Below are 114636 nucleotides of genomic sequence, written 5' to 3'. Positions count from 1 at the left end.
GCCGTGTCTGATCCCCGGGTGCTGGAAGTGTCTGCTGGCATGGGAAGTGCCTCGGCCGCAAAGTGGCTTGGTGATCACTACAACCGATATGAAAACAAAAAGGTTTATGATCCGGAGGAGGCGCTTAACTGGTTCAAGCGCGCTGCGGATCTTGGCAATGTTGATGCACTTTACGAGATTGGCGATTTGCATTTCCGCGCCTTGGTCAAAGGTCACACGTACAAAACCGCATTTGAGTACTACCGACGGGCCGCTGACGCCGGACATTTGGGCGGGATGCATCAAACAGCGATCCTTGGGGAAGTTGGCCTCGGAACGGATAAGAATTTGCGAGCTGCCGAGCGCTGGTACAAAAAAGCGATTGAACTCGGCAACACCTCGACGGAATTTAACCTCGCTTTGCTGTATTTTCAGAACCCGGAGGAATTCAGCGCCGACAAGGTTTCGGATGCCGTTACCAAACTGCAAGATCATGCGAAACGAGGTGATTTGTCATCAATTTTTGCTCTGGCCAATGCGTATGTGAATGGAGCAGTTTTGGCAAAAGATGTCGAAAGAGGTCTGGCCATGTATAAGGAATATGCGGAAAAAGAGCCTTACTTTGGTCATGCAGTGCTCGGAGAGCTTTATCTTTCGGGTGCAGTTGTTAAGCCTGACTATCAGAAAGCCTTGAACCATTTTCGAAAGTCAATCGATTCTGGAAACCAAGGTTCTTACTACAGCCTTGCCGAAATGCATGAATTTGGCCTCGGTGTCGAACAGGACTATTCGAAAGCCGCTCAATACTACGGGAAATCTATCGACGCGAAGTCTTTCGGCGGGTTGACGAATCTCGGCATCCTGTATCGCGACGGCAAAGGTGTCGAACGTGACTATGAGGAAGCAATCCGTTTGTTCAAACGGGCCGAAGAGTTGGAAATCCGGGGTGGATCCGCGAATCTCGGCTGGATGCAGCTACAAGGTCTCGGCACGCCGAAGGATGCCTCAAAGGGTCTTGCGATGATTGAGGCAGCTGCGGAAGAAGAGGACGCTTATGGTGCCTATTATTTTGCCCAATTTCTGGAAGAAGGGGTGATTGTGGCTCAGGATCTTGATCGCGCACGAGAGCTTTACAGAATTGCGGGAGACCGTGGAAATTACCCTGCGAAGCAGGCGCTGAAGCGGCTTGAGAAAGCCCAAAAAACCTGTGGGTCTCCAACCAAAGAAAAAGCCGGGCGTCGCTGCCCGGCCTTTCCATATCAGTGAACCAGGTACGGCCTAGTTCTTGGTCTTGTCGACCAGGGCGTTGGACTTGATCCACGGCATCATGCCGCGCAACTTTTCGCCGACTTCCTCGATCTGGTGACCGTCGTTCAGGCGGCGGGTTGCCTTGAACTTGGCAGCACCCGCGCGGTATTCCTGCATCCACTCGGACGTGAACTTGCCGGACTGGATGTCTTTCAGGACCCGCCTCATTTCCGCTTTTGTCTCATCTGTGACAATGCGCGGACCGGTGACATATTCACCCCATTCGGCCGTGTTGGAGATGGAGTAGTTCATGTTGGCGATGCCGCCTTCGTAGATCAGATCCACGATCAGCTTTACTTCGTGCAGGCACTCGAAATACGCCATTTCCGGAGCATAGCCAGCTTCCACCAGCGTTTCGAAACCGGCGCGGATCAGCTCGACGAGACCGCCGCAGAGAACGGCCTGTTCACCGAAAAGGTCGGTTTCGCACTCTTCCTGGAACGTGGTTTCGATGATGCCGGAACGGCCGCCACCGACACCGCTGGCGTAGGAAAGGCCAAGGTCAAGGGCGTTGCCGGACGCGTCCTGGTGGACAGCAACCAGGCAGGGTACGCCGCCACCTTTTTCATACTCGCCGCGTACGGTGTGGCCCGGGCCCTTCGGCGCAACCATGAGGACGTCGACGGAATCCTTCGGCTCAATCAGGCCGAAATGGACATTGAGCCCGTGTGCAAACGCGATTGCCGCGCCATCACGGATATTTCCGGCAATGTGATCCCTGTAGATGTCGGCCTGAAGTTCATCGGGCGTTGCCATCATCATCAGGTCGGCCCAGGCGGCAGCTTCGGCAACTGTCATCACCTTGAAGCCGTCGGCTTCAGCCTTCAGGGCGGTGGTAGAACCTTCGCGCAGCGCGACGGCAACACCCGGCACACCGCTGTCCTTCAGGTTCATGGCATGAGCACGGCCCTGTGAGCCGTAACCTATGATGGCGACTTTTTTGGACTTGATCAGATTGATATCTGCGTCACGATCGTAATAAACGCGCATGGGTTCCTTTCTCCCGTCTGCATTCCGTTCTTGAGCTAAAGCCGGTCTTTGTCGCCGGTCTTCGTTGTGTTCAGTGTTTCTGGTAAAAGTGCCGTTGAAGCCTCAGGCTCCGAACAGCCGGTAAAAGCGGTCCACCGCCGTTTCGGCCTGTGATTTGAGATCCTGTTCCGCAGCACTGGCGCTTTCCCCCAGCAGCAGGCGAACATGAACGTCGCGTATGGCAAGACCGTAAAGCACCTGGTAGGCGTCTTCGGCATCGTCGAACTTGAGCAATCCGTGGCGGCGGCCGGTTTCCAGCATCGTGCGGGCGCGGGACGAAATCATGTGCTTGCCGCGCACCAGCAGCAAATGCCCGAGCCGGTTGGAGTTTGTGTTGGACTGGCCGATGGAAAGACGATTCAGCGCCAGCGAGGTTTCTGAGAAGAGAACGCCCAGAAGCGCCTCGATAAATGCAGTCACATGGGCGCGGAATGTTGCCGGATCCGCGGTCGCTCCGGCTTCCGAGGGAAACTGAACCTGACTTGCCTGATAGGCGACAACTGCCGCGAGCAGGCCGTCGCGGTCGCCGAACCACTTGTAGAGGCTCTCTTTGGAACAACTCGCGGTGCGGGCGAGACCGGCGGTTGTCAAAGCCTTCTCACCGCCTTCGACCAGTAGTGTCAGTGCATGCTGCAGCACCACCTGCTGGCGCGGCGAAAACTCAGGCGCGGCGTCTGGGCGGGAAGTGGCGATGTCATAGGCGGCAGCGGGCATGTTCTGGTGCCTGACGGGCTGGAGGATAACTTGATCAAAGGTCGGAACCGTACGGTACGGTTCGGATGTGGTTATCGCACTGGGGTGAGGGGAGGTCAAGAGCGAATTTTCATCCCTGGAAAACAGCTGAAGCGTCTTGATGTTGAAGTTTCCGGAAGCAGACATGATATGCGTTTCAGGATGCGGAAAGGGCGCTGCTTGTACGATCACAAGAGAAAAATTGCCTGGTGGATGAACGCGCGCCTTGTTCTTGAGTCGGTCGTTGCTCTATCAGGATCCATGCGGACGAAAGCCTAACCTTTGGAAATGCAAGGGGTACCGCGAGCGTCAATCGAGCCGCCTTGCCACCTCATCTCCGATTGCCAGTGCTGAGGTCAGACCGGGCGACTCCATGCCGTAGAGCGCGACAAGACCTTCCAGCCCATGTGTCTCGGGGCCGTCGATCCGGAAGTCGGCGGCTGGTTCGCCAGGGCCAACGATCTTGGGACGGATGCCGGAATAGTCCGGTATCAGCGCGTTGTCGGGCAGGCCCGGCCAGTAGCTGCGGATCGCATTGTAGAAATTTTCGCCGCGGGACGGTTCGACGTCGTAGTTGAAATGCTCCACCCATTCCACGTCCGGTCCGAAGCGGGCTCGGTGCTGGAGATCCAGTGTCAGGTGGACACCTAAACCACCCGGTTCCGGCGCCGGATAGACGAGATGCGAAAACGGCGCCTTGCCCAGGAGTTTGAAGTAGTTGCCCTTCGCCAGAAAGGGTTTTGGTGCATTGGCGGTGGTAAAACTCTCCATCAAACCGGGGGAGCCGTGACCTGCTGACACGATTAGTTCCCGGCAGGTGAGGGAGGCTGTTTGTCCATCTCCGGCATCGACTTGCAGTTGGTACCCGTCTGTAACCTGGTCGATCCCGACGACCCTGCTGTTGAGCACCACCTGGCCACCATGCGCTTCAAGTCCGCCCTGCAATGCGAGCATGAAGCCGTGGCTGTCGATGATCCCGGTCGAGGGTGACCAGAGAGCGCTGCAGCAGGCGAGTTCCGGTTCTGTCTGATTCAGTTTCTTCTGGTCGAAAAACACAAGATCATGCAGGCCGTTCTCGATTGCCTTCTTCTGCAGCCGTTCCAGTTCCAGCAGCTGTTCAGGAGAGGAGGCAACGATCAGTTTACCGATCTGTTGATGATCAACGCCGTTTTCGGCGCAGAATTCGTAGAGCCGATGCTTGCCTTCAAGGCATAACTTCGCCTTCAGGCTGCCCGTCGGATAATAGATGCCGGCGTGGATGACTTCAGAATTGCGGGCGCTGGTCTCGGAACCGATCAGGCTGTGCTGTTCCAGAACCATGACATCGCGACCCTTCATTGCCAGCGCCCGGGCGATCGCGAGACCGATCACGCCGGCACCAACTACGAGGGTTTCGATGTCATGCATTCACGTCACCTGTGTTCCGATTCCGGATCAGATTCGGGACCGTACATTCCTTTCGCAGCCGCGCGGGTTCAACTTGCTCCGGTCAGCCCCACCATTTGTCCGGTTCGAAGGAACCGGCCGCATCCTCGATGACCTGACCGACCTGGAAGAGGGTGCTTTCGTCGAACGGTTTGCCGATAAGCTGAAGGCCAAGCGGCAGACCGTCCTTGTCCAGTCCGGCAGGGACTGAGATGCCCGGCAGTCCGGCCATGTTCACGGTCACGGTGAAAATGTCGTTCAGGTACATCTTCACCGGATCTGCATGGAGATCCTGGTCGGCGACGCCGAAGGCGGCAGACGGGGTTGCCGGCGTCAGGATCGCGTCGACACCGTTGGCCCAGGCAAGATCGAAGTCGCGCTTTATCAGTGTGCGGACTTTTTGAGCCTTCAGATAATAGGCGTCATAATAGCCGGCAGACAGAACATAGGTGCCGATCAGTATCCTGCGTTTGGCCTCGTCTCCGAAGCCCTCGGCGCGGGTGTTTTCGTACATTTCGACAATGTCCTTGCCAGGAACGCGCAGGCCGTAGCGGACGCCGTCGTAGCGGGCAAGGTTCGAAGAGGCTTCCGCTGGGGCAACGATATAGTAGGCCGGCAAGGCATATTTCGTGTGCGGCATGGAAATATCGACAATCTCGGCACCGGCATCCTTCAGCCAATCGATGCCTTTCTGCCAGAGCTCCTCGATCTCGCCGGGCATGCCATCCAAGCGGTACTCCGCCGGAATCCCGATCTTCAGGCCCTTGACCGACTTGCCGATGGCGGCTTCGTAGTCCGGTACTTCGATATCGACGGAAGTCGTATCCTTGGGATCGACGGAGGCCATGGACTTCATCAGGATTGCGCTGTCGCGCACCGTGTGTGCAATGGGACCTGCCTGGTCGAGAGAAGAGGCGAACGCAACGATGCCCCAGCGAGAGCAGCGGCCGTATGTCGGCTTGATCCCGACGGTGCCGGTGAAGGCGGCAGGCTGGCGGATGGATCCGCCGGTGTCGGTTGCCGTCGCGCCCATGCAAAGTCGTGCGGCAACAGCGGTTGCCGAGCCGCCGGAAGACCCACCCGGCACGAGATCCTGGTTGGACCCCTGTTTGCGCCAGGGGTTGATCACGTCGCCGTAATAAGAAGTTTCATTGGAGGACCCCATGGCGAACTCGTCCATGTTGAGCTTGCCCAGCATGACGGCGCCGTCGGCCCACAGATTGGTGGTGACCGTCGACTCATAGGCTGGTTTGAAGCCGTCCAGAATGTGGCTGCAGGCCTGGGTATGGACGCCGTTGGTTGCGAACAGGTCCTTGATCCCGAGCGGGATGCCTTCAAGAGCTCCGCCGACTCCCTTGGCGAGGGTTTCGTCGGAAGCCTTTGCCATGTTGCGGGCCTTGTCAGCTGTTACGGCAACATAGGCATTGAGCTGCGCGTTGGCGGCCTCGATGTTCGACAGAAATGCATCGGTCAGTTCGAGTGACGTGTAATCCCTGTTTTTCAAGCCCTTGCGGGCTTCGGCGATGGTCAGTTTGGTCAGGTCTGTCATGACTTTGATCTCTCAGCTGGTCGCAAGCGACCGGGAAAAATAAACGGAATAGGGACTGTCTGGATAATCCAGCACGGGACCGCATCGCCTGAAGCCGGCGCGTTCATAGATGCGCCAGGCAGCTGGATGTCTGTCTCCGGTTTCAAGAACCAGCGAAGAAAAGCCTTCCTCGCGTGCGAGGGAAACGATCCGTTCAAGGATACTGCCGCCGAGACCCCGGCCCTGAAAGACAGGGCGGGTATACATTCGCTTGACTTCGGCAACGCCCCGATCGTGCCGGCGAAGGGCTCCACAGGCGGCTGCCTCGCCATTGACCCGGGCGACGAAGACGGTTGTCGCGTCGCCTGCCATGTCCTGAGGCGTCATGTGAAAGCAGGCCTCAGGAGGTGACAAGGTGAGCAGCAACTCGTTCAGTTCGTCAATCATCCCGATCATGTCGTCCGTCAGGGGCGATTCAACAGAAATTGTCGGTGCGGCGTGCTTCATCCCGTTGACAGTCGAACTATTCAACGACTTTCGGCACCATGAAGAACTGGTCTTCAGAAGCCGGGGCGTTGCGTGTGATGTCGTCGGCCTTGTTGCCGTCGGTGACACCGTCGACGCGTTTTTTCATGGTCTGCTCGACCACTGAGGTCATGGGTTCGGCACCTTCGATATCGACTTCGTCGAGTTGCTCGACAAATCCGAGAATAGCGTTCAACTCACCGGTCATGCGGGTTGCGTCGTCGTCGCTGACCTTGATGCGTGCCAGCCGGGCAACGCGCTTCACCGTTTGTGTATCAACAGACATTGGATCCTCGTTTTGATATTTCTTCGCGCCCGACTGATCCCGACGGGTTGCGTCGGGTGCAGGTTCGGCACCTGGATGTGCGGTTGTCTTGACTTATAGCCAGAGCAGACGGAACTGGCTGTGAATTCGGTTTGGTTATCACCAAAATCAGAGTTATACGGTACTCAGTGGAACCGTATTGGAAAGTGCTGGACCAAGAAATCGTGTCTCCAACCATGGACAAGAAAAGCAAGCTGACGGGCCGGCCAAGGGATGGCCGGGTGAGTGACGCCTTGCTTCGCGTCACTTTGCTGGAACTGGCCGCTGCCGGATATCTCGGAACGACGGTGGCCGGTGTCGCCCAGCGGGCTGCAACGAGCAAACAGGCAATCTACAGGCGTTATCGGGACAAGAATGCCCTTGTTGCCGCTGCGCTTGCCCACGGGTTTGAAGCAGTCAGGACTGAGCCGCCACTACGCGGCAGTGTTGCGGAAGATTTGAGGCGATACCTGTCGGGGCTTGCAACGGCGCTCGCAGAGACACCGCTCGGCGCTGCCGTGCGCGCACTTGCCTCGTATCGGCAGAAGCCGGAGTTTGCCGTTGTTTTTGATGAAGCGGAAACAGGCCAGCGGCTGGCGTTACGACAGATTCTGATCGCGACACCGTTTGAAGCCGACATGGAAACGCGGATTGATCTGCTTCTCGGGCAACTCTATTTCAGTTTGGTGTTTCACGGAGATATTCTCAACGCGGACGATATCGAGACCTCTATTCATCTGGTCCTTGGTCTTGTCGCTCCTCGTGATCCTGCACCTTTTTCCGGGCTTCCGGGGACCTGAGGAGATGTCACCAGAAGGTCAATTCACAATTTTCTAGCGACGTGCTTTCATCTCTGTGATCAAAGGTTATTGGCCAAACGGGGCGTCAAGAGACATGTTTGCACCAGCACGGTGCACAGACGCGCCGCGCGGAAAACGCCTTCTAATAGCTCCTGTGGAGACGTCCATGCCGCTTTATACTTCCAAATCCGTCCTGTTGGGCCTGACTGCCTTGTTCTCGGCGGTTGCCTTCACTGCCTCCGCCGACGAAATCACAACCTTCACCAAGGGTGGTACAGCCATCGGGGGCACTGATCCGGTTGCCTATTTCACCGAGGGCAAGCCGGTTGCCGGCACCGATGAATTTACTGCCGTCTATGATGACGTGACCTGGAAATTCTCCTCTGCCGAAAACCGTGATCTGTTCGAGGCAGATCCTGCGAAATATGCGCCGCAATATGGTGGCTTTTGTGCCTTTGGTGCCGCAATGGGATTCAAGGTTCCGGTTGTTCCCGAAGCCTGGTCCATAGTTGACGGCAAACTCTACCTGAACAATTCCCTGAAGGTTCAGGAACGCTTCGAAGAAGACGTTCCAGGTCACATCAACAACGCGACTTTGAACTGGGAAATCATCAAGGAAAAGAAGCCTGAAGATCTGAAAGAGCCGATCATCAGGAACTGATCCTGAAGCTTCCTTCAATTTGCCATTACCTCTCAACTTGTTTCAGCCCGCCACCCGGCGGGCTTTTTTTTGGCATTCGCGTGCCCTCAATTTCCAGATGGCCGATCGTGTAACCAACCGCGCGTGACGGACTGTTTCGGTTTTTCGAACGATGAACCCCTTTTCTTTTCGTCCGGCCATTGCTAAATCTTGAGAAAATTATTCATCTTTTTTCGAGGTGCGAATTGACCAACCGTGCAAAACGCCGTCCGCGTATCCTGACCGTGAAGAAGGTCCGGCAACTTAGCCCGCACATGTTACGGGTGACCTTTGCAGGACCGGAACTGGAAGGCTTTCCGATCGGTCACGAAGGTGCCAATTGCAAGCTCGTGCTGCCGCGTGACGGTGAAGGCAGGGACGAATTCGAGGCATATTTCGCTCCCGATGGACCGTCGGAGAAGGTCCACCCGGTTAGAACCTACACGGTGCGCGCCTTCCGGCAGGACGATCTGGAACTTGATATCGACTTCGTCGCGCATGGGGATGAAGGGCCGGCGACGCGCTGGGCGCAGGAAGCGCAGCAAGGCTCTTATCTTGGCTTTTTCGGTCCCAGCCAACCCAAGATCACCGATTTCTATGCGGATTGGTACCTGATTGCCGCTGACCTGTCGGCCATGCCGGTTGCCGAAGCGACATTGGAGGCCATGCCGCCGGATGCCAGGGGTGTGGCAGTCTTTGAGGTGCCGTCCGAAAGCGATGTCCGGAAGATTGCGGTTCCGAAAGGGATCGAGATCACCTGGCTGGTCCAGGAGGATGTGCATGCCCCTTCAACGGCACAAGTAGATTTCGTGAGTTCGCTTCAGTGGCGGGCGGGGGTCGTGCAGACCTGTATCGCGGGCGAAAGTTCCGTGATCCGTGCGCTGCGTTCCCACCTGCACAAGGAACGCGGAATTCCCAGGAAGGACACCTATATCTCCGGCTACTGGAAAATCGGCCTAGTCGAGGACGAGCATCAGAAGGCGAAGCGGGCAGAGGCTGCCTGACGATCTCTCCCAACGGTCAATCCAAGGTCACCTTTGCCGTGTAGGGTATTGCAAACAGAAGGTTTGCATTGGCCCGCCTGGACCCATATGGGTGTATGTACGACCTGGAGCGAAATTTGTCCGACGTGGATCAACAGCAGCTGATGCCCAAAGCGCGCGCTGCGAGTTGCTGGAAGATCATGATTGACCAAATGTTCACTCAGTCCGCCACGTAGCCGAACCGATAGACAGGAACGCTGTTGCAATTTTTGAGGTTGAGAATGCGGTTTGTGATTTTGCCGGGAACACTTCTTGTCAGCTGGTTTTTTGCAATAGGATTTTCTTTTGCCGCGGATCCGGCCTTCGATTGCAGCAAAGCGGAAAGCTCGGCCGAAGAGCTGATCTGTTCCAACGATGACCTTGCAGGGCTCGATCAGGACCTGGCACGCGTCTACAAGGATGCCGTCGCCGCCGTTGAGACATATGCCGACAAGGATGAAGCGCTGGCGGACCTGAAGGCATTTCAGAGAGGGTGGGTCAAAGGCCGCGATGACTGCTGGAAAGCGGACAGCGAATTGGCCTGCATCAAGGCAACCTACGAACGCCGTATAGCCGAACTGACGACGCGCTATGGCCTGATTGAGGGCCAGAAACCGGTATTTTACACGTGCAACGGTAACCCGGCCGACGAGATCGTCGCGACATTTTTCCCGACGACACCTCCCTCCGCGCGTCTTGAAAGAGGTGACACGACAGAGATTGTCGTGGAAGGACCGACCGGATCAGGCGCGCGCTATGTCGGTGATTTCGGAATACTTTTCTGGATCAAGGGTGATGAAGCGATGGTCGAATGGCCGCAAGGTACATCCTTCGACTGTAAAGTTCGTAGCTGACCGATACCCCAGATGCCCTGACCTTTCCCGTTGGTTCAGATACGATCGGGTGTTCTTGAAAATCGCTTTGATCGGTGCAATTCGCAAAAAGGCTTATCTCGAAGCCGTTGCCAACGCCGAGCCGAAGCCGACAAACAGACCACCCGTTACCCGTCTGACCCAACGCATGCGACGGGCTGATGTCAGGAACCGCCTCAAGTGTCCTCCGGCGAACGCGATCGCTGCATGATTGGCAAAGCACAAGGCCGCATAGGTGAAGGACAAGACGCTGATTTCCAGAAGGTCAACCCGGCCTGAGCGCATGAACTGGGGGAAAAGTGCGGTTATGACAAGTATGGCCTTCGGGTTGGTGACAGATACGAGCAGGGCTTCAAGAAACAGTTTCCAGGCACTTTTTCTGCTGACCTGATTTTCCGCGGAGATCTGGAAACCGGATTTGTCGCGCCAGACCTTCAGCCCGAGGTAAATGAGATAAGCCGCACCGATGAACTTGAGTACGGTGAACGCGAGCGCAGACGTCGACATCAGCGCTCCGAAGCCGAATGCGACGGCGTAGCCGATCAGCACAAGACCGGCGGCATTGCCCGTCGCGGACGCGAGTGTCGCATTTCGTCCAAACCGCAACGTGTTGCTGATGGCGAGCATGATGCCCGGGCCGGGACTAATGGCGGGCAAAAGGGAAACGGCCACGAAGATGAGCCAGAGATCGAAAGACATTTTGGAAAATCCGGAAAGAGGAAATTAAGGAAGGGGTTCCGACGCGGCTCAGAGTTCCCCCATTGCCTTGCGGAACCGGCTTATACTTTCGGCAAACCCGTGAACCAGTGCGTCGGCGGTAAAGCCGTGGCCGATGGACATTTCGCGGATGAAGGGGGCCTTTGCAATGAGCGGCGGAATGTTCTCCACGGTCAGGTCATGGCCTGCATTGACACCAAGGCCACAAGCATTGGCGCTTTCTGCCGTGGCGGCAATCTTGTCGAGTTCCTTTTCGGCCCGGGCCGGCTCGTCGTAACAAGCACCGTATGGTCCTGTGTAGATCTCGATCCGCTCTGCACCAAGACGGGCAGCATGCTCCGGTGCAGCAGGGTCGGGGTCGCAGAATAGTGCGACGCTGACCGCCCATTCCCTTGCCGCGGCAATTGCCGTTTGAAGCGAACCTGTGTCCCTGGAAAAGTCCCAGCCGTGATCGGAGGTTGTCTGGTCCGGGTCGTCGGGCACGAACAGGACCTGCTCCGGTCGTGCCTGCTCGACCAGGCTCATGAAGTCTGGGGAAGGGTACCCTTCAAGGCACAGTTCCTTGTTGGGAAATCTGTCCTCGATCAGCTCGGAAAGGTCGAACACATCCGTCTTGCGGATGTGGCGCTCATCCGGGCGCGGATGAACCGTGACCCCCTTTGCACCGGCTTCCATTGCAATTGCGGCCAGGCCGGTCACACTCGGCCAGGGCAGGTCACGGCGATTGCGCAGCATGGCGACTGCATTGACATTGACGGAAAGGCGCGAGGCGGCAGGCATGGCTGGTCGTCCGGATGAGGCGGTTCACAAACTGATTCAAGGTATTGGGTCAGTTTTGCAAGATTGTTGTAAAAGCTATTGAAGTCAAACGCGAAATTGTCACTAGAGACAATGTTTTTGCAGTTTGATCTTCCCGAAAGAGGAATGGAATGCAGTTACGTGTCGGCTCGATACTTGAGCGATTGTTCTTTCAGGGGGGTGTCGATTTCCAGCCAGCCCTGATACCGGACGAGCATTCCGATGCCAGGCAGCGAGATCCTGACGTCAAAATTAAACCGCCCGTTTTCCTCGAACTCGAACGCTTCGCTCTCCGGCAGGATCCACTTTGGCAAAGGGCAGCCGAGGAACCTCCCGCGCGCGACGGGAAAACACAGCCTCGTTCCATCGTGGGTCAGGTCGATATCAAATTTCAAGGGACCGAAGCGCTCGCAAACGTGGCCCTTTCCCTGATCATCGCGAAGCGACAAAACCGACCGGAATGTCTTGCCTCCGAAATTTCTACTCCATAATTCCTTGTCCGCGTGTCTTTCAATCGTCACCGCAACGGGAACGCTGCCAGCTTCAGGCGGAAAACCAATCAGGCGGCAGAGCAGGTTTCCAAGCATCGATTGACCACGCGAAACCCGCGCCGTTCCCGACCAGACATGCCTGTCAAAGACAGTGTGAAGGTTCCTGACCGGGCCGGGCAAAGCGGCAAAACCTTCTCCCATCGTCTGTTGAAACAAGCAGGGGGCAATATCCGTTTCCCCGAACGTTTTCACGCTCAGATGCGATGTTGCTTCGTCAATCTCTTCAAGGCTGAATTCGGCGAGGCAGGACCGGGCGCCCGTCGCAATGGAGCCTGCGGCAAGACGTTTGCACACGATAGTAGCCGCAACGGCCGGAATGCTTGGTCCATCACCGGCCTCCGCGATCAGCGTCCAGTTTGCAGCCTTGGGGAGGCCGTCCTTGTCGAGGCCCGCAACACGAACCTCCATGCCACCCCGGTCGGAGCCGAACGGCGCCAGCCAATCGGCCACCTTTCGAAGCGACCTGGCAAGTGGCTCCAGCGACGTGATCAGCCTTAGGCGGGTAAGCCAGGACAGTGCCCAAAGGCCAAGGTGCATGACGGAGAGTTCCAGTCCGGCTCGAAAGAGCACCGTTCGAGCACCATAGCGCCCGGGAAAAAGCTGAAGATCGGGGGCTCCAATGAAACTCGTCCAGCGAGGGGGCAATCCGCCGTTTCGCGGTCCAATCCGACGTCGTTCGAGACCCGACCAGCCGGGAACTGATGTCAGGGCGCCATCGCGGCATATGGCAATGGGGCGACCCGTCTGTCCAAGGATGGCCCGCATGACCGCCAGGCCGCGCGGTGCGCGATTGCCTGGCAGGATGGCGCTTTCAATGAAATCGAGGCGCAAGAAATCGCTGCGCATGGCTTCCACTGCGACCGAAGAGAGCGCCGGGACGCTGGAAACGCCGGACAGGGCCGTTTTTCCAACCGATCTGGCTTCCTGTTCAAGTTCTGAGATGCCCGACGTGAAGTTGGCATCGTCGGAAAGGTCCATGTAGTGGCTTCCTGCGGCAAGCGCGGCCATGACGATTGAATAGGTGTCTTCGGCATAGTTCTGAAACGGACCTGAAGCATCGACAACCACGAAGGGCTTGAGCTTTGCGAGGGACGTGCCGAAAGCTGGATCGTGTCGGTCCAGATACACGGGCAAACCGCCATGAACCTCGCAAAAGGCCTGCGCTTTTGTCCGGTTTCTTCCTGCGACAACGACGTCGAACTGCTGATTACGCAGCAGTGCCAGGGCGAGCTTGCCGCCGAAAACGCCATATCCACCAAGAATGACAACCCGCTTTGGAGAGCTTTGGTCAGTCAATGAGCCTGTCCTTCAATTCCCGGGAGGGAAGGGGGCAGGACCGTTTCCCGAAAGCATACCTGTTCCGGGCGATCCGGTCGTACAGCCAGTTGGAAATGGTCTTCGGCAGGAAATCCACCACGGACAAGAGGGCCCAGGGGCCTCCGGCGCTTTTCATTGCAGCGGCAAACGAGGCCATCTTGGTATAGGACCGCCCGTCGAGAATAACGATGTTTGTTTCCAGAAGGTCAGGGTCGAGGCCATGCTGTTCATAGAGTAATCGCCCGGTATCGGACCGGGCGCTGACAAAACGAAATCCGGTCTTCCTGTCATGCGTTGACATGAAGCGTGCAAAGCGGGAACAGATGATGCAATCCGCGTCGAAAACGATCAGGTTTTCGCCGAGTGTCGGTGGCGGTTTCGCCTCGCTTACACATCCCTCGCGGTGGGGCATCTGTTCCGATTGTCATTGCAAAAGCATTATGCTGAGACAGCCTACGTATTTTTCCGGTGTGAACGAGTCTTCATTTCGTCGCAGTCCGGCTTGTGGCTGCGTTTGCAGTTGAGCGCCGCCTTCATCGGGGCCAGGACAATCGGCACTTGTGAATAGTCGGCAAAGCCGGACCTGACATCTTGTCACCATGCAGCGGATCAGATACGTTATGTAATAACATTACGTGTTACACTTCAGGAGCCAGCATGCCCGATACCCGTTTGCCAGTGACTGTTCTCTCCGGATTTCTCGGAGCAGGAAAGACAACCTTGCTCAATCGCGTCCTCAACAATCGTGAGGGCCTCAAGGTCGCCGTCATCGTCAATGACATGTCGGAAGTCAACATCGATGCAGATCTTGTACGAGCCGGGGGCGCGGAGCTCAGCAAGACTGATGAAACTCTCGTTGAAATGTCAAACGGCTGCATCTGCTGCACTTTGCGGGACGACCTTCTGACTGAAGTCAGACGCTTGTCCGAAGAAGGGAGGTTCGACTACCTGCTGATTGAATCGACCGGTATTTCCGAACCCCTGCCCGTGGCAGCAACCTTCGAGTTTCGCGACGAGAACGGACTGAGTCTTTCGGATGTGTCACGGCTGGACACGATGGTAACCGTCGTCGACGCGGTCAACCTGCTGAATGATTTCTCAAGTCATGACTTTCTGAAAGACCGCGGCGAAACATTGGGAGAAGAAGATGCGCGTACGCTCGTGCACCTTCTGACCGACCAGATTGAATTTGCAGATGTGGTCGTTCTGAACAAGGTCGGCGCAGCCTCGCCCGGCCAGGTTGATGCCGCGCGCAAGATCATCCGGAGCCTCAATGCGGATGCGAAGATCCTGCAGACCGACTACAGCGCCATAGAGCCGTCGGAGATCCTCAACACAGGGCTTTTCAACTTTGAAAGGGCTCACGAGCATCCCATGTGGGCAAAGGAACTCTACGGGTTTGCCGATCACGTCCCGGAAACGGAGGAATACGGTGTCACATCCTATGTCTACCGAGCACGCCGTCCCTTCACGCCACGGAAAATCCATGATGTTCTCAACGGTAACCTGCCCGGAGTGATCCGCGCCAAGGGTCATTTCTGGATCGGCAGCCGTCCCGAGTGGGTCATCGAGTTTTCCCTGGCTGGAGCGCTTTCCGGAATCGCGCCGATCGGCACCTGGTGGGCATCGGTCCCCATGAACCGCTGGCCGGATGACGAACAGGCCCGTGCCTATGCCAAATCCCACTGGGTCGACCCCTTCGGAGACCGGCGCCAGGAGATCGTCTTCATCGGGGCCGATATTGACTGGCCCACCCTGAAGCGCAGATTGGACGGCTGCCTGATCCCGGAAGCAGAAGGAAATGATCTGTCGGGTTTTGCGGATCTGCCGGATCCTTTTCCCGGGTTTCGTCGCGCGGAGCAGGCAGCATGAGTATTGCAGAAGCGCACATCGCGACTGCTTCCGATGCCCGCGACGTTTTGATGGGGCGGGAGCCGGACATCTTCGCCGATATCGAGTTGCCGGGGGTTGCAGCGGTGATCTGGAACCGGTCCTGCGACGTTGGTTTTCAACGCTGGATCGACGGTATGCCACCACAAAACCTGCCTGAATTGCGCACAGTCGTCCCGTTTCATCTGGCAGAGGCAGCTGCCATCGCCGCCTGCGAGCAGGTGGGCATTCCTTCAGGCCGCGAAAGAGACATGTTGACCGGTGACATCGGCGCGCTGGCTCTGTTAGTCGCAAAGACACTGAAAACGCGGCAGGTCGGGATCAGGCTCGATGTTTCCGACGAGATCATGTGTCCGAAGTTCCATGTCGACAACGTTCCGGCTCGTCTGCTGTGCACGTATCGCGGCACCGGAACGCAGTATGTTCCTGAAGGATGGGATGCTGATCCAGAGCGGATAGGGCAGGTGGCGCGCGGCGCAGTCGCGTTGTTCCGCGGCGGTGCCTGGCCAGGGGCCGAGCGCACCGGCCTGCTTCACCGATCGCCTGCCCCTGACATCGGAGCAGGACCGCGGCTGCTTCTGGTGATCGACCCAATCGGGTGAGAGAAATCGGGCAGTTGGCCCGGGACTGGAAACTGGATTTGGCGTCGGCTGGATGCTTTCCGGTTGCCTCAAGAACGGACAAGTGGTCCCATTTCAGTTAGCGATTGGCTGAAGACTTCATCAGGCGGCAAGCTTGTGCTTGTTGCGAACTGGTCAGACGCCGGTCTCCGGATTTTCTGCCATTCGCCACCGGGGCATCGATGAGCCGGTGTTTGGCCGATACTTCCTAACAAAATATGTTAAAATTTGATTAAATTGTTTATTTCCGTTAGTATTTATCTCTATTCAATTTGTTTGAAGAATGTCGATCGATCGAAATTGACAAAATCAATTAGTATTCGCTCAGAAAAGGACAGCAAGATGATTAAATCATTCTCGGCAGCACTTTTTCTTGCCGTATTCGCGCCTGTCGCTGCCTTTGGCGCGACGGTGATCAGCGATACCGAATTTGTCGACATCAATTGGTCTGCCACCGAAATTGGAGACACAACACCTAATAACAGCTTCGTCTTCTCGGGTGCACAGGTTTTGAACGGAGGCAATCCTGGCGCCTTTCGCACGATTGTGAGTCAAGTCAACACGTTGGCAGCTTCGAGTGTCCAGGCCGCACATATCTACGAAGCCGCAACGTACGATCCGTCTGGAATGGGGGCGATAGGATCGCTGACTTTCAGCCTGGATCTGAAAGCATTCAGCGGTCCTGCAGGTGCGATGGGAGCCGGGGCTGTCGTTCGCCAGGGTGGGAATTTTTTCGCTTTTGGGCTGGGTCAGGTTCTCAACGGATCGGGTTGGGTTGGATTGACAACCGGGCCCCTGAGTTCCGCGCAATTCACCGCGATCAGCGGTGGCACGCTTGATTTCTCGGGGACTGGTGGCGTCATGTCATTCGGCTTTTTGACCAGTAACGGCACCTTCGGCACGCCTTCGACCAATACTGCGGGATTTGATAATTTCCGCGTTGAGATCGCGCAGGTTGGGGCTGTGCCACTGCCTGCCGGAATGTTCCTTCTATTGACTACGCTGGTCGGCTTCGGCGTCGCGTCGCGGTGGAGCCGTCGCTTCTGATTTTAATCTGGCCCTGCTTGTTTCGGTGCAATTAGTTTGCGACGACGAGTGTCTGGCGAAGGCCGTGAGATTTACGCAATAACTGGTGGTGCGGCTTTTCACCCGACACTGGGTTCCTGTCGTGCGGGAACAAACACCCCAAGTGGCCTTCTGCGCTGTCTTTCACAGCAGACCTACAGTTGCCTTGCGAGCACGAAGTTTGAAGACTGATGGATCTTCGCCAGAAAAAGGTCAATAACGTCTCTGAAACCCAAATTTCATGAATTCGCAGAAAGCCGGATTGTTGGGCTCAAACCGTCGTTTGATGAACTCGCCATCGACACTGGCTCCTTCTCGGAAGTACACTATCGGTCCAAGGTAACTATGCCGCCAATTGCCATCGCAGCGCGGCAGATCAAAATCCAGAGCGCAAAGTTTTGGAATCTGATAGACTGGTCCACATGTTGCGCGCCCTTGCCATACTACTGTTGAGCACGGCGCCTGCGCTGGCCTGGGAGGTCAGACAGGGCCGGATTTGCGAGTTGGTCCACGATGGTGAGGACGCTTCGGTGCGTGTTACCTACGACCCCGCGCTCCCCGAATACGCCATCGCGATCACGCCGAAGCGGCCCTGGCAGCAGGGCTCGATCTTTGCGATGCGTTTTGACGGGCCGCGCGGCAACACAATCTCGACCGACCGGCACGCACTCTCGGGCGGCGGAGCAACCCTGACCGTCACGGATCGCGGCTTCGGCAATGTTCTGAACGGGCTCGAATTCAACCACACCGCCACGGCACTTCTTGGCGAGCGGACAGTTGTCGTTCCACTCGACGGTGCTGCTCCGGCCGTCCGCGAATTTCGCGCCTGTGCCTCTGGCCTGAACGTCTGAACAAGAAACGGTTTTTCAGCCTTTGATACCGAGCCCGCCGGGACCATGCCTGGTTTCTCAGGCGAGTTTCATCGTGAAAATTCCGGCCACAATGAGAAGGGCGGCAATGATGCGCTGAACACTCACCGCTTCACCCAGGAACCAGACCCCGACCACGAAGGCGCCGACGGCGCCTATTCCGGTCCAGATCATGTAGCTGGTTCCCAGCGGAAGCGTTCGCATGGAAAGCGACAGGAGGCCAAAAGAAGCCACCATCGCACCCAGCATGATGAGCGTCGGCACCAGTCGCGTGAAACCTTGCGATTCCTTCATCGCGAAAGCCCAGGCTATTTCAAGAATTCCGGCCAAGAAAAGGAAGATCCACGCCATGTCGGTTCTCCATCACGGGTCGTCCCGTTCAAGTGAATGACAATGGAGGTCGTCCCCCGGTCACCTAGGTGGGGAGGCGTTCGGTCGAAACAAATGAATTATTTGAAACCTTTGCCAAGAAGGCCCGGTTCCACCGGGCCACCTGGAACGGAAATATCTTTCTTCAGACCCGGTTGAGCAGTCTCGCCCGGATGGTGTTCGGCAGGGCCCGGATTTCTTCGAGGATACCGACCGGTTCCTCGACGGGGCTGTCCACATCCAGAACCACATAGCCGATGTCCTGATGCGACTGCATGAACTGGGCATGGATGTTGAGATCATGACGGGTGAAGAGGTCGTTGAGCGTCCGCATGGCGCCCGGAGCGTTGTGATGAACCTGGATGAAGCGGGTTGCATCCGTTCCCTTCGGTAGCTGTACCTGAGGAAATTCAATGGCGCCGATCGTTGAGCCTACGTCGGAATATTCCACCAGCCGTTTGGAGACTTCCTCACCGATCCGGGCCTGTGCCTCCTCGGTCGATCCGCCGACATGCGGCGTCAGAATGACGTTGTCGAGGCCGCGCAGGGGAGAAGTGAATTCATCCTTGTTGGACTTCGGCTCGACCGGAAATACGTCAATGGCAGCCCCTGCGAGGTGGCCTGACCTGAGCGCATCGGCGAGGGCCTCTATATCAATCACCTTGCCGCGGGCATTGTTGATGAGGAACGCGCCTTTTTTCATCCTGGCTATCTGCTCGGCCCGGAACATGTTTCTGGTCGCGGTTGTGTCGGGCACATGCAAGGAGACGACGTCAGACTCCGACAGCAGCATGTCCAGGCTGTCCGTCGGCAGTACATTGCCGTGCTGCAGCTTGTCGACCATGTCGAAATAGATCACGCGCATGCCCATGGCTTCGGCCAGATTCGAAAGCTGCGTGCCGATATTGCCGTAGCCGACGATCCCGAGCGTCTTGCCGCGGATCTCGTGGGACCCGGCAGCGCTTTTCAGCCAGCGGCCTTCATGGGCCGCGGAGGATTTGGTGAATACCCCGCGCATCAGCATGACGATTTCGGCAATCGTCAGTTCAGCAACCGAACGGGTGTTGGAAAATGGTGCGTTGAAGACCGGGATGCCGCGGTTCAAGGTGCCGTTCAGATCCACCTGGTTGGTTCCGACCGAAAAACAGCCGACAGCGACAAGGCTCTTGGCCGCATCCAGCACTTCTTCCGTAACCTGTGTGCGCGACCGGATACCGAGGATCTGAACGTCCTGCAGTTTTTCAATCAGGGCGTCCTTTTCAAGAGCGCCGGGCAGGACCTCCACGTTCGAGTAGCCCGCCCTTTCAAGGATATTTTGCGCGGTCGGGGAGATACCCTCAAGCAGGAGCCATCGGATTTGATTTTTCGGCCGGGACAGACCGTGGATCATGGGCTTGGAGCCTTTTCCTTGAATGAAATGAGTCTTCCGCGCCGGAAACAGCGCGGAACGCCGGTGTCGTATACGCGCTGATCCGTGTCGCGTCTAGGCCGCCAATCCAGGGGTGAGGTCATCGTCCAAATTTGCGTTTCAAATACAGGTTGAATGATTTTCGGTGCCAAAGTACACAAGTTGCGCTTTGTCCGCCGCAACACAGGTGTCCCGTGACCATGCTGAACTACGGAAGCGCCGCTTTCGACTACGAACCCTATCCGATCTGCTACATCATGGATGTGCTCGACGAGGACACCTACGGGCGGCTTGTCGAAACGTACCCGGATCGCGAGCTGTTCGAGTACAAACCGGAACTTGGGCACAAGTTTTCGCTTTCCGAAGTCAACAACCGACAAAATTACGAGAATTTCCTCGCTGGCAGCCCGGTGTGGAAAGCCTTTTACGATCATGTGAAATCTGCCGATTTCGTCGAAAAGGTTCTTGAGATGCTTGCCGCAAACAGGATTGATCTCGGTTTGCGGAGAATTCGGGTTCTTTCTGAAAAAACCGGCCACAAGGCCAGTCTTCTGAGCCGTATTCGCCGTCAGACGGAACTGAGTGCCAGGTTCGAATTCTCCATGATGCCCGCGGACGGCGGCCGGATATTGCCGCACACGGACGCGCCCAACAAGCTCATCACGCTGGTTGTCTCCATGATGAGGCCCGATGAATGGGACATGGCCTGGGGTGGCGGTACATCCGTCTGCCTGCCGACGGACAGAACCCTGGTCTTCAATCACCTCAACAAGTCAATGGCTTTTGAAGACGTGGACACGGTGAAAACATTTCCGTTCGAGCCGAACCAGTGTGTGCTTTTCGTCAAGACCTATAACTCGTGGCATCACGTTGCCCCGATGACCGGGCCAGGCGATGCACCGTTGCGAAAGACATTGACGATCAACATCGAGAGTTGCGTCTAAGCGGCAGGTCTGGACCGGAACCTTACCGGTCTTCCCGTGCCTCGAGGTCGGATTTGAGACTGGCCAGCATGGTGACCGCGTTTTCGGCGAATTCACCGATCCAGCGGTCATGAATATCCTTGATAGGAAGCGCATTGAGGTGGTTCCAGCGTTCGCGGCCCTTCCGCTGGACGATGATCAGGTCGGCCGCTTCAAGGACACGCATATGCTGCATGACCGTACAGCGGTCCAGTTCCGGAAACGCCTCGCACAGCGTTCCCGTCGTTTTCGGTGTGTTTTTCAGCAAATCCAGAATTTTCCGGCGGCGCCTGTCTGCCAACGCCTTGAAAATTTTGTCCGAATCATCATCGCTTGACATGTTATAATTTTATAACATTAAATGATTGCGAGCAAGTGGTCAAAGGTGAAACCAAGCCATGAGAGACGACGCGATGACGCTGGAACGAAGCTGCGCCGTGCCGGCTGACCGGGTTTGGGAAACCCTGATCAGGCCTGTGTTCTGGTGGGGGGACGATGTCGTGCTGGAGCCATTTGAGGGCGGCCGTTTTCATGAACCCTGGCGTGACAGGGGGGGGCAGCATCACACGCGTGGAAGGGTGGTAAAAATCGACCCTCCACGGCTGTTGCAATTGAGCTGGAAGGACGACGGCTGGTCATTCGAGACAGACGTTGCCGTCCGGTTGCTGGAAAACGGAAACGGCTGCCGGATCGTTCTCACACATCGGGGCTGGAACGGCGCACCGGAAAGTGACCGGGCGCGATTGGTAACGGCACATCTGGGCGGCTGGAAACATCACCTCGGCAGTCTGGCAAGCTGCGCTGAAACACGCCATCTGAATGAAACGGGTTCCGGTTAGTTGGAGGAAGAAATGACATTGTCATTCAAGATCGCCGGCAGAATTGACAGGCCGGTCTCGGAGGTGTTCGAGGCTGTCGTCAACCCGGACACCCTGTCAAACTATTTCACGACTGGCGGATCGGATGGGCGGCTTGAGCCTGGTGTGACGGTGAACTGGGCCTTTGCAGAATTTCCCGGAAGCTTTCCGGTCAAGATCGACCGGGTCGAAAAAGACAGTCTCATCGTCCTGAGATGGGCTGCGCAGGAGAGCGGTGAGGTCAGTTCCACGGGCGAGGCCCCGGAGCCGGTCGGCTACGACACCACGGTTACCATGACGTTCGAGCCACTGGACGGGGACCGGACGCTTGTGACCATCAGCGAGGAAGGCTGGCGCGATAATGCCGGAGGACTGGAGGCGTCATATGGCAATTGCGAAGGCTGGACGCAGATGTTGTGCTGCCTGAAAGCATTTGTCGAACACGGGATCAATCTACGCCAGGGGTTTTACAAATAGACAGGTTTGGCGATTGACGTGTTCAGTGGGTTTTCCGTCAAAATTGCGAATTCGCCCATACGAGCGCTCAGCTTTAAGAGTTTGAAAGTTGCATGGAAGCGAGGCGACTGGCGATTGCCTCGATGTCCGCATCGTCATAGCCGAGCCCAAGGTCTTCCTTCATGAAGGCCGCCAGATCCTCATAAGTACTGATCTGCCATTCGCGTTTTTTGCCGCTTCCGATGTGACGCGCCCGGCCGTCCAGAAAACTCAGGAAGCCGTCCTCTCTCAGCCGATAGAATTTCATGCTCGAAGAAAACGACTGTTTTGGCGATGCCGCGCAAAGGAAGTTGGAAGCCTCGATATCATCACGACGGACCTCGACCCGGTCGAAACCGTAGAGTGGAAACCAGCCGTCTTCGGTGCTCCGCTCCAGAACATGCTCGCCGGATACATCTTCAAAACGAACTCGGTAGATCTGATCACGAACAGGCTGCCCGGTTTCGGCAATCTTCACCGGTTCGGCGGGTGCCTGTCCGCCAAATCCGGTGTCGACCAGCCATTCGTCTCCGTCCAGCGTCACGACGAAGGCCAGGTGGGTTCTCGCACCGCCCTTTGCTTCGCCCATGCGCACACGGGCAAGGACCTGCCTAGCGTCGAAACGCAGCGCAACAAGGGCCTCACCCAGGAGCGAGTTCAGCTCGAAACAATATCCACCGCACCGGTTGAGAACCAGCTTCCGCCAGAGGCTTTCAGGATCAAGATCCGGCACGCGTCCCAGAAAGGGCAGAACATTTTCAAACGGAATTGCACCGATCTGCGCGGTCTGCAGTTGCCTCAAGCCGGCCAGATCCGGAGTGCATGTTTCAAGGCCGATCCGGCGAAGATAAACGTCAAGATCAAAAGGCATGGGACACTCCGGACAAAACAAAGAACCCGCCGCATGTAGGCGGCGGGTCCTGATTGTTAAAGGTCTGCAGGGTCTAAAGCCCCTCAGGACCGCGCTGGACCGCAGCAACGCCGGTTCTGGAAACTTCCACCAGCCCGAGCGGTTTCATGATGGCGATGAACTGTTCGATCTTGGAGGTGCGGCCGGTGATCTCAAAGACGAAATGATCTGTGGTCGCATCGATGACGGTCGCGCGGAAGGCGTCGCCGAGGCGGAGAGCTTCCAGGCGCTTGTCGCCATCACCGGCCACCTTGATGAGCGCGAGTTCCCGTTCCAGCGGCTTGTCCTGGTTGGCGCGGCGTGCGCGGACAGTGAGGTCCGTTACCCTGTGGACGGGGACGAGGCGGTCGAGCTGATGGCGGATCTGCTCGATGATCATCGGTGTTCCCGTGGTTACGATCGTGATGCGGGACAGATGTTTTTCGTGTTCGGTTTCAGACACGGTCAGGCTGTCGATATTGTAGCCGCGTCCGGAAAACAGACCGATCACACGGGCAAGGACGCCCGGTTCGTTGTCGACAAGAAGCGACAGGGTATGGGTTTCGATTTCGTTGCTGACTTCGGCCAGGAAATAGGCTGAAGGCGCATCCACATTCTGAGCGTTCATATTCCAATAGTCCTTTTTGCCCGGCCCTCAGACGAGGGATTTGCCTTCTGCGCTGATTGCCTTGGCAACCGCTTCGTCGTTGGCCTCATCCGGCAACAGCATTTCATTGTGAGCCTTGCCCGACGGGATCATCGGGAAACAGTTGGCAAGGTTGGCCACCCGGCAATCGAACAGCACCGGCTTGTCGACGGCGATCATTTCCTCGATCGCGCCATCGAGGTCGCCGGGCTTGTCGACACGCAGGCCGACACCGCCGTATGCATCTGCCAGTTTGACGAAATCGGGCAGGCTGTCGGTGTAGGAATGGGAGAGACGGTTGCCGTGGAGCAGCTGCTGCCACTGGCGGACCATGCCCATATACTGGTTGTTGAGGATGAACACCTTGACCGGCAGGCCGAACTGAACGGCTGTCGACATTTCCTGGATGTTCATCAGGATGGATGCGTCTCCGGCAATGTCGATGCACAGCGCATCGCGGTGAGCAGCCTGGGCACCGATGGCTGCCGGCAGGCCGTAGCCCATTGTGCCAAGGCCACCGGATGTCAGCCAGCGGTTCGGCTCCTCAAAGCCATAGAACTGCGCTGCCCACATCTGGTGCTGACCGACTTCGGTGGAAATGTAGGTCTTGCGATGCTTGGTCAGTTCATAAAGCCGCTGGATTGCGTATTGCGGCATGATGATGTCCTGGTTCGGCTTGTAAGCCAGCGAATTGCGCGCGCGCCAGGCGTCGATCTGCGCTTGCCAGCTTTTCGTCGCTGCATCCCCGGATTTCAGCGAGGAGGAGCGCCAGATGCGCACCAGGTCTTCCAGGACGTGACCGACATCGCCGATGATCGGCAGGTCGACATTGATCGTCTTGTTGATCGACGACGGGTCGATATCGATGTGGATCTTGCGGGAGTTCGGTGAGAACGCGTCCGTGCGACCGGTGATGCGGTCATCGAAACGCGCGCCGATACAGACCATCAGATCACAGTCATGCATGGCCATGTTGGCTTCATAGGTGCCGTGCATGCCCAGCATGCCGAGCCAGTTTTCGCCCGAAGCCGGATAGGCGCCGAGGCCCATCAGCGTCGAAGTGATCGGAAAACCGGTCAGCTGGACCAGTTCGCGCAACAGCTGGCAGGCCTGCGGGCCGGAATTGATGACGCCGCCACCGGTATAGAGTACCGGTCTCTTCGCAGCTGCCATCATTTCGGCGGCCTTGCGGATGGACGCCGCATCGCCCTTGACCTGCGGACGATAGCTCTTGTGCGCCGCAGCAGGGTTCGGTGTCGGGCCCTGATAGGTGCCGGTGGCGAACTGGACGTCTTTCGGAATGTCGACAACGACAGGGCCCGGGCGCCCGGAGGTCGCGACATAGAAGGCCTCATGCAGGACACGCGGCAGGTCGTCAACGTCCCGCACCAGCCAGTTGTGCTTGGTGCAGGGCCGGGTGATGCCGACAGTGTCGCATTCCTGGAAGGCATCGTTGCCGATGAGATGGGTGGGCACCTGGCCGGAGATGCAGACAAGGGGAATGGAGTCGAGCATTGCATCCGTCAGCGCCGTCACCATGTTGGTCGCGCCCGGGCCGGACGTAACGAGGGCAATGCCCGGCTTGCCGGTGGAGCGGGCATAGCCTTCGGCCGCATGGCCGGCGCCCTGTTCGTGGCGCACCAGGATATGCTCAAGTCCTTCCTGCTGAATGATCTCATCATAGATGGGAAGCACTGCACCGCCCGGGTAGCCGAAGATCGTATCAACTCCCTGGTCTTTCAGCGCCTGTATGACCATTTCGGCGCCGGTCATTTCCCGTGTCATTCTTCTTGTCCTTGCTTTACGCGGCCCGATTTGCGGGCCGTGGCTCGTCTGTGTCTGTTTTCGTCTTGCTGCCCTGCGGCAACGAAGACCCGGGGGAGGGAGGTGCTGTCAGGAGGCGGGTACAAAAAAAGGCCCCTTGGGGAGCCTTGGTCGCGCGCCATCCTGTCCGAACGGGGTTATCCCGCCGCGGAGGCGCGCTTTCCTACCACTACTAGAATGAGCGACATCGGCATGTCGTCCCGGTCCTTCGATACTGCAGGTCGTCAAAGACCTTCGCCGGATATGACTGAAAAGGCAATTCTTTTTCGAGACCGCCCCGTCAATCCGGTCATATCCGCCCGGTCTTGACGCGCTGCACACTAGTGAGGCGGTCCTGACCGGTCAACCCCAAATTTCGATTGTTGCGCGAAAGATGCGCAATGTTTTTGAAAATTTCCTTCAGCGACTGAAAGAACCCTGTTTCTTCCGAGGCGCCGTGTTTCTGCCGGAACATGCAAATTCCGCATGGCCGGAATGACGGAAAAATGTCACAATGGCTGTTGCAAGCCGCCGGAGTGCATTATATACGACGCTCATTCCGGCACGCCGACTTGTTGCGGCGCGGTCTTGATGGGTGTGTAGCTCAGTTGGCAGAGCAGCTGACTCTTAATCAGCGGGTCTGGGGTTCGAGCCCCCACTCACCCACCAAACTATCCTCTTGAAATCATTAGATGAATTGAAGCTTTGCGCAATTTGTGCGTCGTGAGCAAGGTGGGAACATTCGGGTGCTTCCGTCGGTTGCCCGACGTCGAACGCTTTGTTCTGTTGTTGTTTTGTGCCGATGTCACGCTTGGCTCAGGCGTTCGTGGCGTCGTCGATCAGGGAAAGCGTGTGACCGGTTTGCCGGAATGGTGATCCGCAGATGAAACCAACGACTGTTCCGGACAGGTGACAATTGACAGTTTATGACAGGTGGAATGCCGTCAGGTCATGGCTGCAAGCGTGTGGGCGACACCGCTGCTGATGTGGCGCTCCAGCATTGTCGTGGCTGCCTTCGTGTCGCGGGCGAGCGCTGCCTCGAACATGACGCGGTGTTCCTCGACAGCCTCTTCGCCGCGATATGTGAGCACAAGCATCTGGTAGCGCAAATACTTGTCATACATGATCGCATGCAGGGACAGCAGGTTCCGGTTGTTGCACGCCTCGATCATGGCGAGATGGAATTCCCAGTCATACCGCTTCCAGGCTTCCTTTTCGCTCTCATCCCCGCTGAGCATCTTCTGCTCCATCAGGTGCAGCTTGTGATGCGCGGCGACCAGATTGCCTTCCCAGTCCGTGTCGCCGTTTTCGATCGAGAGGGTCAGGGCGTGACATTCCAGGAGAACACGAAGATTGCCGATTTCGATGAGGTCTTCGCTGGAAACGGGTGTTACACGAAATCCGCGCTGTTCAGGTGCCTCGACAAAGCCTTCGCTTGCCAGCCGGCTGAGCGTTTCCCGCAAGGTCGAGGGGCTGGTTGCGTATCGCTGTTTCAGAGAATCGAGCTTGAGTTTCGCCCCCGGCCTGAGTTCACCGAAAATGATGTCCCGCTTGATTTTCTGGTAGGTGCTGGACCCAATGGTGGTTGGTGTTTTCTGCATCGTTTTAACCGGTAAAATCGGAATTATCCTGTATTTATCACAAGGAAAACAACTGCACAAATCGCAATAATATAAGTCAAAAATAAAAATATCAGATATTATTGCAATTGAGTGATGCTTTCCCTAACATCGCGGCCAGCTCGAACTGCCATCTGAAACAGGGCAGTGCGGACATCTTCGATTTTTCAAGGGAGCATATCGGTGAATTCTTCTCTCCGGCTTGCCATTTCCGGCCTGGGGCTGGTTGGCAAGCGTCACGCGGACGCAATAGTCCAGGTTCAGGGTGTCGAGCTTGCCGCCGCGGTCGATCCGCAGGAAAGCGGCCGGATGGCAGCCCGCGAGCGGGGTGTCGACTGCTTTGAAACCATTGATGCGCTTCTGGATTCGATCGAGGTTGACGGTGTTGTACTCGCAACCCCGACCCCGCTGCATGTTGACCAGGCGAGTGCCTGTGTTGAACGCGGTTGTCCGGTGCTCGTCGAAAAACCGATCGGGACCTCGTCGAGGGAAGCCCATGCGCTGGTTGCACTGGCCTTGCAGGAGGGGACACCGCTGCTCGTCGGACATCACAGACGTTACAATCCCCTGATCCAACGCGCCAAAGATGCGATCGAAGACGGGCTGATCGGTGACATAAGGGCGGTGCACGGTACCTGCTGGTTCTACAAACCCGATCAATATTTTGACGAAGCGCCGTGGCGGAAAAGATCCGGTGCCGGTCCGATTTCGGTCAATCTGGTTCATGACATCGACCTCCTTCGATACCTGTGCGGCGAGATCGTCGCCGTGCAGGCCATTTCCGCGGCCTCCGCCAGGGGTTTCGAAAATGAAGACGTTGCCAGCGCATTGCTGGAATTCGGCAATGGTGCCGTCGGGTCGTTCACGGTTTCCGACAGTATCGTCGCCCCCTGGAGCTGGGAATTCACGGCGCGGGAAAATCCGAAATACGCGCCCACGGCCGAGCACTGTTACAAGATTGGCGGGTCTGAAGGGTCCTTGTCGCTGCCTGACCTGCGAATTTGGTCGCACAACGACCGGCAGCGCGACTGGTGGACACCGATTTCCGCGACCTCCCTTGTGCGCGACGCATCCGATCCCCTGGTCAATCAGATCCGGCATTTCTGCGACGTCATAGCGGGCAGCGCCGAGCCGATTGTTTCCGGAGCCGAGGGGGTCAAGACGCTGCAGGTTATCGAGGCCATTCAGGTTTCGGCACAAACGTGCCGGCGTATCGAGATCCCGCCCTTTGAAGCCACCATTGCGCGAACGTTTGGCAACGATATTTCACAAAATATCAGATATTTTTAAAAAAATCTTGCATAAATCAAATAATCAGGCATCCTCCGCAGTCGAGGAATGCAGACATAATCTCAGGGAGGAAGAGATGATCGTGAATTTCACTCGCCGTACGGCACTCAAGGCTTTCGTTGCGGCCGGTGTTCTTGCCGGTGCAACTGCGGGCGCCTGGGCGGCCGACAAGGTCCAGCTGCGGCTTGCAACATCCGGATCAGAAACAGACCAGCGTTCTGTCGCCATGCGCGACGTCTTCGGACCCATGGTCGCAGAATTCGCCGACTATTCTCCGAGTTACAACGGGACGATCTTCGCACAGGGAACCGAGCTTGACGCGATCAGCCGGGGGAACCTGGAAATGTCGATCGCCTCGGCCCAGGAACTCGCGCAGTTCTTTCCCGAGTTTTCGATTTTCACCGCCGGATATGTGCATCAGGATGCCGATCATCAGGTCGCCGTCTTCAATGCTCCGCTCATGGATGCCTTCAAGAAAAAGGCTGAAGAGGAACTCGGTGTGAAGCTCCTGTCCGTCATGTATCTCGGCCGCAGGCAAGTCAACCTGCGCCAGAGCAAGGACGAACTGGAAGTCAAGACGCCTGCGGACCTTGCCGGTGTGAACCTGCGGATGCCGGGAACGGATGCCTGGCAGTTCCTGGGCAAGGCCCTTGGAGCCTCGCCGACACCCATGGCTTTTGCCGAGGTCTACACAGCCCTGTCGTCCGGCGCGGTCGACGGACAGGACAATCCGCTGCCAACGGTCGTGGATGCGAAATTCTACGAGGTAACCAACCAGATCATCCTGACGTCGCACCTGGTCGATCTCAATTACATCGCAATGAATGCGGAAGTGTTCAACGCATTGACCCCCGAACAGCAGGCGACGGTGCAAGCAGCCGCTGATGCAGCTGCAGAAGCAGGTCGCATGACCCAGCTTCAAAAGGAGCAGGAACTCGTCGCCTTCCTGGAAGAGCAGGGCATGGAAATCTACGAGCCGGATCAGGAGGCGTTCCGCAACCAGGTCCAGTCCATGTACCTGGAAAGCGAGTTTGCCGCCACGTGGCCGGAAGGCGTGCTGGAGCAGATCAACGCACTGGGCAAATAAACGAAAGACCGGCGCCGCGGGGGAACTATCATGAACAGCATTTCAAAATGGTTCATCCGCGGCGCAGAGGGCGCCGCCGCCTCCATGCTGGCGGCGATGTTCTTCACTTTTCTTCTGCAGATCTTTTCCCGATACGTCCTGGTCACACCGTTTGGCTGGACGCTGGAATTCTGCCTAATCCTCTGGGTCTGGATCGTCTTTTTCGGCAATGCGTTTCTTGTTCGTGAAAAAGACCATGTGACCTTCGACATCTTCTATCTCGCGGCCCCCCGGGGCGTGCAGAAGGTGCTTGCCCTGATTTCCGCAGCGGCGATCGTTGCGGGCATGGTCTGGTCGTTTCTGCCAACCTGGGACTACATCGACTGGATGAAAATCCGGAAGACGGCGACGGTCGAAAACCCGTTCACCGACAAGAAGATACCCTTGCGCACTGTGTTCTCGATCTACGCGGTTTTCATGATTGCCGTCATTGTCCGATACGCATGGCGCTTCATTGACATCCAGCGACACGGCCCCCCTGACGGTGAACATGAAATCCCCGGTCACGAGCATGAAGCGCCGTCCATCCAGCAGGGAGATGAAGCGGTATGAGCATGGAACTCGCTCTCTGTCTGCTGACCCTGTTCGGTCTTGCGGCCATCGGAACCCCAATCGGCTATTCCATCATTCTGGGTTCGCTGGTCTATCTCGGCGCTGCCGGACTGGACGTTGCGCTTGCGGGAGAAAAGATACTCCAGGGGCTCTACAACAGTTTCGTGCTGCTGGCCGTGCCGTTGTTCATCGCGGCAGCGAACATCATGAATGCGGGAACAATCTCCGAACGGCTTCTGAACTTTTGCGTTGCCGCAGTTGGCCGGTTCAAGGGCGGTCTCGGACATGTCAATGTTGTCGCATCCCTGATTTTTTCCGGAATGTCCGGTTCTGCCGTTGCCGACGCGGCAGGTATCGGCAAGATCATCATCGGCATGATGACGAAAGATGGCCGCTATTCGCGGGGTTACGCAGCCGCCATCACCGCCGCGTCCGCCACGATTGGCCCGATCATTCCGCCGTCGATCCCCATGGTGCTCTACGCGCTGGTGTCCAATGCCTCCATCGGCGCGCTGTTCCTGGCAGGTATTCTGCCCGGACTGGTCATGGGTGGCGTACTGATGGCGATGAACTACTACCTTGCGAAAAAGCGCGGCTTCGCCATCGAGGAGCCGGTCCCGTTGCGCGAGTTGCCGAGATACACCGCCAATGCGTTCCCCGCGCTGCTGATGCCCGTGATCCTGCTCGTCGGAATATACGGCGGTGTCACGACGCCGACAGAGGCGGCTGCCGTTGCCGCATTTTACGCGCTGCTACTGGCCGGCCTGTTCTACAGGGCTCTTTCCTGGCACGGTCTTTACAGGATCTTTGTTGAAAGCGCGCGCTCGTCAGCGGCCGTCGGTATTGTCATCGGTGGCGCCCTGATCCTGAACTTCGTGGTCATCTCCGAAAACATCCCCGCAATGATGTCTCAGTTCCTGCGGGGAGTTGATGTGCATCCACTGGTGTTCCTGATCGGTGTCAACATACTCGTTCTGCTGCTGGGATGTATTTTGGACGCGACAACGATCATCCTGGTGATCGTGCCGCTGTTCATCCCGACATGCAGGGATCTCGGCATTGATCTTGTGCATTTCGGTGTTCTTGTCGTGGTCAATTCCATGATCGGCCTGATCACGCCGCCCTATGGAATATTGCTTTTCGTGATCAACGCGGTGACGGGAATTCCGCTGCGCGAGATCATTTCAGAAGTCTGGGCGTTCCTGGGAGTTCTGATCGGCGCTCTGGTCCTGATGATCCTGTTTCCCGAAATCGTTCTGTTTCTTCCGAGGCTTCTTGGATACGGCGGCTGATGACACTTTGCATGGCGACAACATCGGTCCCGGGAGACTTGCCGGACAAACTTCGGGCGATTGCTTCTGCCGGTTTCAAGAGCGCGGAATTGCACGAACCCGATTTCACCGGGTTTTACGGCTCTGCGTCCGACATTCGCGCGATGGCACAGGAACTGGGACTTGAGATCGGGCTGCTACAACCGTTCCGGAATCTGGAAGGGCAGGAAAACCAGGCTGCTGAATTCGATCGTCTGGAGGCGAAATTCGATCTTATGGGAGCTCTGGGCACGGACCTTCTGCTGGTTGGATCCGCCAGGGTCATGAAGGATGGTGTCGAATTTTCAAGGATTGCGGATGACCTGGCCCGGGCAGCGGAGTTGGCTGCAAATCGTGACATTCGGCTTGCCTATCTGGCCTTGCCCTGGGCACAGCGGATCACGCACGACAGCGATGCGCGCAAAATCGTCGATGCTGTCGGGCAGTCGAATTTCGGTCTCGCGCTCAACAGTTACTTCTCCCTGGCGGGGGGGCGGCGACCTGCGGATTTGCGTGACCTCGACGGCGGAAAGATATTTCACGTCCAGCTGAGCGACGCGCCACGACTGGATACCGACATCAGGATGTTGAAGCGGCAATTCGGCATGTTGCCGGGTCTTGGACGGCTGAATTTGAACGGCTTTGTCAAGGTGCTCGCACGCGCTGGATATCAGGAAGCCTGGTCTATCGCACGTGTCGGAGAACAGGGGCAGGCAACGAGCGCCGAACAGCTCACCCGTGACGGATACAGAGCGCTTGTGTCCTTGCTGGATGAAGCCTTCGGGTCGGAGCCCGGTATTTCCTTGCCGGCTCCCGGTCTGCCGGCAAGAAGCCGGGTTCGCGGCATCGAGTTTATCGAATTCGCAGTCGATGAAACCACTCACAAGCAACTGGTGGCTGTTCTGGTATCGATGTGTTTCAGAATGGAGCGGCGGCATATCGCCAAGTCGGTCGAGCTGCTTCGTCAGGGGGCAATCAATATTGTCGTCAATTCCGACGAAAGCGGTTATGCGCGTTCTGCGTTTGCCAATCACGGCCCCTGTGTTTGCGACATGGGGATTCGGGTGGACGATTCAAAACTGGCGGTTGAACGTGCGACGGCGCTCGGAACGGAGCTCTATTCTCAACCGGTGGGGACGGGCGAACTGGACATTCCTGCCATTCGTGGCGTTGGCGGGTCGGTCGTTCACTTCATCGATGAAAGGTCCAACCTGCATCGCGTGTGGGACATCGAGTTCGAACCGGTCCAAAAAACAGCAGCCATCCCCCCGGCCGGACTCAGACGCATCGACCACGTTGCCCAGACGATGGCGGATGATGAAATGAGGAGTTGGCTTCTCTATTATGCGACGACGTTCGACATGCGGAAATCGGAGATCGTCAGCGTGGCGGATCCGTCGGGCATCATACATTCTCAGCCCGTTGAATCTCCGGAGGGAGAGTTGAGGCTGAATCTCAATGGTGCTGTCGGGCAGAAAACATTTGCAGCAACCTTCCTCGCGGATCGTATTGGAGCCGGCGTCCAGCACATCGCATTTCTGACGGACGACATATTCGAGACTTCCGCGACGCTTGACGGTCAGGATTTCGCAAGGCTCGAAGTGTCCGAGAATTACTATGAGGACCTGCGTGTCCGATATGCACTGGATCCGGAGCTGGTTGATAGAATGCGAGCCGGGAATATCCTCTATGAACGACTGGGAGACGCCGAGTATTTCCAGATTTACAGTCGGCCAATCTTCAACGGTTTCTTTTTCGAGATTGTCGAGAGACGGGCGGGTTACCAGGGATACGGAGCAACCAATGCGTCGATGCGGTTGGCGGCGCAACTGAAGTGTCAGCGCAAGGCATAAGTGCGCTTTGATGAAGACAGCATTGCAGCGGTGTATTTGTTGATTGAAGATGATTGTCATGTTGATCTGCAGGGCAGACGAAAACCGGAAATGAGAAGGAAGCGAAGCATGAGCACGGATGCGGATGCAATCCGGCACTGGTGGCGCACGTCCATCATAGAGATGGAGCCGGGCAAGATTGCCTTTCGCGGGACACCGATCGAGGAACTCATCGGGAACGTCAGCTTTCCGCAAATGATCTGGTTGATGGTGCGTGGCGGAACGCCAAGCGAGGCGGAGGCGCGCCTGTTCGAGGCGGCTCTCGTTGCTGGAGTCGATCATGGGCCCCAGGCGCCTTCGATCGCGGCCGCCCGGATGGCGTCGACATGTGGACTGGGCCTGAACAACGCAATTGCAACCGGCGTCAACATGTTGGGCGACGTTCATGGCGGTGCCGGCGAGCAATGCGCCGAACTTTATTATGACATTTCCAGGCGCCTTGATGAGGGAACAGTGCTTATCAATGCCGTCCAGGAAGGCCTCGACAACTGGCGGTCCGAATACGGAAAGATCGTCTCAGGCTTCGGGCATCGTTTTCACAAGCCGACAGATCCACGCGCACCTCGGTTGATGGCCTTGGTCCGGGCGGCGGCCAGCGAGGGAACCGTGTCAGGACGTTACGCTGATATCGGAGAAGCCGTTCAGGCAGAACTCGGACGTGCGCGTGGCACTCCGATCGCCATGAACATTGACGGTGCCACTGCCGTCATCTTCTGCGAACTCGGGTTTCCCTCTCCGCTGTCACGGGGGCTGTTCTGTCTGTCGCGATCCGTCGGCATTCTTGCCCATTCCTGGGAACAGATGAACCAGGGCGGCCGCAACAAGGGGCCGATGCCACCCCGTTTCCTTCCTGAATATGATCCTGGGGATCATTCTGAGTGAGCCTGTTCAGGGCTTTCGACTCGATCTGGCCACACGTAGTCAAATTGATGATACTTCACTGAAAAATATAATGAAATTTACCTGATCGCGTCACCGGTTTTGCCGGTCGGAATCTCCATGAGAGTGCGGCCGGTGCCACTTGATGCAGGTGAGGGAATGCTTGCCTGCCCGACGTCGCCGCTGGAAACTCGTTTGGCTCCACATCCGAGTTAATCAGACATTGTGGTCACTGGATCCGGTCAAAATCGGGAAAACCTGGCGGGTGAATAAAAATATTTGATAAATATAAAAATATCAGATATTTTTAAAAACGCAGGATAAATCTGCAAGCCGTACTACGGAGCCATTTCATGACCGCGAAAGTCCTGGCGATACAGGAAACGCCGCTTTATTCGCTCGCCCACCTGACGCTGATCAGCGCCACGGTTCCTGAGCTGATCTATATCGCGGCGCGGGCAGGATATGACGCCGTTTCACCGCGTTTGATCCCGATGCATGTTGACGGTGAATTCACACAGTCACCGGTCAACCGGGCACAGGTACAAGCCGCCAAGACGGCACTTTCAACTACGGGTCTGAAAGTCCTTGATATTGAGTTGGCGCGGATAACAGAAGATTGTGATCCGCGCAGCTTCGAGCGTGCCCTTGAACTTGGAGGGGAACTCGGTGCGAAACGCATGATCATGAGTGCCTGGACGCCGACCCGTGACGACAGGAATTTCCTGGTCGACGTTTATGGCGAAACCTGCGATCTGGCCGAACCGTACGGATTGACGGTGGATCTGGAATTTCCGTCCTTCTCCCGTTTGAGGACGCTCGATGAGGTGCTTGATATCGTCAGGGCCGCCGACAGGCCGAATGGCGGTATTCTTGTGGACACGCTTTATCTCCACCTGAGCCGCGTCGACATAGGTGAACTGCTCCACGTTCCGTCCGACCTTCTGCACTTCCTTCACATTTCCGATTGCCTGCCGGGTATTGCCGATACCAGGGAAGGAATGATCCAGCTTGCGCGCGATGCGCGGCTCTATCCGGGCGAAGGCTGGATCGATTTTGCCGGCATCATCGAACGAATGCCACCCGTCGACTTTTCCATAGAACTTCCAAACACGGCGCGCATCGCGGAACTCGGCTACGAGGAACACGCCCGCCGCTGTCTTCAACACGCCAAACAGAAATTCGGGGCCGTGCGGTCGCAACGCCGGGCCGCCGACCTCGTTCACCTGCAATTCAAAGAGGAAAGTTATGGGCAAAGAGCTCACTGAAGAAGACCGGGGCCTGGCCGCAGGCATGCTGGCACGCGCACGCGCGGCAATGGCCGAGATCGAACACTGGAGCCAGGAAGACCTGGACAGGCTGGCACAGGCGATCGGCTGGTATGCCGGCAATGAAAAAACCTTCACACAACTCGCGCAGCAGGGTGTTGACGAAAGCGGCATTGGCGATCGTGCTGGACGGCCTGGAAAACGTTTCAAGATCTATGGGGTTCTGAGGGATGCCCTGCGTCAGAAATCGACTGGCATCGTGGAGGTGGACGAAGCTCGTGGCCTGGTCAAGTACGCAAAGCCCGCTGGCGTAATCGCGTCGCTGATCCCGATGACCAATCCGGCGTTGACTCCTCCGGTCACGGGTATTTATGCCGCCAAGGCACGCAACGCCGTGATCTTCTCACCGCACCCGCGAAGCAGGCAGACAACCGCCCGGATGACGGACGTTCTGCGTTCCGCCTGCAAAGCTGTCGGCGCGCCGCAGGACCTGTTCCAGTGCATCACGCATCCGTCCATTCCGCTGACCCAACATTTGATGGAGATCTGTGACCTGACGCTCGCAACCGGTGGCAAGCCAATGGTCAAGGCGGCCTATTCCAGTGGCAAACCTGCATTCGGTGTGGGGGCGGGGAACTCTTCCATCGTGATTGACGAGACCGCCGATCTCGATATCGCGGCCCGCAACACAAGAATGTCCAAGACAAGCGATTTCGGGTCTGGATGCTCGGCGGACGGCAACATCATCATTCAGGCTTCCGTCTACGAAAAGATGGTCAAGGCGCTCGAAGCCGAAGGCGGCTACCTGTGCAGCGATGAAGAAAAGGCGCTGCTTGAAAAGGCAATGTGGGATGAAAAGGGAAACAGAACATTTCCCACCATTGCCTGCGGCCCGCAGCAGACCGCGGAAGTCGCCGGTTTCTCCATACCCGACGACCGGACGTTTCTGATGGTCGAGAACCAGGGCCAGATCGGTCCGCAACACAGGTTCTGCAAGGAAAAGCTCACGACGCTGATGGCGCTTTATCATTTCAGGACCTTCGACGATGCACTCGAAACGGTCAGCCGGATCTACGAGGTCGGGGGCAAGGGGCATTCCTGTGGCATTTACAGCCATGACGATGACCACATCGACCGGCTTGCGCGGCTTGCGCCGGTCAGCCGGATGATGGTGCGTCAGCCGCAGTCCAAAGCCAATGCCGGCAGTTTCACCAACGGCATGCCGATGACAAGTTCGTTGGGGTGCGGCATCTGGGGAGGCAATATCACCAACGAAAACGTCTCCTTGAAGCACATGATGAACTACACGTGGGTCAGTCGGCCGATCCCGGAAGACCGGCCTTCGGACGAAGAGCTCTTCGGTGAATTTTACGGTCGGGAGGTTGCGTGATGGATGCCCTCAGCATGCAACACAAAACCGTTGCGGAACACATCGTCGATTTTCTGGAACGCCGCAACGTCCGCCACGTATTCGGTTTGTGCGGGCACACCAATATTGCGGTTCTAGCAGCCTTGTCGGAAAGCCCGATCGATTTCGTGACGGTGCGCCATGAACAGATCGCCAGTCACGCTGCCGACGCGTATGCGCGGGTCACGGGAAAAGCGTCCGTTGTTCTGTCCCACCTGTCTCCAGGTCTGACGAACTGTGCCACGGGCGTTGCCAATGCGGCACTGGACTGCATTCCGATGGTTGTGATTGCCGGGGATATCCCGACCCACTACTACGGCAAGCACCCGCATCAGGAAGTCAACCTGCACGCCGATGCGGCGCAGTGGGAGATCTATCGGCCCTTTGTCAAACGTGCCTGGCGTGTGGACAGGGCAGATCTGATGGCTGAAATCCTGGAGAAAGCCTTTCATCTTGCGGAAAGCGGACAACCCGGACCGGTTCTGGTGAACGTCCCGATGGACATTTTCAGCGAGCGGATTTCCACTGAAAGCTTCGACAGGATCGCCTCCAACACGCGGGCTCTGGTGAAGCCCTCGATCGACGATGAAACCGCGCGAACAATCGTGAAGCGTCTGGCAGAGGCTGCAAACCCGGTGGCCTATGTCGGTGGCGGTGTCCTGCTCGCAGAAGCGAGCGAGGAACTGAGAGACTTCGTCGATCATATGGGGTTGCCGGTCGCCCATTCCCTGATGGGGAAGGGTGCCTTGCGCGACGATCATCCGCTCGTACTTGGCATGACGGGATTTTGGGGAACCAGCCTGGTCAATCAGTCCTGCCTGGAAGCGGACTACATCTTTGCGGTGGGAACACGCTTCAAGGAAGCCGACTGTTCCAGCTGGTATCCCGGTTACACGTTCAACATTCCCGGCACGAAGGTCATTCACATCGACATTGAACCCTCCGAGATCGGTCGCAATTACCCGACGGAGATCGGTGTTGTCGCCGACGCGAAGTCTGCTCTGCGCGTGTTGAGCCGCGTTGCGAAGGAAATGTATCCCGACGGGTTTGAACGACCCGAACTCGTTCGGAAAATCAACGAATCCAGAAAGGACTTCAAGGCATCCAATCGGGAGATGGCAACCTCTGCTGACTTTCCGATGATGCCGGAGCGCATTCTGGCCGACACACGCAACGCCCTGCCGGACGATGCGATCATCACGACGGATGTGGGCTGGAACAAGAATGGTGTCGGCCAGCAGTTCGACATTCTGACACCCGGGTCCGTCCTGACACCCGGTGGCTTTGCGACGATGGGTTTCGGGCCTCCGGGCGCAATCGGCGCCAAGTTGGCCGCCCCCGATCGTGTCGTTATCAGCCTTGTAGGAGATGGCGGCTTTGGCCAGAATCCATCCATGCTGGCGACGGCGGTTGAACTGGATCTCGGGATCATCTGGCTGGTGATGAACAACAATGCCTTCGGCACCATCGCCGGACTGCAAAAGGCACATTACGGGTTGACCTATGGCACGACTTTCCCGGGATCCGCGGCCGTTCCCGAACATGGACCGGACTACGCCCGGATTGCGCGCGCCTACGGGGCGACAGGCATCAGGATCGACAGCGCCGACGCGCTGTTACCGGCAATCCGGGAAGCGATTGCAAACGGCAAACCGACAGTTCTGGACGTTCCTATGATCAACAACCCGACCCCGACCACAGGTCATTGGAACATCCTGGACATTTATTCTCCGGACAAGAACGTTTCACACGTCTCGACCTAGAGAACAAAATTCCGCTTCATATGCTTTCGGATAGATGTCGAATATTGGGCGGACAGGGCCCGTCGGCATCAGGGCATTTACACCGAGCCTGAATTGGTCACATAAACCGAACTCTGATCTGCTTACATCCGGCAACCCAATACAAGATCAAGCCGAAAACGGGATCTTGCAGGATGAGCAAATCTTGGGAAAGCGGAACAGGCGGCAAATACGGGCCGGGGTGCCAGCTAATCCGGAATTGGTTCGAGTTCGATGGCGCGCGCTATACGTGCCTGTGTTTCGGACCTGAAAGCATCTGAGATTTCAGCACAGTCTTCGACGTGCCGGCCATAGGAGAGGACAAGTTCCGCATTGCCGTCTTCCGACGCAATGAGGTGTTGCATCAGCAAGAAAGGCAGCTGAAGTTCGAACCCCTGATCCCTCGTGAACAATGCTTCGCGATTGCCGGCAAGGGAAGCTTCTGCCTCCTTGGGGAGACATTGTTCGCGCAGACCGACCGTGACGCCGTTGATCTCGCCGGCTGGAAGGTGATCGTAATTCAACATGCCGCTGGCATCTTCCAGCGTCTCGGCATGAATCAGGATGATGTCGGGTCCGTTCGAAAAGGCTGAAAAAGACACCCGGAACATGTGCCCGTTGCTTTCCTGGCGATGGTGCAGTTCTCCCAATGACCGAAAGGGTTCACTGATCTTGATCTTGTAAGCAGCTTCATGCGTCGTCGTAACCGTGTTCGACAGCCGGTCAATGTAGTCAAACTCCTCTGCAGCCGATTGATTGGCAAACAGAAGCACAGCGACAACCGTCAGTGTCCTCAGCAACATGATCCGGTCTCCGTGAAGCAACCCTGAATGTCTCATTGGCGGGTCACAGCGTAACCCGCTTCGGAGCAGGCAACCGACCGGCGGTGCCCGCAAACGAAACCATCGGCGTGAATATCTGCGTCTGTCGTGTCGGCAGCAGGTTCCGTCCTGGAGCGGCTTTGGACATCATTGCGTGAACAAGGGCTTAAAGTCCATATTGCATGACCCATGTTACGCCGTGAATTGTCAGGATCCGCAGTTCAGCCTGGAGTTTTGCCGCCATCTTGGAGATCAAACTTCTCGCCACCCAGATAGACCTCTTCTATCTCAAGATCGTCTGACAAGAGCAACACGTCAGCGGTCTTGCCGACCTCAAGACTTCCGTGATCTGCAGAAATACCCGCAAGTTCCGCCGGAGTCAGGCTCGCCATCCTTATTGTCGTATGGAGGGGGGCGCTGGTGGCACTGGCCATTGTTCTTACCATGTGATCCATCCCATGCATGGAACTTGCGAGCCCGCCGTTTGGGTCGCTGACCGTATTCCCGTCACTGATAACGATACTTCCTGACCCTTGCGGGCCAAACCGGTATTCACCCGGCGGGCAATCAAGCGCTCGATTGGCGTCGGTCACCAGACAAAGTCGATATTGACCGATCATGTCATAGGCAAATTTCAGAAGTTCGTCGGAGAGATGATATCCGTCCGCGATGACTTCCGTGCTCATGTCCTCGTTGTGCAGGACGTATTGCTCCATGCCTGCGCGCATCGGCGTACCAAATCGGGCTCTCAAAGAGGATACTGAACTCATGGCGCACCAAAAGTGATCGACGTGGCGGACACCTTCGGCAAAACCGCGTTCGAGTTCTCCCCAGTGCGCATTGGAATGCCCGCACGTAATGAAACAGCCGAACCTTTGGGCAAACCTGTAAAAGTCCAAAGCACCTGGCAATTCTGCCGCACAGGTTGCGATCCGCACGATGCTCTTTCTGAGAAAGTACTCATACTCCTCGCGGACAGGGTCACGTCGACCTTCGACCGGATGCACGCCGACCTTGTCTTCAGCAAAATATGGACCGTAGAAATGAACACCGGCGATCCGCGCACCATCGCTGGATCGCCAGGAATTTTGTACCGCCTGACATGCGGAAGTCATTGCATCCAGCTCTTGTCTGGTCCCTGTCGTTGTGGTTGGAAACAGGGTCGTTGTTCCATGGCGTGCATGACACCTGTTGCTGGTCAACACGGCATCGCTGTCACCGTCCATGTAGTCTGCGTTTGCACCGCCGTGAACGTGGATATCGACATACCCCGGAGATATGTATTTCCCCTCTATCGATTCAACGTTCCTGAACGGGTTTTCGACGCCGACATGGGTGATCCGACCATTTCTGCATGCAACGTGACCGCCTTCCAGAATTCGATCAGGAAGGACGAGGTCCCCCTTGAAAACCAAAACATCACTCAAGTGTATGCCTCCATTTTGCGTTTGAATATGCATTGCGTATTTATGCCGATTCGTGCATAAAAACGCAATAAACGTGAGGATTTGTCGATGCAATCACCTGCTAGTCCGGATGAACGGCGGCGTTACATCCTGAAATCACTACAGGAATCAGGCCGGTTGACGACCACCCAGCTGGCCGTTCGCTTCGACATTTCGGAAGACTCGGCCCGGCGCGATTTCAGGGAGTTGGCAGCTGAGGGGCTCATTCAACGTGTTCATGGAGCAGCTCTGCCGGTCTCTTCAGCGTCGCAGCCATTCAATTCCCGCTACAAGATATCCGCAGGCACCAAGGCGCGGCTTGCCAGGTTGGCCGCGGCTCACGTTCTTGAAGGACAGGTCGTTCTATTTGACGGGGGAACCACCAACCTTGCGATTGCCACGCAAATTCCAAAGACATTGGCATTTTCAGCGATCACCAACAGTCCTCGGATTGCGGCGTCGCTGAGTGAAAATCCGAATGTCGAGATCATTCTGCTCGGTGGAGTGTTTGACCCACGCAGCCAGATGACGACGGGTGCCGCCGTTCTGGATGCCGTCCAGCGTCTTCATGCCGATATCTGTTTTACCGGTGTGCACGGGATTGATGCAGAACTGGGGCTGACGACGCCCTACTACGATGAGGCTCTTTTCAAAGCAGCAATGATTGCGGCGGGACAAAAGGTCATAGCAGTTGCAACAAAGGACAAAATTGGGTTCCGGGCCGCCCATCACATCAGCGACTTGGCTTCTCTGAACCTGCTGGTCGCGGAAGGGCACGACGAGATCATGCAGCAAATTTCATTGATAAAAAAAACCGGGCCAGACCTGGAGCTCGGATGACCACTGAAAGCAGGCACCTGCATGATGTTTGTTGCAGCGAACACTGATCGAGAGACCGCCCTCCTGCTCTCAAGCGCTGACCTTGTACTTTCCCGTCTCTTCAGATCCATGTTGGGGTGATGACGGAAAGCAGTTCCTGATTATCGAATTCACGCAGGCAATCCGCCCGCTTCAACCGATACAACGATTGGCAAAAGGCGACGGGACCCCCGTAAGTGACCCTTGCACACCCTGCAGACGCCAGAATGTCTGGTGATGTCCCCGGTCACCCGGGAAGCGCTACATTTGTGTTTGTGAGCGCGGGAGCGCTTGCAATGCCCAGCAATGTCGCTTTCTGGTGCATTTTCCGGACTTGGCCTCGGATCAGGGTGAAGTCTGTCTTGATAACGTTGTTGTGCGCATCGACTTCACTGATTGTCGGCATCATCAGGTTCTTGCTACCCACGATCTGCCCAAAATGTGGGTCGATCGGTACGACCATGAAACCGGGCCCTAATGTCGGCAGGTTGATCGCTTCGGGATGGTCCAGACCAAGGGCGTGACCGACTTCGTGAGCCAGGACTTCGCCTGCTGCGAAAGCGCGACGGTACTTGGTTGGATCTCTGATCAGGATGGTTGGCGACGTGCCGCTCGTAACACCGTATGCTACCAGTTTTTTGTTCTGTGCCTCCTCCTTGTAGGTCAGAATGTTATTGACGAAAAATACGTTTATGTCCGCGGTGGGATCCCGGTAGGTGTCGAGGTAGTCCCACTCGTCGGCATCGTCTTCTTTCTTTTCCCTGGCTTCGATGTAGTTGACTGCTTTGCCGAAGATATGATCGACATGGCTGATGTCATGTGCGTGGAGATGAATGTTCGCGTGACCAAAGAGTATGCGGTTCGCAGTTTCCAGACTCGCTGCAACGTCAGCCGCTGACCGTACCGAGCCCCCATGCTCGTCCTGTACGAGGTGGAATGTAACCTTGACGGAAAAGTCGCGAACGATGTCGACGAGGAGTTGCGCCTTGACCTGACCGCTGCCGTCTCGTGCAACGATCCGTCGGTCCTTGAGGCCGACGAGTCCTGGCTGACCGGACAGGAGAAACAGCCGGCTTTTGGTGATCGCCCTTGGCCGGATCTCCGTTACGGTGACGGCAGGGTCCAAGGATGTAACCGTGAGGTCCTGCCCGCCGAGGAGTTGAACGATGCGATTTCCGTTCGCGGGCACCATCTGCCAGGGCGGCTCGCTCCTTCCATCAAAACCGTTGAGCGCTCTGCCGGCAACAAAGCGCGGCCGGTGACCGTCCGTCGTAGGTGTCTTAGGGCGGGTCGGTGTGGGAAACGGGTGGACCGGTACCACACGTTTGGGAGCGGGTCTTTGGGGATCCGGGTTCACCGGTGTGGGAACCTTCGGGTGCGGGCCATTCGGCCTGGGTGCCGGGTCGTCGAGGAGTGCCCCACCGAGCTCTGAATTGAGGCGCCCGATGGTTTCCTTTCCTGCGTCACCGTCGACTGCCAGGCCGTGTCTTGATTGAAAATGCCGGGTAACCGCGTCGGTCTCTTTGCCGAAAATCCCGTCCTGTGCACCGTCTGCCCCGGTTGAACCAGGCATCGCGTGGCCGAGTGCTACATATGCGCCTTGGAGCAACGCGACACCGGCACCCCGTTCACCCCTGGTGATCGGAGAGGAATTGCACGCCGCGTTCCTTAGTCGAATAATCCCTTGCGAATACATGGCTTAATAAGCCTTTCTCATTCATCAAGTTAAGAACAAACGCGTCAGTAAACCTATTTTTTTGCTGTTTTCCCGGCGCTCTTCCACATTTTATGGATTTGGGTCTTGCGCAGATATGACGTCTTGGTCTGACCGATATCCGCCATGATCGTTCCATCTTTGTGTTTGAGGCCGAGGGCATGGCCGGCTTCGTGCATAAGCGTCCATTTGCCGACCTTCTTGTTGACGCTGTCGGTAATGTAGTCGTCCTCGATGAGGATGCGGCCCTGGCCGAAGTGAAGGCCCGTATGAACATCGCCCCTCGCGGCATTTTCCGCATTCATCTCGTATTCCCAAACGCAGAAAACATTGAGATCGGCAGTGTTTCGGCAACCTTGAAAGATCAGATAGACGTCTTGCGTCTCGTATCTTTTCTGCATGTCTCGCACGAGAATGACTTCGCCAAGATCGGCATCAACCTTGTATTCCGGATATGTGTACTGCTTTTTGAGGTGGATGTTGCACTGTTGGGCGAGCAGTTGACTGGTGTCGTTCACGAGCTTGGCCAGCTCACTGACAGGGCGTGACGTTTTGCGGACCTTGTCGCTCACCATGTAAAAGTCGACCGTCAACACATATGGCTTTGTGGTTTCAGCTTCCATTCGAGCAACCGTCAGAGAACCGGTGCGTGCCTCGATCATGGCGCGAGCGCCGTCGACTTCACCGGTGAGGAGGAACCGGCGACATTCATCTTTGAAACTGATCGGAAGTTCGTGGACTTTTATGAGGTCGTTGTTGCTTGTCACGGTGAGACCTTCGCCGTTGAAAAGCTTCACGATCGCACCGCCACCTCCAGAGCTCAGCGGTTTGCTGGATGTCGGTACCATTTGCCAGGGTGGCGTCGCCGTTTTGTCGAAGCCGGTTGCGATGTTCCCTTCTGCGAAATGTGTCCGCTTGCTGGGCCGGACGGAGGGTCTCGGAGACCTGGGAACCGTTGGTCCACCTGGTAAGATACCCCCGGGATTCACCGGAACAACGGGTGCGTTCGGGTTTGGGGAGACCGGTCTATTGCCCGGGTCGGTACCGCCCAGCAATTTGGACATGGCGCCCAATGTGTTCTGGCCGACGATGCCGTCGACAGAAATCCCTTGCCCAATCTGAAAGTGACGCGTGACCGAGTAGGTTTCCTTGCCGAATATTCCGTCTGCGGAACCGTCAGAGCGGATGGAACCCGGCATCGGATAACCGGCCTCCACATACGCTTTTTGAAGTATGGCCACTGCCTGCCCGCGCTCGCCTTTGAACATGGGGGGAGCGTTCCGCGCAGCGCTTTGGAGCCTCGGATTTTCGTTGATGCTTAGGGGTTCGCTGGTCATTGCAATGCCTGTTCAAATACAAAGTCGTGAAAATACAGGTCGCGCAAAATCTACAGTTCAAAGCATACGCTAATCGCATAGCGGGAAAGTGATGCAGGTCACGCATCAGCGGTTTATGGTCCGTTGACGTCTACTACTGCTGGCAGTTCTTGGTCCCGAACAGGGATGTTTTCATGCAAGGTCCGCATCATCCGCGACGCCGCCATCCAGTTGCCAGGCGGCGAACGCAACCGTCCCGGTCTCCAGAACCTTACGCGATTGCCGCATCAAGCAGGTCTGTTGCCAAGGGCGGTCGATGGGGCGAGGGGCCGTCCTTGCTTTCCTGACACGGGGTCCCGATGCCAACGCGCCAGAGACCGGACGGTCCGCAATATCCGTCCGGATTCCAGGTCACTGCCTGTCTCAAGCGACACAATGATTGGCAACACCTATTTTCCTGAACAGATGAGGTTTGGCGACAGCGCTGGGGGGATAGTCGGCAATTCGGCGTTGAAACTCCGGATTGGTGAATGCATTTCGGAAACTTTCGACATCCTGCCAGATCGCGTAGTTGATAAAGGTCGTGCTGCCGGCGATGCCCTGATGCATCTGGGTTGAGATGTATCCCGGTTGAGCCTTCATGAAATCAGCATCATGAGACCATGCCGCGACGAGGGCTTCCTCATCTCCCGCGTCCACCGTAAAGACATTGATCAAAACGATCGGACCGTCCTCCGCTTTCATCTGATCTGCCAGTGATACGACCCGGTCGAGTTCTTCAAAATTTGCCATCGGCGTTTCCTTTCATCAATTTGAATAGCTAGCTATATACTATTGCATAGTGAGCTATTCAAGTGTCTGGCGAGAGATTTCTGCTTTCGGCAAAAATGCGCGGAAAGGCAATGCAACTCTGGAGAAATCCGCTATCCCAACGCAGCGGTTGTCAAGATAGGCAAATCAAGGTTGTTCAGTCCTTGTGAAAGGTGCGAATGACCCGCTGCATGGTGTCGATGAACTGTTTCCGTTCATCAGGAGACAGGTCGGAGAGCGCCATCTCGTTGACCGTTGAGGCAGCTCTATATGCGTCATCCCGAATGGAGTTTGCCTTTGGCGTCAGCCAGATGATCTTTGCGCGTCCATCGGTTGGATGGTCCTTTCGCAGGATAAGGCCGTCCCTTTCCATCCGGTTGAGTGTGTTGGCCATGGTTGCCTGTTCAATATCAAGCTTTTCGACCAACTCTTTTTGAGTCTGACCGTCCTTTTGCCATAGGGCCAGGAGTGCGGGAAACTGCCCGGGAACAATGCCGAAGGGTTCGATACGCTTTCGCAGGCCTTCGAAGAACAGACGGGCCACGTGGTTGATGAGATACCCGGCTGAAGTGTTGTGATCAAATTCCATAGGACGTTTTAGATTTGCATTGCCTGGAGCGCAACAATATATAGTAAGCTATATAAATCTGAATACCCCTCGATATTCCAAACCCTGCATTGAAAGGCAGTCTGATGAAAACCCGCATTCATGCCGCCGCTGGCGGCCTCGGCTTCCTCATGGTCCTGATATTTTGGACTTCGACCGTGATCTCGGAAACTTTCGCGACAGGCGCAGATGTAGCCGGGGTCAAGTCCGCCATCCTGATGGGCATGTTCATTTTGATACCGGCACTGATCGTTGCAGGTGGCTCGGGCATGGCGATGGGCGCTACCAGAACGGATCCACTCACCATGGCCAAGAAAAGGCGCATGCCTGTCATCGCAGGGAACGGGCTTTTGATCCTGGTTCCATGCGCCTTCTTTCTGGAAGGCAGAGCGTCAGCCGGCCAGTTCGACACCGTGTTCTATGCGGTTCAGGCCGTTGAACTCTTTGCAGGCGCATTGAACCTGACCCTTATGGGTCTGAACATACGTGATGGCTTGCGCATGACCGGCAGATTGAGCAAGCGCTGAGTCCTGCCTCCCGTCTCGCTCTTTAGGACACTGGCGCTCGGGCAATCTCTGGATAATAATGGTACCGATCGCGAGCGAACCTTGATGCCTGCAAGTTTGAAATGTTTGCCGGCCGATAAACTGACACCGGGAGGAACACTATGTGTCAGATTTTTGCGGGACAGGATCCCGAACGGTATGCCAGCCAGACCCGCAGCATGCGCCTGAACGGACAAAGTACCAGCATACGGCTGGAAAACACGTTTTGGGAGATCATTGACGAGATCGCCCGACGCGACAACGTCTCGACGCCGACGTTCATTTCCACGCTGCATTCGGAGGTTCTTCAGCTGCGTGGAGAACCAACCAATTTTACTTCCCTTTTGCGCTGTGCCTGCCTGAAATTCATCGAGCTCAATCCCGGAATTCCCATGCACGACATGTCGTCCAGAACCTTTGAAGAGACTGAGCCGGAGAATAAATTCTCGGTGGTATAGGTATACCACCTTACCCGGGCTTGTGCCTTCTAGCCTTTCTCGCAGTCACAGCAGCGGGAGGATGGTCTTTTGGCCAAGGCAATACATTCGATGATCCGCGTCCTGAACGAAGCGCGTTCACTGACCTTCTACGAGAAGGCTTTTGGTCTGGGCGTCAAGGATCGGCTGGATTTTCCGGAGTTCACTCTCGTCTACCTGAGCAACCCGGAAAGTGATTTCGAACTCGAGCTGACCGTGAACAAGGGGCAATCTGCTCCTTACGAGCTCGGTAATGGATATGGTCATTTGGCCGTGTCTGTAACAGATCTTGCCGCTGAACATGCGCGTTTCGAGGCGGAAGGTCTCAATCCCAGAAAACTCGTCGAATTTGCGCCGGCCGGAGAGCTGGTCGCACGATTTTTCTTTGTTGCGGACCCGGACGGATACCAGATCGAGGTTCTCGAGCGGGGTGGCCGTTTCAAATAATCACTTGAGGGAGGAGAGGAAATGAACAAGGCAGACGGCCCGAAGGGCCTTAGCCGCAGGCAATTGCTGTTGCGGGCCAGCGTGGCGGGTGCATCGTTCGTGATCGGATCCGGTTTCATTGCTGCCCGGGATGCGGCCTGGGCCACAGAGGTTAGCAACCTGAAGCCGGAAACATTTGCGACTCTTGTGCAAATGGCACGCGATATCTATCCGCACGACCGCATCGCGGACGAGTTTTATGTGATCGCGGTTCAAGGCTATGACAATTCGGATCATTCCGATGAAATCGAGGCTGGCATCGCTGTCCTGGACGCCGCCGCACGCGGCAGGGGCCATGCCGGATATCTTGACACGGGCTGGGAACGCGACCGGGTGGATATCCTGCGCAACATGGAGGAAAGCGACTTTTTCCAGAAAATCCGCGGTGGCCTGGTAACAGGCCTCTACAACCAGAAAGCGGTTTGGCCGATCTTTGGATATGAAGGCGAGAGCTACTCCAAGGGCGGTTATGTTGACCGTGGATTCAACGACATCAACTGGCTTTGAGCCATAGGGGAGGAAAGAACTATGGCTGCACCTTTTGATCTCAACGACGACACTGTCGTTGTCGTAATCGGTACCGGCGCCGGTGGCGGCGTTCTTGCCAACGAACTTGCGCAGAAAGGCGTCAGTGTTGTCGCCCTGGAAGCCGGCGGACGTTATCTTCCCGAGGACTACGTCAATGACGAGTGGGAGAGTTTCGGACAGCTTGCGTGGGTCGATCCGAGGACCACGAGCGGTGACTGGCGTGTTTCGAAGGACTTTTCCGGCTTGCCCGCCTGGATCGTCAAGGCGGTGGGGGGCACGACCACGCACTGGGCGGGCGCTTCGCTGCGGTTCCAGCCGCATGAATGGAAAGGCGCGACAACATACGGCAACGTGCAGGGAGCAAACCTGCTCGACTGGCCGATCGGCGCGGAAGAAATGGAGCCGTGGTACGCCAAGGCCGAAGACAAGCTGGGGGTCACCCGCACAAACGGCCGTCCGGGTCTGCCTGGCAACAACAACTATCTGGTCTTCGAAAAAGGCGCCCGGGAACTCGGGTACAAGGACGTCCATACAGGACGCATGGCAATCAATGCCGAAGACTACGATGACCGCCTGCCATGTCAGCAGACCGGCTTTTGTTTCCAGGGCTGCAAATGGGGCGCGAAATGGTCGGCTGCCTATACTGACATTCCGCGTGGCGAAGCGACCGGCAACCTGGAAGTCCGAGAGCGCGCCCATGTCGCCCGAATTCTGCACAACAACGACGGCAAGGTGACCGGTGTCGAATATTTCGACAAGGACGGTAACCTCCACATGCAGAAAGCTCGCATCGTGTGTGTTGCCGGAAATTCGTTCGAGTCGCCGCGTATGCTTTTGAACTCGGCGTCTTCAATGTTTCCAGACGGTCTGGCGAATTCGTCGGGACAGGTTGGCCGGAACTACATGCGTCACATGACAGGGTCCGTATACGCCGTCTTCGACAAGCCGGTCAGGATGTGGCGCGGCACGACGATGGCCGGGATCATACAGGATGAGTCGCGTCACGATCCGTCCCGTGGTTTCGTCGGCGGCTACGAGATGGAAACCCTTGCACTCGGTGTTCCGTTCATGGCTGCATTCCTTGACCCGGGCGCCTGGGGACGTGAATTCACTTCCGCACTCGACCAGTACGAAAACATGGCCGGCATGTGGCTCGTCGGCGAGGACATGCCCCAGGAAACCAACCGCGTGACGCTCAATCACGACGTCAAGGACCAATGGGGTCTGCCGGTCGCAAACGTCCACTTCAGCGACCATCCCAACGATATCGCCATGCGTAACCACGCCTACAAACAAGGGCAGGCAGTTTATGAGGCTGTCGGTGCTACACGTACGTTCCCGACACCGCCATACCCGTCGACCCACAATCTCGGCACCAACCGGATGTCGGAAAACCCGCGTGACGGTGTGGTCAACAGGTGGGGGCAGACGCACGATATCACGAACCTGTTCATATCCGACGGGTCCCAGTTCACGACAGGTGCGGCTGAGAACCCGACGCTCACCATCGTCGCTCTCGCGATCCGTCAGGCGGATCACATTGCCAGCGAGATGAGCGCCGGTACTCTCTGACAGGTGAACGCACGAGTTGAAAGCGGAGGCCCAATGGCCTCCGCCTTCTTTTTCAAGATGACCGATTGCGAGCAATGACATCGTCGTTGTTTGTGCCGGCCATTCTTTCTGCTCTTGATGCCTGAACGAACCAGCACACCCAAGACGAGATCCGCGCATGTTGCCAGTCAAGCGTTCAGGAGTTCGGCGATGTTGGTGTCGAGTTGCGCGGTGAAGCCCGCGTCGTTGCCTGGATTGGCGGCGCAGTGGCCGAATTCGGACAGGACCGGCCTGAATTTCGCACCCGGAATGTGCTGCGCCTCATATGCGTTGTCTTCGGGTGGAAAATAGAGGTCCTGCGCGCAGGGCATCAGGATGGTCCGGGCCCGGATCGAGGCGAGGGCTTTTTCAAGGTTGCCTTCAAATTCCGGTCCGGCGCTGACATCACCTGCCTGCCAGGTTGCGATCTTGGCCAGCAGGTCATTGGCGTCCCAGTTGCACGCATGATCTTCAGCCCAGTCGTCCAGAAGGTCTGCAATGCTCTCGTAACCGAGGTCCCTGTACCGGCCATTGCGGTAAAATGACTGGGAAAATGCCCAGCCGGCATATGCGCGCCCGAATGCCTTGAGGCCTTCGACCGGTTGCGTGCCGTAGTCTCCATTGTTCCACTGGGTATCGGCACAGAGCGCGGCTTTCACGCCCTCCAGAAAGACAAAATTGTGTGGCGAGGTTCTTGCCGAGGCGCAGAACGGCAGGATTGCCAGAACCAGGTCGGGATGCTGAACCGCCCAGTGATAGGCCTGGCATCCGGCCATGGACCAGCCGAGAACCAGGGCGACCTTTTTGACACCAAGATGCCCGGTCAGCAGCCTGTGTTGCGCGGCAATGTTGTCTTGAAACGCAATCGCCGGGAAGTTGCCGGCCTCTTGCCTGCCTGACGCAGTGCTGGGGGAGGATGACAGCCCGCCACCGAACAGGTTGATCGAAACAATGAAATGGCGCGCCGGATCCAGGGCTCTGCCCGGGCCGAAAAAACCTTCGTTCCTGCTGTGGCTCCCGGTAAAGAATGTCGGCATGACAACGACGTTGCCGCCGTCCCTTGCCAGGGTTCCATAGGTCTTGTAGGCGAGTTTCGCATCTCGCAGCGTGTCACCGCACTGAAGCTGAATGTCGCCGCATTCGAAAATGTCGAAGTCCATGACGTTGCGGATCTCCAGTTGTAGAGACGGACGGTCCACCGGCTTTGTTCGCAGTCCGCCTCCGTCAGATGCGATGCGTCGATCAAAAGAGCCGCAGGTATTCCTTCACTTCCCAATCCGTTACCGACTGGTGATAACGCTCCCATTCGTCGGTCTTGTAATCGATGAAGGATTTGCGCATGACCGGCCCCATGACATGCTCGGCGACTTCGTCACTGCGCAAGGCTTCGATTGCATTCCACAACGTTCGCGGTAGCCGGCGAATGCCAAGCTCGCTCAATTCGGCTTCCGTTTTGGAGTAGAGATCGAAATCAGTGGGTTTACCGGGATCGACCTGGTTCTTGATACCGTCAACGGCACAGGTCAGATGCATTGCCATGGCGAGATAGACATTCATGGTCATGTCGCAGGCGCGGTTTTCGATACAGTGACGGCTTTGAGGCAACCGGAACTGTGCGGACCGGTTGTTGAAACCGAAGGTAATGTTCGTCGGCGCCCAGGTGACGGTGCCACCCTCAAAACCACCGACCCGTGGAACCAGACCATTATAGGAATTCACGGTCGGGCAGGTGATTGCGGTAATGGCATCGGCATGGGCAATCAGGCCGCCGACCGCATAGCGGCTTTCCTGTGACCAGTCGCCCTCCGGCGTCTTGAAGATGTTCTCGTCCGGCCTGCTTTCATGTTGCAGAGACAGGTTGATATGGGCGCCGGAGCGCCAGTCCCCGACTGTCGGTTTCGGCATGAAGGTTACGAACATGCCGTGTTTCTTGGCGACTTCCTTCAGGACGATGCGCAGAAACGTCAGCCGATCGGACATTTCCAGCACGTTGGTATAGTGGAAATCCAGTTCAAACTGGGAGTAGGCGCCTTCGGCGACCACGTCGTGCAGGTTCCAGCCCAGGCCTTCGATGATGTCGATCATCTCTTTCAGGAACGGCATGGAATCCAGTGAATATTCAACATCATACCCGAAGGCCTGCCTGCGCGGCCGCGTTCCGTTTGCCGGGTCATCATCGAAGGCCTTCACCGGGTGCCCGTCCTCATCGTATTTCATCACGATGAATTCCGGTTCAACACCGGCATATCCGGCGTAGCCATCCGCTGCCGCCTCCTGCATGGCGCGTTTCAGTGCCTGGCGCGGGCAAACGTTGTAAGGCGCATCTTCCCAATAGAGATCGGAGAAGATGATCGCGGTGGACGTATCCCAAGGGCAGATGTAGACGGCATCCAGGTCCGGCACGACGACCTGGTCACTGTCGGCAGGGGAAAGCTCCGGGACATAGGAGATCGAGTGAACTGCAAATTGCGGACCTTTGCCCAGACACAGTTCGTCGAAATCACTCATGGGTACAGGTTTGGTCTTGGGAATGCCGTGAAGATCAACCCAGGCGGCCATGACGTATTTGACACCTGCTTTTTCAAGGCGGGTTCTGGTTTCAGGTATCTTTGGACGATTGCGTTCGACGGCGTCCTGGAAGCTTTCGATATAGATCCTGTTTTCCGGATTGGTTTTCAGCATTTCGCAATTTCCCTCTGCAACTCCGTCGACCGCACGCGGCAATCTTCTGTTTCACGACCACTGCTGGAAATGTTTGACTGTTTCCTGAATGCGACTGGTGACGGATGGCCTGGTCGATCCGACCATCCATTGCCGGAAGCCGGTCAACCCGCGACGAAGTCATCCGGATCGATGCCCGGCACCTGTGTGATGCCGGCGAGCTGTTTCCAGTTGTGGGGATAGGCGGCGTAAAAAATCACGCATTTCTCATCCGCTTCATAGGAGATGTGGTTGTCCTTCGGGATGTAGAGAACGTCGCCCGGATTGCAGATGTAGCTCTCACCGTCGCAGACCAGCCTGAAAGTGCCTTCCATGCAATAGATGATCTCGTCGCACGTCAGGTCCCAGGGAACCTTGACGTCGTTGAGAAAGTTCAACCCACCGCACATGGTGTCGCTGACGGCGCTCGTGACAAACGGCTTGATATAGGTCTGTCCCGGCTGGAGTGTCTGGAGACGATTTTCGATGTCGGCGAATTTGAAGAGGTTTGGTTTGCCGCCCATGTCTGTCAGCCTTCCTGTGCGAGATGTTTGAGAATGGATTCGTTGAGTTCGATCTTGTAGCCGTCGGGGTCTTCGCAGAACGCAATCACCCGTGTGCCGTTCTTCATCGGCCCCGCCGGGCGGGTGATGTGCACGCCCGCAACCGCCAGGTCCTCGCACGCCTTGTAGACATCAGGTGTCTCGATGCAGATATGGCCCCAGCCGTCGCCCTTTTCGTAGGATGCGTCCCGATCCCAGTTCGCCGTCAGTTCAAGGGTCGGAAATTCCGCTTCCGGTCCATATCCGATGAAGGTATTCGTGAACCTGCCTTCCGGATAATCGGTCCGTCGCAGCACCTGCATTCCGAGGATGCTGCAATAGAATTCCAGTGATTTTTCCATATCCGTGACACGCATCATTGTGTGCGCCAGACGGAATCCACCTTCCAGGTTATTGGTTGTCATTGTAGATTCCTTCCTTTGGCAATTTCCTGCTGGTCACGTCTCGAGCCACCATGTCCTGGAAAGCCCGCACACTGTCTTCCCAGGCCGGGGACAGCACGCCGCCTGCGGCCGACACCTGCGAGGCGCGGCCCAGCTGCAGCCGCTCTGTCATTTCATGATCTTCCTTGTGGACGTCCCACCAGAGTTTTCGCAGCCCCCGGATGGCTTCCTCCGACAGGGACTGACCTTCGGTGGTGTAGAGCGCCCGTTTCTGCATCATGGTGCCCGGACCCGTCGGGATATTCAGATAAACACCCATCTGGTCAGGGAAATACCGGCCCAAGATGAAGTTCGGATAGAGTGTCAGATAGCGGGAACTGACCCCAAGGCTGCCGGATGTGCCGATTTCCTCTTGAAGATCCACTGCGCTGCCCAGACAGTTTCCATCTATGATCGTGAAATGGTCCTCAAGTGGCTGGTCGGTTGTCGACGCGTGCACGAATTGGACGTGGTAGGGTTCGATGAAGTTCTCCATGATGAACTTCCAGTTGCAGGCAATTTCACCGAAATCCAAGGTGCCGATGCAGTTCAAGTTCTCCCACTCGATCCCGTTCAGCCGTTCCTTGATCGTGGAGGCGTAATCTTCGAACGGTTCGGCATCGCCGTCGATGTTGACGAAGATCCAGTCGTTCCAGATATGTGTGCGGACCGGAACCAGACCATTCTGCTTACGGTCAAAGCCTTTGGAAAAGTGCTCGTTCACACCACCGAAATGCGGTGAAGCCCGCAGGTTGCCGTCGAGATCATAAGCCCAGGCGTGATATGGGCAACGGATGAGCTTGCCCACGTTGCGCGGTTCTTCCACCAGCGTCAGACAGCGGTGCCTGCAAACATTGTGGAACGCGCGAATTGCACCTTCCTTGTTTCGCACCAGAAGCAATGGATGACCGGCAATTTTTATCGGCACCGCATCGCCGGACACTTTCAATTCATGAACAAATCCGACGCAGATCCAGTTCCGGGTGAACACCGACATGCATTCGGCGTCCCAAAACTCCTTGTCGGTATAGGCAGCGGCAGGCAGACCACGCCGTGGGGAGGTCTCTTCGAAGAAAGGCTCAAGCAGGGTTTCAATCGCGCCCATTTGCTTCCTCGTCCGGAGTTTGAGTGTGTCACTGGCTGAGGCCGGCAATTGACCTGAACCATGCATATCGTAGTGAAATGCGAAATTCGTAGTTTGTCCATACAAATTTTGATGAAAAAGTAGAAAAGTGCGAATTTGTTACCTTAAATATAAAAATTTCTGCCTATTCTGTAAAATTGAGACGTAATTCAGCTGGATGCGTAAACATTCTTCAGCCAGAACTGCGTTTGACCGCAATCCTACCGGCCGGAAACTGCGCCGATGCGAAAGCGGCGGCGGGAAAGAAAGAGGTCGAGCGATGCCGGTGAGGATTCATTTTCGCCAGGCAACATGGTACGAAAATCTCCTGGATGGATGAACAGCAGTTCCACTCTGCCCGGTCAGTTGATGACCTTTCACGGAACGTACGTCAAAAATCGCTGGCCTTGACCGCGACAGTTTCGATGACAACACGGACCGGTGCGGCATCGTGAATGAGGCCAGCACCTTCGCTCATGGCGATGCCTTGCAAAACCCGGCCTGTCATGGTTCCGGCACCGGATATCGCGGAGTATCTGTTGAATTGGCTGCGACCTGTACGACTGAATTCGCTTGCATCGCAATCGAGACACCCTGCTGCCAGGACGCGGGCTCGATAGAAATCCGGCTGGTCCGGATGATCTTGGCAACCGTCAGCCCTGATGCGCCAGTGTCATGGCCGCTCGCCTTCAGCGCGGCCTCGACCCCGGCAAATATCACGGCCAGTTGGCTGGAGATCATCAGTGTCGTTCCCTGTCCGGTCACAATTCAAGCGCTGAAAATCCGTCACACATGGCCGTGGTGCCGTCTAGATGTCGAGTGTGTTTTCCTTTTCCCATCGTGAGAAATGGGAGACGAATGAATTCCATTCCTGCATCTTCATCTTTATGAAAGCGCTTGAAAATTCCTCGCCCATCGTCGCCCGAAGGGCTTCGTCTCCGTCATATTCGCGCAGAGCATCCAGCATGTTCAGCGGAAGTTTCGGCGCATCCTGCACCTTGTAGCCTTCGGCATACATATCAATGTCCCAGCGCTTGCCGGGATCGGCCTTCGAGCGGATGCCAGACAGTCCGGCTGCGATCACGGCAGCCTGGAGCAGATACGGATTTGCGGCTCCATCGGCGAGGCGGAGTTCAAATCGGCCTGGACCGGGAACGCGGACCATGTGCGTGCGGTTGTTGCCCGTCCACGTCACCGTGTTCGGCGCCCAGGTCGCACCTGACATCGTGCGCGGTGCGTTGATGCGCTTGTATGAATTCACGGTCGGGTTGGTGATCGCGGCGAGGGCCGTTGCATGCTGCATGATGCCGCCCAGGAAATGACTGCCGTATTCCGACAGGCCGACTTCGGATGCGTCGCCGGAACCGCCGTCCGTATTTGCAAACACGTTGGTTCTGGCCGCCTGGCCAGGGGCGTCCCAGACGGAGACATGCACGTGACAGCCGTTGCCGGTCAGTCCTTCGATCGGCTTGGGCATGAAGGTGGCGCGCAGGCCGTGCCTTTCGGCAACCGATTTCACCATGAACTTGAAGAAGGAATGCTTGTCGGCCGTCTGCAGGACGTCGTCGAACTCCCAGTTCATCTCGAACTGACCGTTGGCATCCTCGTGATCATTCTGGTACGGCTGCCATCCGAGCTCCAGCATGTAGTCACAGATCTCGCGGATAACGTCGTAGCGGCGCATCACCGCCTGCTGGTCGTAACACGGTTTTTCCGCCGTGTCGTAGGGGTCGGAGATCTGCTCGCCATCCGCTGTGAGCAGGAAGAATTCAGCTTCGACCCCGGTCTTGACGTGCATTCCCATTTCGGCGGCTTCGCCGATCAGGCGGCGCAACACGTTGCGCGGTGCCTGCGCGACATCCTCGCCTTCCATTACACAATTTGCCGCCACCCATGCGACTTCGGGCTTCCACGGCAGCTGGATCACCGACGCCGGGTCCGGCACTGCCAGCATGTCCGGATGTGCAGGTGTCATATCGAGCCAGGTCGCAAACCCGGCAAATCCGGCGCCATCGACCTGCATGTCTGAAATGGCTTGCGCGGGAACCAGTTTGGCTCTTTGTCCACCGAACAGGTCGGTGAAAGAGATCATGAAGTATTTAACGCCATTTTCCTGCGCGAAGGCCGCCAGATCAGTCGTCATGGTTCATATCCCTTTCCCTGTCTTTGCAAATTAGATCGAGCTTCGTAGTCGTGTCGGCAAGTCTGCCGTCAAATCAAAATCCCGGCTTGCCCGGGTACCAGTCTGTTCCGGCAAGAGGCACTTTTGCCATTGCCGCCGCTTCCATCGTCAAGGCACAAAGATCTTCTGGTTCCAGATTGTGAAGATGATTGTGCCCACAAGCGCGTGCGATTGTCTGCGCCTCCAACGTCATTACCTTGAGATAGTTGCGCAGCCGCCGACCGGCCTCGACAGGGTCCAGTCTGGCGGCAAGCTCCGGGTCCTGCGTGGTGATACCTGCCGGATCCCGTCCTTCGTGCCAGTCGTCATATGCGCCGGTCGTTGTCCCGAGTTCCTGATATTCAGCTTCCCATTTCGGGTCATTGTCGCCGAGCGCAACCAGGGCTGCGGTCCCGATTGCGACTGCGTCCGCACCCAGGGCGAGAGCCTTGGCGACATCGGCCCCTGTCCGGATACCGCCGGATATCACCAACTGCACCTCGCGGTGAACGCCCAGGTCCTGAAGCGCCTGTACGGCGGGGCGGATGCTGGCAAGCGTCGGTATGCCGACATGCTCGATGAAGACGTCCTGCGTGGCGGCCGTTCCACCCTGCATGCCGTCCATCACCACCACGTCGGCACCAGCCTTCACCGCGAGCGCGGTGTCATAGTAGGGACGCGTTGCACCAACCTTGACGTAGATCGGCACCTGCCAGCCGGTTATTTCCCGAAGTTCAAGGATCTTGATCTCGAGATCGTCGGGCCCGGTCCAGTCCGGGTGCCGGCACGCGGATCTCTGGTCAATTCCCTTGGGGAGGGTTCGCATTTCGGCCACGCGATCGCTGATCTTCTGGCCGAGAAGCATGCCGCCGCCGCCGGGCTTTGCTCCCTGGCCGACGACGATTTCGATGGCATCCGCCTTGCGCAGGTCGTCCGGGTTCATTCCATAGCGCGACGGCAGATACTGATAAACCAGTTTGGTGGAGTGTCCGCGCTCTTCGGGCGTCATGCCGCCATCGCCAGTGGTGGTCGACGTCCCCGCGGCAGAAGCGCCCCGTCCAAGAGCTTCCTTTGCCCGGCCGGACAACGCGCCGAAGCTCATGCCGGCAATAGTCACCGGGATATCCAGTTCAATCGGTTTTTTCGCAAAGCGGGTGCCCAGCACCACAGACGTTCCGCATCGTTCGCGATATCCTTCCAGTGGATACCGGGAGACCGATGCCCCCAGAAACAAAAGATCGTCGAAATGCGGTACCCGGCGTTTCGCGCCACCACCGCGGATGTCGTAAATACCGGTGGCGGCCGCCCGGCGGATTTCGGAATTGATCGAATTGCTGAACGTTGCCGACTGAATTGGCAGGGTGCCGGGGGTCTTGTCCATGTCCGTGTTCCTCAGTACGCTGCCGCGTTGTCGATATCGAAATTGTAGAGTTCGCGAGCCGAGCCATATCGCCTGAAATCCTCAGCCCTCGCATCGCTTCCGGCACGGGACAGCAGATCGCCCAGGGTCTCAAGATGTTCGGGCCGCATTTCCTTTTCGATGCAATCCGCCCCCAGGCTTTTCACCGAACCGCGCACAAACAGCTTCGCTTCATAAAGAGAGTCGCCGAGGGCATCGCCGGCATCCCCGCAGACGACCAGATTGCCCGCCTGTGCCATGAATGCGGACATGTGTCCGATATTGCCGTGAACGACAATATCGATCCCCTTCATCGAAATGCCGCAGCGCGAACTGGCATTCCCCTTGATGACGAGGAGGCCGCCGTGACCCGTCGCGCCGGCATATTGGCTGGCGTCGCCGTCGACGATCACGGTTCCGGACATCATGTTCTCCGCGACGCCGGGGCCGACTGATCCCTCGACCCTGACCGTTGCCTGCTTGTTCATTCCGGCGCAGTAGTAGCCGGTCGACCCTTTGACAGTAACGTCAATGGGGGCGTCCAGACCAACCGCGATTGCGTGGCTGCCCTTGGGGTTCACAACCTCCCACCGGGTCTGGTTTGTTTCCTGTTTTTGCGCCTGAAGCGTTGCATTCAGTCCGCGCAGACCGTCGGCGGCAACATCATAAGATTGCATGTCAGTGGCTCCAGAAGTAGACGGTGGCGGGTTCAGGCTCCCAGACACGGGCGTTGTCAATTCCGGGCAGGTCTACCAGCGCACGATATTCGCTGCCGAAGGCGACATACTGTTCCGTCTCGGCCATCACCGCGGGTTTGCAGGCAATCGGGTCGCGTACCACGCCAAAGCCATCCTTGGTTCCAACGACGAAGGTGAAGAAACCGTCGAGATCTTCCAGGCTGCTTTCAAGCGCTTCGCCGAGCGACGCTCCGTTCTGCATTTTCCAGGTCAGATAGGCAGCGCCCACTTCGGTGTCGTTCATCGAACCGATCTGCACACCTTCACGCATCAGTTTTCGGCGAAGCACGTTGTGGTTCGACAGGGAGCCGTTGTGAACCAGGCACTGGTCTGCTCCGGTTGAAAACGGATGCGCGCCCTCTGTGGTTACGGCGGATTCAGTGGCCATGCGTGTGTGACCGATGCCGTGGGAGCCACGCATCCCGGCCAGGTTGAAACGTTCGGTCACATCTTTCGGCAGTCCGACTTCCTTGTAGATTTCGATCGCATCTCCGTCCGACATGACCCTGATTTCGGGGCGCAATTCAGCAAGGGCCTGGCGAGCTGCCCCGGCCTTGGGACCATCCAGTAAAATAACCGCATGGGTGTCGTTGGCCTGCAAGGAAACAGAGGCGCCGATTGCCTCGCTCAGATCTTTCGAAAGGGACGCGAAGTCCTTTGCCGCATTGTCCGACTGAACGGTCAGTTTCGTCTGGCCGTCGACCGCATCGCCATAGATCGCGATCCCGGCGCTGTCCGGACCGCGGTCCGTCATGGTGATCAACATGGCAGACAACAACTCACCGAGTTTCGGCTCAAGCGATTTGTCCTTTAAAAAAAGACCCACAATCCCACACATGAATTTGAGACCCTTCAATGTTTCGTTGCAGGGGAACTTACCCAAGCTTCCTCTTGGAATCTACCCTAAAGAAAAAATCTTTCCTTAAAAGAAACAAAAAGATTGATGCTGAATGTGCTCGCGGTGCCTTTGCGGTGCTGACGTCGCCGGATGAATTTCGAAGAATGAGGCAGAACAGGCCAATTGCGCTCTCAGCGCGACAGCATGGACACAATGCAGGTTCAGAAAGACATCCGGCCGCCTGATATGCCGGACCGAGCCTGGAAATCAGGGCGCAACGACTGACCGCTTTACCGTGATTGCCGATAGGAAATGATCGACAGGAACCTGACCGGAAGTTCGACCAGGACTTCCGGACCATGGGGTGCGTCCGCGTCAAAGAACAGCGTATCACCAGGTGTCAGCCGAAAGAGCCTGTCACCGTGTCGATAGTCCACCTCGCCCTCGAGCATGTACAGCGTCTCGATACCGTCATGTTGAAATGTCGGGAAGACGTCTGATTCTTCGGTGAGCGTGATCAGGTAAGGCTCGACAACCACGCCTGTGGTGTTGGCACTCAGATGGCCGAGCAGATTGTACTGGTGTCCGGCGCGCGTACCGGCCCGCTCGATCTGGACCCCGTTGCCGGAGGTGGTGAGAACAGCTTCTCTCTTGTCCTCAAAACGAAGGAACAACGTGCTGAGAGGCACGTTCAGGGCGTTGGTAAGAGCCTGCAAGGTTGTCAGGGACGGGGAGATGTTGCCGTTTTCGATCTTGGACAGCATGCCGACAGAAAGATCCGCGGCACTGGCCAGATCGGAGACGTTCATGCCTCGCTGGCGACGGATCGCGCGGACTTCCCGCCCTATCGAATCTTCAAGGTTCCTGTCGACCCTGTCGCGAACCTTGTGCGGATCCTGTGAGAGCTTTCGTTGTTTCAAAACACAATCGCAAGACTGGTGAACATGCACTCTTGTCGGACAACATCGGTGTCAGATCAACCCATTGTATCCAATTCACCGATATCGCCGGCCCGACAACACGGTAGGCTGACAGGAACGCGCCCGGGTTGTTTCAGTCCTTTTCAAGTCTTCTTCGATCCGTTGGCGTCATGCCGAAACGTGTTCTGAAGGTCTTTGCAAAATGGCCCTGGTTGACGAAGCCGGTCGTCAGGGCGATTTCCATGAAGGAAAGGCGGGTTTTCCTTGTCAGTTCATCTGCTTTGTCAAGCCGAATTTCCAGATAGCATTGCATAGGTCCAATGTTCAGTTCCTGGTCGAAACGGCGTTGAAGCTGACGTTCGCCCACGCCGACCAGCATTGCGATCTGCTTGAAGGACAGGGGATCCGCAATGTGATTTTCCATGAGGTCCAGAGCGCTCAGAACAATGGGATGGAGGTTTTTGTTTCCTCCTGCAAATCCGGATCGTTGTGGTTGCTCTGAGCTTCTGACTTCCGTGTGAATGAACCAGTCCGTCACGGCACGCGCCAGATCGATACCATGATCCGATTGAATGAGGGCATGCATCATGTCGAGTGGCGCCATGCCTCCGGCGCAGGTGTAACGGTCCCGATCGATGATGTAGAGGCGGCGTTCCATCAGAAACCTGTCGGAATACTCCCTGAGCTCTTCAAAATGTTCCCAGTGAACGGTGAAACGCCGGTTTTTCATGACACCGGCCTTTGCCAGAAGGACCGGGCCGCCGGATATCCCGCCAAGAGACGTCCCGTGTGCAGCCAGAGACCTCACCAGACCGGATACGGCGGTGTCCTGCAACGACATTGCATTGCCACCGGCAACAACAAACAGGATATCAAGATCAGGGTCGGTACCCGCGAGCTGTTCCGTATGGAAGGGCGCACCGCAAGAAGAATAAGTGGGCCCGCCGTCTTTGGAGAAATAGCAGATCTCGTAGAGGGGCTTTTTTGCAAGAAGATTGGCTGCTCGCAACGGCTCGACAGCTGCTGCACCGGACATCAGGGCAAAGTCTTCTATGAAAAAGAAACCTATTTTCCGTTTGGTATCGAGCATGCGCATAATTCTATACCCATGACGCGATTGGAGAACAATATGGCTGAATTGAAAAAACTTTAACCGCGCCAGATGCCAGACTTGAAGGCTCAACAAGCGCGAGGTCATGGTGTCGTATTCCGGTTTCAGGTTGATAAAGGAAGCCTTGAGAGGGCATTCCGGATGGAAGCCGGCATGGAGAAATCCCGAGCCGCAACCCGGCTATGACTTTGTCATCGTCGGAGGCGGTGGACACGGTCTCGCCACAGCGCATTATCTGGCCAAGGTTTATCGCAAGTCCCGCATAGCAGTATTGGAAAAGGGATGGATCGGCGGCGGAAATGTCGGCAGAAACACGACGATCATCCGGTCGAATTATCTCCTGCCGGGCAACGAGCCGTTCTATGAGCTGTCACTGCAGCTTTGGGAAGGACTTGAACAGGACCTGAACTACAACGCCATGGTCAGTCAGCGCGGCGTCATGAACCTCTTTCATTCGGATGCGCAGCGAGACGCTGCACGGCGGCGCGGAAACGGCATGATCCTGCACGGTTCCGATGCTGAATTGCTGGATACGGATGGCGTGCGGAGTGAAGCTCCCTTCCTCAATTTCAACAATGCGCGTTTTCCGATCAAGGGAGCCCTGATGCACAGGCGCGGTGGGACCGTGCGTCACGACGCGGTTGCCTGGGGGTACGCGCGCTCTGCGGACAGGCACGGCGTCGACATCATTCAAAATTGTGAAGTCACCGGCTTCAGGATCGAGAACAACAGGGTTTTGGGGGTAGAAACCTCAAGGGGCTACATCGGTGCCGGCAAAATCGGCGTTGCTGTCGCAGGCTCCTCGGGCAGGGTCATGTCCCAAGCCGGAATGCGCCTTCCCATCGAAAGCCACGTCCTGCAGGCATTTGTTTCCGAAGGTCTGAAACCGGTCCTGCCGGGTGTCATCACATTTGGCGCCGGGCATTTTTACGTCAGCCAATCCGACAAGGGCGGCCTTGTGTTCGGTGGCGATATCGACGGCTACAACACCTATGCGCAACGCGGAAACCTGCCGGTTGTGGAAGATGTCTGCGAGGGTGGCATGGCTCTGATGCCGATGATCGGGCGGACGCGGCTGCTGCGCATGTGGGGTGGCGTCATGGACATGTCCATGGACGGATCTCCGATTATCGACCGGACGCAGATCGATGGCCTCTATTTCAATGGCGGCTGGTGCTATGGCGGCTTCAAGGCAACGCCCGCATCAGGCCGGGTGTTCGCCCATCTTCTGGCGACAGACACACCGCATGAGACTGCCACCGCCTACCGGTTCGACCGGTTCGAAAAGGGCCTCATGATCGATGAGAAGGGCGCAGGCGCTCAACCCAATCTGCACTAAGGGCTCGGACAAGACAGATGATCATTCCACACCCGATATTGGGTCCAAGAGATGCCCAGGAATTTGTCTACCTCGGAGATGCATCCCTTCTCGACCGGCCGGACTGGCAGGCGGAAGATGCTTCCTCGGCATTTCATGACTACCAGTATCAGCGCAACAATCCAGCCGGTGTTCACAGGGAACTCTGGTTTCACGAGCAAGGTGACAGATCCTGGCTGGTGGTCACGCGCGACACGACAACGCATGAAATCCTGAAGGCCGAACTCGCCCGGGACGTGGCGTTGGCAGGAGAAACTGCCAAATGACGCAAGTGAACAGGCTGTCCGGTGGCCTCATCGATCGATCCAGGCCGCTTTCCTTCCGCTTCGACGGCACGTCCTATTCCGGTTTCAAGGGCGATACGCTTGCGTCCGCGCTCCTTGCGAACAACGTGAAACTGATGGGCCGGAGCTTCAAGTACCACCGGCCACGCGGGGTTGTCACTTCCGGTTCTGAAGAACCGAATGCGCTTGTCGAATTGCGCGACGGCGCCAGGCGCGAACCAAATACCCGCGCGACCGTGGCGGAACTTTTCGAGGGCCTGAGTGCGATGAGCCAGAACCGCTGGCCCTCCCTGGCGTTCGACGTCTTGGCAATCAATGATGCGTTCTCGAATTTTCTGACTGCCGGTTTCTACTACAAGACATTCATGTGGCCGAAGGCTTTCTGGGCAAAGGTTTATGAGCCGATCATTCGCAAGGCGGCCGGTCTCGGCTCCATCTCGATGGAAGCGGACCCGGATGTGTATGAGAAGGGTTTCCTGCACTGTGACCTTCTTGTCATCGGATCAGGGCCGGCGGGTCTTGCATCTGCCCTGACTGCCGCCCGCGCCGGGGTCCGGGTAATCCTGGCCGAAGAAGACTTCGAACTCGGCGGTAGATTGAAGTCGGAAAACCTGGCACTGAACGAACATCCCGCCAGCGAATGGCTTGAAAGTTCACTTTCTGAACTTCGCAACTCAAAGAATGTGCGTATTCTGTCCAGAACCACCGTTTTCGGAGCCTATGATCATGGCGTCCACGGTGCGGTGGAGCGGATTGCCGACCATTTGGCCGACCCCGACCCCAGCCTGCCACGGCAGATCCTCTGGCGGATCTATGCCAGTCAGACGATGTTGTGTGCCGGGGCGACCGAGCGGCCAATCGCGTTCGAAAACAATGATCGTCCCGGGATCTTGATGGCAGGCGCAATGCGCGATTATGCCAATCGATGGTCGGTCACCGTGGACCGGACCGTTGCCGTCTTCACAAACAATGACGACGGCCATCGTACCGCGCGGGATCTCTTGGCGAAGGGCGTTGAGGTCAAGGCGGTCATTGACGTGCGCGATGACGCCAAACCCCTGGCGGATTATCCGCTCGTGGCGGGCGCAAGGGTTGTTGATTCAGCCGGTCGCCTGGGTCTCAAGGAGATCAAGGTGCGGCTCGCCGATGGTGCGATCCGTACAATCTCATGCGGAGCCCTTGGCGTTTCAGGTGGCTGGAACCCGGCGGTTGCACTGACGTGCCATCAGCGTGGCCGTCCTCAGTGGAACGAGAAGATTTCCGCATTTGTTCCCGGGAGCAGCTTGCCTGTCGCCATGACCGTTGCCGGGGCCGCCAACGGGACCCTTTCAACGTCCGGAGCCCTGCAGGAAGGGACGGAAAAGACCGTTGCGGCGCTCAGCGCAATCGGTATCGATGCGACCGCAATCGATACGCCAGACCCGGATGACGGCCCAGTCGCCGTTTCGGCGTTCTGGCATACGGGAGAGGGCAAAGGCCGCGCCTGGCTTGACCTCCAGAACGATGTCACGGTGAAGGATGTCAAACTCGCGCACCAGGAAGGCTTTGTCTCGGTCGAACACCTCAAGCGCTATACCACGCTTGGTATGGCGACCGATCAGGGAAAGACATCCAATCTCGGTGGACTTGCGATCATGGCCGAACTCTCCGGAAAGTCCATTCCGGAGACCGGTACCACCATATTTCGTCCCCCCTATACGCCTGTGGCCATCGGTGCGCTTGCCGGGCGGTCCAGGGACGAGGACTTTCGCCCTGTTCGCCGGACGCCCAGTCATGTCTGGGCAGAAGAACAGGGCGCTGTCTTCGTGGAAGCTGGCATGTGGCTGCGTGCCCAGTGGTTTCCGCGAGCGGGCGAAAGCTACTGGCGCCAGAGTGTCGACCGGGAAGTGCTGGCAGTGCGCAAGTCTGTTGGCGTTTGCGATGTGACCACACTCGGCAAGGTGGACGTCCAGGGCGCGGATGCGGCAACCTTCCTGAACAAGGTTTATTGCAACGGTTTTGCCAAACTGGCCGTGGGCAAGACCCGCTACGGGCTCATGCTGCGTGAAGACGGAATTGCGATGGACGACGGCACGGCCGCCAGATTGGCGGAGGACCATTTTGTCGTAACGACAACGACTGCCAACGCTGTCGGCGTTTACAGGCACATGGAATTTGTCCGCCAGTGCCTGTGTCCGCAATTGGACGTTCAGCTGATTTCGACAACCGAGGCCTGGGCGCAATACGCGGTTGCCGGACCAAATGCGCGAAATCTGCTGCGCAAAATCGTCGATCCGGCATTCGACATTTCCAACGAAGCGTTTCCCTTTATGGGCTGTGCGGAGATTACGGTCTGTGGCGGCGTTCGGGCGCGTTTGTTCCGGATCTCGTTTTCCGGTGAACTGGCTTACGAAATCGCGGTTCCGACCCGCTACGGCGACAGTCTTGTCCGGGCGTTGATAGCGGCCGGAGAGGAATTTGACGTGGTGCCTTACGGTACCGAAGCGCTTGGTGTGTTGCGTATCGAAAAGGGACATGCAGCCGGCAACGAATTGAACGGGCAGACCTCCGCCGCCCATCTGGGCATGGGACGAATGGTTTCCACCAAGAAAGACAGCATAGGAGCCGTGCTTGCGCGTCGTGAGGGATTGTCCAGCGATTCCGGCCTGCGCCTCGTCGGGCTGGAAGCTGTTGAGCCGACACAGACTTTGCCGGCAGGTGGGCATCTGTTCACGGAAGGCAATCATCACATCGCGGCAAATGACGAAGGCTGGGTCACATCGACCGCTTATTCTCCGCATTTGCAGAAATCGATCGCGCTTTGTTTCCTGGAGCGGGGATCGGAGCGTTTGGGCGAGCAGATCGAAGTGGCCAACCCGATTGAAGGTGCTACCTTGAAAGCCAAGGTTGTCAGTCCGCATTTTATCGATCCGGAAGGAGAGCGTCTCCGTGCCTGAGTATCGTCTTTCGCCCGCTCCGGCTCTTGGACCGGAAGCTGCTGACCGCATCGAGGTTGGCGGCAATGGCATCGAAGAAAACAGAAATATCGCAATTGCTTCTGTCGCGTCCCGTTCCGGCCGCGGCAAAGATGTCCGTGCCGCTCTAAGGCAAATTCTGAAATGCGATGCGCCGGAGGCCGGAGCTTTTGTCGTGGGGGAGGACCACGCCGCTTTCTGGATGGGGCCAGATCAATGGATGATACTGGCCGAGCATGAAAATCACGAGCTTCTTGCAAGCGAACTGAAGGAGCGGCTTGGCGAAACTGCATCCGTGACGGAACAAAATGACGGTTGGGTCTGTCTCGATGTGACCGGGGACAAACTTCCCGCTGTGTTTGAACGCTTGACCGCAGCTGATGTGTGGAAGCTGGAAAGCGGATCAGCGGTGAGAACCGTTGTCGAGCATATCGGCTGTTTTCTGATCTGTGTCGAGCAAGATCGTCACTATCGGCTCCTGGCTGGTCGTTCCTTCGCGAAATCGTTCCACCACGCCATCCTGACAGCCCTCGGATCAACCCTGTTGCTTTACCCGGACAGGAAGTGACGAAGCACACAGAAGAGCTACCTTCCCCGGGATTTCAATCCAGATGCCGGATGTTGGGCCAAAGGGCCCTGACCTATGGCGGAATGGGTTCTCACGGTCAGGCCGAGCAGGTCGCGGGTCAGCGCAAGAGCGTCGGCACTTTGGCGGATTGAAAAATTTCGATTTCTCCAAGTGACACGGTACGATCTTCTTCGTTCTCTCGTTCTGCCGTTGGACAAACAAGTTGCGGTGGCGGGACTTGTTTGTCCAACGGCAGAACGGTTTGATGTTGTGTCTTGTACACCGTTATGATCGTTACCCGACTGCAGATCCAATTCATCGGATTGCAGCGAGGAAACGCAGAGGAAAAAAGTGAACATACCGCAAAAACCGGAACCGGAAAAATCCACGCGCCAGCGGAGCACGCATTCGGTTGAAGACCGGCTGAACAGCGAGATCGTTCAGATGCTTGAAATCGATGGGCGCATGCCGTTTTCGGAAATCGCGCAGAAACTCAACGTTTCGGAAGGTACGGTGCGAAACCGGGTAAACGGCATGAAGGACGCCGGTTTGCTCAGGATTGTTGCCATCGCAGATCCCTCGGCCTCCGAATACAAGGCTGACGCAATGATCTGCCTGAAGGTTGCCCCGGGCGTCACTCCGTTCAGTGTTGCGGAACGATTGGGCAAGGTGTCGAGCGTTGTCTATGTGCTATGGGTGACAGGGCGCTTCGACCTGCTGGTCGAACTTGTTTGCGATGAACGTGACGATCTTGTTTCCTTTCTGGAAACGCACGTCCATGGTGTCAAGGACATCGCGGATGCAGAGGTCATGCTGGGACTGAAGAATTTCAAAAACCAGTTCCTGCTCAAACGGAACTGGGAAGAGGCACCGAAAGAGTTCTGACCGGTCAAGGATTCCGGCATTTGCCGGCGGACAGCACATACTTTTCAGAAGACGCATGGAAAAACGATGGAACAGTGCATTGATGACGCGGAATTGTGGCGGTGTCAGTCGGCTCGCTTGTTCGCGTTTCTGGCGATCGAACTCAGTTCCGAGTGAAGACGCTCCAACGTGTCGTCATCAATGTTGCTGAACGCGTCTGAAACCCACTCGGCGTTGGCCTGCGCCATGTGGTGAAACTGGTCTAGTCCCTGCTTGGTCATGCGTATGAGATAGCGACGGCGATCGGTCGGGTCCGGCACGCGCTGAACCATCTCATCCGCTTCCATCCTGTCAAGCAACGAGGAAATATTGCCGGATGGAGCAAGCAGGCTTGCGCCAAGATCGCCTATGGACAGAGTTCTGTCAGGTGCCCGGTAGAGCTGGGACAGGACGTCAAACCGGACAAAGCGGACGCCAAAGGACTTTTGCATACGAGCGCCGATTTCGGTTTCGATACGCCGCGATGTGCGAACAAGTTGAAGCCAAAACCGCAGGACCCGGCGTTGACGGTCATCATAGTCGTCTTCGACAGGGTGTCCGCGCAGCGGGTTGTTCGTTTGGTCGTCCATAATGCGGCAAATATCATCCAGTCCGGCATCTGCCAATTGCTTTGTGTCGTCGCAATGTCGCTGATATCGGCAACCGAAATTCGAAGAAATCAAAAAACACTAGTAAGAACAATGTTTTAAAATTGGTGTGATAATTGGCCTTGAAATTACTTTATACATAAAATAATAATATATAAGATAAATTTCCGGACCGGTTCAGGTCGCATCAGGGAGCGCAGAATGAAGATCACGGTTGTGGGCGGTGGTCCTGGAGGCCTTTATTTCGCGTTGCTCACCAAGAAAGCGCGTCCGGACTGGACCGTTGAGGTGTATGAGCAGAACCGTAATGACGACACTTTCGGTTTCGGTGTCGTGTTCTCCGACGATACGCTCGACGAGTTCCTGTCTCATGATCCTGAAACCTACGACAAGATCCGGGATCATTTTGCCTATTGGGACGACATAGCGATCCATTTCAAGGGAGAGGAAATTCGTTGCTCCGGTAACGGGTTTTGTGGAACGTCGCGCTTCGCGCTGCTACGCATTCTGCAGGAGCGGTGTCGCGAACTCGGCGTCAACATGGTGTTCTGCGAGCGCATCGATCCGGCAGACCTGCAGTCCCGTTTCGCTGATTCTGATATCATCGTTGCCTCGGACGGCATCAACTCGGCTATTCGCGACCATTTCAGCGAATCCTTCAAACCGAGCGTGACGATCAAATCCAACCGGTTCTGCTGGATGGGATCCACCCGGCAGATGGACGAGTTCAACTACTTTTTCCGCAAGACAGAGCACGGGATCATTTGCGCTCACACCTACCAGTACCAGACTGACCGCTCGACCTGGGTGTTCGAGATGGACGAAGCCTGCTGGCAGGGTCACGGTTTCGAAGAGTTTGACGAGGAAGGTTCCAAAGAGAAGCTCGAGACGATCTTTCAAGAGGAACTGAATGGGCACGGTCTGCTTCTGAACCGGTCGAACTGGCGAAAGTTTCCCCGGATTTTCTGTGAAAACTGGTCCCACGAGAACATTGTCATTCTGGGAGATGCGAAGGCTTCCGCGCATTTTTCCATCGGCTCGGGAACCAAGCTTGCCATGGAATGCGGGATCGCGCTCTCACAAGCGGTTCTCAAACATGGCGAGCAGTCGGTCAGCGCGGCCTTCAAGGCTTACGACGATGCCCGCCGGACGCCCTGCCAGATCATTCAGCACAATGCCGACGTATCCCTGGGTTGGTTCGAACATATGGGGCGATCCTGGGATATGGATCCCATGCAGTTCTCGATGGTGGTGATGTGCCGGGCGAAATCAATCACTTACGACAATCTCATTCTGCGCGACCCCGACTATGTCGAGAATGTCGATACCGCCTGGTACGAGCAGTACTACCGGGAAAGCGGTGTCGATGTGCGCGACAGTCGCCCGACGCCCATGTTCACACCCTTCAGGCTCCGGGAGATGGAGGTTCCCAACCGGGTGGTGATGTCGCCGATGGCGCAATATTCGGCAGATCAGGACGGAAATCTGACCGATTGGCATTTCACACACTACACCTCGCACGCGCTGGGCGGCATGGGGATGATCTTTACCGAGATGACCTGTCCGTCGCCGGATGCGCGCATTACGCTTGGATGCCCGGGAATGTGGACGGATGTACAGGAGGGGCAATGGAAGCGCATCGTCGACTTCATTCACGCCAATTCCGATGCCAGGGTCTGCATGCAGCTTGGCCATTCCGGCCGGAAAGGATCCACGCAGCTTGGTTGGGAGAAAATGGATTTTCCAATCGAGACGGCCGATGACAACTGGCCGCTCATATCCGCTTCTCCGATCCCCTATTTCGACGACGTCAGCCAGGTGCCGCAAGAGCTTGACAAGGCTGGCATGGACAGAGTTCTCGAGGACTTTGTGCAAGCTGCACAGCGTGCTGCGCGCGCAGGCTTCGACATGCTGGAGCTGCACTGCGCGCACGGCTACCTGCTCGCTTCATTCCTGTCGCCACTGACGAACCGCCGGAGCGACGGGTATGGCGGAAGTATCGAAAACCGGCTGAAGTACCCACTTGAGGTATTTGCGGCCATGCGGGCCGTCTGGCCTGAAGACAGGCCGATGTCGGTGCGTGTCTCGGCGACCGACTGGAAGGAGGGGGGACTCGATGAAAAAGACCTTTTTGCCATCGCGGAAGCCTTCCGTGAAGCCGGTTGCGACCTGATCGATGTTTCGGCCGGCCAGACCGTGCCCGATCAGGAACCGGTCTACGGCCGGATGTTCCAGGTGCAGTTTTCAGAAGCCATCCGCAACGTTCCGAGGATCGCAACCATGGCCGTCGGCAACATTACCGATGCTGCCCAGGTCAACACGATCCTGCATACGAGGAGGGCGGACCTCGTGGCACTCGGTCGGCCGCACATGTGGGATCCCTATTTCACGCGTCGGGCCGCGGCACATTATGGCGCGCGGGTCGGACACTGGCCGCCACAATACCTGTCAGGTCGTGATCAGGCCTATCGTGAGCTTGCCAAGGCAAGGGACGCAACAATCGAGTTACAGCGCAAGGCGCGACCGAACCAACATCAGAAAGCGATGCAACAGGCGGCGGAATAGGACTGTTCCTCTTTCTGGTTTTTGATCACCGGGGAGGCGCGTGCCGTGACGATCACAGGAGTGTTTTGAGCATAATTCGACCGTCGCCCGCACTTGGGCAAACTGGTCCGGAAAAGTTGAAGTAAGAACCATTGTCTGACCAACCATGTTGGTTGTCGCCTCAAGAGGGGTAGAGGTGAAGAAAATGGAATGCGCGATCAACAATACTCTGTGGGGCTGGCTGCAGCACCATGCTGAGACGATCCCGGAGGCGCCGGCAACCATCAGTGCTTCCGGCACGAAAAGCTATGGGGAACTGGCCGGTGAAGTTCGCTCGGCGGCATCTGGGCTGCAGGCTCTTGGACTGAGCAAAGGCGACGTCGTCGCTGTCCAGCTGCCCAACCTTGAAGCCTTTGTCGTGACGTTTCTTGCCGTTGCTGCCTGCGGTGGGATCGTGCAGACACTCCATATGCCCTACCGCCGGGCAGAATTGAGCCACCTTCTTGAGCACAGTGGAGCACGTTTTGCCGTTGGACTGTCTGCATTCAAGGATCTTTCCCCGGCCGGTGAAATGCTCGAATGCGCGCAGGCTTTGACGACGCTCGAGCAGGTCATCAGTGTTGGTGAACCGATTGAAGGTGCTGTTTCCCTTTCCACCCTTTCGTCGTCCGGGGCCATTGCCGGTGATACGGAAGAGCTTCCGGACCTGACACCCGACGATCCATTTCTGCTGCTTTACACATCGGGAACGACCGCAAGCCCGAAAGGTGTGCCGCACAGCTATCAGGGCTTTCTTGGCAATGCCTCGAATGCGGCAAGTGAACTCGGTATTCAACGGAACGAAACATTGCTTTCCGTGGCACCCTATACGCACCTTTACGGCCTGTTCGTCATGCATTTGTGTCTGGCGACCGGGGCGACCCAGGCACTGTTGCCCAGCTTCTCCCCGGACGGTTTCCTGCCCGCGCTTGACCACTTGAAGCCAAACGGAATTTTCGCGGCGCCCGCGCATTTCGCACCGTTCTGCGGAAGAGGTCTCATCAAGCCGGAGCATCTGGCACCAGCGCGCTTCGTCTGTCTTTCAGGATCCACGGTTCCAGCCGACCTGGCCAGACAGGTTGATGGCCTGATGTCGAACGGGACGGTCATTCAACTTTGGGGAATGAGTGAATTGCAAGCCGGCGCATTCGGCCGGCCGGGGGATCCGGAAGAAAAACGCCTGACCACGGCGGGCCGAGCGTCTGCAAATACGCTTTTACGTGCTGTTGACATGGAGGGTCAGGTTCTCGAGCCGGGCGCGGAAGGCGAGCTTCAGGTGAAGGGGCCTTCCGTCTTCGGTGGTTATCTGGCCAATCCGTCGGAGACGAAGGCTGCTTTCACTGTCGACGGCTGGTTCCGGTCAGGAGACCTGGCCATTGTCGACAACGACGGCTACCTGACGCTCACCGGACGCGTCAAGGAAGTGATCAATCGTGGCGGCGTCAAATACAATCCGGCGGATGTCGAAGCGATCATCTCGACGCTTGAAGCCGTAGAGGCCTGCGCCATCGTTCCCTATCCCGATGTCATTCTCGGCGAAAAGGCCTGCTTGTGCGTGCAGGTCCGGGAAGGCGCATCCATGTCGCTTGAAGAGGCGAATGCACTGCTCCTGGAAAATGGAATTGCCAAATACAAGTGGCCCGAGCGGCTGGAGCTTGTCGAGGCAATGCCCCTGACACCGACGCGAAAAATAATGCGCGGCAAACTGAAACAATTGATCGCCTGACACGATCCGAGCGCAATCAAAGGAACCGCAATGACAGAATTCACGATCTATACCCCTGATACAGCGCCGGGAAAGTCAGGCGAAATGCTTCGGAACGCTTCGGAAAAAATGGGGTTTCTGCCAAACCTCTACGCAAAGCTTGCAGAGTCCGACACGGCGCTTGAAGCCTATTTTTCGCTGTCGTCTCTTGTATCAAAAACCAGCTTTTCTCCGGCCGAACAGCAATTGATCCTGCTGGTCGCGAGTGTCGAGAACGAATGCACCTACTGTGTGGCCGCCCATTCATCCGGTGCTCGCATGGCCAAGCTCGACAAGGGCATAATCGAAGCCGTGCGCAACGGAGAACCGATTGACGACAATCGTCTCGAAGCGCTTCGCAGATTCACCGAAGCCGTCGTCATCAAACGCGGCCATGCGGCGGAAGATCTGGATGCGTTTCTTGGGGCCGGTTTTACAAAACAGAACGCGCTGGAAGTGGTTTTGTGCGTTTCCATGAAAACACTGGCGAACTACGCGAACCATCTTATTGATGTGCCGCTGGACGATGTGCTCAAGCGCATGCAATGGACGGGGAAATCCGCTGGCTAATGCAGTCGATCGGCAAGAGATGTCACTAAGACATTGATTGTTCCTGAAATTATGGAGCATCTTGTTTGCGTTCACACGCAGACGGGAGGCTTCGCAGGCCGGGATACAAACGGCCAGAACAAGCAGAAGAAAAACCGAAAACGGTTGAACATCCTGAACAGGGAAACCAAAGGGGAAGTTTAGATGAAAAAGATTTTAGGGGCTCTTGGAGCCGCTCTCCTTGCCACATCCGCGCAGGCGGAGGATCTCAAGATCGGTCTTGTTGTCACGCTGTCCGGTCCGCCTGCAGTCCTGGGCAAGCAGATAGAAGATGGCTTCAAGCTGGCGCTCGAAAAAATGGACGGAAAAATCGGGGGGCTGGATACCGAACTGATTGTCGTCGACTCGGAGCTGAAACCGGACGTTGCGCTGACCCGGGTCAAAGGGCTTCTTGAAAAGGACGAAGTGGACTTCGTTGTCGGGTCGGTCTTTTCCAACGTTCTGGGTGCGATATACAAGCCTGTTACACGGTCTGAAACGTTTCTGATCAGTCCGAATGCCGGTCCGTCGACGGTCGCCGGCCGGAACTGCAGCCCCTACTTCTTCTCAACCTCCTATCAAAACAACCAGAATTTCGAGGCGCTTGGCCAGCATGCGCAGGAACAGGGAATCAAAAGCGTCTTCATGATGACGCCGAACTACCAGGCTGGACGCGATGCCGTGGAAGGCTTCAAGAAATACTTCAAGGGAGAGATCACCGACGAAGTGTACACGCCGCTCGGTCACAAGGACTTCTCTCCTGAAATCGCGCAGATGTCCACATCGGATGCAGAGGCGCTGTTCACGTTCATGCCCGGCGGCATGGGTGTGCGTTTCGTCAAACAGTTCCGCGAATCCGGACTTGCAGACAAAATGAAATTCCTGTCCGCGTTCACAGTGGATGAAGCAACGTTGCCTGCCCAGAAGGATGCAGCGCTTGGATTCTTCGGTGCAACAAGCTGGGCACCCAGCCTGGACCTGCCGCAGAGCAAGGAATTCGTGGCCGCGTTCGAAGAAAAATACGGTTACATCCCGGGCGGGTTTGCGATGCAGGCCTATGATGCCGCACAGCTGATCGACAGCGCCGTGAAGGCGGTCGACGGGAACCTTTCGGACAAGGACGCGTTGCGCAAGGCTTTGGAAGCTGCAGATTTCCAGTCGCTGCGTGGCGATTTCAGCTTCAACAACAACCACTTCCCGATTCAGGATTTCTACCTGTTGCGCGTCGCACAGCGTGAGGACGGGAAGTACTGGACGGAAATCGATTCCAAGATTTTCGACGATTACACCGACAGCTTTGCTGCCGAGTGCAAGATGTAATCTGACAGAAAGGATATCTACCTGGGCGTTATCAGATGACACCGACACTCTTTCTCATCCAACTTCTCAACGGGGTGCAGTTCGGCGTGCTGCTGTTCCTGATAGCGGCCGGGTTGACGCTGGTTTTCGGCGTCATGGGCTTCATCAACCTTGCCCATGGCGTCCAGTACATGATCGGCGCCTACCTGACCTTCATGTTCTACCAGTTGACCGGAAATTTCTTTTCCGCTCTGCTGCTCGGACTGATCACGGCGCTGATCCTGGGGCTTGCCCTTGAAGCGCTGGTCTTTCGACACCTCTACGACCGCGATCATCTCGACCAGGTTCTTGCCACCTTCGGGATAATCCTGTTCGTCAACGAAGCGGTGAAAGTGATCTGGGGACCGGCGACCTTGACGCTTCCAACGCCTGAAATCCTGTCCGCATCGTTGCAACTGACCGACAATCTGAAATATCCGGTCTACAGGCTCGCACTCATTGCCGTCGGAGCAGCAGTCGCCCTCGGTCTGTATCTTGTCGTCGTCAAAACGCGGGTGGGCATGCTCATCCGGGCGGGTGCCAGCAATGCGGAAATGGTGAGCGCGCTTGGCGTGAACATCCGGCGGCTGTTCACTATCGTCTTCGGCTTCGGTGCCATGCTTGCGGGGTTCGCCGGAGCGATGGCCGCACCCATCTTCACGATCGAGCCCGGAATGGGCGACGATCTCCTCATCGTGGCCTTCGTGGTCATCGTGATCGGCGGGATCGGTTCGATCCGTGGAGCCTTCATCGCAGCCCTGCTGATCGGCTTGATCGACACGCTTGGACGGTCTTTGGCCACGGATGCGATGAAACTGATCTTCGACGCTTCCGCGGCCAATCAGATTGGTCCTTCACTGGCTTCGATGCTGATCTACATCTTCATGGCAGCCGTGCTGTTCTTCAGGCCGCAGGGCCTCTTTCCCGCAAGAGGTGCCGCATGAAAGCAGCGTCTGTTTCAAACCCGGAAACGGTTCAGCAGAGCAAGCGGATCGACCGGGCGCTCCTTGTTGGCCTCGCGCTGATATTGCTGCTGGCAATCATGCCCCTGCTGACGGAATTCGCCGGTGGCAACTATGTGCTCAATCTGGTGATGAAGGCGATGATCCTTGCCATCGCGGCCATATCCCTGGATCTGCTCATCGGCTATGGCGGTCTTGTGAGTTTCGGACATGCGGCATTCCTTGGATTGGGGTCCTACGTCACGGGTATCGCCCTGGCAGAGGGAACGATGGGTGCCCTGCCGATCCTCGGAATGGTTGTTCTCGTTTGCGGGCTGTTTGCGCTGGTGACCGGTGCCTTGTCGCTCAGGACTTCCGGTGTCTATTTCATCATGATCACGCTGGCCTTCGGCCAGATGGTGTATTTCTTCCTGACGTCACTCTCCAACTACGGCGGTGACGATGGCCTGACCCTCTGGGATACGCCACAGCTGTTCGGATTCTACGTGTTCCAGAACGGGTCCGGCCTGTTCTATTCCATTCTGGTCGTACTGGCATTGACCTGGCTGTTTGTCGGCAGATTGGCTCAGTCCCGGTTCGGGCGGGTCCTGCGGGCGGGGAAAGCAAGCCCCGTTCGTGTCGAGACCATGGGGTTCGACATCTTCCAGTACCGGTTGATCGCTTATGTCATCGCAGGCGTGCTTGCGGGTGTCGCCGGGTTCCTGTCTGCATGCCATGCCGAGTTCATCAGTCCGTCGACGGCCACCTGGCAGAACTCCGGCAATCTCATCATCATGGTCATTCTGGGAGGTATGGGGACACGCAACGGTGCGCTGCTGGGTGCGCTGTTCGTGGTTCTGATTGAAGAGGGACTGTCTCTGATCACCCATGAATGGAAGCTGATTTTCGGTCCGATGCTGGTGCTTATTGTGCTGTTCGCCAGGGGTGGTCTTGCCGGCGTGATTGATCGCCTGGGAGGCCGGTCATGACCGCGATCCTGACACTTGAAGGCCTGGTCAAGAATTTCGGTTCGTTGCGGGTGACCGACAATGTCTCGCTGGAGCTGCGATCAAACGAATGCCATGCCCTGATCGGACCGAACGGTGCCGGCAAGTCGACGCTGATCAACCTGGTTTCCGGTTCGCTCGGCGTCGAAAAGGGCAAGGTCGTGCTCGATGGCACTGATATTTCCAGCTATTCGCGGCCCCAGCGTGCGCTTGCGGGTCTTGGGCGCACATTTCAGATCACGACGATCATCCCGGGCTTTACGGTTCTGGAGAATGCCGCGCTTTCTGCGCAGGCGAAAGACGGTTCCAGCCACCGGTTCTTCGGCATCGCGGCTGCGGAGGAAGCCTTGAATGAAAAGGCACGCCGCGCACTGGCGGCATTCGATCTGGGTCACCGGCAGAACGTGCGGGCCGGGGATCTGTCACATGGTGAACATCGTCAATTGGAACTGGCAATGGCCATGGTTGGCGACCCCAAGGTCCTGTTGCTTGATGAACCGATGGCGGGAATGGGAATGGGGGAAGGCAGGGCGCTGACCGAAACGCTTCTCACGCTCAAGAAATCGACGCCAATGTTGCTGGTCGAACATGACATGGAAGCTGTCTTCAAGCTGGCCGACAGAATTTCCGTTCTCGCCTCCGGCCGGATCGTTGCGACCGGGACGCCTGACGAGGTTCGTGCCGACGAGGATGCCCGGGCCGCCTATCTGGGGAGCGAAGCATCATGAGCTTGCTCGAAGTCAACGGTCTTGAAGCCGGTTACGGTTTGTCTCAGGTGCTGTTCGGTGTCGATTTCAGCATCGATGAGGGGGAGGCGGCAACTCTTCTGGGCCGGAACGGTATGGGCAAGACCACGACGGTCCGGTCGATCATGGGGTTGTTGAAACCCAGTGGCGGACAAGTCTCCTTCAACGGCAGGGATATCACGCGCGCTGCGCCTTACAGGGTCGGGCAGGCGGGCATCGGACTTGTTCCCGAAGGGCGCCAGATTTTTCCAACGCTTTCGGTTGAGGAAAACCTCAAGGCCTTTGCCCGTTCGCCGGGGAAGTGGGATCTCGGGAAGGTCTACGCCTTCTTTCCAAGACTGCAGGAACGACGGCGCAATCTCGGTTCGCAGCTTTCCGGCGGCGAGCAGCAGATGCTGGCAATCGGACGGGCCCTGATGACCAATCCGTCCCTGCTGATCCTCGATGAGGCGACAGAGGGGCTGGCTCCGCTTATCCGCCAGGAAATCTGGGCGAAACTGGCCTTCCTTAAAACCGAAGGACAGGCGATCCTGGTGATCGACAAGGACATCGACGCACTGGCCGGATTTGCCGACAGGCATACCGTTCTTAACAAAGGCGAGGTGGTCTGGAGCGGATCAAACGCCAGGCTGACCGCCGAAGCCGACGTGGTGCGATCGCATCTGCACATTTAATCCGACAGCAAACATGGGGTGAACGATGATTGACATGCCACTTGGAATAACGCGCGCCCGGGAAGGTACGGAGGGCATCAGCTGGAATATCCTCGGCCAGACTTACGTGCCCAAGCAGGTTTGCGAATCCTCGTTTTCCTGGCACGCGACACTGCCACCCGGCACATTCGTGCCGCCGCATATTCACCCGATGCAAGACGAGTTTCTCTATATCCTGGAGGGACGTTTCGACTTTCTTCTGGACGGCAAGGAAGACTTTGCAGAGCCCGGCGATCTGGTTCACATGCCAAGAGGCATTCCGCATGGCATCTTCAACAAGAGCGATGCGTCGATAAAGACACTGTTCTGGGTGTCGCCGACGCGGCGGCTTTACGATCTGTTCTGGTCGATCCACAACATGGGGCCAAATCCGGATATCGCGAAACTGGTTGCCGTTTCTGCGGAGCATGAAATCGATTTTCTGCCGCCCGAAGACGAAGACTAAGAGGATGCCGAAATGAAAGTGCTGATAGCGGGCGCCGGCATAGGCGGATTGACCACGGCTTTGATGCTGCACCAGCGCGGTATCCGTTCAACGGTCTTCGAACGGGCGCGGGAAGTGCGCGAAATAGGGGTCGGGATCAACACGCTCCCCCATGCAATCCGGGAGCTTGCCGGCCTCGATTTGCTGGATCGGCTTGATGCGGTCGGTGTGCGAACCCGAGAGCTGCGGTATCTCACCAAACACGGACAGGAGGTCTGGTCCGAGCCGCGCGGGCTCCATGCGGGGCATGACATTCCGCAGTTTTCCATTCACCGGGGCAGGCTCCAGAAAGTTCTCCATGATGCCGTTCTGGAACGGCTTGGCACCGATGCCGTTCAGACCGGCACGCAACTCGCCGGCTTCATTCAGGATGAAGGAGGCGTCACCGTCAATTTTGTTGACAGCGTTGCAGGCGGCGACAGTCGGACGGAGCGAGGTGAAATCCTGATCTGTGCAGATGGTATCCACAGTGCCGGCCGTCGCTCATTTTACCCGGAAGAGGGACCACCGAGCTGGAACGGTGTTGTCATGTGGCGGGGTGCCACCGAATGGCCTGTCTGGGAGGACGGTGAAACCATGGCCATCGGGGGCGGCATGGGCGGCAAGTTCGTGCTTTACCCGATTGCACCTGCCCAAGACGGCAAACAGCTCCTGAACTGGGTCGTGGGAGTGCGCCTTGCCGATGGCGCGACCTCTCCGCCACCTGAAAAAAGCTGGTCAAAGGTGGCGCACCTGTCGGAGGTCTTGCCGCATGCCAGGCGCTTCAACATTCCCGGCCTCGATATCGAGGGCCTGGTTCGGGCAACACCTGCGATTTACGAATACCCGATGGCTGACCGGGACCCGTTGCCGCGGTGGACCCATGGCAGGGTCACCTTGCTGGGAGATGCCGCTCACCCAATGTATCCGGTTGGATCGAATGGGGCTTCCCAGGCAATTCTCGATGCCCGTTGCCTTGCCGATGCACTGGCGGCGTCCGAACATCCGCGCGAAGCGCTTTATGTCTATGAGAAGGAACGTCTTCCCAAAACCGCCGAAGTGGTTCGGTTGAACCGCAAGGGTGGACCTGAACGTGTCATCGACGAAGTTGAAAAACTCAATCCGAGCCTGTTTGACGATGTCAATGACGTGCTTGGCTACACGCAGCGCGAAGCCATCGTGAAAGGCTATGCGGGTACTGCAGGATTTCAGGTGAAGAAGGCGGTCTGACACCGTTTCCGATCAGACAGGAAGCTGTCTGGCAAGGAATGCCCGATGAAACACCAGGGGTGGAAAGAGAGAGGTCTCCCAGAGAGCGCCGGATCTGTCCGCCACAGGGCAATCCCGGGTGATGGAGCACGCAAAGCGCGGTTTGCCAGATTGCTGCTCAAGGAAGCCGCTGTGCGCTGTGTCAGCCCGCAACACTCAGGATTTCATGCAGAGGCTTTTTCAGTTTTGCAACGGCTGGAACCTTTGCTTCGCTTGAGGGGTGACCAACAGCAATAATCATGATCGGCTTCTCGCTTTCCGGCCGGTCAAGCACCTTGTTCAGGAACCTCATGGGATTGGGCGTGTGTGTCAGCGCGACAAGTCCGGCGTGATGGAGCGCAGCCAGCAGAAATCCACAGGCAATGCCGGTGCTCTCAGGGACGTAGTAGTTCTTGTAGCGGGTGCCGTCATCAAAGTAGCCCCAGCGCTGGGCAAACACGACGATCAACCAGGGAGCGTCTTCAAGATGCGGTTTGTGGTCATTGGTACCTATCGGCTCCAACGCCTTCAACCATTCGTCGCCGGCACCACCCTCGTAGAAGCGACGTTCCTCATCTTCCGCGGCTTCGCGAATCTGTCTTTTCACGTCCTGGTTGGAGATTGCGGCAAAATGCCAGGGCTGGTGATTGGCGCCCGAGGGCGCCGTTCCCGCGGTGCGGACACATTCCTCGATCACCTCTCGCGCGACGGGGCGATCGGAAAAATCCCTTACCGTGTGTCTGCGTTTCATGCGGTCATAGTAGGCTTTCGCCTCGGCCAGAACTTTCTCGTCCGAAAAATCGGCCCTGTCAGGAAGGGGGATGGGCTTGTAGGAAATGGTTTCACGGGAAAACATGATCAGTCCTTCAATCGTCTCTTTGTGGCCTGGCCGGTCGTACGCGGTTTTGAAAAGTCGGCTTCCGGTTCAAGCTCACCCGGCGGATTGGAAGTTCCGGTCGTGAAGGCGGCCTCCCATTCACCCAGCTTTTCAGCGCGGTCGTCCCAACTCTCCATGCTTTCCTCGTCACGATACATGGCAAACGGGCGCAAGGTGCTTTCGTAAAAATCCACTTGCGCATGAGACCGGTATTGAGTGGGTTGGTAACCGTTCCAATGGAGGGCCTGAACCAGCGGTCGGCGATACCGGCGGTTCTGGGTTGCAGCAGGGTATCCGATCGGAATGGTGCCATAGGCGCGCATCCATTGCGGATATCCGAGCAGCTCCGACAGTTCCTTGTTGGTGACAGGTTCACCACCGCCCGACAACCAAGCGCTGGTCAGACCTTCAGCCGCAACACCAAGCTGGATATTCTGGATGGCCGCTCCTATGGAATTGAGAAAGATCACTTCATTGTTGTCGAGATACTCCGCCTCCCAACCCTTGCTTGTCGGCTGGGGAAAGCAGACTTTCCAGCGGGGGTCTCCGACGACGATGATGATGGCAGCCGTGTTGGCCAGATAGGTTTTCTTCACCGCGGGAAAACCCCTTGCATGATCGACCAGCCGTTGAGCCTGCCCGAGAAAGACGTCCATCACTCTCTCGCGCAAGCCGGGTTCATCGATGACGATGAAATCAAAACACTGCACATTGGCACCCGACGGTGCCCACCTCCCACAATCAACGATCCGCTTGAGAACGTCACGCTCAACACTTCGGCCCGGCTCGAATTTCCGAACGCTGCGGCGTTTGCGGATCACATCCTGAAAAAGCGCTTCTGACATCTGTTTTTCCCCCTGAACGGAACAAACCGGTACGAGTATCGGGCTCGTGCATGCTTCATTGATGCGGATCGGGTGGTCGAAGTGCAACAGCGAATGCGATTGGAATCCAACATGAGAAATGAGATGCGTGACGTTTCAGTAGAATGCCAATTTCCTCCGGCTGGTCCTACGGCACGGACAAACACTGCCGTCACCTCTTGCCGTCCTGTATTCAAAGATTTAAGTTATCGATAACATTACTTGATTTCGGGGACGTCTGATGAAATTCGTTGAAGAGACAAAATTGCTTACGCACCGCGGTACGATGGCTATTCTGAACGCTGCGGTAGCGCGGGCAGAAGCCCTTGGGCAGCCACAATGCATTGTCGTCGTGGATCGGAGCGGTGAAGTTCTGGCGGAAATCCGGATGACCGGAGCCAAGTTCTTGAGCCGGAAAAGTGCGCTTGCGAAAGCCCTGACAGCGGCGTCAACCGGGGTTGAGACCACATCCATACCCGAGGCCGTGCGCACGTATATAGGCCTTGCGACGGACGGCAGTGTTACCGGTCTGCCGGGCGGACTCCCGATTGTTCTTGATGGTGTCCTGCTCGGTGGAATTGGTGTCGGTTCGGGTTCCGGAGACCAGGATATCGACGTGGCAAGTGCAGGCCTGGCCGCCATTGGTGCCTGATCTCGAATGCCCCTTGGATAATTGAGAAGAATGGCAGCGGACAGGCCGTCAGAAAACGGCACGGCCTGTCCGCTGCAGATATCAGGCAAGCAATCTTGCCAACGGCATTTTCTTGTCAGGCAAACGCGATCTGGGCCTTCACCGTTTGACTGCGATCGCCTGCAATTTCGAAGGCGGCAACGGCGTCGTCGAGCGCAAAGGTCTGAGTGATGAAGGGTTTCACATCGATCAGGCCTTTCTGCATCAGACTGACCGCTGTGAAGAATTCCTCGTGAAACCGGAACGACCCCTTCAGTGCCAATTCCTTTGCGGTGATGGCCATCATCGGAAGGCTCATGTCACCGCCAAGGCCAAGCTGGACAATCGTGCCTCCCGGGCGCATGGCCGAAATCCCTGCAGCAAGGGCAGGCGCGGCGCCTGAACATTCGAAAAGAACCTCGAATGTGCCCTTGTCCGCCGTGAATTGTTCAAGGTCAGCGGGGTTTTCCGCCATGTTGAGCGTCAGATCAGCTCCGGCGGCCTCGGCCATCTTGAGTGTGAACGGGCTAAGATCGGTTGCAACAATCAGGTCGGCTCCGGCCCTGCGGGCCGCCAGAATGCACAGGATGCCGATCGGTCCGCAGCCGGTGACCAGGACCGATTTCCCCATCATCGTGCCGGCTTGACGGGTCGCATGCAGGCAAACGGAAAGGGGTTCGGCCATGGCCGCCTCGCCGGTTGTCAGACCATCCGCCGGAGCGCATTGTGCGGCATCGGCAACCAGGACCTGACGGAACGCTCCCTGGATGTGGGGGAACGGCATGGCACTGCCGTAAAAGCGCATGTTGAGGCACTGGTTGTGACGCCCTTCGTTGCAATATCTGCAATTTCCGCAGGGACGAGATGGAGAGACGGCGACCAGCTGGCCGATGGACAGGCCGGAGACCCCGTCTCCAAGCGCCGTAACATGACCGGCAACTTCGTGACCAAGGATCATGGGTTCCTTCAACCGTACCGGACCGAAGCCGCCGTGATTGAAGTAGTGCAGGTCGGATCCGCAAATGCCGCCGGCTGCAATCTTGATCTGCACTTCTCCCGGACCGGGATCGCTTGCGTCACGATCTTCAATGCGAAGGTCTCTCGCTTCATGAATGACGATTGTTTTCATGTCTGCCTCACAGAACCGGGGTGAGCAGGTCCTGACCTGCAAAGTGAGCTTTCAGATTGTCTCGCACGAGCTTTCCCATGGCCTTTCGCGTCTCGAAGGTACCTGATGCGTGGTGTGGCTGCAGCAGCACGTTGTTCAATTCCAGAAAACGGGGATTGAGAGCCGGCTCGCCTTCGAACACATCCAAAGCGGCAGATCCCAACCGGTTGCTTTCAAGTGCTTCAAGAAGCGCTTCCTCGTCGATATTGGAAGCCCTGCTTATGTTGATGATCATTCCTTGCGGTCCGACGGCCTCAATTACGTCCTTGTTGACGATGTGCCTCGTCTCGGCGGAAGCGGCAAGCGTAACAAACAGGAAGTCAGATTTTCTGGCGAGTTCAACCGGGTCGGAAACGAAAGACCAGTCTCGCGCATAGTCTTTTGCCGACACATCGGAGTAGGCAATCTTAAGATCGAAACCGGCCAGACGCTTTGCGACCTCAAAACCGATCCTGCCAAGACCAAGAACACCTGCCGTCTTGCCCCAGACCCTGGACTGGAGCGGGTACAGTCCCTTTTCCTGCCAGCTGCCATCCCGCACCCATGCCTCGGCACCGATCATGCCGCGCGATTGCACCAGCATCATCGCGACACCGAGATCGGCCACGTCGTTCGTCAGAACATCGGGTGTGTTGGTGACGCGAATGCCCCGTTCGCGGCAGGCTTGCAGATCAACCGCATCAAAACCGACACCGTAGACAGAAATGACTTCCAGGTTCGGGCAAGCTTCGATCATTGCCCGGTTCGCACCAAGTTCTCCCCGGGTGGCAATGCCTTTGACGGTTGCGCCGACCGCGTTCAAAAAGCCAGCCGGATCAGACGCTTCGAAATATTTGTGCATGTTGAAGGTTTCGTCCAACGGAACCTGATCCCAATCGGGATAGGGGCCGACCTGGAGAATGTCTGGCTTGGTCATTTTATGCTCTCTCGGGTTGACAAGTTATGTTATCGATAACATAACAATCCAAAGTGTCAATTGTTTCTGTAGAAGGAATTCTGATGAGTCTCGCCTTGTTCGACCTGTCCGGCAAACGGGCATTGATCACCGGTTCGTCCCAGGGAATCGGATTTGCGCTCGCGCGCGGCCTCGCCAAGGCCGGTGCCGAAATCGTCCTCAACGGCCGCGACAAATCGAAACTCGGCGAGGCGGCAGCAACGCTCAGATCGGAAGGCCACACAATCCACGAGTTGGCGGTCGACGTAACCGATCACGATGCCACCCGGGCCGCCGTCGACGGATTTGAAAACGAAACCGGTGCCATCGACATTCTGGTCAACAACGCCGGCATGCAGCATCGCACCCCACTTGAGGATTTTCCCGCGGACGCCTTCGAGCGTTTGTTGCAGACGAACATTGCCTCGGTTTTCCATGTGGGTCAGGCTGTTGCGCGGCACATGATCGGGCGCGGATACGGCAAGATCGTCAATATCTGTTCGGTGCAGACAGCTCTCGCGCGCCCGGGCATCGCTCCATACACGATGACCAAGGGAGCCGTGGCGAACCTGACGAAGGGGATGGCGACCGACTGGGCAAAACACGGCCTTCAGTGCAATGGCCTGGCACCTGGATACTTTGACACGCCACTCAATGCCGCACTCGTCAACGATCCGGAATTCAGCGCCTGGCTTGAAAAAAGGACACCTGCCGGGCGGTGGGGCAATGTTGAAGAACTCGTTGGAACGTGCATTTTCCTTTCTTCCGAGGCCTCTTCCTTCGTGAATGGAACGACCGTCTTTGTCGACGGTGGAATCTCGGTGTCGCTGTGACCGCCGCCTATGTTGTCATGGGTGTATCCGGTTGCGGGAAGAGCAAGATCGGCCAGGGTCTCGCGAAGGCAATCAGCGCAAGATTCTTCGACGGTGATGACCTCCATCCGGCAGAGAACATTGCAAAAATGAGCCGGGGCGAACCGCTCAACGATGACGACAGGGGCCCCTGGCTCGACAAGGTCGGCGAACAACTGGCCATGTCTTCCGAGCCAACGGTCATTGCCTGTTCCGCTCTCAAAAGGATCTACCGCGAACGGATTCGGGACAAGGCAGGAAAGCCGGTGACGTTTCTCTACCTTGAGGGCACACATGAAGTTCTCAGCGAGCGCATGAAACATCGTGACGGGCATTTCATGCCCGCCGCGTTGCTCGACAGTCAACTGGCGACACTGGAACCGCCCGGCGAGAGTGAAGATACGGTCAAGGCGTCGATCGACCAGACACCCGATCAGGTGGTCGCCGAATTGCTCGAAGGTATTCGAAGGAAACAGCAATGAGTGAGAGAGTAGCCCTGATCGGTGCAGGCGCCATGGGCGGCGCGATCGGCACCCGTCTAGTCGAGACAGGCAATCGGCTGCTTGTCTTCGATCTTGACCAGGACAAAGTCGCGGCACTGGTCGCAAAGGGGGCGGTTGCTGCCAAATCGGCAGCAGAAGCCGCCAACCAGTCAGACTTTGTCATCACAAGCCTCAATTCCGCGAAGATCGTCGACATCGCGGTGTTCGGCGAGAACGGGGTTGCTGCGGGAGCCAAGCCCGGCACCCTGGTGATTGATATGTCGTCCATTGATCCCGCGGCGACCAGGGAGCTTGCCGGAAAAGCTGCCGGCACCGGTTTGCGCTGGGTCGACAGCCCGCTTTCGGGAGGCGCACCCAAGGCGTTGACCGGCGAGTTGACACTCATGGCCGGCGGTGCGCCGGAAGACGTCGCCGATGCGCACAAGGTTCTGAAGCATGTGAGTTCCAACTACACCCACATGGGTCCGGTCGGGGCAGGCCAGACCACCAAGCTGATCAATCAGGTCCTGTGCGCGCTGGGGTTCGTCGCGGTTGCGGAAGCAACACAGCTTGCGCTCGACGCTGGCGTCGACGCCGCAAAAATTCCAACCGCACTGAAGGGTGGACGTGCCGACAGTGCGCTGCTTCAGGAATACATGCCGCGCTATGTTGAACGCGATTACCGAAGGACCGGACGGATCGACAACATGGTGAAGGATCTGAATGGTGCAATGGATCTTGCGCGGCGAACCCACACCTCGATGCCGCTGACATCGCTCTGTGCGGAAATTCATCGCATGCTGACCGCGGCAGGCCTTGGCGGCGAAGACGAAGCAGCACTGATGGAATTTTTCAAGGGACCTGACAAGGAACAGTTCACATGATCACTCGTTTCGCCCTGTTCGAGGGCAGCGTCAAATCCGGCAGGAAAGATGCCTTTCGAGAAGCCGTGACGGAAAGGCTCGTACCGCTCTGGCGCCAGTTTCCGGGCAACAGCGATGTACGTGTCATGTTCGGAGAAGAAAGGGACGCGGGTGCGCCCGAGTACCCGCTGATACTGGCAATCACCTATCCCGACAGGGAAACAATGTCCGGTGCACTTGAAAGCGATGCAAGAAACAGATCACGCGAGGTGACGGGCGAGATCGTAGCCGAATTCTTCGACGGACGAATTCATCATCATGTGACGGAAGCGAATGAGTACGCCGGCAGGCCGTGAGGCGACCAACATGCCAATGCCGCCGAATTCTGTGTCTCTTTTCCATGGGTCTGCCGCTGCAATTGCAGCAGCAGACCCATTTTGCATAAATTCAGGCGGAGAGAATCAGGTGGGGGACGAATGCAGCGCGCTGTGACGATGAAGGATGTTGCACAAAAGGCAGGCGTGTCGGTGATGACCGTCAGTCGTGCATTCAAGCAGCACGCCTCCGTGGGTGAGGCAACCAGAAAGCGCATTCTTCAGATTGCCGAGGATCTTGGCTATGTCTTTGACAGTAACGCCGCAACATTCCGGTCTCAAAGAACCGGTTTCGTTGCAGTGGCCATTCCCTCGATCAACAACGCCAATTTCGCTGATACCGTGGGAGCCATGTCCGAAGCTCTCAAGGATGAAGACCTTCAGGTTCTACTGGGCTACAGCAATTACGATATTCACGAAGAAGAAGGCATCGTTGAGCAGTTCCTGAAACGCAGGCCCGAGGCAATCGTGCTGACGGGCGGGCGGCATACGCCGAGAACTCGTCAATTGCTTGAACGGGCAAAAATTCCGGTGATCGAGACCTGGGACCTGCCGGATGATCCGATTGATCATGTCGTCGGCTTTTCCAATGCGGCAACCATGCATGATCTTGTCCGGCATCTTGTCGGAACCGGGCGGTCCCGGATTGCCTTTATCGGCGGTGATACCGATGGCGATACCCGGGGAGCAGATCGGCGGCGCGGCTTCATGGCGGCTATGGAAGAGCAGGGCCTGTCGAGCGAACGGCTGATCGGTGCGGGTGACCCGCCGATCTCGATGCGGGAAGGGGCTGCCGCCATGTCGCGGTTGCTGCGTGAACACCCGGATACCGAGGCGGTCGTATGCGTATCCGACCTGTCGGCTTTCGGTGCCCTGACCGAGTGTGCCCGCAAGGGCGTGAAGGTGCCGGACGATATTGCGATTGCGGGATTCGGCGCCTACGACATTTCGTCTATCTGCGTCCCGACGCTGACGACGATCAATCCTCATCCGGAGGAGATAGGCCGGAAAACCGGCGAGCTGATCAGAACGCTGCTCAGGGGTGAGGGCACCGGTACTGAGGGCGTCATCCGGATCGGGATTGAACCGCAGCTCAGTGTCGGTGAATCGAGTACGTGAACCGAAGAGCTGCTGGAAACGTCAAACGGTTTCCCCGGTGACGAGCCGAAATCCGACATCACTGACCGGTGTCGCCTGATCTCCCGAAATCTTCAGCAACAGATTTTCGGCCGCAAGCTGACCGATCCGCAAATGGTTCACCTGAACCGTCGTCAGCCGGTACGGCAGAACTGATGCGATAGGCAATTCCCCCCAACCGGCAATACCGATGTCGCCGGGTATGCTGATGTGCTGCGCCTGACAGAAATGCACCGCGCCAACCGCCATATTGTCGTTCTGGAAGAAGATAACCTCCACGTCCGGGTCGGAGGACAGCAATTGCTCAGTTCCATAAAAACCTGGATAAAAACCTGGAATGTCGTTCAGACATAATTGCTTGCTGAGTTTTCCTCCACCATCTTCTATCGCTTTTGCGTACCCGTTCAGTCGGGATGTCGCCGCATTGGCAGCATCATGGGAAGTTCCGACATATCCAAAACGCGTATACCCTTTTGACAAGAGAAAACGGCCCATGTCGTAGCCGCTGTCGAAGTGATTGAGGCCGACGCACATATCGATCGGACTCGAGTTCAGATCCCAGATCTCGACCAGTGGAACATTCGCGCTCTGAAGCAGCTGGACTGCCTTGGGAGTATGCGCGCGCCCGGTCAGGATGAGACCGGCCGGCTTCCAGGACAGTACGGTTTCGATCCACGTCTCTTCTTCCGCCAATGCGTGCTGGGTCATTCCGAGAACTGTCTGGTGATTGAAACTGACAAGCTTGCGGTCAATCCCTTCCAGCACGTGCGTGAAGACTTCATTGCCGAGATCCGGAATGCTGACCCCGACGAATGTGGTGTTCTTGTCGCCCGCAAACACCGTTGCGATCCTGTTCGGCAGATACCCCAGACGCTCGACTTCCGCCATGACCTTGACGCGCGTCTTTTCTGAGTAACCGCCCTCCTCACGCAGGACCCGGCTGGCAGTCATTTTCGACACACCGGCGGCCTTGGCTACCTCTGAAAGATTTATCTTGTTGTTTTTGCTAGAGATTTTTAAATCCGTCAAATTTAACGTTATCGATAACTTTTTTGTTGACTTCGATATGTGACAGGCGGATGATAATCCTACGTTACCGGTAACTCAACGCCTGTCTTGGAATTGGAGACAGAAAGTCGGGGCAGGTAACGATCGGGAGGAACATCGTGCCAGGCAGTTTGAAAAACCGTCTCTTCTTTGACGGCATTCAGAAACATTTCGGGGGGACATACGCCGTCCGGGACGTTTCGCTGTCGATCGACAGGGGCGAGATCGTCGCCCTTCTGGGAGAGAATGGTGCCGGCAAGTCGACCCTGATCAAGATTCTGGGCGGTATCCACAATCCCGATGCGGGCCGGGTGCTTATCAACGGTGAGCCCTACGAGCATCGGCCCGGTGGTTTCGGTCAGCGCCAGGCGGTCGCATTCATTCACCAGGATCTTGGCATGATCGAGTGGATGACGGTTGCCGAAAACATGGCACTGGCACTCGGATTTTCCAAGAAATTCGGTTTGATCAAATGGCGCGACGCGGAAACCTTCGCGGCGGAGGCCCTGGCGCGGGTCGGTTGCGACTTCTCTCCTTCCACGCGTGTTCAGGACCTGTCGAGGACGGAAAAGTCGTTGGTGGCGATTGCCCGGGCTCTTGCTGTCGATTGCGATTTTCTTGTGCTTGATGAGCCCACAGCATCTCTTCCGACCGACGAGGTGTCGCGGCTTTTCGAGGCTCTGCGGCCGTTGCGTGATCGCGGTGTCGGCATGATTTATGTCTCTCATCGACTGGATGAGATTTTTCAGATCGCTGATCGCGTCGCAGTCTTGAGAGACGGTGAGCTTGTCGGTGTGCGTTCCATCCAGCACACGACAACCGAAGAGCTGGTTCACATGATTGTCGGTCGCAAGACCAGGCAGGTGAGCAAACTGAGTGAAGCGCCAGGCAAGCCGGTTCTCTCGGTCAAGAACCTGAAGACGAAATCAACCGGTCCGGTCGATTTCACCTTGCACAGGAACGAACTGGTCGGGGTTGTGGGTTTACGCGGGGCAGGGCACGAGGAAATAGCCCGGGCGCTTTACGGCCTTGAGGCGCAAACGGGCGACATAGATCTTGATGGGCTGGGTGCGCCGGATCTGCGATCACCGAAAACTGCTCTTGATTCCGGTGTCGGGCTCGTTGCCCGCGATCGTACCGAAGAATCCGTCGCGATGCCGTTGTCGATCCGCGAAAACACCTTTCTCAATCCCGAGGCGACAGGACGTGGCCTGTTCTCGATCCTGACGCCGCGAGAAGAAACGAAGATGGCCGAAAAGATCGGCCGCGAAGTTGCGTTGAGCCCGAATGACCAGACCATGGCCATCGAGGCACTATCCGGGGGAAACCAGCAGAAGGTGGTCATTGCCCGCTGGCTGGCAACCAAAAGAAAGCTCCTGATCTGCGAGGACCCGACGGCGGGTGTCGATGTCGGGGCCAAGGCTGAAATCTACGCACTTTTGAACAAGGCCCTGCTGGAAGGTGTCGGTATCTTGCTCGTGTCGACAGATTTCGAGGAAGTCGCAACCATTTGCCATCGGGCCATCGTCTTCAGCCAGGGAAAAATCGTTGGCGAACTGTCGGGCACGAAGCTGTCGACAGAAAACCTGATCCAGGCCGCGTCGGCCAGCAACGTCGCTGCCGCTTGAGGTAATATTAATGCAGTCACTTGAATCCAATGCTCTGGAGCCAACCAAGTCTGAAATCGAAGGCCTGTCGGTCCGCGGCAAGTTGTTGCGGCTGCTTCCGGTCTACGGCCTGGTGATCCTGACCATATTTCTGATCGTCCTGTTTTCGATCCTGCTGCCGAACACGTTTCCGACGCTTTTGAACCTGCGGGCCATCATCTCGGACAAGGCCATCATTGCGTTGCTTTCGCTCGGCGCGATGATACCCATGGCAGCGGGGCGCATCGACCTTACGGTGGGCTACGGCATTGTACTCTGGCACATTCTTGCGATCAGCCTGCAGACCGTGTTTGGCATCCCCTGGCCGATGGCCGTCATGATCGTGCTCATGCTCGGAGCCATGAGTGGTTTCTTCAACGGTCTTCTCGTTGAAGTCGCCAAGATCGACAGTTTCATCGCAACATTGGGAACCGGCACTGTGCTCTATGCGATCGCCTTGTGGCACACGGGCGGGCGGCAGATTGTCGGTGTGCTGCCGGACGGGTTCTATTCCTTGAGCACCACCTTCGTGTTCGGATTGCCGATTACAGGTTACTACCTGATCGCGATAACGGTCTGCATGTGGCTCATTCTCGAATACACACCGGTCGGACGGTATCTTTATGCCATCGGTGCCAACCAGCGCGCGGCCCAGTTGAACGGCATTCCTACACGCAAATATGTGATTGGTGCCTTCATGGCATCGGGAACAATGACCGCACTTGCCGGCGTATTGCTGGCATCGAAACTCAGGATCGGCCAGGCAAGTGTCGGTCTGGAATTTCTGCTTCCGGCGCTGGTTGGAGCGTTTCTCGGGTCAACGACCATCAAGCCGGGGCGGGTCAACGTCTGGGGCACGGTCATTGGTGTCGCCATTCTCGCGGTAGGCATTTCCGGCATTCAGCAATTCGGCGGTTCTTTCTGGGTCGAACCACTCTTCAACGGCGTCACGCTTCTGATCGCGATCGGTATCGCGGGCTATGCGCAACGCCGTAAAGGCGCAGCGAAAAAGTAAGATTTTTGCAAAGGGAGGATACTATGCAAAAACGCGATTTCCTTAAGACAGTTCTGGCAACCACGATGCTGGCCGGCATCGGCTTGCCGGCATTTGCAGAAACGGCCTGGGATGGGCCGACGGCAGGGCCGGCAGCCGCAGATGGCAAGACGATCGTCGTTGTCGCGGCCGATCTCAAGAACGGCGGCATCTTGGGCGTGACCAACGGGGTCGAGGAAGCTGCGGACAAGATCGGCTGGGAGGTCCGTGTTCTTGACGGAGCAGGTTCCATTCAGGGGCGCACGGCAGCCATTGGCCAGGCCCTGGCCTTGCAGCCGGACGGGATCGTGATCAACGGGTTCGACGCCGTTGAGCAGCAGGCAGCCCTGGAAGGCGTTGCCACCGCGAAAATTCCGATGGTTGCGTGGCACTCCGGTCCGAAAATCGGCTGTGATGCTCCCGGGGGCATCTACGCCAATATTTCAACCGATGCGATGACGGTCTCGGAAGTTGCCGCCAACTGGGCGATCGAGGACGGCGGCAAGGATATCGGCGTCATCATTTTCACCGACTCGACCTATCAGATCGCGATCGACAAGGCTGACCGGCTGAAAGAGACCGTCGAAGCGGCAGGCGGCAAGGTCCTTGAATATGTCGACACTCCGATTGCCGACACGTCGACGCGCATGGGGCCACTGACAACCAGTCTTCTGCAGAAATACGGGGACAGCTGGACACACGCGCTCGCAATCAACGATCTCTATTTCGACTTCATGGGACCGGCGCTGGCCTCGGCCGGGATCTCTGCTGCCGACGGCCCGCAGGCCGGGTCGGCCGGCGATGGTTCGGAAGCCGCATTTCAACGGATCCGTACGGGCGGGTACCAGACCATTACGGTTGCCGAGCCGCTCAACCTTCAGGGCTGGCAGCTCGTTGACGAATTGAACCGGGCCGTTCAGGGCGAAGCCTGTTCGGGCTACATCACGTCACCGGCGCTCGTGACGCAGTCGGGTCTTGAAAAGATGGGCGACAGCAATTCTTTCGATCCCGACACGCCGTATCGCGAAGCCTATTCCGCCATCTGGGGCAAATAGGTTTCAGGGAGCGGGTCGCCTGACGCAGCCGAGGGCGACCTGCTGACCTGACCGACAAATTCAGCTGCAGTTCCTTTTTGTCGCGGCATCGCCGCGGACGGGGAAGCTTTGGCCAAAATTCAGGATGACGACATGTCTACCGGCGAGAACAACTCCGATCCTTTGGTAACAATGCGCAATATCTCCAAGCGCTTTGGCGGCGTGAAAGCGCTCACACAGGTGAACCTTGATGCCTATGCGGGAGAGGTCCTGGCAATTGTCGGCGACAATGGTGCAGGCAAGTCGACGCTGATCAAGATACTGACCGGCGTCTATCAGCCCACCGAAGGCGAAATCTTCGTGGCCGGCAAGAAGCTGGTGATGAACAGTCACTCAGATGCAATCGATGAAGGCATTGATGCGGTTTACCAGACGCTTGCGCTGGCAGATCATCTCGATCCCGCGTCAAACATGTTCCTTGGAAACGAACTGACCCGTTCGGTTCTGGGTATCACGATGCTCGACAACAAGCGGATGCGCTCGGAAACAGAGCGTGTCCTGTTTGAACGACTTGGTGTCAGGTTACGCTCGCTCGATGTTCCCACCTCAAGTCTGTCGGGAGGCCAACGGCAGGCTGTTGCCATCGCACGAGCGGTCTATCACGAGGGCCTAAGGGTCCTCGTGATGGACGAACCGACGGCAGCTCTCGGGCCCCAGGAAACGGCACGGACGCTGAAGCTCATCAAGGCACTGAAGGCACAGGGCCTTGCGGTCATTCTGATCTCCCACTCGCTGGATGACGTTTTTGAAGTCGCGGACAGGGTTCACGTTCAACGGCGCGGGCGCTGCGCAGGCGTTGTCCACATCTCGCAAAGCACGCAGCAAGACGTTCTCGCCCTGATCGTGGGCGCGGAAGAAGCGGCATAGGGGGCACAGATGGCAACCGCAAAACAATCGGACGGACCGATGAAACTTTCCGACCGGATCGAACCCTTCCTGGCCATCATCGGCCCGATGGTCATGATCCTTGCAATCCTTCTGTTCATGGGGATTGCCGAACCGGCACGCTATTTCCGCCTGTCGAACCTTAATCTCATTCTACTGGATGCAGCGCTTTACATGCCGATGGCGATGGCAATGACCTTTGTCATTACCCAGCGCGGTATCGACCTGTCGATCGGCTCCGTTGCGGCGTTGTCGTCGATCATCATGGCGTTTCTGATCAAGCAATACGGATTTTCCGCACCGGTCGCGATCGCAATCGCGCTTTTGCTTGGCGCCGTGTTCGGACTGATCAACGGTCTGGTGATCACCAAGTTCAAGGTGCCGGACCTGATCGGAACGCTTGCTATGGACCTGGTCTACCGCGGGTTCGCACTGGTCATCGCAAAAGGTCTGGTGCTGGCTCGCTTTCCTGAAATCATGACGGATATCGGTCGCGGGCAGATCCCCGGATTCATTCCGCTTCCGGTGGTGATCGGCCTGTTCACGATGGTTCTCGGGTACTGGCTGCTGAAGAAGACCTATTTCGGCCGCTACACGGTTGCGATCGGTTCCAATCCGGAAGCCGCCGAAATGACCGGGATCGCGGTCGATCGCTACAAGATCTACGCCTATGTGCTGATGGGTGCGTCGGCGGCCCTTGCCGGCGTGATGCTGACAGGCAAACTCAATGCGATCCAGGCGACATCAGCACCGTATTTCAATCTGCATGTCATTGCCGCGGTTGTGGTCGGCGGAACGTCGCTTTTCGGCGGGCGTGCATCGATGCTCGGTTCGCTCGCCGGTGTGCTGCTTCTGTCCATGATGATCAACGCACTGGTGACATTGCGGATCGAGTTCTTCTGGCAGTCAGTCGCGTCCGGCGTGGTGATCGTATCTTCGGTCGCACTCTATACCTGGTTGCAGAAAAAAGACCGTGATGGCGCAAAGGGCCTGCTTGCCGGCCTGAAAACGCCGGAAAGCTTGCGGCTACTGCGCCTGTCGGGCGGCCTGATCGCCGCTCTGGCTCTCTTGCTTCTCATTGGAACTCTGCTCGCCGGCAATCCTGTCGCCAGCGGCTGAGTCCTCTAAGCGCGGACTTCATCAATAGGGAGGAATTAGTGATGAAACTGCTTAAATCGACGCTTTGCATACTGATGCTTACAGGCACCAGCGCTCTGGCTCAGGGCAATCTGCCCCTGAAAGAGATGCCCGGTCACGCCGACAGGGACTACTGGGTGCCGGGTGAAGTCAATGCCGAAGGAAAACTTGAAGCCCTGCAGGCTGTTGTGGGTGGGGAAGGCGTGGCGTTCTCCGGAACCCAGGACAAGCCGGTTGAGATCGCCCTGATCTATCCGTCCGCCGATACATCGGACTTCTGGGCCCGCAACTATCTTGCGATGACAAAACGCCTCGACGAACTCGGTATCAAGTACAATACCACCGAGTTTGCCAGCCGTCAGATCGAGCACTCGCTGCAATCGACCTACGCCAACCAGGTGCTGCAGGATGGTGACATCTACGACTACGTGATCTTCGGACCTTCGGAGCTTGCCATCCAGGCGGACAATATCGACAAGCTGGCAGGCAATGATGACTTCACGACCTATGTCTGGGCCTTTCATACGCCGCTCAAGGATCTGAAGAACCAGCCTGATGTCTGGTTCGACTTCTCGTCGGCTGCCGGTGCGCTTGTCATGTGCGACTACATGCTGGAGCGTCTTGGAAATGGCATCACGATGGCGATGAACCGCGGTATCCCGGGCATCACCGACAACCAGCGTTCGGGTGACTTCAAGGACTGCGTCATGGAAAAGGGCGACTGGAAAGTCGCCTATGAGCACTATGGCGAATACCAGCGTGAAGGTGGCTATGAGGGTACCAGCCTGATCCTGCAGGCTTATCCGGAAGCAACGATCATCCACAATGCCAACACGGCCATGGCCATGGGCAGTGTTGAGGCACAGGTTGCAGTCGGAAAGGAAAAGGAAGTCTTTTCGACTGGCTGGGGCGGTACCGGACTGGAGCTGGACGCTATTCGCCGCGGCGAACTGGATGCAACGCCAATGCGCATGGGTGATGACGTTGGTGCTGCCACCGCAGAGGCCATCAAGGCGGATCTGGAAAACAGGGCTGATGAATTGCCTCTCGTCTTCCTGGGTCGTATCACAGTCGCTCATGACCAGATGAGCGCGGAAGAACTTGATGCACTTCAGACCGAAGCCTTCCGTTTCTCGGGTGTTGGCGCTCTCGAAAGATAGAAGGGCTTCCTGTCTGAGGCCGTCCATGTGCGGCTTGCACCGTGGACGGATTGACAGACAGTGCTAAAAGAAGCGCTACCGGCATACTTTTCGCCGGTAGCGCGATTTGCTGCCTGCCTGGGCTGTTTGCGAAGGGATCGAATTTGGCCAAGGACGGCGGAAAACAGGGGCCGGTTACAATGCGGGATGTCGCAAAGGCAGCCGGTGTTTCCCGAATGACGGTCTCCCGGGCCCTGCGCAAGGACAGTCCTGTCTCGCTTAGAACGCGGGAGCATATTCTCAAAGTCGTGCGGGAAATGAACTACGTTCCGGATCAGATGGCGGGCAGCCTCACAACCCGGAAGTCCGGTTTTGTCGCCACACTCCTGCCTTCGCTGAACAATCTCCATTTTGCCCTGACCGTACAATCTCTTACCGAAGAGCTTGAGGAAATCGGTTTGCAGATTCTTCTCGGCCACACCGATTACTCCGCAGAGCGTGAAGAAGAAATTCTGGAGACGATGCTCAGACGTCGTCCGGAGGCGATAGTCCTGTCATACGACGGGCATACGGACAGAACTATCGAGCTCATGCGGGACGCGAATGTTCCGGTCATCGAGATATGGGAAACGCCTGCGGATCCGATCGAACACACGGTCGGTTTCTCGAACTTCGACGCAGCGCGGCAGATGACACAGAGACTTATCGATGAAGGCTACAGCCGGATTGCGTTTCTCGGGGAAGGGCAGGACGACTGGACGCGCGGCGCGGCCAGGCGGAACGGGTTTCTCCAGGCGATGCGGGACGCCGGTCTGTCTGCGCACCGGATGATCCGCTATGGTATTCCGCCGCTGACAATCGACAGTGGATCGGAAGCCGTAGCGCAGCTTCTTGCCGACTTTCCGGACACGGATTGTGTGTTTTGCGTGTCGGATGTAGCCGCTTTCGGTGTCCAGAGCCGGCTCATTTCAGAAGGCTACGCCATTCCAGGTGATATCGCTGTTGCCGGCTTCGGGAATTTCGAAGTGTCCAGATATGCTGTGCCGAAACTTTCAACGGTTGTTGTCGATCCGGTCCGGATCGGAAGCGAGACCGGAAAACTGCTCAAGACACTGTTTCGTTCGGACCTGGCGGGTTCGGATCAACCTCGCCATATTCACGTTCCCGCCGAGATAGAATTCAGGCAAAGCACCTGACATCCATTTCCTGAATGAATTTTTGACCTTGAAAGAAAAATTTTCTTGTTATCGATAACATATCTGATAATGTGACCGGTAACATGTATAGTGTGTGACCGGTCACAACAGAGACGTGCGTCAAATCTGGACGCTCCGGGAGGGGAAATGCCGCGTATCCGACTTGAGAACCTCGTAAAGCGCTACGGCGATGTGGAGGTGCTGCACGGGATCAATCTGGATATGGATGAAAACGAGTTCACGGTGCTCGTGGGACCATCCGGCTGTGGTAAATCCACGACGCTGCGGATGATCGCAGGCCTGGAAACCGTTAGCGATGGGGAGATCTTCATCAACGATCGGCCGGTCAGCAATCTGGAACCGAAGGCTCGCGACCTGGCGATGGTGTTTCAGGATTATGCTCTCTATCCGCATATGAACGTTGCCAGAAACATGTCATTTGCACTCCGTCTGCAGCGCAGGCCGAAAAAGGAAATTGATGAGAAGGTTGGCAACGTCGCCGAAATGCTCGGCCTGACAGACTTTCTGCACCGCAAGCCGGGGGAGCTTTCCGGCGGACAGCGGCAGAGGGTTGCGATGGGACGCGCCCTGACCAGGGATGCGGGCACATTCCTGTTCGATGAACCGCTGTCGAACCTTGACGCGAAACTACGCGGCCAGATGCGGGCAGAGCTGGCGCTGATGCGCCAGAAAGTCCGCAAGAACATGATCTACGTGACCCATGACCAGATCGAGGCCATGACACTGGGCGACCGGATCGTGGTGATGCATGGCGGCTATATCCAGCAGCAGGGGACGCCTGAAGAACTGTTCAAGCGGCCCGCGAACAAGTTTGTCGCCGGTTTTCTCGGCTCACCGCCGATGAATTTTCTGGAAGCCGAAATCCAGGATCTCTCGGGACAGCCTGTCGTACGCGGCAAGGGTTTTGAGCTGGCCTTGCCGGCAGAGAAGGCGGCGGCCGCCGCGTCTAAAACCTCGAATGCGGTGACGCTCGGGATCCGGCCATCCGATTTGCACTTCAGTCCCGATGCTTCCGACCAGGAAGCCGTCGATCTGCGGGTGATTGTCTCCGAATACATCGGTGCACAGTCAGTTCTTCTCTGCGATTGCGGCGGTCAGAAAGTCGAGGTCGAGCTGAAGTCCGAAACGCCTATTGCCCTGGGCGAAACATTGAGATTTGCGGTCAACAGGGAGGGCATTCACATGTTCGACCGCGAAACGGAGGTTGCCATCAGGTGATCTGAACCTTGCTGTTAAGGGAGGAATGAATGCTGAAATATCTGAAGTCGACGGTTTGTGCTGTCGCGGGGCTTGCTCTGGGGGCCACGGCCGCCCTTGCCAATCCCTATGAGGAGTTTGCCGGTGAGACGCTGGTTGTCAATTTCCCGGCGCATCCGCATTTCGATGCGGTCATGAAAGTCCTGCCGGAGTTCACCAAGGAAACCGGTATCCGGGTTGAGGTTGATCAGCTTCAGTATCTCAAGATGCGCGAGCGTCAGACCCTCGAACTGACCAAGAACCGTGGCGATTATGACCTGATTGCCTATGTGGTCTTTTCCAAGGCGGACTACGTCTATGCCGACCAGCTGGAAAATCTCGCTCGGTTTTTCATGAACCCGAAGCTGGCCGATCCGAACTATGAGGCTGAAGACCTGATCGACGGATATGTCGCCAATATCGGCGTTGCCGGAGGCAAGAAAGGGTATCTGCCAGGACCAACCGGCTCGCTTTTCGGATTGCCGTTCGGATCCGAGACATCCATCCTGGGATACCGCAAGGATATCTTCGACAAGCACGACCTGAAGGTCCCGGAGACCTATGACGAGCTGCTTGAACTGGTTTGCCTGATCCCCGAACTCGAGCCTGGAATGGGTGGTCTGGCGTCTCGTGCTGCATCGGGCCATCACGCCAGCCATGCGTTTCTCCTTCATCTTGCACCTCTCGGGGGCCGGATTTTCGACGATGAGTGGAAACCGATCGTCAACAACGAAGCCGGTGTCGAAGCTGCCGAAGCGCTCAAGAAAATCGTGAATTGCGGTGCGGAAGGTTCCAAGACCTTCGGCTTCGCGGAAGCCGGTGCATCCTTCCTGCAGGGCAATTCCGCGATGTTCCTCGACTCCACGGTCTTTGCTGGCCAGGTCAACAATCCTGACAAGTCCAAGGTGGTTGGTCTCGTCGAGTGGGCGCCGCATCCGGTTGGTGAACGGGCAGGCTCCCAGACGGGTGGCTTCGGCATCGGTATTCCGAAGAACGCCCAGAACAAGGACGCAGCCTTCCTGCTGATGCAGTGGCTGACGTCGAAAAAAGCGGACAAGCTGATCGCCATGGCTGGCGGAAACCCGTCAAGATATTCGACCCATGCCGATGCCGATGTGAATGAAAAGTTCCCGCATATGGCAACCTTCGGTGAAGCCCTCAAGAATGCTGACCCCGACTGGCGTCCGATCATCCCGGTCTGGGGCAAGATCAATGCGGATCTGGGAACCACCTTGTCCAAGATCATCGTTGAGGACGCGCCGGTTCAAGAGTCCTTGAACGGTGTCGCCGAGCGCACCCAGGCGATCATGGACGATGCCGGGTACTACACCTGGACCCAGTAAGTCCGAACGCTGCCTCGCGGCATTGCCGCGGGGCCTTCCCCAATCTCACTGAAAGCGATCCGCAATGAGCGTTGCGATCAAGGCCAACCGGCTGACCCCATACATGTTTCTTGCGCCCGCAGGGATTATCCTGATCTTCGCGCTGCTCTACCCGATCGGGTACATGATCTATGCGAGTTTCCTGGACTGGAGCCCTAGCCAGAGGATCGGACAGGCGGAATTCATCGGATTTCGCAACTACGTCAATCTTTGGGGGGACGAGGCTTTCCGCGAAAGCTTCTGGGTGACAATTCGTTTTGCCGCAATTGTCGTCACGCTTGAAATGGTGCTGGGCGTTGGTCTGGCCTTGCTGCTGGACCGGAACATCAAGGGCATGGCGATGCTTCGGACGGTTTTCATCCTGCCGATGATGATCGCACCGATCGTTGTCGGCCTGATGTGGCGCTACATGTATCACCCGACCGTCGGTATCTTCAATCGAACGCTCAAAAATTTCGGTTTCGAGGGAATTCCCTGGCTCTCCGACAGCACGTGGTCGTTCATTGCCATTGTGATCGCCGATGTCTGGCAATGGACACCTTTCATTTTCATTCTGGCCCTGGCCGCCATGCAGTCGCTGCCGCGCTCGGCTCTTGAGGCTGCCGAGATCGACGGTGCGAACGAATGGCAGAAGATTGTCATGATCAAGCTGCCCCTGATGATGCCGGTTCTGATCGTCACGCTTTTGTTGCGGCTTATCGATGCGTTCAAGGTGCTGGAAGTTATCCTGGTGCTCACAAACGGTGGGCCAGGCCTTTCAACGGAAATTCTTGCGCTCAGGATTTTCCGTACGGCGCAGGAGTTTCAGGAACTGGGCGAAGCTGCAGCCATGTCCAACCTCCTTCTGATGATGCTGATGGTGTTGACCATCGGAATGTTCGCCTACAGCCGTGTTCAGGAAGCCCGGCTGGCCCGGCAACGTGCCGCTGTTGAAAAGGATGCCGATTGATGGCTGTTCAAAAGGAAACCCAAAACCCGGCTTTCTATGCGTTGATCGTCGCCCTGGTGGTCATGAGCGTTGGTCCGATCGCCCTGATGCTGGCTACATCATTCAAGACGAATGTCGATGTCTATGATGTATCCGTACCGGCATTCTTCTTCTCGCCGACCATCAAGAATTACGAAACAGTCCTTTGTAATTTTCTCTGGTACGAGCCGGCACATGTGGACTACTGCGATCCGACCTTCGGGCGCGCACTCGTCAATTCGCTCATCGTCGGACTGATCTCGACCGGGTTGACCCTGACAATTGGCTGCATGGCTGCCTATGCGCTGGTGCGCTTCCGTTTTATGGGGCGTGGAACGGTCTCGATGACCACTTTGCTGATGCGCATGGTTCCGCCAGCGGTTCTTCTGGTGCCGGTGTTCGGAATCTGGACGTTTCAATACGGGCTTGATCAGACCTACACCGGGATCATTTTGATCTATACGGCGATGAACCTGCCTTTCGTGATCTGGATCCTGCAGAGCTTCATCGTGCAGGTGCCCATACAGCTGGAAGAAGCAGCGCGCATGGACGGGGCCAACCCGTTTCAGGTTTTCTTTCTGGTTGTCTTGCCGATCATCCAGCCGGGTCTTGCTGCCGCTGCAATCTTCACATTCCGCATTGCCTGGAATGAGTTCCTGCTGGCCAACGCCCTGTCCGGCCGATCCACCAGAACGGTGCCGGTCACGATCGTCAATTCGATCACGGAATACGACATCAACTGGGGTGTCATCATGGCGACGGGGATGCTGCTCGCCATTCCGCCGATCCTGTTCACTTTCGTTGCGTCGAAGCAGATCATTACGGGCATGACCGCCGGAGCCGTGAAGGGATGATACTGGAGTGGCTGATATCCCCCCTTGATCCGGCGCGACCGCACGAAGTCGGCATGGCATTGTCATGGCACGCCCGGTTCATGGTTCTCGGATGGGGCGTACTTGCGCCACTAGCAGTCATGATAGCCAGATTTTTCAAGGTTCTCCCTGGTCAGAACTGGCCACGCGACCTGGACAGCACTCTCTGGTGGCGAAGCCACTGGATGACGCAGACACTCGTTCTCGTTCTGTCTGTTGTGGCGCTGACCCTGGTTTTGGTCTCGCCGCAAAACAGCGGGACAGCGGTTGTGCATCGTCTCTTCGGCTACGCCGTCCTTGTCCTGGCCGCAATCCAGGGGCTGTCAGGAATTTTCAGAGGGACGAAGGGTGGTCCGACCGACCCGGATCCCGACGGTTCCCTGCGCGGTGATCATTATGACATGACGCCTCGCCGTCTGCTTTTCGAGCGTTTTCACAAAAGTTGCGGGTACCTGGCACTGGCGCTTATGGTTGGGGCAATCGCGACCGGCTTGTGGAATGCGAACGCGCCCAACTGGATGTGGTTGTTCCTGATTGCCTGGTGGGCTGTTCTGATGAGCTTTTCCGTTTATCTGCAACGGCGGGGATGTGCGGTGGATACCTACCAGGCGATCTGGGGCCCGGACCCGGAGCACCCGGGGAACAGGAAGAAAAAGCAGGGGTGGGGTATGACGAGGCCCGAATTCCCTCAACGGTCATTTGATAAGCAACGGGAAACATGATGTTTGGCGTTTTGGAAGGAACCGGCTTCGAAGTCATTGAGCCGGAATTTGAAGCCTGTTTTGTCGGGCATGCGCGGGTTGAACGCCTGTGGACCGGAGCACGCTGGTCGGAAGGGCCCGCCTGGTTTCCCGCCGGGCGCTACCTGGTCTGGTCGGACATACCGAACAATCGCATAATGCGCTGGGATGAAACCGACGGCTCGGTTTCGGAATACCGGACCGGTTCCAACAATGCCAATGGCAACTCGGTCGATAACCAGGGTCGCCTGGTAACCTGCGAGCATCTGACACGCCGCGTCACGCGTACGGAACATGATGGGTCGATATCGGTGATCGCGTCGCACTGGAACGGCAAGCGCCTGAACTCGCCGAATGACGTGGTTGTCAAATCCGATGGGTCCGTGTGGTTCACGGATCCTTCCTACGGAATTTTGATGGACTATGAAGGAGAGCGGGCAGAAAGCGAAATCGGTGCGTGTCACGTCTATCGAGCCGATCCGGAAACCGGAGATGTCACTGTCGTAGCCAGGGACTTCTACAAGCCGAACGGTCTGGCTTTTTCTGCCGACGAGGAGTGGCTGTTTGTCTCTGATACAGGCATTACGCATGACGAAGACGGTCCTGCCCATATCGAAAAAATCAAGGTCGGCGCTGACGGAAAGTCCCTGGAAAACCGGAGTGTGTTCGCGACCTGCACCAGTGGCATTTTTGATGGTTTCCGGTTTGATTGCGACGGCCGGGTCTGGAGTTCTGCGGCCGATGGCGTGCATTGTCTCAATCCCGATGGCGTCCTTATCGGCAAGGTTCGCATTCCGGAACTGGTCGGCAATGTCTGTTTCGGCGGCCCCAAGCTCAATCGCCTGTTCATCGCCGGCACGAGCTCGCTCTACTCGATCTTCCTGAATGTGAATGGTGTCAAATAGACGGTAGTTCTGACACAAGCTGCCAAAGTCGATCAGGTCCGGGAAACAGAACCCTGCAAGGGTCTTGGAGCAGCCTGTTGCCTTGAGAGACGGTCGGATTTGCGGGCTATTGCGACCGGCGGGTGTAGAGCATTCTTTCGCGGTAAAAGATGATCAATCCGGACAGCACAATGATTGCGGCTCCAGCCACGGTCCATTGATCCGGCAATTGATCGAATACAAGGTAGCTGGAAACCGTCAGATACAGAATGAAGACATAGCCGAATGGCATGAGCAGGTTGGCGGGTGCGAAACTCATGGCATTTGTCAGGAACTGGTGTCCTACCCAGCCCAGAACGCCCAGTCCGACCAGAACACTCCACTGGAATCCGGTTGCAGGGTTCTGCCATTCGGCGATAGCGAACGGTGCCAGTGCAACCGTGCCAACAAGCCCGGTATAGAACTGCATCGTGTCCGGTACGACGACCCCGGCCAGCTTCCGGGTCAGTACCGAATAGAGTGCGAAGCAGAAAGCTGCCGTCAGTGACATGAAAACAGCGACGTGAAATTCGTCATCAAACGGTTTGATGGCGATTGCCACCCCTGCAAATCCGAGGGCAACAGCCGACCAGCGCACCAACCCGACCCGCTCGCGCAACAAGGGCCAGGACAGAACGCAGACCATGATTGGCGCGGAAAACAGAATGGTCGAGGTGAGGGTCAGCGGAAGGTAGCGAAGAGCTGCAAAGTTGAAGACAGTGGATGCGGTCAGAAGGGCTCCCCGCAGCAGAACCAGCCAGATTTTTTCGCAGCGCAACTGTCTGAAGTCGAACTCGCTCGCTGCGAACAGTCCCATGGAAATTACAAAATGCCCGAAATACCGCATGAAGGACAGTTGCAGGGCACCCAGTCCCAGGATGCCCAGCCACTTCGAGCTCGTATCGATGCATGCAAACAGAAGATAGGTGACCAGTATCAGCAGGATGCCGGCAAATGGCTTGTCCTCAATGGCCCTGGATGCAAATCGCGCCATCTCCTTCGGGCTAGTCTTTCTTGCCGGTCTTGAAAAGATCGACGAAGAAATCGACCTGCAAGGGAACAAACTCGTCTCCCCGCCCGGCTGCAATCGACATGTCCAGCGCCTGCTTTGCGCCGTTCGCCATCAGGGAATCAACACCAAGGCTCTCGGCCATGTCGGTATAATATCCCACATCCTTTCGGGCGTTCCTGATCGAAAAGGCGAGCTTGTTCGGATCACCGTCGATCGCATAGGACTTCACAAAGTCCATCATGCCGGAATGGAGTGGACCGGCCGCCATCACATCATAGACTTTCTGGCGGTCGACACCAGATTTGTCGGCCATTGCGAACGCTTCGGCCATGCCGTTGGCGACGGTCTGCGCGAAGAAATTGTTGATCAGCTTTACGGTGTGCCCCGTTCCAAGGTCTCCGAGGTGAAAGACATTTTCGCCGAGGTCCTTCAGGACAGGTTCAACACGCGCATAGGCGTCCGCATTGCCTGAGCACATCAGATTGAGTTTGCCCTCCAGGGCGTGGGAAGGCGTGCGCCCGATCGGACAATCGAGATAGATCGCACCGGCATCTGCAACCGCGGCACCGATGGTCTTGGTAGACGCGGGCAGGGAGGTCCCGAAATCGATGACAATCGCATCCTTTCCAAGGCCGGCAATGACACCGTCCGGACCATACATACGGCTTTCGACCGAGGCGGATGTGTCCATGCAAAGCATGACGATATCGCTCGCCCCTGCTATTTCCCGCGCGGTTTTCACTTCGCTTGCCCCACGCGATACCAGGGCATCAACCCGTTCGCGCGAACGGTTGGCAACCACAGTCACCGTATATCCAAGGTCCAGCAGGCGATTGCACATGGCGGCACCCATAAGTCCGATGCCGATAAATCCGATCTTCGGTTTCGTCATTTCGAAGTTCCTCAACTTTAGATTTTTCAAACTGCGTTTGACGTCGATAATGTTTGATCGACGAAATATGGTTGACCTGTCCGGGCTGCGGTGCGAACCGCCTCCACAAGGCGCAATGCCTCGAGACCATCTCGACCCGAGATCTTGGGCTTGTCCACCTGGCCTCTTATGAGCTGTGCAAAATGAGTGAGTTGTTCGTGCAGCGGGTCGACTTTTGCCGTCTCGATTGTTTCATCTTTCAAGGGGCGGGACCAATCACCTTCGTCACCTTGTGCATCGGTCCAGACACGCAGGCCAGGAAACTCGAAACTGCCGGCCGTGCAGCCGATGCGCCAGGACGAAATGCCGGTTTCCGCGATTGTCGGGTTCTCTCCGCTTGCGCCTTCAAAACTCCAGGGAGAAAGCGCGGCGTCCGTCAGCATAACGGTCGCGATAACTCCACTGGCAAAACGCACAAGGATGGCCGCGCTGTCTTCAACCGTGCTTCCGCGGGCGTGGCTGGAAACCATGGCCTGGACTTCGTCAACAGGTCCGAAGAGACCAAGCATCAGGTCCGCTTCATGAATGAAATTGATCAGAAGCGGGCCGCCGTCACTGTCTCTGCGCCAGGCGCCGGCCTTGAAATAGCTGTCAGGCTTCCGAACCGCCCAGATCAGTGAAGCTGAAATCAGCGGACCAAGCGCCGCTGAGGAAATCATCTCGTTGGCCTTGTCAAACGAGGGATGGTAGCGGCGATGGTGACCAACCAGCAGGGGGAGACCTGCAACCTCGAAAGCGCTGACCAGCTTTTCACCGCTTGCAATTGTTTCGGCGACGGGTTTTTCAACAAGTGTTGCCCAGTTTCGGGCCAGGCAAGTCAGACCGCTCGGCAAGTGATCGGCATTTGGTGTCGCGATGATTGCCGCATCGCAGTCTCCTGCTGGTACGTCTTCGAGACTTGCTGCCCACCGGCACTCCAATTGTTGCGCCATTTCCTGTCTGGCTTCATTCGGATCGACAATCCAGGCCAGGTCGAAATCCTGATGGGAAAAGGCGTGGCGTGCATGGCGCTGACCGACAAGGCCCGCACCGATGACCACAAGGCGTATGGGATCATTCCGGCTCAATTCCCGACTCCAGGCTGGGCAGTTCTTTTCATGCAATGTTCAGGCGCAATAGGGTGCGTCGTTGCCCCAGCGATGCTGCGGAATATGTGTGCTATGTGCCAGGTGATGGCGCGTGTCTTCCCACATTTGTTTCCAGAGGCGCCAATCCTTCAATTCCGACCCCGGGTCGGTTCGCGAACGGGCGACGAATTCCGGAAAATGGCTTCTTCCCGAAGGTTGCCCGGTCACGTGATAACGCAGATCGAATGACCAGCGATAGCTGTCACTCTTGTTGGCAAGCGAACCATGTGGTGTCAACGGATGAAAGATGATGGCGCCACCGGCTTTCACCGGCGCCGGTGTGGCGTTGTCCTTCGGCAGAAACTTCTCGGCGATACCGACCTGGGATCTGGAGCAGTGCGGCAGCATTTTCTCGTAAGCACCTGATGCGACCTGCAAACAACCATTTTCAACTGTAGCATCCGTGATTGCCAGCCAGACGGTGACAAACGTGGTGTCGTCAGCCTCCTGCAGCGTGACACCCTGGTCCTGATGCCAGTCCGTCGCAACGACGTGGGCTCGGCTTTCGGAGGCCGCGACCGCCCGCTGCGGCGGCTTGATACGCACATGCTGGATCGGATTGGAGGAAATCTCCGGTCCGATGAGGGCTTCGACGCAATCCAGGATGTTCCGGTGTGTCGCCATTGCGAAGACGGCCGGACCAAAATGCATGGGCGTTTCGTCCGTGATGCCATCGTGGGGAAGGCTGATATCGAAAGGTTGGTACCAGTCAAAACCGCCTTTGTAGCAATGGTCCAGCTTGTCCCAGAACCCCATATCCGCGCCTGCTTCAGGTACTTTGCCCTCTTGCAGCCAGCCGTCGTAAAGTTCGTCCATCAAGGCACTGTATTCACTGCGGATGTTTTCCAATGCCACGTCGTCCAACAGATTCTCGACGACAAGATAGCCTTGCTTTTGAAACAGATCGATATCGCTTTGTTTCAGCATCTTTCCAGTCCTCAGAGCAGCAGGGTGACGATTGTCGGCCAGATCAGCAGAACTGCGAGCGCGACCAACTGCACCCCTATGAACGGCAGAAAACCGCGGAAAATATCAGTCAGCGAGATATGCGCAGGAGCGACCGACTTCAGATAGAACGCGGCGGGTCCGAATGGTGGCGACAGGAAACTGACCTGCATGTTCATGCAGAACAGGACCCCGAACCAGACTGCGACATGCTGGGGTGACAATGTGCCGATGAATCCGATTTCGTCGATCGGCAGTCTTTTCACGATTGGCAGGAACACCGGAATGATGAGCAACACGATGCCGACCCAGTCCATGAAGGCACCCATGAACAGCAGGATCACCATCATCGTAAGGATCACCAGCATGGACGGCATATCTGCGCCGATGATGAGCTGTGCAATATAAGTTGGACCGCCTGCAAGCGTATACGCACCGGCGAGCGTTGCTGCGCCGATTGTCACCCAGATGATGGTGCCTGTTGAACGCAGCGTGCGCATCATGGAGACCCAGAGCAGGTCAACGGACGCTTCGCCGCGGAAAACGGCAATCAGGAAGACAGCAACCGCACCCATGCCGGCAGCTTCGGTGATCCCGGTGACACCGCCATAGATCGATCCAAGGACGATCCCGATGACCAACAGCGGCGGAACAAGCCCCTTGCCATGTTCCCACCCGGAAGCGGTTCTCTGCCGCCCTGCAACCAGGAATATGAACGCAAGGGCGATCACTGCTATCCCGATAAGCCAGGGGAGGTCACTTGTCATTCCTACAAGGGGAGCTTCGAAACCCTCGACGTTCGGATCGTTCCGCCCCATCACGGTCAGGAACGCAGTCCAGGCGATCAGTACCGCCATGATACCGGTAGCGACCACGCTTACGAATCCGCCGAACATAAGGAGCTTTTCACCACCCTCGGGGTCACCTTCGCGAGGTTCGGGCAGTGGCGCCTGCGATGGGTCCAGCTGGGTCCGGACGATGATGTAAATCATGATGAAACTGGCGAGCATGAACCCCGGAATGAATGCACCGGTGAACAGGGCCTTGATCGATGTTTCCGTGATCAGGCCGTAAATGATCAGGACAATCGATGGCGGGATCATCGTGCCGAGCGAGCCGGACGCACAGATGGTGCCGATTGCGAGGTTCTGATTGTAACCGAGGCGCAGCATCTGGGGCAGGGCGATCAGTCCCAGCAGCACGACCTCGCCACCGATGATGCCGGACATGGCCGCCATCAACACCGCCATTATGGAGGTTACGATGGCAACACCACCGCGCGCCCGGCTCAGCCAGAAATCGAGACTGTCATACATTTGCTTGGCGATGCCGGAGCGCTCCAGAAGCGCTGCCATGAATATGAACAGGGGCACCGAAATCAGGACATATTCTGTCATCAGGTCGAAGATCTTCTGAGTGAGAAGATAAAGAGGACCTGTGCCCGGATTGCTTGTCAGCAGACCCGTGCCGAAACTTGCCGGATCAGTCAGAAGAGTGGGCTCGAACTTCATGATCATGACCAACGCGGCCAATATCGCGGAAGCAAACCCAAGCGGCATGCCTATGCCGAGCAGAAACAGGAGCCCTAAAACCAGGACTATTGAGATCGTGCCGACATCCATTATTTCGCACCCACGCTTTTCTTGATTGCTTCCAGCTCTTCTTCGTCGATGATATCCGGCTCTTCCATTTCCGCAGGTTGCTTGTTCCAGTCGGCAATCAGATTGGCAACGGATTGCAGGGCGACGAGCACGACGACGATGAGGATCATCGGCTGGATCGTTGCAGGGATCGGTGGGTCAAACGCCGTTCCGAACATTTCCCAGCGATGGAACTTGATGCCGAACACCTGATTGTAACTGCCGAAAACCAGCAGGAAGGCGAACAGGCAGATCAGGGCAACCGAAATGATGTCGCAGGCATGGCGCAGCGGTCTCGGCAGGATGTCATAGAGAATGAATATGCGGATGTGACAACGCTGCTGCATCGCGTAAAGGCCCGACAGCAGGAACACGAATCCGGCGATCCAGAGCGTCAGTTCATTGGCCCATTTGGTCGGTGCTTCAATGACATAGCGCAAGAATACCTCGTACAGCATGACCAGTGTCATGATGATGATCAGCAGCATGACAACACGGCCGATGAACAGCGCAAAATAGTCAAATCGCGTGTAGTCAGCGTACTCCATCTGGGCATGAACGACGCTGCGCATACCGACCACCAGCAGGACGGGAAGAAGCAACAGGGCCGCCCAGTCGATGAAATCCATGGTGCCGCCGAACAGGCCAGACATGCCGGAAGACACATCCTTTCGCTCGTGCAGCTCCGTGATCTGAGCGGTCATGCTTTCGTTTTCGTGAGGAAAGAAATCGAGAATATAGGCCGGGCCGTGCCAGATGACCCAACCTGCACAAATAGCGAAGGCGACCGGAATCACCCATTCCCGCAGTCCGCCGGGTTTTTGCTTCGCCATCATTTCCCCCCTGGAGACAGACACCGATGCGCAATCGTTGCCCTGACCATATTGTTTGCCTCGTTCCCATCGACGGCGCGCACAACAGTTGCCACGCTGATTGTGTCTGGGGTGCAATTTTTCTGCGACCTGCCGGTTCAATTGGCAGTTCGCTTTGGCCCCACGTACCGACAGACAATGGAATTCATCTTACACGCCGGATGCGGAGTTGAAAGTGGCGGCAAGAACCGGGTCTTGCCGCCATTTTTTTCATACGAGCGCTATGGCTTACTGCATTGCGCCAAGTTCACGCAGGAAGTCCAGGTGGCTCTGCAGCAGCTCCTTGGATTCGGGGGTTGTCGCGAACTCGACCCAGGAATCCTGAACAGCCTGGCGATAGACGGCAAGATCCTCATCAGACCAGGTGTTCAGCTTGATGCCTTTCTCGCGAAGTTCTTTCGCTGTCTGGGCATTCTTCACTTCGTTGATAGTGGAGTTTTTCAAGCCAAGAGCCTGCATGCCGACTTTCAGGATCGCCTTGTGGTGATCCGGCATGGCTTCCCAGACGTCCTTACGGCAGGCGAGGTGGTCGGCTGGCATCGAGTGGAAACCGGGGTAGTTGGTTTCGGTCGCGATGTCATAGAGGCCGAGGCCGACATTGTTGGTGATGTTGGCGGCGTCTGCGCCGTCAATGATACCTGTTTCGAGCGCTGTGAAGATTTCGTTGAAGTCCATCACGATCGGCGATGCACCGAGCTTTTCGAAGATCAGAGTGATGACGCCTGGAGGTGAACGGAACTTCCAGTTCTTCAGATCGTCAACGCCCTTGAAGGACTTTGTGGAAGACAGGGACTCCGGTCCCGGGATCCACCAGCCGATGAACTCCATGTTGTTGGCGTTGTAGAGCTCGTTCAGCTTGTCGTAACCGCCGCCATGCAGCAGCCAGGCATATTGCTGATAGGGGTTCTGATAGCCACCGGTCAGATCGCCGGCGAACTGGAAGGCCGGGTTTTTACCAGTCTGATAGGCACCACCGGTCATGTCGCAGTCCAGAATGCCGGTCGCTGCCGCATCGAAGGTTTCTGCCGACTTGACAACCGAAGACGCAAAGAACATCTCGATTTCGATTTCACCGTTGGACATGGCGGAAACGTCATCAATGAATTCCTGCGCCATCTGTCCGGAAAGTGTTTCCGTCGAGAAGTGCGTTTGAATGCGCAGTTTGGTCTTGTCGCCATCAGCGGCATTTGCATCGATCGCAGTGCCCATGGACATGGCAAGACCGACTGTCGCGACCCCTGCAAGCATGTTTCTTGTCAGTTTCTTGAGCATACTCTTTATCCTCCCAAGTTGCTCCAAAGGCCGGCAGCCAAAAATAGCGTCCGGCCCAATGCGCTGGTTTTCCAGCCATTTCATCCGCCGCGCCCGTAGGCGATGGCGGATCTTCAGTCCCCTCCGACGTTGTTTCCCCGGGCGGTCACGACAGCAAGGCCTTCTTGCTGCAGTTACACCGCGATCAGGTCAAGCAGCTCCCCGCGTCTCTCTGGACAGCAGGTCTTCTGCTTCCAGTTTCTCCCAGTCGAATGTTACTCCGATGCCCGGCTCGTCCGGTGCAATCGCCAAAGCGTCTCTCACTTCCAGAGGGCGCCTGGTGTAATGTTCGATCGGAAATGAATGAACTTCAAGCCAACCTTTGCTTCCAAGTCCGGCAAGAAGGCTGACATGCAGTTCCTGCATGCCGTGACTGCAAACCGGAACCCCGAATTCGGCGGCCATTTCGGCGACCTGCAGGAAACCGGTAATTCCGCCGCAATTGGAAGCATCAGGCTGTATGAAACCGAGTTTGGACTGCTCCAATGCGTAGCCGAACTCATGAATAGTGTGAAGATTTTCGCCCATGGCGAGCGGAATGCCGATGATTTCGGCGATTGCCGCATAGCCCCGATAGTCGTCCGGAATGGTCGGTTCCTCAAACCAGAAAATGTCATATGGCCTGAATGCATTTGCCGCGGCGACAGCTTCGTCAACGCTCATCGAATAATTGGCATCGACCATGAAGGTGACATCGGGGCCGATCAACTTGCGGACGGCTGCGACCCGCTCGACATCTTGTTCGAGTGTCGGCTGACCGATCTTGATTTTCACACCGTTAAAGCCGCGATCCAGATATCCCTGGATGCTGTCTAGCAGTTTGGGCAGGGAAAATCCCAGATCGATACCGCCGCAATATGCATTGCAGGTCCGCCCCTTGCCTCCAGCGAGTTTCCAAAGCGGCTGATTGGCCGTCTTGCCGCGGATATCCCAAAGGGCGATGTCCACCGCGGAAATCGCGAAAGAGGCTATGCCGCCACGCGCGACATAGTGCACATGCCACTGCATGGCGTCATAAATCGCTTCCACATCGTCAGGAGCTTTTCCAATCAACATGGGTGCGAGGTCGTGACGTATCATGGCGGCGATGGCATGTCCGCCCTTACCGCCCGTATAGGTATAGCCCGTGCCCTCCCGGCCGTCGGCAAGTGTGACAGTCGCCGTAATCAATTCGAAATGGGTATGATCGCCGTGCTTGGCATCCACCAGAATTTCGGCGAGCGGAATGTGAAACAGATTGACGGATACACTGACGATGGTTGTCAAGGTACCCCTCCCAAAGATGCCAAGAACAATTCGATTACAGTTTTTTGGTTCGACCAAGTTGGCTGAGCAGAGCGCGATTTGAAATGTGAGTCAAGGGCATTTGCCGTTCAGTTATCTAAATCGATTTAAATGGCTGGATAAATATCTGTTTTAAAGGGATTTTTCTTGTGAAAATTGGACGAGTTTTTAGAAAAACTTGCCTCAGGCAAGCCTCGCAAGTAGCATCGCTGGTCGAGGCAAACCCCAATTTGGTACAATCAAATTGTCAAATTCCGAAACTCCGGATCAACGAAGCGCAAAACGTGCGGCAGACGCAATCGTGTCTGCTCTGGAGGCGCGCATTACGCGTGGCGAGTTGGAGAACGACAAGCCGCTGCCGCCGGAACGCGACCTCATGGAGGAGTTCGGGACGTCCCGGACGGTCGTTCGCGAAGCTATTTCCGCACTTGCAAACCGCGGCCTCATAGAGCTGCGCCCAAGGTTCAGGCCGATTGTGCGCAAACCGGACTACGGGACGTTGATCAATGCGACGGGAACTATTGTCCGCTACCTGCTGAATGAGCCGTCCGGTGTGCAGAATCTCTATCAAAGCCGGGTGTTTATCGAACGTGGCCTGGTGCGAGACGCGGCGCTGAACGCGACAAAGGAGCATATTTCGGATCTCAAGGCAGCACTTCTTGCCAACAGCAATTCGATCACGAATTCAGAAGAATTCTTCCAGACGGATATCGACTTTCATGGCGTTCTGTACCGGATAAGCGGCAACCCGGTTTTTCCGGCAATGCACAAGGGGTTCACTTCGTGGCTTTCGCCGAACTGGGCGCGCATGAGGAGATCCATTGAACGCAACGAAACGGTCTATTTCGCTCACAAGGAAATTTACGACGCCATACTGGAAAGAGATCCGGCGCGCGCCGAGGCTGCCCTGATCGAGCATTTGCGCGTTGCGTGGGGGTTTGTGGAGGAAACATTCTGAGTGGGCCGTTGTATTCTCGGCTCACATTGACATCGAATTGGCTGCAAAACCGGGCGAGGTTTTTTGCAGGATCTGTGCGAACTGCGACGTGACTGCTGATTGATTAATGGGCAGCGGGTGTCTTCCGGACCCGCCCGGCGGTGGAGGTTTAATCTGCCATCGCTTGAAATCCCGCGCATAGGAGCTGGTGAAACTATCGTTTTGCCAGAGGATCTTGTCGTGCAACCGGAGAAAAATGCATGAAAAAAACGGGTGTTATCGGACTGGGAGACATGGGGTCCGGACTGGCCAAGAACCTGATTGCCAACGGATTTGAAACGAAAGGCTTCGATCTGTCCGGCGAGCGTATGAAAGCGTTTGTCGCCATGGGCGGGACTGCTGCGCAGAACGCGGGCGAAGTGGGCGCCGGAACGGACGCAGTCTACGTGATGGTCATGAACGGCGATCAGGTGAAAGACGTCATTTTTGGTGATGGAGGCTTGTGTCAGACGATGTCACCGGGCAGCGCCATTATCCTGAGCGCGACCATCAAGCCACGGGAGGCCCGTGAAATCGGCGACATGATGGAAGGCTCGGGCCTCCATTTGATCGATACGCCCGTCTCAGGTGGGTTCCCTGGCGCACAGGGTGGAACACTGACGATGATGGCGGCGGCGCCGGCGAGCGTGCTCGATGAGTTCGCCCCGGTCATGGAGGCGGTTTCAGCCAACATTCACCGCGTCGGTACTGCACCCGGCGATGGCCAAACCGTCAAGGCGTGCCTGCAGTCACTGATCGGGTCGCAGTTCTCGGCGACATTCGAGGCTGCGGCTTTGGCCGCCAAGGCGGGTGTGCCAGGGCAAGTGATCCTTGACGTCTTTTCGACATCCTCAGCCGGATGCGGGGTCGTCAACAATGCGCTGCAAAAGATCATCGACCGTCAATTCGAGGGAACGGGCAGCCACATAAACACGATGCACAAGGATCTGACAATCTCGATGAACCTTGGGGAAGAACTTGGGGTACCGTTGCACACCGCGGCGGCAGCGATGCAGGTCTTCCATGCAGGGAAAACCAGGTATCCGAACGGCGACAACTGGATCTGTACCCGGGTCATAGAAGAGATCATCGGGGCTGAACTCCACCGCGAAGAGGCCAAAAAGTCATGAAACTTGGTGTTATCTGCGATGGGATCAGCCGGGACCTGAAGCATGCGCTGA

At 56.9% G+C, this 114636-nt stretch carries 113 protein-coding genes and 1 tRNA gene (1 of these 114 only partly in view); 65 read left to right on the top strand and 49 right to left on the bottom strand.

The annotated features are described in order from the left end of the window. Positions 1–1245, top strand: the 3' portion of a protein-coding gene (locus LA5095_RS17405) for a tetratricopeptide repeat protein (protein WP_055117204.1). The gene continues 51 nt to the left of window position 1, outside the view; the window shows 1245 of its 1296 coding nt (coding positions 52–1296); its start codon lies off the left edge, out of view; it ends in the stop codon at positions 1243–1245. 12 nt (positions 1246–1257) lie between these two features. Here LA5095_RS17405 and ilvC read toward each other — a convergent pair whose 3' ends face one another. The 6 genes from ilvC to gatC form a co-directional block, all read right to left on the bottom strand. Continuing rightward, the gene (gene ilvC / locus LA5095_RS17400) at positions 1258–2277 is read right to left on the bottom strand and encodes a ketol-acid reductoisomerase (RefSeq protein WP_055117202.1); all 1020 of its coding nucleotides are present in this window, start codon (positions 2275–2277) and stop codon (positions 1258–1260) included. Between the two features lie 102 nt (positions 2278–2379). Further along, entirely contained in the window at positions 2380–3030 is a 651-nt protein-coding gene (locus LA5095_RS17395; RefSeq protein ID WP_029066362.1) for a TetR/AcrR family transcriptional regulator, read from the bottom strand. Positions 3031–3357: 327 nt separating this feature from the next. Then, entirely contained in the window at positions 3358–4455 is a 1098-nt protein-coding gene (locus tag LA5095_RS17390) for an NAD(P)/FAD-dependent oxidoreductase (protein ID WP_055117200.1), read from the bottom strand. A gap of 82 nt (positions 4456–4537) precedes the next feature. Further along, positions 4538–6022 (bottom strand): Asp-tRNA(Asn)/Glu-tRNA(Gln) amidotransferase subunit GatA, encoded by a 1485-nt coding sequence (gatA, locus tag LA5095_RS17385; RefSeq protein ID WP_055117198.1) that lies wholly within the window; start codon positions 6020–6022, stop codon positions 4538–4540. A 12-nt stretch (positions 6023–6034) separates the two neighbouring features. Then, positions 6035–6508 carry a GNAT family N-acetyltransferase gene (locus LA5095_RS17380; RefSeq protein WP_055117196.1) on the bottom strand — a complete coding sequence of 158 codons (474 nt, stop codon included), beginning with the start codon at positions 6506–6508 and terminating at the stop codon, positions 6035–6037. A gap of 16 nt (positions 6509–6524) precedes the next feature. Further along, positions 6525–6812: an Asp-tRNA(Asn)/Glu-tRNA(Gln) amidotransferase subunit GatC gene (gatC, locus tag LA5095_RS17375; protein ID WP_055117194.1), complete on the bottom strand. Its 288-nt coding sequence runs from the start codon at positions 6810–6812 to the stop codon at positions 6525–6527. 185 nt (positions 6813–6997) lie between these two features. Here gatC and LA5095_RS17370 point away from each other — a divergent pair, with 185 nt between their 5' ends. The 4 genes from LA5095_RS17370 to LA5095_RS17355 all read left to right on the top strand — a co-directional run bounded on the left by LA5095_RS17370 (position 6998) and on the right by LA5095_RS17355 (position 10185). Next, the gene (locus LA5095_RS17370) at positions 6998–7630 is read left to right on the top strand and encodes a TetR/AcrR family transcriptional regulator (RefSeq protein ID WP_144436032.1); all 633 of its coding nucleotides are present in this window, start codon (positions 6998–7000) and stop codon (positions 7628–7630) included. Between the two features lie 166 nt (positions 7631–7796). Then, positions 7797–8291, top strand: coding sequence for a YHS domain-containing (seleno)protein (locus LA5095_RS17365; RefSeq protein WP_055118002.1), 495 nt, complete (start codon positions 7797–7799; stop codon positions 8289–8291). A gap of 224 nt (positions 8292–8515) precedes the next feature. Beyond that, complete coding sequence (locus tag LA5095_RS17360) at positions 8516–9313, top strand: siderophore-interacting protein (protein WP_055118000.1); 798 nt, start codon at positions 8516–8518, stop codon at positions 9311–9313. A 260-nt stretch (positions 9314–9573) separates the two neighbouring features. Then, entirely contained in the window at positions 9574–10185 is a 612-nt protein-coding gene (locus LA5095_RS17355) for an MliC family protein (RefSeq protein ID WP_055117189.1), read from the top strand. A 93-nt stretch (positions 10186–10278) separates the two neighbouring features. Here LA5095_RS17355 and LA5095_RS17350 read toward each other — a convergent pair whose 3' ends face one another. From LA5095_RS17350 to LA5095_RS17335, 4 genes are all read right to left on the bottom strand, one after another. Next, positions 10279–10902, bottom strand: coding sequence for a LysE family translocator (locus LA5095_RS17350; RefSeq protein WP_055117187.1), 624 nt, complete (start codon positions 10900–10902; stop codon positions 10279–10281). A 48-nt stretch (positions 10903–10950) separates the two neighbouring features. Then, a complete protein-coding gene (locus LA5095_RS17345) occupies positions 10951–11700 on the bottom strand; it encodes a pyridoxine 5'-phosphate synthase (RefSeq protein WP_055117185.1) in 750 nt (249 codons plus the stop codon). 155 nt (positions 11701–11855) lie between these two features. Continuing rightward, positions 11856–13565 carry a saccharopine dehydrogenase family protein gene (locus LA5095_RS17340; protein ID WP_055117183.1) on the bottom strand — a complete coding sequence of 570 codons (1710 nt, stop codon included), beginning with the start codon at positions 13563–13565 and terminating at the stop codon, positions 11856–11858. Then, the gene (locus LA5095_RS17335; protein ID WP_082442866.1) at positions 13558–13998 is read right to left on the bottom strand and encodes a thiol-disulfide oxidoreductase DCC family protein; all 441 of its coding nucleotides are present in this window, start codon (positions 13996–13998) and stop codon (positions 13558–13560) included. Before LA5095_RS17335 ends, LA5095_RS17340 begins: the two co-directional genes overlap by 8 nt. A 245-nt stretch (positions 13999–14243) precedes the next feature. Here LA5095_RS17335 and LA5095_RS17330 point away from each other — a divergent pair, with 245 nt between their 5' ends. From LA5095_RS17330 to LA5095_RS17315, 4 genes are all read left to right on the top strand, one after another. After that, positions 14244–15458: a GTP-binding protein gene (locus tag LA5095_RS17330; protein ID WP_055117181.1), complete on the top strand. Its 1215-nt coding sequence runs from the start codon at positions 14244–14246 to the stop codon at positions 15456–15458. Further along, positions 15455–16078 carry a DUF1826 domain-containing protein gene (locus tag LA5095_RS17325; protein ID WP_055117179.1) on the top strand — a complete coding sequence of 208 codons (624 nt, stop codon included), beginning with the start codon at positions 15455–15457 and terminating at the stop codon, positions 16076–16078. Before LA5095_RS17330 ends, LA5095_RS17325 begins: the two co-directional genes overlap by 4 nt. Before the next feature lie 246 nt (positions 16079–16324). After that, positions 16325–17143 carry a VPLPA-CTERM sorting domain-containing protein gene (locus LA5095_RS17320; RefSeq protein WP_144436031.1) on the top strand — a complete coding sequence of 273 codons (819 nt, stop codon included), beginning with the start codon at positions 16325–16327 and terminating at the stop codon, positions 17141–17143. A gap of 440 nt (positions 17144–17583) precedes the next feature. Further along, on the top strand, positions 17584–18012 hold the full coding sequence (locus LA5095_RS17315; protein WP_055117175.1) for a hypothetical protein: 429 nt from the start codon (positions 17584–17586) through the stop codon (positions 18010–18012). A 57-nt stretch (positions 18013–18069) separates the two neighbouring features. Here the strand turns inward: LA5095_RS17315 and LA5095_RS17310 are convergent, their stop codons facing one another. Then, the gene (locus tag LA5095_RS17310; protein WP_055117173.1) at positions 18070–18381 is read right to left on the bottom strand and encodes a DMT family transporter; all 312 of its coding nucleotides are present in this window, start codon (positions 18379–18381) and stop codon (positions 18070–18072) included. A 163-nt stretch (positions 18382–18544) separates the two neighbouring features. Then, positions 18545–19789 (bottom strand): phosphoglycerate dehydrogenase, encoded by a 1245-nt coding sequence (gene serA, locus LA5095_RS17305; RefSeq protein WP_055117171.1) that lies wholly within the window; start codon positions 19787–19789, stop codon positions 18545–18547. A 218-nt stretch (positions 19790–20007) separates the two neighbouring features. Between serA and LA5095_RS17300 the strand changes: the two genes are divergently transcribed. Then, complete coding sequence (locus LA5095_RS17300; protein WP_055117169.1) at positions 20008–20751, top strand: hypothetical protein; 744 nt, start codon at positions 20008–20010, stop codon at positions 20749–20751. Positions 20752–20773: 22 nt separating this feature from the next. Here the strand turns inward: LA5095_RS17300 and LA5095_RS17295 are convergent, their stop codons facing one another. Then, entirely contained in the window at positions 20774–21109 is a 336-nt protein-coding gene (locus LA5095_RS17295; protein ID WP_055117165.1) for an ArsR/SmtB family transcription factor, read from the bottom strand. 58 nt (positions 21110–21167) lie between these two features. On the opposite strand from LA5095_RS17295, the gene LA5095_RS17290 reads away from it, so the two are divergent. Next, positions 21168–21608, top strand: a complete 441-nt coding sequence (locus LA5095_RS17290) for an SRPBCC family protein (RefSeq protein ID WP_055117163.1) — start codon at positions 21168–21170, stop codon at positions 21606–21608. A gap of 12 nt (positions 21609–21620) precedes the next feature. Beyond that, complete coding sequence (locus LA5095_RS17285; protein WP_055117996.1) at positions 21621–22103, top strand: SRPBCC family protein; 483 nt, start codon at positions 21621–21623, stop codon at positions 22101–22103. 73 nt (positions 22104–22176) lie between these two features. Here the strand turns inward: LA5095_RS17285 and LA5095_RS17280 are convergent, their stop codons facing one another. The 3 genes from LA5095_RS17280 to LA5095_RS17270 all read right to left on the bottom strand — a co-directional run bounded on the left by LA5095_RS17280 (position 22177) and on the right by LA5095_RS17270 (position 25441). Then, on the bottom strand, positions 22177–22992 hold the full coding sequence (locus tag LA5095_RS17280) for an arylamine N-acetyltransferase family protein (RefSeq protein WP_055117161.1): 816 nt from the start codon (positions 22990–22992) through the stop codon (positions 22177–22179). Positions 22993–23065: 73 nt separating this feature from the next. Then, positions 23066–23638 (bottom strand): acetolactate synthase small subunit, encoded by a 573-nt coding sequence (gene ilvN / locus LA5095_RS17275; protein ID WP_055117159.1) that lies wholly within the window; start codon positions 23636–23638, stop codon positions 23066–23068. A gap of 27 nt (positions 23639–23665) precedes the next feature. Further along, positions 23666–25441, bottom strand: a complete 1776-nt coding sequence (locus LA5095_RS17270; protein ID WP_055117157.1) for an acetolactate synthase 3 large subunit — start codon at positions 25439–25441, stop codon at positions 23666–23668. 611 nt (positions 25442–26052) lie between these two features. On the opposite strand from LA5095_RS17270, the gene LA5095_RS17265 reads away from it, so the two are divergent. Beyond that, positions 26053–26128, top strand: a tRNA-Lys gene (locus tag LA5095_RS17265). Positions 26129–26403: 275 nt separating this feature from the next. Here the strand turns inward: LA5095_RS17265 and LA5095_RS17260 are convergent. Next, positions 26404–27060 (bottom strand): GntR family transcriptional regulator, encoded by a 657-nt coding sequence (locus LA5095_RS17260; protein ID WP_029060841.1) that lies wholly within the window; start codon positions 27058–27060, stop codon positions 26404–26406. Positions 27061–27261: 201 nt separating this feature from the next. Here LA5095_RS17260 and LA5095_RS17255 point away from each other — a divergent pair, with 201 nt between their 5' ends. From LA5095_RS17255 to LA5095_RS17215, 9 genes are all read left to right on the top strand, one after another. After that, complete coding sequence (locus LA5095_RS17255) at positions 27262–28368, top strand: Gfo/Idh/MocA family protein (protein ID WP_055117155.1); 1107 nt, start codon at positions 27262–27264, stop codon at positions 28366–28368. A gap of 76 nt (positions 28369–28444) precedes the next feature. Continuing rightward, the gene (dctP, locus tag LA5095_RS17250) at positions 28445–29455 is read left to right on the top strand and encodes a TRAP transporter substrate-binding protein DctP (protein ID WP_055117153.1); all 1011 of its coding nucleotides are present in this window, start codon (positions 28445–28447) and stop codon (positions 29453–29455) included. 30 nt (positions 29456–29485) lie between these two features. Next, positions 29486–30046, top strand: coding sequence for a TRAP transporter small permease (locus tag LA5095_RS17245; RefSeq protein ID WP_055117151.1), 561 nt, complete (start codon positions 29486–29488; stop codon positions 30044–30046). Continuing rightward, on the top strand, positions 30043–31338 hold the full coding sequence (locus LA5095_RS17240; protein WP_055117149.1) for a TRAP transporter large permease: 1296 nt from the start codon (positions 30043–30045) through the stop codon (positions 31336–31338). Before LA5095_RS17245 ends, LA5095_RS17240 begins: the two co-directional genes overlap by 4 nt. 11 nt (positions 31339–31349) lie before the next feature. Beyond that, on the top strand, positions 31350–33209 hold the full coding sequence (locus LA5095_RS17235) for a bifunctional sugar phosphate isomerase/epimerase/4-hydroxyphenylpyruvate dioxygenase family protein (RefSeq protein ID WP_208992746.1): 1860 nt from the start codon (positions 31350–31352) through the stop codon (positions 33207–33209). 108 nt (positions 33210–33317) lie between these two features. Continuing rightward, on the top strand, positions 33318–34130 hold the full coding sequence (locus LA5095_RS17230; protein WP_055117994.1) for a citryl-CoA lyase: 813 nt from the start codon (positions 33318–33320) through the stop codon (positions 34128–34130). A 350-nt stretch (positions 34131–34480) separates the two neighbouring features. Beyond that, on the top strand, positions 34481–35395 hold the full coding sequence (locus tag LA5095_RS17225) for a sugar phosphate isomerase/epimerase family protein (RefSeq protein WP_055117146.1): 915 nt from the start codon (positions 34481–34483) through the stop codon (positions 35393–35395). Next, complete coding sequence (locus LA5095_RS17220; RefSeq protein ID WP_055117144.1) at positions 35376–36785, top strand: aldehyde dehydrogenase family protein; 1410 nt, start codon at positions 35376–35378, stop codon at positions 36783–36785. Before LA5095_RS17225 ends, LA5095_RS17220 begins: the two co-directional genes overlap by 20 nt. Positions 36786–36799: 14 nt before the next feature. Beyond that, complete coding sequence (locus LA5095_RS17215) at positions 36800–38566, top strand: thiamine pyrophosphate-binding protein (RefSeq protein ID WP_208992745.1); 1767 nt, start codon at positions 36800–36802, stop codon at positions 38564–38566. Positions 38567–38793: 227 nt separating this feature from the next. Here LA5095_RS17215 and LA5095_RS17210 read toward each other — a convergent pair whose 3' ends face one another. Both LA5095_RS17210 and LA5095_RS17205 read right to left on the bottom strand, forming a co-directional pair. Further along, the gene (locus tag LA5095_RS17210) at positions 38794–39387 is read right to left on the bottom strand and encodes a hypothetical protein (protein ID WP_055117140.1); all 594 of its coding nucleotides are present in this window, start codon (positions 39385–39387) and stop codon (positions 38794–38796) included. 239 nt (positions 39388–39626) lie between these two features. After that, on the bottom strand, positions 39627–40832 hold the full coding sequence (locus LA5095_RS17205) for an N-acetylglucosamine-6-phosphate deacetylase (RefSeq protein ID WP_199485840.1): 1206 nt from the start codon (positions 40830–40832) through the stop codon (positions 39627–39629). Between the two features lie 87 nt (positions 40833–40919). Here LA5095_RS17205 and LA5095_RS17200 point away from each other — a divergent pair, with 87 nt between their 5' ends. Then, positions 40920–41690 carry a DeoR/GlpR family DNA-binding transcription regulator gene (locus LA5095_RS17200; RefSeq protein WP_055117136.1) on the top strand — a complete coding sequence of 257 codons (771 nt, stop codon included), beginning with the start codon at positions 40920–40922 and terminating at the stop codon, positions 41688–41690. A 265-nt stretch (positions 41691–41955) separates the two neighbouring features. Here the strand turns inward: LA5095_RS17200 and LA5095_RS17195 are convergent, their stop codons facing one another. The 4 genes from LA5095_RS17195 to LA5095_RS17180 all read right to left on the bottom strand — a co-directional run bounded on the left by LA5095_RS17195 (position 41956) and on the right by LA5095_RS17180 (position 46137). Continuing rightward, positions 41956–43404, bottom strand: a complete 1449-nt coding sequence (locus LA5095_RS17195) for a peptidoglycan-binding protein (protein WP_082442865.1) — start codon at positions 43402–43404, stop codon at positions 41956–41958. Positions 43405–43457: 53 nt separating this feature from the next. Continuing rightward, a complete protein-coding gene (locus tag LA5095_RS17190) occupies positions 43458–44759 on the bottom strand; it encodes a peptidoglycan-binding domain-containing protein (protein ID WP_055117132.1) in 1302 nt (433 codons plus the stop codon). A gap of 402 nt (positions 44760–45161) precedes the next feature. Continuing rightward, complete coding sequence (locus LA5095_RS17185) at positions 45162–45530, bottom strand: antibiotic biosynthesis monooxygenase family protein (RefSeq protein ID WP_029063243.1); 369 nt, start codon at positions 45528–45530, stop codon at positions 45162–45164. Between the two features lie 175 nt (positions 45531–45705). After that, positions 45706–46137, bottom strand: a complete 432-nt coding sequence (locus LA5095_RS17180; RefSeq protein WP_055117130.1) for a MarR family winged helix-turn-helix transcriptional regulator — start codon at positions 46135–46137, stop codon at positions 45706–45708. Between the two features lie 104 nt (positions 46138–46241). Here LA5095_RS17180 and LA5095_RS17175 point away from each other — a divergent pair, with 104 nt between their 5' ends. The 5 genes from LA5095_RS17175 to LA5095_RS17155 all read left to right on the top strand — a co-directional run bounded on the left by LA5095_RS17175 (position 46242) and on the right by LA5095_RS17155 (position 49762). Beyond that, a complete protein-coding gene (locus LA5095_RS17175; protein ID WP_055117128.1) occupies positions 46242–46682 on the top strand; it encodes a hypothetical protein in 441 nt (146 codons plus the stop codon). A 140-nt stretch (positions 46683–46822) separates the two neighbouring features. Beyond that, positions 46823–47158 carry a ribbon-helix-helix domain-containing protein gene (locus LA5095_RS17170; RefSeq protein WP_082442864.1) on the top strand — a complete coding sequence of 112 codons (336 nt, stop codon included), beginning with the start codon at positions 46823–46825 and terminating at the stop codon, positions 47156–47158. A gap of 69 nt (positions 47159–47227) precedes the next feature. After that, on the top strand, positions 47228–47623 hold the full coding sequence (locus LA5095_RS17165; protein ID WP_055117126.1) for a VOC family protein: 396 nt from the start codon (positions 47228–47230) through the stop codon (positions 47621–47623). A gap of 21 nt (positions 47624–47644) precedes the next feature. Then, on the top strand, positions 47645–48169 hold the full coding sequence (locus LA5095_RS17160) for a twin-arginine translocation pathway signal (protein ID WP_055117124.1): 525 nt from the start codon (positions 47645–47647) through the stop codon (positions 48167–48169). A gap of 21 nt (positions 48170–48190) precedes the next feature. Further along, positions 48191–49762 (top strand): GMC family oxidoreductase, encoded by a 1572-nt coding sequence (locus tag LA5095_RS17155; RefSeq protein ID WP_055117122.1) that lies wholly within the window; start codon positions 48191–48193, stop codon positions 49760–49762. A gap of 167 nt (positions 49763–49929) precedes the next feature. On the opposite strand, the gene LA5095_RS17150 is transcribed toward LA5095_RS17155, so the two are convergent. The 12 genes from LA5095_RS17150 to LA5095_RS17095 all read right to left on the bottom strand — a co-directional run bounded on the left by LA5095_RS17150 (position 49930) and on the right by LA5095_RS17095 (position 61733). Further along, positions 49930–50940 (bottom strand): alpha/beta fold hydrolase, encoded by a 1011-nt coding sequence (locus LA5095_RS17150; RefSeq protein ID WP_055117120.1) that lies wholly within the window; start codon positions 50938–50940, stop codon positions 49930–49932. A gap of 82 nt (positions 50941–51022) precedes the next feature. Continuing rightward, a complete protein-coding gene (locus LA5095_RS17145; protein WP_055117992.1) occupies positions 51023–52462 on the bottom strand; it encodes a glutamine synthetase family protein in 1440 nt (479 codons plus the stop codon). Between the two features lie 143 nt (positions 52463–52605). Then, complete coding sequence (locus LA5095_RS17140) at positions 52606–53004, bottom strand: cupin domain-containing protein (RefSeq protein WP_055117119.1); 399 nt, start codon at positions 53002–53004, stop codon at positions 52606–52608. Positions 53005–53009: 5 nt separating this feature from the next. Beyond that, complete coding sequence (gloA, locus tag LA5095_RS17135; protein ID WP_055117117.1) at positions 53010–53447, bottom strand: lactoylglutathione lyase; 438 nt, start codon at positions 53445–53447, stop codon at positions 53010–53012. Further along, positions 53434–54570, bottom strand: coding sequence for an aromatic ring-hydroxylating oxygenase subunit alpha (locus LA5095_RS17130; protein ID WP_055117990.1), 1137 nt, complete (start codon positions 54568–54570; stop codon positions 53434–53436). The genes gloA and LA5095_RS17130 overlap by 14 nt, the downstream gene beginning before the upstream one ends. A gap of 522 nt (positions 54571–55092) precedes the next feature. Then, positions 55093–55329 (bottom strand): hypothetical protein, encoded by a 237-nt coding sequence (locus LA5095_RS17125; RefSeq protein ID WP_144436030.1) that lies wholly within the window; start codon positions 55327–55329, stop codon positions 55093–55095. 67 nt (positions 55330–55396) lie between these two features. Next, complete coding sequence (glnT, locus tag LA5095_RS17120; RefSeq protein WP_055117113.1) at positions 55397–56731, bottom strand: type III glutamate--ammonia ligase; 1335 nt, start codon at positions 56729–56731, stop codon at positions 55397–55399. Positions 56732–56804: 73 nt separating this feature from the next. Continuing rightward, the gene (locus LA5095_RS17115; RefSeq protein WP_055117112.1) at positions 56805–58130 is read right to left on the bottom strand and encodes an FMN-binding glutamate synthase family protein; all 1326 of its coding nucleotides are present in this window, start codon (positions 58128–58130) and stop codon (positions 56805–56807) included. 11 nt (positions 58131–58141) lie between these two features. Next, complete coding sequence (locus LA5095_RS17110; protein ID WP_055117111.1) at positions 58142–58825, bottom strand: GltB/FmdC/FwdC-like GXGXG domain-containing protein; 684 nt, start codon at positions 58823–58825, stop codon at positions 58142–58144. A gap of 1 nt (position 58826) precedes the next feature. Beyond that, complete coding sequence (locus LA5095_RS17105) at positions 58827–59723, bottom strand: class II glutamine amidotransferase (RefSeq protein WP_055117109.1); 897 nt, start codon at positions 59721–59723, stop codon at positions 58827–58829. Between the two features lie 290 nt (positions 59724–60013). Beyond that, entirely contained in the window at positions 60014–60643 is a 630-nt protein-coding gene (locus LA5095_RS17100; RefSeq protein WP_029063257.1) for a helix-turn-helix domain-containing protein, read from the bottom strand. A gap of 133 nt (positions 60644–60776) precedes the next feature. Then, entirely contained in the window at positions 60777–61733 is a 957-nt protein-coding gene (locus LA5095_RS17095; protein WP_158510396.1) for a GlxA family transcriptional regulator, read from the bottom strand. Positions 61734–61842: 109 nt separating this feature from the next. Here LA5095_RS17095 and LA5095_RS17090 point away from each other — a divergent pair, with 109 nt between their 5' ends. The 6 genes from LA5095_RS17090 (at position 61843) to LA5095_RS17070 (ending at position 67823) form a co-directional block, all read left to right on the top strand. Continuing rightward, positions 61843–63093, top strand: coding sequence for a sarcosine oxidase subunit beta family protein (locus LA5095_RS17090; RefSeq protein WP_055117988.1), 1251 nt, complete (start codon positions 61843–61845; stop codon positions 63091–63093). 17 nt (positions 63094–63110) lie between these two features. Beyond that, the gene (locus LA5095_RS17085; RefSeq protein WP_055117105.1) at positions 63111–63398 is read left to right on the top strand and encodes a sarcosine oxidase subunit delta; all 288 of its coding nucleotides are present in this window, start codon (positions 63111–63113) and stop codon (positions 63396–63398) included. Beyond that, positions 63395–66352 carry a sarcosine oxidase subunit alpha family protein gene (locus LA5095_RS17080; protein ID WP_055117102.1) on the top strand — a complete coding sequence of 986 codons (2958 nt, stop codon included), beginning with the start codon at positions 63395–63397 and terminating at the stop codon, positions 66350–66352. The genes LA5095_RS17085 and LA5095_RS17080 overlap by 4 nt, the downstream gene beginning before the upstream one ends. Then, positions 66345–66938, top strand: a complete 594-nt coding sequence (locus tag LA5095_RS17075) for a sarcosine oxidase subunit gamma (protein ID WP_055117100.1) — start codon at positions 66345–66347, stop codon at positions 66936–66938. Before LA5095_RS17080 ends, LA5095_RS17075 begins: the two co-directional genes overlap by 8 nt. Beyond that, a complete protein-coding gene (locus LA5095_RS32735; protein ID WP_158510395.1) occupies positions 66935–67090 on the top strand; it encodes a hypothetical protein in 156 nt (51 codons plus the stop codon). The genes LA5095_RS17075 and LA5095_RS32735 overlap by 4 nt, the downstream gene beginning before the upstream one ends. Before the next feature lie 199 nt (positions 67091–67289). Beyond that, positions 67290–67823: an Lrp/AsnC family transcriptional regulator gene (locus tag LA5095_RS17070; protein WP_208992743.1), complete on the top strand. Its 534-nt coding sequence runs from the start codon at positions 67290–67292 to the stop codon at positions 67821–67823. 104 nt (positions 67824–67927) lie between these two features. On the opposite strand, the gene LA5095_RS17065 is transcribed toward LA5095_RS17070, so the two are convergent. Beyond that, positions 67928–68431: a MarR family winged helix-turn-helix transcriptional regulator gene (locus LA5095_RS17065; protein WP_055117098.1), complete on the bottom strand. Its 504-nt coding sequence runs from the start codon at positions 68429–68431 to the stop codon at positions 67928–67930. A gap of 219 nt (positions 68432–68650) precedes the next feature. Between LA5095_RS17065 and LA5095_RS17060 the strand changes: the two genes are divergently transcribed. The 10 genes from LA5095_RS17060 to LA5095_RS17015 all read left to right on the top strand — a co-directional run bounded on the left by LA5095_RS17060 (position 68651) and on the right by LA5095_RS17015 (position 79802). After that, a complete protein-coding gene (locus tag LA5095_RS17060; RefSeq protein WP_055117096.1) occupies positions 68651–71014 on the top strand; it encodes an oxidoreductase in 2364 nt (787 codons plus the stop codon). 184 nt (positions 71015–71198) lie between these two features. Next, complete coding sequence (locus tag LA5095_RS17055) at positions 71199–72758, top strand: class I adenylate-forming enzyme family protein (protein WP_235808875.1); 1560 nt, start codon at positions 71199–71201, stop codon at positions 72756–72758. A gap of 30 nt (positions 72759–72788) precedes the next feature. Next, positions 72789–73346, top strand: a complete 558-nt coding sequence (locus LA5095_RS17050; protein WP_082442861.1) for a carboxymuconolactone decarboxylase family protein — start codon at positions 72789–72791, stop codon at positions 73344–73346. 183 nt (positions 73347–73529) lie between these two features. After that, a complete protein-coding gene (locus LA5095_RS17045; protein ID WP_029063240.1) occupies positions 73530–74684 on the top strand; it encodes an ABC transporter substrate-binding protein in 1155 nt (384 codons plus the stop codon). 35 nt (positions 74685–74719) lie between these two features. Then, positions 74720–75646 (top strand): branched-chain amino acid ABC transporter permease, encoded by a 927-nt coding sequence (locus tag LA5095_RS17040; protein WP_055117092.1) that lies wholly within the window; start codon positions 74720–74722, stop codon positions 75644–75646. After that, positions 75643–76632, top strand: coding sequence for a branched-chain amino acid ABC transporter permease (locus tag LA5095_RS17035; protein ID WP_082442860.1), 990 nt, complete (start codon positions 75643–75645; stop codon positions 76630–76632). Before LA5095_RS17040 ends, LA5095_RS17035 begins: the two co-directional genes overlap by 4 nt. Then, a complete protein-coding gene (locus LA5095_RS17030) occupies positions 76629–77378 on the top strand; it encodes an ABC transporter ATP-binding protein (RefSeq protein WP_055117091.1) in 750 nt (249 codons plus the stop codon). The genes LA5095_RS17035 and LA5095_RS17030 overlap by 4 nt, the downstream gene beginning before the upstream one ends. Next, positions 77375–78070 carry an ABC transporter ATP-binding protein gene (locus tag LA5095_RS17025; RefSeq protein ID WP_196999613.1) on the top strand — a complete coding sequence of 232 codons (696 nt, stop codon included), beginning with the start codon at positions 77375–77377 and terminating at the stop codon, positions 78068–78070. Before LA5095_RS17030 ends, LA5095_RS17025 begins: the two co-directional genes overlap by 4 nt. A 25-nt stretch (positions 78071–78095) precedes the next feature. Beyond that, the gene (locus LA5095_RS17020) at positions 78096–78554 is read left to right on the top strand and encodes a cupin domain-containing protein (RefSeq protein ID WP_055117089.1); all 459 of its coding nucleotides are present in this window, start codon (positions 78096–78098) and stop codon (positions 78552–78554) included. Between the two features lie 12 nt (positions 78555–78566). Next, positions 78567–79802, top strand: coding sequence for a flavin-dependent oxidoreductase (locus LA5095_RS17015; protein WP_055117087.1), 1236 nt, complete (start codon positions 78567–78569; stop codon positions 79800–79802). Positions 79803–79983: 181 nt separating this feature from the next. Here LA5095_RS17015 and LA5095_RS17010 read toward each other — a convergent pair whose 3' ends face one another. Both LA5095_RS17010 and LA5095_RS17005 read right to left on the bottom strand, forming a co-directional pair. Then, positions 79984–80676, bottom strand: a complete 693-nt coding sequence (locus LA5095_RS17010; RefSeq protein WP_055117085.1) for a nitroreductase family protein — start codon at positions 80674–80676, stop codon at positions 79984–79986. 2 nt (positions 80677–80678) lie between these two features. Continuing rightward, complete coding sequence (locus tag LA5095_RS17005; RefSeq protein ID WP_144436029.1) at positions 80679–81542, bottom strand: nitroreductase family protein; 864 nt, start codon at positions 81540–81542, stop codon at positions 80679–80681. Between the two features lie 259 nt (positions 81543–81801). Here LA5095_RS17005 and LA5095_RS17000 point away from each other — a divergent pair, with 259 nt between their 5' ends. Further along, positions 81802–82212: a GlcG/HbpS family heme-binding protein gene (locus LA5095_RS17000; RefSeq protein WP_055117082.1), complete on the top strand. Its 411-nt coding sequence runs from the start codon at positions 81802–81804 to the stop codon at positions 82210–82212. Between the two features lie 115 nt (positions 82213–82327). On the opposite strand, the gene LA5095_RS16995 is transcribed toward LA5095_RS17000, so the two are convergent. Beyond that, a complete protein-coding gene (locus LA5095_RS16995) occupies positions 82328–83359 on the bottom strand; it encodes an L-idonate 5-dehydrogenase (protein ID WP_055117080.1) in 1032 nt (343 codons plus the stop codon). A 7-nt stretch (positions 83360–83366) separates the two neighbouring features. Continuing rightward, positions 83367–84314, bottom strand: coding sequence for a 2-hydroxyacid dehydrogenase (locus tag LA5095_RS16990; RefSeq protein WP_055117078.1), 948 nt, complete (start codon positions 84312–84314; stop codon positions 83367–83369). Positions 84315–84397: 83 nt separating this feature from the next. Here LA5095_RS16990 and LA5095_RS16985 point away from each other — a divergent pair, with 83 nt between their 5' ends. The 5 genes from LA5095_RS16985 (at position 84398) to LA5095_RS16965 (ending at position 88021) form a co-directional block, all read left to right on the top strand. Next, positions 84398–85165, top strand: coding sequence for an SDR family oxidoreductase (locus tag LA5095_RS16985; RefSeq protein ID WP_055117076.1), 768 nt, complete (start codon positions 84398–84400; stop codon positions 85163–85165). Between the two features lie 17 nt (positions 85166–85182). Continuing rightward, positions 85183–85665, top strand: a complete 483-nt coding sequence (locus LA5095_RS16980) for a gluconokinase (RefSeq protein ID WP_055117980.1) — start codon at positions 85183–85185, stop codon at positions 85663–85665. Then, a complete protein-coding gene (locus LA5095_RS16975) occupies positions 85662–86549 on the top strand; it encodes an NAD(P)-dependent oxidoreductase (protein ID WP_055117074.1) in 888 nt (295 codons plus the stop codon). Before LA5095_RS16980 ends, LA5095_RS16975 begins: the two co-directional genes overlap by 4 nt. Next, complete coding sequence (locus tag LA5095_RS16970; protein WP_055117072.1) at positions 86546–86884, top strand: hypothetical protein; 339 nt, start codon at positions 86546–86548, stop codon at positions 86882–86884. Before LA5095_RS16975 ends, LA5095_RS16970 begins: the two co-directional genes overlap by 4 nt. Positions 86885–87004: 120 nt before the next feature. Beyond that, on the top strand, positions 87005–88021 hold the full coding sequence (locus LA5095_RS16965; RefSeq protein ID WP_144436028.1) for a LacI family DNA-binding transcriptional regulator: 1017 nt from the start codon (positions 87005–87007) through the stop codon (positions 88019–88021). A 21-nt stretch (positions 88022–88042) separates the two neighbouring features. Here LA5095_RS16965 and LA5095_RS16960 read toward each other — a convergent pair whose 3' ends face one another. Next, a complete protein-coding gene (locus LA5095_RS16960) occupies positions 88043–89068 on the bottom strand; it encodes a LacI family DNA-binding transcriptional regulator (protein WP_055117070.1) in 1026 nt (341 codons plus the stop codon). A gap of 137 nt (positions 89069–89205) precedes the next feature. On the opposite strand from LA5095_RS16960, the gene LA5095_RS16955 reads away from it, so the two are divergent. From LA5095_RS16955 to LA5095_RS16895, 13 genes are all read left to right on the top strand, one after another. Further along, positions 89206–90714 (top strand): sugar ABC transporter ATP-binding protein, encoded by a 1509-nt coding sequence (locus tag LA5095_RS16955; RefSeq protein ID WP_055117068.1) that lies wholly within the window; start codon positions 89206–89208, stop codon positions 90712–90714. 10 nt (positions 90715–90724) lie between these two features. Further along, the gene (locus LA5095_RS16950) at positions 90725–91747 is read left to right on the top strand and encodes an ABC transporter permease (RefSeq protein WP_029063223.1); all 1023 of its coding nucleotides are present in this window, start codon (positions 90725–90727) and stop codon (positions 91745–91747) included. 23 nt (positions 91748–91770) lie between these two features. Further along, entirely contained in the window at positions 91771–92820 is a 1050-nt protein-coding gene (locus LA5095_RS16945) for a substrate-binding domain-containing protein (protein ID WP_055117066.1), read from the top strand. 132 nt (positions 92821–92952) lie between these two features. Then, a complete protein-coding gene (locus LA5095_RS16940) occupies positions 92953–93726 on the top strand; it encodes an ATP-binding cassette domain-containing protein (protein ID WP_035899204.1) in 774 nt (257 codons plus the stop codon). Between the two features lie 9 nt (positions 93727–93735). Further along, on the top strand, positions 93736–94863 hold the full coding sequence (locus tag LA5095_RS16935; protein ID WP_055117064.1) for an ABC transporter permease: 1128 nt from the start codon (positions 93736–93738) through the stop codon (positions 94861–94863). A gap of 41 nt (positions 94864–94904) precedes the next feature. Beyond that, positions 94905–96041, top strand: coding sequence for a substrate-binding domain-containing protein (locus LA5095_RS16930; RefSeq protein WP_196877435.1), 1137 nt, complete (start codon positions 94905–94907; stop codon positions 96039–96041). A gap of 179 nt (positions 96042–96220) precedes the next feature. Further along, positions 96221–97216, top strand: coding sequence for a LacI family DNA-binding transcriptional regulator (locus LA5095_RS16925; protein ID WP_055117974.1), 996 nt, complete (start codon positions 96221–96223; stop codon positions 97214–97216). Between the two features lie 147 nt (positions 97217–97363). Then, the gene (locus LA5095_RS16920) at positions 97364–98455 is read left to right on the top strand and encodes an ABC transporter ATP-binding protein (RefSeq protein WP_055117062.1); all 1092 of its coding nucleotides are present in this window, start codon (positions 97364–97366) and stop codon (positions 98453–98455) included. Between the two features lie 29 nt (positions 98456–98484). After that, on the top strand, positions 98485–99816 hold the full coding sequence (locus tag LA5095_RS16915) for an extracellular solute-binding protein (protein WP_055117060.1): 1332 nt from the start codon (positions 98485–98487) through the stop codon (positions 99814–99816). 64 nt (positions 99817–99880) lie between these two features. Then, a complete protein-coding gene (locus LA5095_RS16910) occupies positions 99881–100804 on the top strand; it encodes a carbohydrate ABC transporter permease (RefSeq protein ID WP_055117057.1) in 924 nt (307 codons plus the stop codon). Further along, entirely contained in the window at positions 100804–101676 is an 873-nt protein-coding gene (locus LA5095_RS16905; RefSeq protein ID WP_029063215.1) for a carbohydrate ABC transporter permease, read from the top strand. The genes LA5095_RS16910 and LA5095_RS16905 overlap by 1 nt, the downstream gene beginning before the upstream one ends. Further along, the gene (locus LA5095_RS16900) at positions 101673–102416 is read left to right on the top strand and encodes a cytochrome b561 domain-containing protein (RefSeq protein WP_199485839.1); all 744 of its coding nucleotides are present in this window, start codon (positions 101673–101675) and stop codon (positions 102414–102416) included. Before LA5095_RS16905 ends, LA5095_RS16900 begins: the two co-directional genes overlap by 4 nt. Then, positions 102416–103339 carry an SMP-30/gluconolactonase/LRE family protein gene (locus LA5095_RS16895; protein ID WP_055117970.1) on the top strand — a complete coding sequence of 308 codons (924 nt, stop codon included), beginning with the start codon at positions 102416–102418 and terminating at the stop codon, positions 103337–103339. Before LA5095_RS16900 ends, LA5095_RS16895 begins: the two co-directional genes overlap by 1 nt. A gap of 106 nt (positions 103340–103445) precedes the next feature. Here LA5095_RS16895 and LA5095_RS16890 read toward each other — a convergent pair whose 3' ends face one another. From LA5095_RS16890 to LA5095_RS16855, 8 genes are all read right to left on the bottom strand, one after another. Beyond that, positions 103446–104351: a DMT family transporter gene (locus LA5095_RS16890; RefSeq protein WP_055117055.1), complete on the bottom strand. Its 906-nt coding sequence runs from the start codon at positions 104349–104351 to the stop codon at positions 103446–103448. Positions 104352–104361: 10 nt separating this feature from the next. Further along, on the bottom strand, positions 104362–105261 hold the full coding sequence (locus LA5095_RS16885) for an NAD(P)-dependent oxidoreductase (RefSeq protein ID WP_055117053.1): 900 nt from the start codon (positions 105259–105261) through the stop codon (positions 104362–104364). 26 nt (positions 105262–105287) lie between these two features. Further along, entirely contained in the window at positions 105288–106367 is a 1080-nt protein-coding gene (locus tag LA5095_RS16880) for a Gfo/Idh/MocA family protein (RefSeq protein WP_055117051.1), read from the bottom strand. A gap of 39 nt (positions 106368–106406) precedes the next feature. After that, positions 106407–107354 carry a phytanoyl-CoA dioxygenase family protein gene (locus LA5095_RS16875; protein ID WP_055117050.1) on the bottom strand — a complete coding sequence of 316 codons (948 nt, stop codon included), beginning with the start codon at positions 107352–107354 and terminating at the stop codon, positions 106407–106409. Between the two features lie 11 nt (positions 107355–107365). Next, on the bottom strand, positions 107366–108994 hold the full coding sequence (locus LA5095_RS16870; protein ID WP_055117048.1) for a TRAP transporter large permease: 1629 nt from the start codon (positions 108992–108994) through the stop codon (positions 107366–107368). Further along, the gene (locus tag LA5095_RS16865; protein WP_055117967.1) at positions 108994–109845 is read right to left on the bottom strand and encodes a TRAP transporter small permease subunit; all 852 of its coding nucleotides are present in this window, start codon (positions 109843–109845) and stop codon (positions 108994–108996) included. Before LA5095_RS16865 ends, LA5095_RS16870 begins: the two co-directional genes overlap by 1 nt. Positions 109846–110112: 267 nt before the next feature. Further along, a complete protein-coding gene (locus LA5095_RS16860) occupies positions 110113–111156 on the bottom strand; it encodes a TRAP transporter substrate-binding protein (RefSeq protein ID WP_055117046.1) in 1044 nt (347 codons plus the stop codon). Between the two features lie 189 nt (positions 111157–111345). Then, a complete protein-coding gene (locus LA5095_RS16855) occupies positions 111346–112461 on the bottom strand; it encodes a mandelate racemase/muconate lactonizing enzyme family protein (protein ID WP_055117965.1) in 1116 nt (371 codons plus the stop codon). A gap of 319 nt (positions 112462–112780) precedes the next feature. Here LA5095_RS16855 and LA5095_RS16850 point away from each other — a divergent pair, with 319 nt between their 5' ends. Further along, positions 112781–113437 carry an FCD domain-containing protein gene (locus LA5095_RS16850; RefSeq protein WP_235808867.1) on the top strand — a complete coding sequence of 219 codons (657 nt, stop codon included), beginning with the start codon at positions 112781–112783 and terminating at the stop codon, positions 113435–113437. Between the two features lie 239 nt (positions 113438–113676). Next, positions 113677–114585, top strand: a complete 909-nt coding sequence (locus tag LA5095_RS16845; protein ID WP_055117044.1) for an NAD(P)-dependent oxidoreductase — start codon at positions 113677–113679, stop codon at positions 114583–114585. Positions 114586–114636: the final 51 nt, after the last annotated feature.

It is taken from the genome of Roseibium album (genome assembly GCF_001404515.1).
GTDB lineage: Bacteria > Pseudomonadota > Alphaproteobacteria > Rhizobiales > Stappiaceae > Roseibium > Roseibium album.
Note: the sequence above shows the minus strand (reverse complement) of the source record. Positions and strands in the feature narration are given on the sequence as shown.

Bases quoted from the DNA above. Each gene is read 5' to 3' on its own strand.
- ilvC (WP_055117202.1), bottom strand. From the start codon at position 2,277: ATGCGCGTTTATTACGATCGTGACGCAGATATCAATCTGATCAAGTCC.
- LA5095_RS17395 (WP_029066362.1), bottom strand. From the start codon at position 3,030: ATGCCCGCTGCCGCCTATGACATCGCCACTTCCCGCCCAGACGCCGCG.
- LA5095_RS17390 (WP_055117200.1), bottom strand. From the start codon at position 4,455: ATGCATGACATCGAAACCCTCGTAGTTGGTGCCGGCGTGATCGGTCTC.
- gatA (WP_055117198.1), bottom strand. From the start codon at position 6,022: ATGACAGACCTGACCAAACTGACCATCGCCGAAGCCCGCAAGGGCTTG.
- LA5095_RS17380 (WP_055117196.1), bottom strand. From the start codon at position 6,508: ATGAAGCACGCCGCACCGACAATTTCTGTTGAATCGCCCCTGACGGAC.
- gatC (WP_055117194.1), bottom strand. From the start codon at position 6,812: ATGTCTGTTGATACACAAACGGTGAAGCGCGTTGCCCGGCTGGCACGC.
- LA5095_RS17365 (WP_055118002.1), top strand. From the start codon at position 7,797: ATGCCGCTTTATACTTCCAAATCCGTCCTGTTGGGCCTGACTGCCTTG.
- LA5095_RS17355 (WP_055117189.1), top strand. From the start codon at position 9,574: ATGCGGTTTGTGATTTTGCCGGGAACACTTCTTGTCAGCTGGTTTTTT.
- LA5095_RS17350 (WP_055117187.1), bottom strand. From the start codon at position 10,902: ATGTCTTTCGATCTCTGGCTCATCTTCGTGGCCGTTTCCCTTTTGCCC.
- LA5095_RS17345 (WP_055117185.1), bottom strand. From the start codon at position 11,700: ATGCCTGCCGCCTCGCGCCTTTCCGTCAATGTCAATGCAGTCGCCATG.
- LA5095_RS17335 (WP_082442866.1), bottom strand. From the start codon at position 13,998: ATGCCCCACCGCGAGGGATGTGTAAGCGAGGCGAAACCGCCACCGACA.
- LA5095_RS17330 (WP_055117181.1), top strand. From the start codon at position 14,244: ATGCCCGATACCCGTTTGCCAGTGACTGTTCTCTCCGGATTTCTCGGA.
- LA5095_RS17325 (WP_055117179.1), top strand. From the start codon at position 15,455: ATGAGTATTGCAGAAGCGCACATCGCGACTGCTTCCGATGCCCGCGAC.
- LA5095_RS17315 (WP_055117175.1), top strand. From the start codon at position 17,584: ATGTTGCGCGCCCTTGCCATACTACTGTTGAGCACGGCGCCTGCGCTG.
- LA5095_RS17310 (WP_055117173.1), bottom strand. From the start codon at position 18,381: ATGGCGTGGATCTTCCTTTTCTTGGCCGGAATTCTTGAAATAGCCTGG.
- serA (WP_055117171.1), bottom strand. From the start codon at position 19,789: ATGATCCACGGTCTGTCCCGGCCGAAAAATCAAATCCGATGGCTCCTG.
- LA5095_RS17300 (WP_055117169.1), top strand. From the start codon at position 20,008: ATGCTGAACTACGGAAGCGCCGCTTTCGACTACGAACCCTATCCGATC.
- LA5095_RS17295 (WP_055117165.1), bottom strand. From the start codon at position 21,109: ATGTCAAGCGATGATGATTCGGACAAAATTTTCAAGGCGTTGGCAGAC.
- LA5095_RS17290 (WP_055117163.1), top strand. From the start codon at position 21,168: ATGAGAGACGACGCGATGACGCTGGAACGAAGCTGCGCCGTGCCGGCT.
- LA5095_RS17285 (WP_055117996.1), top strand. From the start codon at position 21,621: ATGACATTGTCATTCAAGATCGCCGGCAGAATTGACAGGCCGGTCTCG.
- LA5095_RS17280 (WP_055117161.1), bottom strand. From the start codon at position 22,992: ATGCCTTTTGATCTTGACGTTTATCTTCGCCGGATCGGCCTTGAAACA.
- ilvN (WP_055117159.1), bottom strand. From the start codon at position 23,638: ATGAACGCTCAGAATGTGGATGCGCCTTCAGCCTATTTCCTGGCCGAA.
- LA5095_RS17270 (WP_055117157.1), bottom strand. From the start codon at position 25,441: ATGACACGGGAAATGACCGGCGCCGAAATGGTCATACAGGCGCTGAAA.
- LA5095_RS17260 (WP_029060841.1), bottom strand. From the start codon at position 27,060: ATGCAGAAAACACCAACCACCATTGGGTCCAGCACCTACCAGAAAATC.
- dctP (WP_055117153.1), top strand. From the start codon at position 28,445: ATGATCGTGAATTTCACTCGCCGTACGGCACTCAAGGCTTTCGTTGCG.
- LA5095_RS17245 (WP_055117151.1), top strand. From the start codon at position 29,486: ATGAACAGCATTTCAAAATGGTTCATCCGCGGCGCAGAGGGCGCCGCC.
- LA5095_RS17240 (WP_055117149.1), top strand. From the start codon at position 30,043: ATGAGCATGGAACTCGCTCTCTGTCTGCTGACCCTGTTCGGTCTTGCG.
- LA5095_RS17235 (WP_208992746.1), top strand. From the start codon at position 31,350: ATGGCGACAACATCGGTCCCGGGAGACTTGCCGGACAAACTTCGGGCG.
- LA5095_RS17230 (WP_055117994.1), top strand. From the start codon at position 33,318: ATGAGCACGGATGCGGATGCAATCCGGCACTGGTGGCGCACGTCCATC.
- LA5095_RS17225 (WP_055117146.1), top strand. From the start codon at position 34,481: ATGACCGCGAAAGTCCTGGCGATACAGGAAACGCCGCTTTATTCGCTC.
- LA5095_RS17220 (WP_055117144.1), top strand. From the start codon at position 35,376: ATGGGCAAAGAGCTCACTGAAGAAGACCGGGGCCTGGCCGCAGGCATG.
- LA5095_RS17215 (WP_208992745.1), top strand. From the start codon at position 36,800: ATGCAACACAAAACCGTTGCGGAACACATCGTCGATTTTCTGGAACGC.
- LA5095_RS17210 (WP_055117140.1), bottom strand. From the start codon at position 39,387: ATGTTGCTGAGGACACTGACGGTTGTCGCTGTGCTTCTGTTTGCCAAT.
- LA5095_RS17200 (WP_055117136.1), top strand. From the start codon at position 40,920: ATGCAATCACCTGCTAGTCCGGATGAACGGCGGCGTTACATCCTGAAA.
- LA5095_RS17195 (WP_082442865.1), bottom strand. From the start codon at position 43,404: ATGTATTCGCAAGGGATTATTCGACTAAGGAACGCGGCGTGCAATTCC.
- LA5095_RS17190 (WP_055117132.1), bottom strand. From the start codon at position 44,759: ATGACCAGCGAACCCCTAAGCATCAACGAAAATCCGAGGCTCCAAAGC.
- LA5095_RS17185 (WP_029063243.1), bottom strand. From the start codon at position 45,530: ATGGCAAATTTTGAAGAACTCGACCGGGTCGTATCACTGGCAGATCAG.
- LA5095_RS17180 (WP_055117130.1), bottom strand. From the start codon at position 46,137: ATGGAATTTGATCACAACACTTCAGCCGGGTATCTCATCAACCACGTG.
- LA5095_RS17175 (WP_055117128.1), top strand. From the start codon at position 46,242: ATGAAAACCCGCATTCATGCCGCCGCTGGCGGCCTCGGCTTCCTCATG.
- LA5095_RS17170 (WP_082442864.1), top strand. From the start codon at position 46,823: ATGTGTCAGATTTTTGCGGGACAGGATCCCGAACGGTATGCCAGCCAG.
- LA5095_RS17160 (WP_055117124.1), top strand. From the start codon at position 47,645: ATGAACAAGGCAGACGGCCCGAAGGGCCTTAGCCGCAGGCAATTGCTG.
- LA5095_RS17155 (WP_055117122.1), top strand. From the start codon at position 48,191: ATGGCTGCACCTTTTGATCTCAACGACGACACTGTCGTTGTCGTAATC.
- LA5095_RS17150 (WP_055117120.1), bottom strand. From the start codon at position 50,940: ATGGACTTCGACATTTTCGAATGCGGCGACATTCAGCTTCAGTGCGGT.
- LA5095_RS17145 (WP_055117992.1), bottom strand. From the start codon at position 52,462: ATGCTGAAAACCAATCCGGAAAACAGGATCTATATCGAAAGCTTCCAG.
- LA5095_RS17140 (WP_055117119.1), bottom strand. From the start codon at position 53,004: ATGGGCGGCAAACCAAACCTCTTCAAATTCGCCGACATCGAAAATCGT.
- gloA (WP_055117117.1), bottom strand. From the start codon at position 53,447: ATGACAACCAATAACCTGGAAGGTGGATTCCGTCTGGCGCACACAATG.
- LA5095_RS17130 (WP_055117990.1), bottom strand. From the start codon at position 54,570: ATGGGCGCGATTGAAACCCTGCTTGAGCCTTTCTTCGAAGAGACCTCC.
- LA5095_RS17125 (WP_144436030.1), bottom strand. From the start codon at position 55,329: ATGATCTCCAGCCAACTGGCCGTGATATTTGCCGGGGTCGAGGCCGCG.
- glnT (WP_055117113.1), bottom strand. From the start codon at position 56,731: ATGACGACTGATCTGGCGGCCTTCGCGCAGGAAAATGGCGTTAAATAC.
- LA5095_RS17115 (WP_055117112.1), bottom strand. From the start codon at position 58,130: ATGGACAAGACCCCCGGCACCCTGCCAATTCAGTCGGCAACGTTCAGC.
- LA5095_RS17110 (WP_055117111.1), bottom strand. From the start codon at position 58,825: ATGCAATCTTATGATGTTGCCGCCGACGGTCTGCGCGGACTGAATGCA.
- LA5095_RS17105 (WP_055117109.1), bottom strand. From the start codon at position 59,723: ATGTGTGGGATTGTGGGTCTTTTTTTAAAGGACAAATCGCTTGAGCCG.
- LA5095_RS17095 (WP_158510396.1), bottom strand. From the start codon at position 61,733: ATGCTCGATACCAAACGGAAAATAGGTTTCTTTTTCATAGAAGACTTT.
- LA5095_RS17085 (WP_055117105.1), top strand. From the start codon at position 63,111: ATGATCATTCCACACCCGATATTGGGTCCAAGAGATGCCCAGGAATTT.
- LA5095_RS17080 (WP_055117102.1), top strand. From the start codon at position 63,395: ATGACGCAAGTGAACAGGCTGTCCGGTGGCCTCATCGATCGATCCAGG.
- LA5095_RS17065 (WP_055117098.1), bottom strand. From the start codon at position 68,431: ATGGACGACCAAACGAACAACCCGCTGCGCGGACACCCTGTCGAAGAC.
- LA5095_RS17060 (WP_055117096.1), top strand. From the start codon at position 68,651: ATGAAGATCACGGTTGTGGGCGGTGGTCCTGGAGGCCTTTATTTCGCG.
- LA5095_RS17055 (WP_235808875.1), top strand. From the start codon at position 71,199: ATGGAATGCGCGATCAACAATACTCTGTGGGGCTGGCTGCAGCACCAT.
- LA5095_RS17050 (WP_082442861.1), top strand. From the start codon at position 72,789: ATGACAGAATTCACGATCTATACCCCTGATACAGCGCCGGGAAAGTCA.
- LA5095_RS17045 (WP_029063240.1), top strand. From the start codon at position 73,530: ATGAAAAAGATTTTAGGGGCTCTTGGAGCCGCTCTCCTTGCCACATCC.
- LA5095_RS17040 (WP_055117092.1), top strand. From the start codon at position 74,720: ATGACACCGACACTCTTTCTCATCCAACTTCTCAACGGGGTGCAGTTC.
- LA5095_RS17035 (WP_082442860.1), top strand. From the start codon at position 75,643: ATGAAAGCAGCGTCTGTTTCAAACCCGGAAACGGTTCAGCAGAGCAAG.
- LA5095_RS17030 (WP_055117091.1), top strand. From the start codon at position 76,629: ATGACCGCGATCCTGACACTTGAAGGCCTGGTCAAGAATTTCGGTTCG.
- LA5095_RS17025 (WP_196999613.1), top strand. From the start codon at position 77,375: ATGAGCTTGCTCGAAGTCAACGGTCTTGAAGCCGGTTACGGTTTGTCT.
- LA5095_RS17020 (WP_055117089.1), top strand. From the start codon at position 78,096: ATGATTGACATGCCACTTGGAATAACGCGCGCCCGGGAAGGTACGGAG.
- LA5095_RS17015 (WP_055117087.1), top strand. From the start codon at position 78,567: ATGAAAGTGCTGATAGCGGGCGCCGGCATAGGCGGATTGACCACGGCT.
- LA5095_RS17010 (WP_055117085.1), bottom strand. From the start codon at position 80,676: ATGTTTTCCCGTGAAACCATTTCCTACAAGCCCATCCCCCTTCCTGAC.
- LA5095_RS17005 (WP_144436029.1), bottom strand. From the start codon at position 81,542: ATGTCAGAAGCGCTTTTTCAGGATGTGATCCGCAAACGCCGCAGCGTT.
- LA5095_RS17000 (WP_055117082.1), top strand. From the start codon at position 81,802: ATGAAATTCGTTGAAGAGACAAAATTGCTTACGCACCGCGGTACGATG.
- LA5095_RS16995 (WP_055117080.1), bottom strand. From the start codon at position 83,359: ATGAAAACAATCGTCATTCATGAAGCGAGAGACCTTCGCATTGAAGAT.
- LA5095_RS16990 (WP_055117078.1), bottom strand. From the start codon at position 84,314: ATGACCAAGCCAGACATTCTCCAGGTCGGCCCCTATCCCGATTGGGAT.
- LA5095_RS16985 (WP_055117076.1), top strand. From the start codon at position 84,398: ATGAGTCTCGCCTTGTTCGACCTGTCCGGCAAACGGGCATTGATCACC.
- LA5095_RS16980 (WP_055117980.1), top strand. From the start codon at position 85,183: ATGGGTGTATCCGGTTGCGGGAAGAGCAAGATCGGCCAGGGTCTCGCG.
- LA5095_RS16975 (WP_055117074.1), top strand. From the start codon at position 85,662: ATGAGTGAGAGAGTAGCCCTGATCGGTGCAGGCGCCATGGGCGGCGCG.
- LA5095_RS16970 (WP_055117072.1), top strand. From the start codon at position 86,546: ATGATCACTCGTTTCGCCCTGTTCGAGGGCAGCGTCAAATCCGGCAGG.
- LA5095_RS16965 (WP_144436028.1), top strand. From the start codon at position 87,005: ATGCAGCGCGCTGTGACGATGAAGGATGTTGCACAAAAGGCAGGCGTG.
- LA5095_RS16950 (WP_029063223.1), top strand. From the start codon at position 90,725: ATGCAGTCACTTGAATCCAATGCTCTGGAGCCAACCAAGTCTGAAATC.
- LA5095_RS16945 (WP_055117066.1), top strand. From the start codon at position 91,771: ATGCAAAAACGCGATTTCCTTAAGACAGTTCTGGCAACCACGATGCTG.
- LA5095_RS16940 (WP_035899204.1), top strand. From the start codon at position 92,953: ATGTCTACCGGCGAGAACAACTCCGATCCTTTGGTAACAATGCGCAAT.
- LA5095_RS16935 (WP_055117064.1), top strand. From the start codon at position 93,736: ATGGCAACCGCAAAACAATCGGACGGACCGATGAAACTTTCCGACCGG.
- LA5095_RS16930 (WP_196877435.1), top strand. From the start codon at position 94,905: ATGAAACTGCTTAAATCGACGCTTTGCATACTGATGCTTACAGGCACC.
- LA5095_RS16925 (WP_055117974.1), top strand. From the start codon at position 96,221: ATGCGGGATGTCGCAAAGGCAGCCGGTGTTTCCCGAATGACGGTCTCC.
- LA5095_RS16920 (WP_055117062.1), top strand. From the start codon at position 97,364: ATGCCGCGTATCCGACTTGAGAACCTCGTAAAGCGCTACGGCGATGTG.
- LA5095_RS16915 (WP_055117060.1), top strand. From the start codon at position 98,485: ATGCTGAAATATCTGAAGTCGACGGTTTGTGCTGTCGCGGGGCTTGCT.
- LA5095_RS16910 (WP_055117057.1), top strand. From the start codon at position 99,881: ATGAGCGTTGCGATCAAGGCCAACCGGCTGACCCCATACATGTTTCTT.
- LA5095_RS16905 (WP_029063215.1), top strand. From the start codon at position 100,804: ATGGCTGTTCAAAAGGAAACCCAAAACCCGGCTTTCTATGCGTTGATC.
- LA5095_RS16900 (WP_199485839.1), top strand. From the start codon at position 101,673: ATGATACTGGAGTGGCTGATATCCCCCCTTGATCCGGCGCGACCGCAC.
- LA5095_RS16895 (WP_055117970.1), top strand. From the start codon at position 102,416: ATGTTTGGCGTTTTGGAAGGAACCGGCTTCGAAGTCATTGAGCCGGAA.
- LA5095_RS16890 (WP_055117055.1), bottom strand. From the start codon at position 104,351: ATGGCGCGATTTGCATCCAGGGCCATTGAGGACAAGCCATTTGCCGGC.
- LA5095_RS16885 (WP_055117053.1), bottom strand. From the start codon at position 105,261: ATGACGAAACCGAAGATCGGATTTATCGGCATCGGACTTATGGGTGCC.
- LA5095_RS16875 (WP_055117050.1), bottom strand. From the start codon at position 107,354: ATGCTGAAACAAAGCGATATCGATCTGTTTCAAAAGCAAGGCTATCTT.
- LA5095_RS16870 (WP_055117048.1), bottom strand. From the start codon at position 108,994: ATGGATGTCGGCACGATCTCAATAGTCCTGGTTTTAGGGCTCCTGTTT.
- LA5095_RS16865 (WP_055117967.1), bottom strand. From the start codon at position 109,845: ATGGCGAAGCAAAAACCCGGCGGACTGCGGGAATGGGTGATTCCGGTC.
- LA5095_RS16860 (WP_055117046.1), bottom strand. From the start codon at position 111,156: ATGCTCAAGAAACTGACAAGAAACATGCTTGCAGGGGTCGCGACAGTC.
- LA5095_RS16845 (WP_055117044.1), top strand. From the start codon at position 113,677: ATGAAAAAAACGGGTGTTATCGGACTGGGAGACATGGGGTCCGGACTG.